At 55.1% G+C, this 86892-nt stretch carries 73 protein-coding genes, 4 tRNA genes and 2 pseudogenes (1 of these 79 running past the window's edge); 34 read left to right on the forward strand and 45 right to left on the reverse strand.

The features are described 5' to 3' along the window. From ACN0V1_RS11955 to ACN0V1_RS11965, 3 genes are all read right to left on the reverse strand, one after another. Nucleotides 1-1302: the 5' portion of a sigma-54 dependent transcriptional regulator gene (locus tag ACN0V1_RS11955; RefSeq protein WP_417545214.1), read on the reverse strand. It extends 150 nt beyond the left edge of the window; 1302 of the gene's 1452 nt are visible here — the first part of the coding sequence; its start codon is at nucleotides 1300-1302; its stop codon lies beyond the left edge, outside the window. Nucleotides 1303-1372: 70 nt separating this feature from the next. Further along, entirely contained in the window at nucleotides 1373-1660 is a 288-nt protein-coding gene (locus ACN0V1_RS11960) for an SOS cell division inhibitor (RefSeq protein ID WP_417545215.1), read from the reverse strand. Nucleotides 1661-1816: 156 nt separating this feature from the next. After that, nucleotides 1817-3070, reverse strand: a complete 1254-nt coding sequence (locus ACN0V1_RS11965; protein ID WP_417545216.1) for a DUF1329 domain-containing protein — start codon at nucleotides 3068-3070, stop codon at nucleotides 1817-1819. Nucleotides 3071-3394: 324 nt separating this feature from the next. Between ACN0V1_RS11965 and ACN0V1_RS11970 the strand changes: the two genes are divergently transcribed. Together ACN0V1_RS11970 and ACN0V1_RS11975 are read left to right on the forward strand one after the other, a co-directional pair. Continuing rightward, nucleotides 3395-3901 (forward strand): DUF6586 family protein, encoded by a 507-nt coding sequence (locus ACN0V1_RS11970; RefSeq protein WP_417545217.1) that lies wholly within the window; start codon nucleotides 3395-3397, stop codon nucleotides 3899-3901. A 48-nt stretch (nucleotides 3902-3949) separates the two neighbouring features. Then, nucleotides 3950-4210, forward strand: a complete 261-nt coding sequence (locus tag ACN0V1_RS11975; protein WP_417545218.1) for a hypothetical protein — start codon at nucleotides 3950-3952, stop codon at nucleotides 4208-4210. A 9-nt stretch (nucleotides 4211-4219) separates the two neighbouring features. Here the strand turns inward: ACN0V1_RS11975 and ACN0V1_RS11980 are convergent, their stop codons facing one another. After that, nucleotides 4220-4729, reverse strand: a complete 510-nt coding sequence (locus tag ACN0V1_RS11980; protein ID WP_417545219.1) for a cell division inhibitor SulA — start codon at nucleotides 4727-4729, stop codon at nucleotides 4220-4222. 43 nt (nucleotides 4730-4772) lie between these two features. Next, entirely contained in the window at nucleotides 4773-5384 is a 612-nt protein-coding gene (gene lexA / locus ACN0V1_RS11985; RefSeq protein ID WP_291948538.1) for a transcriptional repressor LexA, read from the reverse strand. Nucleotides 5385-5610: 226 nt separating this feature from the next. Here lexA and ACN0V1_RS11990 point away from each other — a divergent pair, with 226 nt between their 5' ends. From ACN0V1_RS11990 to ACN0V1_RS12000, 3 genes are read left to right on the forward strand one after another with little or no spacing between them, the layout of a single operon-like run. Then, nucleotides 5611-6612 (forward strand): amidoligase family protein, encoded by a 1002-nt coding sequence (locus ACN0V1_RS11990; RefSeq protein ID WP_417545220.1) that lies wholly within the window; start codon nucleotides 5611-5613, stop codon nucleotides 6610-6612. Further along, a complete protein-coding gene (locus ACN0V1_RS11995) occupies nucleotides 6605-7336 on the forward strand; it encodes a gamma-glutamyl-gamma-aminobutyrate hydrolase family protein (protein WP_417545221.1) in 732 nt (243 codons plus the stop codon). The genes ACN0V1_RS11990 and ACN0V1_RS11995 overlap by 8 nt, the downstream gene beginning before the upstream one ends. Before the next feature lie 31 nt (nucleotides 7337-7367). Continuing rightward, complete coding sequence (locus tag ACN0V1_RS12000) at nucleotides 7368-8054, forward strand: SIMPL domain-containing protein (protein ID WP_417545222.1); 687 nt, start codon at nucleotides 7368-7370, stop codon at nucleotides 8052-8054. A 2-nt stretch (nucleotides 8055-8056) separates the two neighbouring features. Here ACN0V1_RS12000 and ACN0V1_RS12005 read toward each other — a convergent pair whose 3' ends face one another. Both ACN0V1_RS12005 and ACN0V1_RS12010 read right to left on the reverse strand, forming a co-directional pair. Then, nucleotides 8057-11782 (reverse strand): translocation/assembly module TamB domain-containing protein, encoded by a 3726-nt coding sequence (locus tag ACN0V1_RS12005; protein ID WP_417545223.1) that lies wholly within the window; start codon nucleotides 11780-11782, stop codon nucleotides 8057-8059. Further along, nucleotides 11779-13533: an autotransporter assembly complex protein TamA gene (locus ACN0V1_RS12010; RefSeq protein ID WP_417545224.1), complete on the reverse strand. Its 1755-nt coding sequence runs from the start codon at nucleotides 13531-13533 to the stop codon at nucleotides 11779-11781. Before ACN0V1_RS12010 ends, ACN0V1_RS12005 begins: the two co-directional genes overlap by 4 nt. 175 nt (nucleotides 13534-13708) lie before the next feature. On the opposite strand from ACN0V1_RS12010, the gene ACN0V1_RS12015 reads away from it, so the two are divergent. From ACN0V1_RS12015 to ACN0V1_RS12025, 3 genes and pseudogenes are all read left to right on the forward strand, one after another. Then, entirely contained in the window at nucleotides 13709-14716 is a 1008-nt protein-coding gene (locus ACN0V1_RS12015) for a hypothetical protein (protein WP_417545225.1), read from the forward strand. A gap of 59 nt (nucleotides 14717-14775) precedes the next feature. Further along, nucleotides 14776-15953 (forward strand): annotated as a pseudogene (locus ACN0V1_RS12020) (amidase family protein). 88 nt (nucleotides 15954-16041) lie between these two features. Continuing rightward, a complete protein-coding gene (locus ACN0V1_RS12025; RefSeq protein ID WP_417545226.1) occupies nucleotides 16042-16713 on the forward strand; it encodes a hemerythrin domain-containing protein in 672 nt (223 codons plus the stop codon). Nucleotides 16714-16824: 111 nt separating this feature from the next. Here the strand turns inward: ACN0V1_RS12025 and ACN0V1_RS12030 are convergent, their stop codons facing one another. Then, on the reverse strand, nucleotides 16825-17043 hold the full coding sequence (locus ACN0V1_RS12030) for a hypothetical protein (RefSeq protein WP_291948507.1): 219 nt from the start codon (nucleotides 17041-17043) through the stop codon (nucleotides 16825-16827). Nucleotides 17044-17282: 239 nt separating this feature from the next. Here ACN0V1_RS12030 and ACN0V1_RS12035 point away from each other — a divergent pair, with 239 nt between their 5' ends. After that, nucleotides 17283-18485 (forward strand): M24 family metallopeptidase, encoded by a 1203-nt coding sequence (locus ACN0V1_RS12035; protein ID WP_417545227.1) that lies wholly within the window; start codon nucleotides 17283-17285, stop codon nucleotides 18483-18485. Between the two features lie 63 nt (nucleotides 18486-18548). Here the strand turns inward: ACN0V1_RS12035 and ACN0V1_RS12040 are convergent, their stop codons facing one another. From ACN0V1_RS12040 to ACN0V1_RS12055, 4 genes are all read right to left on the reverse strand, one after another. Continuing rightward, nucleotides 18549-21335 (reverse strand): aminotransferase class I/II-fold pyridoxal phosphate-dependent enzyme, encoded by a 2787-nt coding sequence (locus tag ACN0V1_RS12040; protein ID WP_417545228.1) that lies wholly within the window; start codon nucleotides 21333-21335, stop codon nucleotides 18549-18551. Between the two features lie 96 nt (nucleotides 21336-21431). Next, a complete protein-coding gene (locus tag ACN0V1_RS12045) occupies nucleotides 21432-22430 on the reverse strand; it encodes a C45 family autoproteolytic acyltransferase/hydolase (protein WP_417545229.1) in 999 nt (332 codons plus the stop codon). A gap of 65 nt (nucleotides 22431-22495) precedes the next feature. Then, a complete protein-coding gene (locus tag ACN0V1_RS12050; RefSeq protein ID WP_417545230.1) occupies nucleotides 22496-23959 on the reverse strand; it encodes a biotin carboxylase in 1464 nt (487 codons plus the stop codon). Nucleotides 23960-23996: 37 nt separating this feature from the next. After that, a complete protein-coding gene (locus ACN0V1_RS12055) occupies nucleotides 23997-24857 on the reverse strand; it encodes a carbon-nitrogen hydrolase family protein (protein WP_417545231.1) in 861 nt (286 codons plus the stop codon). Nucleotides 24858-25115: 258 nt separating this feature from the next. Here ACN0V1_RS12055 and ACN0V1_RS12060 point away from each other — a divergent pair, with 258 nt between their 5' ends. The 10 genes from ACN0V1_RS12060 to ACN0V1_RS12105 all read left to right on the forward strand — a co-directional run bounded on the left by ACN0V1_RS12060 (nucleotide 25116) and on the right by ACN0V1_RS12105 (nucleotide 36226). After that, a complete protein-coding gene (locus tag ACN0V1_RS12060) occupies nucleotides 25116-26876 on the forward strand; it encodes a sensor histidine kinase (RefSeq protein WP_417545232.1) in 1761 nt (586 codons plus the stop codon). Beyond that, on the forward strand, nucleotides 26851-28284 hold the full coding sequence (locus tag ACN0V1_RS12065) for a sigma-54-dependent transcriptional regulator (RefSeq protein WP_417545233.1): 1434 nt from the start codon (nucleotides 26851-26853) through the stop codon (nucleotides 28282-28284). The genes ACN0V1_RS12060 and ACN0V1_RS12065 overlap by 26 nt, the downstream gene beginning before the upstream one ends. Before the next feature lie 247 nt (nucleotides 28285-28531). Further along, a complete protein-coding gene (locus tag ACN0V1_RS12070; RefSeq protein ID WP_417545234.1) occupies nucleotides 28532-29899 on the forward strand; it encodes an ABC transporter substrate-binding protein in 1368 nt (455 codons plus the stop codon). A 44-nt stretch (nucleotides 29900-29943) separates the two neighbouring features. Then, nucleotides 29944-31269: an ABC transporter substrate-binding protein gene (locus ACN0V1_RS12075; protein ID WP_417545235.1), complete on the forward strand. Its 1326-nt coding sequence runs from the start codon at nucleotides 29944-29946 to the stop codon at nucleotides 31267-31269. Between the two features lie 67 nt (nucleotides 31270-31336). After that, entirely contained in the window at nucleotides 31337-32236 is a 900-nt protein-coding gene (locus ACN0V1_RS12080) for a branched-chain amino acid ABC transporter permease (protein ID WP_273255185.1), read from the forward strand. Then, complete coding sequence (locus tag ACN0V1_RS12085; protein ID WP_417545236.1) at nucleotides 32236-33177, forward strand: branched-chain amino acid ABC transporter permease; 942 nt, start codon at nucleotides 32236-32238, stop codon at nucleotides 33175-33177. Before ACN0V1_RS12080 ends, ACN0V1_RS12085 begins: the two co-directional genes overlap by 1 nt. Further along, a complete protein-coding gene (locus ACN0V1_RS12090) occupies nucleotides 33174-33950 on the forward strand; it encodes an ABC transporter ATP-binding protein (RefSeq protein WP_417545237.1) in 777 nt (258 codons plus the stop codon). The genes ACN0V1_RS12085 and ACN0V1_RS12090 overlap by 4 nt, the downstream gene beginning before the upstream one ends. Before the next feature lies 1 nt (nucleotide 33951). Further along, on the forward strand, nucleotides 33952-34626 hold the full coding sequence (locus ACN0V1_RS12095; protein ID WP_417545238.1) for an ATP-binding cassette domain-containing protein: 675 nt from the start codon (nucleotides 33952-33954) through the stop codon (nucleotides 34624-34626). Nucleotides 34627-34659: 33 nt separating this feature from the next. Further along, nucleotides 34660-35790, forward strand: coding sequence for a zinc-dependent alcohol dehydrogenase family protein (locus ACN0V1_RS12100; RefSeq protein ID WP_417545239.1), 1131 nt, complete (start codon nucleotides 34660-34662; stop codon nucleotides 35788-35790). Nucleotides 35791-35806: 16 nt separating this feature from the next. Then, a complete protein-coding gene (locus ACN0V1_RS12105) occupies nucleotides 35807-36226 on the forward strand; it encodes a thioesterase family protein (RefSeq protein WP_339781161.1) in 420 nt (139 codons plus the stop codon). Between the two features lie 60 nt (nucleotides 36227-36286). Here ACN0V1_RS12105 and ACN0V1_RS12110 read toward each other — a convergent pair. Together ACN0V1_RS12110 and ACN0V1_RS12115 are read right to left on the reverse strand one after the other, a co-directional pair. Further along, a tRNA-Met gene (locus ACN0V1_RS12110) sits at nucleotides 36287-36363 on the reverse strand. A gap of 91 nt (nucleotides 36364-36454) precedes the next feature. After that, nucleotides 36455-37792 carry an acetyl-CoA C-acetyltransferase gene (locus ACN0V1_RS12115; RefSeq protein ID WP_417545240.1) on the reverse strand — a complete coding sequence of 446 codons (1338 nt, stop codon included), beginning with the start codon at nucleotides 37790-37792 and terminating at the stop codon, nucleotides 36455-36457. 176 nt (nucleotides 37793-37968) lie between these two features. Between ACN0V1_RS12115 and ACN0V1_RS12120 the strand changes: the two genes are divergently transcribed. After that, the gene (locus ACN0V1_RS12120; protein WP_417545241.1) at nucleotides 37969-39375 is read left to right on the forward strand and encodes a 3-oxoacyl-ACP reductase; all 1407 of its coding nucleotides are present in this window, start codon (nucleotides 37969-37971) and stop codon (nucleotides 39373-39375) included. Between the two features lie 42 nt (nucleotides 39376-39417). On the opposite strand, the gene ACN0V1_RS12125 is transcribed toward ACN0V1_RS12120, so the two are convergent. The 4 genes from ACN0V1_RS12125 to ACN0V1_RS12140 form a co-directional block, all read right to left on the reverse strand. Further along, a tRNA-Val gene (locus tag ACN0V1_RS12125) sits at nucleotides 39418-39493 on the reverse strand. Between the two features lie 20 nt (nucleotides 39494-39513). Further along, nucleotides 39514-39590: transfer RNA gene (locus ACN0V1_RS12130), tRNA-Asp, on the reverse strand. A gap of 69 nt (nucleotides 39591-39659) precedes the next feature. After that, nucleotides 39660-39735: transfer RNA gene (locus ACN0V1_RS12135), tRNA-Val, on the reverse strand. Nucleotides 39736-39867: 132 nt separating this feature from the next. Next, complete coding sequence (locus ACN0V1_RS12140) at nucleotides 39868-40836, reverse strand: hypothetical protein (protein ID WP_417545242.1); 969 nt, start codon at nucleotides 40834-40836, stop codon at nucleotides 39868-39870. A gap of 173 nt (nucleotides 40837-41009) precedes the next feature. On the opposite strand from ACN0V1_RS12140, the gene purE reads away from it, so the two are divergent. The 6 genes from purE (at nucleotide 41010) to ACN0V1_RS12170 (ending at nucleotide 48411) form a co-directional block, all read left to right on the forward strand. Beyond that, the gene (purE, locus tag ACN0V1_RS12145; protein WP_417545243.1) at nucleotides 41010-41501 is read left to right on the forward strand and encodes a 5-(carboxyamino)imidazole ribonucleotide mutase; all 492 of its coding nucleotides are present in this window, start codon (nucleotides 41010-41012) and stop codon (nucleotides 41499-41501) included. A 174-nt stretch (nucleotides 41502-41675) separates the two neighbouring features. After that, a complete protein-coding gene (locus ACN0V1_RS12150; RefSeq protein WP_417545244.1) occupies nucleotides 41676-42794 on the forward strand; it encodes a 5-(carboxyamino)imidazole ribonucleotide synthase in 1119 nt (372 codons plus the stop codon). An 87-nt stretch (nucleotides 42795-42881) separates the two neighbouring features. Further along, a complete protein-coding gene (sodB, locus tag ACN0V1_RS12155) occupies nucleotides 42882-43460 on the forward strand; it encodes a superoxide dismutase [Fe] (protein WP_417545245.1) in 579 nt (192 codons plus the stop codon). A gap of 264 nt (nucleotides 43461-43724) precedes the next feature. Further along, nucleotides 43725-45785 carry a putative bifunctional diguanylate cyclase/phosphodiesterase gene (locus ACN0V1_RS12160; RefSeq protein WP_417545246.1) on the forward strand — a complete coding sequence of 687 codons (2061 nt, stop codon included), beginning with the start codon at nucleotides 43725-43727 and terminating at the stop codon, nucleotides 45783-45785. Between the two features lie 23 nt (nucleotides 45786-45808). Beyond that, nucleotides 45809-46396 carry a LemA family protein gene (locus ACN0V1_RS12165; protein WP_417545247.1) on the forward strand — a complete coding sequence of 196 codons (588 nt, stop codon included), beginning with the start codon at nucleotides 45809-45811 and terminating at the stop codon, nucleotides 46394-46396. A gap of 11 nt (nucleotides 46397-46407) precedes the next feature. After that, the gene (locus ACN0V1_RS12170; protein WP_417545248.1) at nucleotides 46408-48411 is read left to right on the forward strand and encodes a M48 family metallopeptidase; all 2004 of its coding nucleotides are present in this window, start codon (nucleotides 46408-46410) and stop codon (nucleotides 48409-48411) included. Between the two features lie 12 nt (nucleotides 48412-48423). Here ACN0V1_RS12170 and gspD read toward each other — a convergent pair whose 3' ends face one another. The 6 genes from gspD to ACN0V1_RS12200 form a co-directional block, all read right to left on the reverse strand. Continuing rightward, a complete protein-coding gene (gspD, locus tag ACN0V1_RS12175; RefSeq protein ID WP_417545249.1) occupies nucleotides 48424-50379 on the reverse strand; it encodes a type II secretion system secretin GspD in 1956 nt (651 codons plus the stop codon). Between the two features lie 32 nt (nucleotides 50380-50411). Then, a complete protein-coding gene (locus ACN0V1_RS12180) occupies nucleotides 50412-51272 on the reverse strand; it encodes a type II secretion system protein N (protein ID WP_417545250.1) in 861 nt (286 codons plus the stop codon). Beyond that, the gene (gene gspN, locus ACN0V1_RS12185; protein WP_417545251.1) at nucleotides 51269-52060 is read right to left on the reverse strand and encodes a type II secretion system protein N; all 792 of its coding nucleotides are present in this window, start codon (nucleotides 52058-52060) and stop codon (nucleotides 51269-51271) included. Before gspN ends, ACN0V1_RS12180 begins: the two co-directional genes overlap by 4 nt. 175 nt (nucleotides 52061-52235) lie before the next feature. Then, nucleotides 52236-53888, reverse strand: coding sequence for a chaperonin GroEL (groL, locus tag ACN0V1_RS12190; RefSeq protein ID WP_417545252.1), 1653 nt, complete (start codon nucleotides 53886-53888; stop codon nucleotides 52236-52238). A gap of 77 nt (nucleotides 53889-53965) precedes the next feature. Beyond that, a complete protein-coding gene (groES, locus tag ACN0V1_RS12195; RefSeq protein WP_072796755.1) occupies nucleotides 53966-54253 on the reverse strand; it encodes a co-chaperone GroES in 288 nt (95 codons plus the stop codon). 192 nt (nucleotides 54254-54445) lie between these two features. Further along, complete coding sequence (locus ACN0V1_RS12200; RefSeq protein ID WP_417545253.1) at nucleotides 54446-54934, reverse strand: FxsA family protein; 489 nt, start codon at nucleotides 54932-54934, stop codon at nucleotides 54446-54448. Between the two features lie 90 nt (nucleotides 54935-55024). On the opposite strand from ACN0V1_RS12200, the gene ACN0V1_RS12205 reads away from it, so the two are divergent. The 3 genes from ACN0V1_RS12205 (at nucleotide 55025) to ACN0V1_RS12215 (ending at nucleotide 57257) form a co-directional block, all read left to right on the forward strand. Further along, on the forward strand, nucleotides 55025-55786 hold the full coding sequence (locus tag ACN0V1_RS12205) for an SDR family oxidoreductase (protein ID WP_417545254.1): 762 nt from the start codon (nucleotides 55025-55027) through the stop codon (nucleotides 55784-55786). A gap of 72 nt (nucleotides 55787-55858) precedes the next feature. After that, nucleotides 55859-56101, forward strand: a complete 243-nt coding sequence (locus ACN0V1_RS12210; RefSeq protein WP_417545255.1) for a helix-turn-helix transcriptional regulator — start codon at nucleotides 55859-55861, stop codon at nucleotides 56099-56101. After that, entirely contained in the window at nucleotides 56091-57257 is a 1167-nt protein-coding gene (locus ACN0V1_RS12215; RefSeq protein ID WP_417545256.1) for a type II toxin-antitoxin system HipA family toxin, read from the forward strand. The genes ACN0V1_RS12210 and ACN0V1_RS12215 overlap by 11 nt, the downstream gene beginning before the upstream one ends. On the opposite strand, the gene ACN0V1_RS12220 is transcribed toward ACN0V1_RS12215, so the two are convergent. The 3 genes from ACN0V1_RS12220 to ACN0V1_RS12230 all read right to left on the reverse strand — a co-directional run bounded on the left by ACN0V1_RS12220 (nucleotide 57232) and on the right by ACN0V1_RS12230 (nucleotide 59449). After that, nucleotides 57232-57537: an MGMT family protein gene (locus tag ACN0V1_RS12220; RefSeq protein WP_291948545.1), complete on the reverse strand. Its 306-nt coding sequence runs from the start codon at nucleotides 57535-57537 to the stop codon at nucleotides 57232-57234. The two genes, ACN0V1_RS12215 and ACN0V1_RS12220, sit on opposite strands and share 26 nt — an antisense overlap. 5 nt (nucleotides 57538-57542) lie before the next feature. Beyond that, nucleotides 57543-58889, reverse strand: a complete 1347-nt coding sequence (locus tag ACN0V1_RS12225; RefSeq protein ID WP_417545257.1) for an AmpG family muropeptide MFS transporter — start codon at nucleotides 58887-58889, stop codon at nucleotides 57543-57545. A 77-nt stretch (nucleotides 58890-58966) separates the two neighbouring features. Next, complete coding sequence (locus ACN0V1_RS12230) at nucleotides 58967-59449, reverse strand: YajQ family cyclic di-GMP-binding protein (protein ID WP_417545258.1); 483 nt, start codon at nucleotides 59447-59449, stop codon at nucleotides 58967-58969. Nucleotides 59450-59565: 116 nt separating this feature from the next. On the opposite strand from ACN0V1_RS12230, the gene ACN0V1_RS12235 reads away from it, so the two are divergent. Next, nucleotides 59566-60537 carry a response regulator gene (locus tag ACN0V1_RS12235; RefSeq protein WP_417545259.1) on the forward strand — a complete coding sequence of 324 codons (972 nt, stop codon included), beginning with the start codon at nucleotides 59566-59568 and terminating at the stop codon, nucleotides 60535-60537. A 245-nt stretch (nucleotides 60538-60782) separates the two neighbouring features. Here the strand turns inward: ACN0V1_RS12235 and ACN0V1_RS12240 are convergent, their stop codons facing one another. The 5 genes from ACN0V1_RS12240 to ACN0V1_RS12260 form a co-directional block, all read right to left on the reverse strand. Further along, nucleotides 60783-61994 (reverse strand): argininosuccinate synthase, encoded by a 1212-nt coding sequence (locus ACN0V1_RS12240; protein ID WP_417545260.1) that lies wholly within the window; start codon nucleotides 61992-61994, stop codon nucleotides 60783-60785. Nucleotides 61995-62202: 208 nt separating this feature from the next. Beyond that, nucleotides 62203-62604, reverse strand: a complete 402-nt coding sequence (gene fliS, locus ACN0V1_RS12245; RefSeq protein ID WP_417545261.1) for a flagellar export chaperone FliS — start codon at nucleotides 62602-62604, stop codon at nucleotides 62203-62205. A 56-nt stretch (nucleotides 62605-62660) separates the two neighbouring features. Beyond that, nucleotides 62661-64649, reverse strand: a complete 1989-nt coding sequence (gene fliD, locus ACN0V1_RS12250; protein ID WP_417545262.1) for a flagellar filament capping protein FliD — start codon at nucleotides 64647-64649, stop codon at nucleotides 62661-62663. 299 nt (nucleotides 64650-64948) lie between these two features. Further along, nucleotides 64949-65389, reverse strand: coding sequence for a flagellar protein FlaG (locus tag ACN0V1_RS12255; RefSeq protein WP_417545263.1), 441 nt, complete (start codon nucleotides 65387-65389; stop codon nucleotides 64949-64951). Nucleotides 65390-65459: 70 nt separating this feature from the next. Next, nucleotides 65460-66914, reverse strand: a complete 1455-nt coding sequence (locus tag ACN0V1_RS12260) for a flagellin (protein ID WP_417545264.1) — start codon at nucleotides 66912-66914, stop codon at nucleotides 65460-65462. Between the two features lie 479 nt (nucleotides 66915-67393). Between ACN0V1_RS12260 and ACN0V1_RS12265 the strand changes: the two genes are divergently transcribed. Continuing rightward, nucleotides 67394-68860, forward strand: coding sequence for a flagellin (locus tag ACN0V1_RS12265; RefSeq protein WP_417545265.1), 1467 nt, complete (start codon nucleotides 67394-67396; stop codon nucleotides 68858-68860). Nucleotides 68861-68952: 92 nt separating this feature from the next. On the opposite strand, the gene ACN0V1_RS12270 is transcribed toward ACN0V1_RS12265, so the two are convergent. From ACN0V1_RS12270 to ACN0V1_RS12280, 3 genes are read right to left on the reverse strand one after another with little or no spacing between them, the layout of a single operon-like run. Beyond that, nucleotides 68953-70359 (reverse strand): plasmid pRiA4b ORF-3 family protein, encoded by a 1407-nt coding sequence (locus ACN0V1_RS12270; RefSeq protein WP_417545266.1) that lies wholly within the window; start codon nucleotides 70357-70359, stop codon nucleotides 68953-68955. 17 nt (nucleotides 70360-70376) lie between these two features. Further along, entirely contained in the window at nucleotides 70377-70718 is a 342-nt protein-coding gene (locus ACN0V1_RS12275; protein WP_417545267.1) for a DUF86 domain-containing protein, read from the reverse strand. After that, nucleotides 70708-71031 carry a nucleotidyltransferase family protein gene (locus tag ACN0V1_RS12280; protein WP_417545268.1) on the reverse strand — a complete coding sequence of 108 codons (324 nt, stop codon included), beginning with the start codon at nucleotides 71029-71031 and terminating at the stop codon, nucleotides 70708-70710. Before ACN0V1_RS12280 ends, ACN0V1_RS12275 begins: the two co-directional genes overlap by 11 nt. Before the next feature lie 190 nt (nucleotides 71032-71221). Here ACN0V1_RS12280 and ACN0V1_RS12285 point away from each other — a divergent pair, with 190 nt between their 5' ends. Beyond that, nucleotides 71222-73222 carry a hypothetical protein gene (locus ACN0V1_RS12285; protein ID WP_417545269.1) on the forward strand — a complete coding sequence of 667 codons (2001 nt, stop codon included), beginning with the start codon at nucleotides 71222-71224 and terminating at the stop codon, nucleotides 73220-73222. A 205-nt stretch (nucleotides 73223-73427) separates the two neighbouring features. Here the strand turns inward: ACN0V1_RS12285 and ACN0V1_RS12290 are convergent, their stop codons facing one another. The 3 genes from ACN0V1_RS12290 to ACN0V1_RS12300 form a co-directional block, all read right to left on the reverse strand. Further along, a complete protein-coding gene (locus ACN0V1_RS12290) occupies nucleotides 73428-73802 on the reverse strand; it encodes an endonuclease domain-containing protein (protein WP_417545270.1) in 375 nt (124 codons plus the stop codon). A gap of 194 nt (nucleotides 73803-73996) precedes the next feature. Then, on the reverse strand, nucleotides 73997-75439 hold the full coding sequence (gene sbcB, locus ACN0V1_RS12295; protein WP_417545271.1) for an exodeoxyribonuclease I: 1443 nt from the start codon (nucleotides 75437-75439) through the stop codon (nucleotides 73997-73999). A 48-nt stretch (nucleotides 75440-75487) separates the two neighbouring features. Beyond that, the gene (locus tag ACN0V1_RS12300) at nucleotides 75488-75685 is read right to left on the reverse strand and encodes a hypothetical protein (RefSeq protein ID WP_417545272.1); all 198 of its coding nucleotides are present in this window, start codon (nucleotides 75683-75685) and stop codon (nucleotides 75488-75490) included. A gap of 196 nt (nucleotides 75686-75881) precedes the next feature. Between ACN0V1_RS12300 and ACN0V1_RS12305 the strand changes: the two genes are divergently transcribed. Continuing rightward, nucleotides 75882-76913 (forward strand): response regulator, encoded by a 1032-nt coding sequence (locus ACN0V1_RS12305; protein ID WP_417545273.1) that lies wholly within the window; start codon nucleotides 75882-75884, stop codon nucleotides 76911-76913. Between the two features lie 3 nt (nucleotides 76914-76916). Further along, complete coding sequence (locus tag ACN0V1_RS12310) at nucleotides 76917-77879, forward strand: diguanylate cyclase (RefSeq protein WP_417545274.1); 963 nt, start codon at nucleotides 76917-76919, stop codon at nucleotides 77877-77879. 61 nt (nucleotides 77880-77940) lie between these two features. On the opposite strand, the gene ACN0V1_RS12315 is transcribed toward ACN0V1_RS12310, so the two are convergent. The 7 genes and pseudogenes from ACN0V1_RS12315 to tnpB all read right to left on the reverse strand — a co-directional run bounded on the left by ACN0V1_RS12315 (nucleotide 77941) and on the right by tnpB (nucleotide 86759). After that, nucleotides 77941-78312 (reverse strand): histone-like nucleoid-structuring protein, MvaT/MvaU family, encoded by a 372-nt coding sequence (locus ACN0V1_RS12315; RefSeq protein ID WP_417545275.1) that lies wholly within the window; start codon nucleotides 78310-78312, stop codon nucleotides 77941-77943. A 170-nt stretch (nucleotides 78313-78482) separates the two neighbouring features. Next, nucleotides 78483-79907 carry an MBL fold metallo-hydrolase RNA specificity domain-containing protein gene (locus tag ACN0V1_RS12320; RefSeq protein WP_417545276.1) on the reverse strand — a complete coding sequence of 475 codons (1425 nt, stop codon included), beginning with the start codon at nucleotides 79905-79907 and terminating at the stop codon, nucleotides 78483-78485. A gap of 28 nt (nucleotides 79908-79935) precedes the next feature. After that, on the reverse strand, nucleotides 79936-81876 hold the full coding sequence (locus tag ACN0V1_RS12325) for a polysaccharide biosynthesis protein (protein WP_417545277.1): 1941 nt from the start codon (nucleotides 81874-81876) through the stop codon (nucleotides 79936-79938). Further along, a complete protein-coding gene (locus tag ACN0V1_RS12330) occupies nucleotides 81869-83053 on the reverse strand; it encodes a DegT/DnrJ/EryC1/StrS family aminotransferase (RefSeq protein WP_417545278.1) in 1185 nt (394 codons plus the stop codon). The genes ACN0V1_RS12325 and ACN0V1_RS12330 overlap by 8 nt, the downstream gene beginning before the upstream one ends. Before the next feature lie 49 nt (nucleotides 83054-83102). Continuing rightward, nucleotides 83103-84870: pseudogene (locus ACN0V1_RS12335) on the reverse strand (SLC13 family permease). A 92-nt stretch (nucleotides 84871-84962) separates the two neighbouring features. Further along, nucleotides 84963-86441 (reverse strand): IS66 family transposase, encoded by a 1479-nt coding sequence (tnpC, locus tag ACN0V1_RS12340; RefSeq protein ID WP_417545279.1) that lies wholly within the window; start codon nucleotides 86439-86441, stop codon nucleotides 84963-84965. 42 nt (nucleotides 86442-86483) lie between these two features. Further along, entirely contained in the window at nucleotides 86484-86759 is a 276-nt protein-coding gene (gene tnpB / locus ACN0V1_RS12345) for an IS66 family insertion sequence element accessory protein TnpB (protein WP_417545281.1), read from the reverse strand. Between the last annotated feature and the right edge of the window lie 133 nt (nucleotides 86760-86892).

An 86892-nucleotide genomic window follows, 5' to 3' on the forward strand; every position in this document is an offset into this window, starting at 1 on the left:
CGACAAATAATCCTTCAGATCAATCCCGTTCACCGGCAACAAAGCCGGAGCATCCAGCCCCACCAAACCGGGAATACCAGACGGCATACCCGAATCCTCAACTGGCCGGTTCTCATCAAAATCATCCACATACCGAAACTTCTTCGGCAGCTCCTGCACCCCGATTACCGAGTAAGGATGCATAATCGCCAGCCGCTCCACCAGATTCGCCAGCTCGCGAACATTACCTGGCCAGTCGTGCCGGCACAGGCTCATGATCGCCGCCGAATTCATCCGTAAAGAACCGCGCTTCTCCTTCTCCATGCGAGAAATCAGCTCATTGATCAACAGCGGGATATCCTCAACCCTGTCCCGCAGAGACGGCACCTCAATAGGAAAAACATTCAGCCGGTAATAGAGATCTTCCCGGAAATCACCCGTCTCGATCATATCCTCGAGATGCTTATGGGTCGCTGCGATCACACGAACATCGGCAGACATCGTGCGGTTACTGCCAACCCGTTCAAACGTGCGCTCCTGTAAAACACGGAGTATTTTTACCTGCATGTTGAGCGGCATATCGCCGATTTCATCCAGGAACAGCGTACCGCCCTCTGCTAGCTCGAAACGCCCAACGCGAGCGGTAATCGCACCTGTGAAAGCGCCTTTTTCATGACCAAAAAGTTCACTCTCCAGCAGCTCTGCAGGTATGGCACCACAGTTGACGGGCACAAACGGCTTGTCGCGGCGTGAAGAATGGTAGTGCAGATTGCGCGCAACAACTTCTTTGCCAGTCCCGGACGGCCCTGTAATCAGAACGCTCACGTCCTTGTCTGCCACCTGCTCCATCAACTGACGAACTTGCTGAACTTTGCGACTTGTCCCCACCAGACTGCGGAACAGCTGCAAGCCTCGTTGCTGTCCACGCTCTGTTGAACGACGGAATTGGTCCACAAAAATCTGGGCGCGATAGAGCGAGTCCACAAACTTGGTGTAATTCATAGGCCATTCCATGCGCGCAATAATGCGAGCGGCATCCGGCTCCGCAAGGCCTTTGAGTTCTGGATTACCCACAATCAGGAAAGGAACACCCTGAACCGCCTTGCACACCGATTCGATCGTCCTTGCGACACCCGAATCCCCGCCATTTACCACTGCAACGGAAATATCCGCCAGGCTCTCTTCATCTCCGGATTCGAGGAGTGCCAGGGCATCATCACCTGCAACAACCTGCTCCTCGCCAATGAACTCCAGAATCGTCATCATGTCCCGGCGCTTCGATTCGTCCTCACTCAGCACCAGAACCTTGTTATTTTTCGACATTCACCAGAATCTCTTTGGGGATTTGTGCGGTATTTAAGACGGTAAAGCCGAAAGAGTCAATTTTATGACGCTATTTAGACCAAGGAGTTGAAATATTTTGATACGCCTTGGCAGCGCTACGGTTACGATTCACGCCTTTCAGCGCCTGCTCCGCTTGTGCCTTGGCTCGAGTGGCACCTTCGCCAGCTGCGTCCAAAAACTGACGCAATTCTTCAAGTCGGGTCCGGACCGGCTCCGGCGCAACTTGCCCAGCCTCCAGTGCGACTATCAGAGATTCTGTGCAAGGCTTTACCCGGACATTGAGGTTAACCAGACCGTCCCAGTCCTGATCGGCCAGAGCGCGACCGAGATCGGCCATTAGCTGATCGAAATTTGCCAGACCGGGCTGAAGTTGAGAACGGGAAGTATCTTGAGAGTCGGCTATGACGTTTTCTCCTTGCACAATAGGGATGAACAACGAACGACCAGGATCGAGGTGCCGACGATTGCCAGCACCTCACACCAATGCTTGCCATCAGCGGCGCGCAGCCCTTCTCGCAGAGGAAGCTGTAAACTCACTGCCGCGAAATCCGGGGTTAAAATCGTAGGCTGGAAAACCGTTGTCCAGGCCGTCAATATAGTAGCGCTTCGCCTTCAGGTCGTAAGTCATCTCCATGGTAGTCCAGAACACCGGCTCATTGTAATAGCTGATGTTATGGGCCTCGGAAACCCGCCATAAATTCCCGGCGTCGTCATACTCCTCGGACATCAGGATCTGCCAACTGTCTTCATCCACATAGAACACACGACGATCGTAGATGTGCCCGATGCCAGTGCGGCGCTTCGCCTCTACCACCCACACCCGATGCAACTCATAACGGGTGAGTTCCTGGTTGATGTGGCCTGCACGAATAACATCATCAGGCCGAACCGACCGGTCGTGTAACTTGTATGCGTTATAGGGAACAAAAACTTCACGCTTGCCTTGCAGAACCCAGTCATACTGATTCGGAGCGCCGTTATACATATCTTTCTGGTCAACCGAGCGCAAGGACGAAGAGTTTGGCAGATCCGTCTCGTAGGTCAGATTCGGAGAACGCCTCAGGCGCCGGGAGCCCGAATCATAACGCCAGGCCAGGCGGGGCGAGCGAACCTGATCAAGTGTTTCGTGAACAAGCGTGATGGTGCCCGCCAGCGCAGTGGGCGAAATCGTATCGGTCTTGAGGTAAAAAATCTTGTTATCAATATCAGCAAGCTCAGTGTCTCGCTTGCTGTAAGCAAAATAATAATCGTAATGATTGACTACCGGGTTGAAAGAGCCGTCCATTTGCGGCGTCGCGGACGCGCTGCGGAACGCCACCTCTTCACCGCGATAACGCAGAATGTGGTTCCAGATCACTTCAAGCCCGCTTTCCGGTATCGGGAACGGGCTCGTCATAATGGTGTCGCGCACACCATTTCCGTTGTCCAGCACTTCTGCACTCAGGGCATTCTCATAGTACCTGTCGTACACATGCTGGGGAAACGCGGCAGTGCGACGGGTCGGGTAAACCGGCATGAAAAAGTCCGGACCATACTGGGTCAGCATTTTAGTCGCGCCGTCCGAAAGACGGTCTTTGTAAAGATGCATATTGTCTGCAGTGATCACGAACAGCGCCTCATCCTGAGGAAAGGGATCGACCTCAATCTCGCCCTTGCGCCAGCTGACGGGCGGCTCGGTCAACCCACCAGTCCACTCGGGAATGCTGCCGGAAGCATTGCCTTTACGTTCAGCACCGACCGGAGTCAAATCCTGTTTCAGCCGTTCCGCTTGAACTATCGAGACTCCTGACAACGCATGCCACAATATGGCCCCGCATTTCCAACACCTCCAGACAATCCAGAAAACCCAAAATCAGGGGGTGCTTTTTCCCAAATTAAAACGCCCGTTTCAAGTGAATGTTTGTTTTTTATTGTCACTCAGGAGTTGGACGGAAGAGGTAAAGAAATCTTTGGGCTGAAATGCTATGATGGCAGATTAATTTAATTGGCTGGTTTCAGACTGGAATCCTCGGTTAAATCTCCGCAGCAGGGAGTTTTCAGAGGCTTCCCCAATGCACGACAGGCACTGTTAATGGCATCACAATGGTACTCGCTGGTCTCACAAAAGCTGTTTCTGGCAAAAACGCTTCTTGAAACACCGGAGCCGCCAGTTGATAGCAGCAATCCGGTTCATGCGCCTGTGCGGAAACTGCAGAAGGAAGCCGTTACCCAGGGCTCCATAGAGCTCCTGCTGAGAGCAAGGCGGCTCTTGCTGGTGATGATTGCCCGGTTTTACCAGAAGCGCTCAGAGGAGCCTTCGTCTGTGGCAGAACTTGCAAGCCTGATTGGTGAGCAAGCCCCTGAAACTGGCCAGCTAAGAGCTCTTGAGCAAGCAGCGGGAAGCTGGTGGAACTACCTCGACCAGCTCGAAAGCGCACAAAGCAGGCCACCGGCGGCACGGAAGACAGTTAATGCAGAGAACATCATTGCCGTATCTGCAGAGGCCGGGCCAGACCGCTCTGCCCAAGTGCTTGCGAAAACTTTGAACGCCATGAAAATGTTTGCCGACAACCTGGAAGAACAACACGGCGAGTGGTGATCACCCTGCGCCGTCACTTCCGGTTTTCAATACTAAAAGGTTAATGAAATGTCACCATCGTTTTTCGAGATTGTACAATTAAGCAACGGCGACTACGCCCTGCGGCGCATCGACGATGACAGTGAGCCACTGGTCAGAATTTCGTTTTCAACCGAAGCCCGTGAGATGATGGAAGATCGGGATATGTCTGTCGCCAAGGCGATGATTGCTGCAGGAATAGAAGTGGCTGGAAGCGTTACTCACGATATTGACTGGGACGATGACGAGCTGGACGTTTCAGACGCTCAGCCCGCTTACACTTTGCACTAAAAGCAATACTCAACGCTGCCTGAGCACGACGCCGTGGCTATTGCCTTCAGCCGCTGCCTTCTGCAGGGAATCAAAGGCTGCCTTACCCAGTTTACGTGTCCACATAACCACCGCATGACAGGTACCTGCGCTCAAAGCTCTTTCCGCGAGCTGACGAGCCGGGTATTCTGCGGTGGAGCGCAAAACCAGAAGCTCTCCCGCAACAATACCGTGCATTTTTTGCCATTTGCTCACCAGCGCCTGGGGAGGATCAATCCATGCCAGCCAGCGCTTTTCCTGATTCAGCTGCGTCAGCATCGGTAGCAATAACTGAAAGTTTTCCACCTGGCCTTCTGGCAGAATGATTTCCGTAACGTTGCCAGCCGGGGCGGTATCCGCAACATCCGGTTTCGGCCGGGCTCGAATGACGGTGCGCTGTTTCCGGGTGGTGTACTCCGGCGCCGGGTTAGGTAGAGAAGGTGAGCAAGGCAACATACCTTGCTGCCACGCCATGTTCTGATTGAAGCTAAGTTGTTCCATAATTCACCCGTTTTGCAATGCGTCTGTGGTTATACCAGCCTGATCAATGCAGATCAGAGCGCCGGATGACACCTACACCCAACCCTTCAATGAACAGTTCCTGCTCTTTGAGGTCGACTTCTATTGGCGCAAACTCTTCATTTTCGGCCATCAGGTAAACCTTCGAACCTTCTTTCCGGAAGCGCTTGACCGTCACTTCGTCGCCCACTCGGGCAACGACAACCTGACCGTTACGAACATCCTGGGTGCTGTGAACTGCCAGAAGGTCGCCATCAAGAATGCCGATATCCTTCATGCTCATTCCCCTGACCCGAAGCAGGTAATCAGCTGAAGGCGAAAAGAACTCAGGTTTCAGCGTGCAATGATCCTCAATATGCTCTTGAGCCAGGATCGGACTGCCCGCCGCTACCTGACCAATGACCGGTAGCCCCGGATCTTCAGCAACTTCCGGAAGACGAATACCTCGGCTGGCGCCCGGCACCATCTCGATAGCGCCCTTCCGCGCCAGCGCACGCAGGTGCTCTTCAGCAGCGTTCGCCGAGCGAAACCCCAGCTCCGCTGCGATCTCCGCACGCGTCGGTGGGTAGCCGGTTTCATCCACGGATCGACGAATAATCTCCAGTACCTGAGTCTGTCTTGCTGTCAGCTTCATTATTGCGCTGCTCCGCTTGCTGCATGCAGTGCTTATACATGCTGGGCCCGATATCTGCCGGCGTTTACAGTGTGCCAGCCAGCCTGTTTGTTTATACAGTGTTTTGACTATATACAGTGTTTTATCCAGTGTAAAGTCAGGTGACCCATTTTCTTGCAACCCCTTAACAAAGGCGGTCACGCTAGTGTGATAAAGTAGAAACATCTAACACTTATCACCAGTGAGCCTTATGAACCAAGCCACCTCCTGCAAGATGCCAGACATACTCAATACCACTGCCGGGAAAGAGCGCCGTGTGGGCGTGGAAATAGAATTGTCAGGGCTGGGCTACGAGCAGCTTGTAAATCTGGCGGCAGAACTGCTTGGCGGAAAGGCAGTACTCGAGTCCCGCTACGTGAGCAGGTTGGAAACGCCCCTGGGAAGCTTCGTTATCGAACTGGATTCAGACCCCGTCAAGGAACTCGCGCTTGAGGATGAACGGCTGCCTCAGTCCATCCGGGAGCTCGGCGGGCAAGCGATGGAAGTTATAGATGCGGCAGCTGAACGCATTGTGCCGCTGGAAATTATCAGCCCACCGATGCGCTTCTCGCAGCTGGAGCATATAGAGGTTCTGGTCGACAGCTTGCGCAAAGCTGGCGCACTGGGTAGCAGAGACGCTATCTATTTCGCATTCGGTTTGCAGTTGAATCCAGAGCTGCCCGACCTCGAAACAGCAACCCTCATTCGCTACTACCAAGCGTTTGCAGCACTTTATGACTGGCTTAAAGCCCGACACCAGCTGGATATCAGCAGAAAATTCACAACGTATATTGAGCCCTGGAGCAGCCGTTACACAGACTTGCTCATGGCCGACGACTACGCACCGGATCAGCACCAGATGATGGTGGATTACCTGGATACCAACCCGACCCGGAATCGCGCTCTCGATCTGTTGCCGCTGTTTGCGCACCTGGACAAGCCACTTCTCGACCAGTATGTGGAAGATCCGCGCATCAAAAGCCGGCCCACACTGCATTATCGGCTGCCGGACTGTGATATCGACAACCCGGAATGGCACTTTTCGAGTGTATGGAATGATTGGGTCGTGGTAGAGCAGCTCGCAAACCACGCGGGCGATCTGGCTGAGCTTCGCGCCTTGTTCCGTGAAAGCCGAAAAATCAGCTTGCGAAACCTGACACACAGCTGGCAGGCAACTTCAGAAAAATGGCTGCGCAGCAAAGGCTATGTCTGAACAGCACCCTACTGATGACAACCTGCCTGGCCTGACAATTGGCATCAGCGGCCCGGCCCGTAAGCGCGTTGCGCAGCAACTGATCAGCTTTGGGCTCAGGCTCCAGGGCGCACGGCCCTATTACATCCGGCCCGGCAGCCGAGTGGATGTTTCGCTGTTGGACGGGTTGGTACTTTCGGGGGGCACCCATGTCCATCCCGAACGTTATGGCCAGGAACCTCAGGTCAGTGCCCGTTATGATCGGGCACGTGATACGACAGATCAGCTACTGCTTGAACAGGCGGAGACTATCGGAATTCCCGTGCTGGGCATCTGCAGGGGCGCACAGTTCATCAATGTGTTTCACGGTGGGTCCCTGTGCCAAAACGTCACCCCGCTCAGGGTGAATACCCGACACCGACCACTGTTGTTGCCAATGCAAACCGTTCGCCTAGTGAACACCAGCCTGCTGGGACAGCTTATGCGGGCTCCAGTCATTGGCGCCAACCGTATACATAGCCAGACCATAAAGCGCCTAGGAAAAAACCTTCAGGTGACTGCGGTAGATAATGACCTGTTCGTCCAGGCCATCGAAAGCACCCGGGGCCAGTGGCTTATGGGCCTGCAATGGCATCCCGAATACTTGCTCTATCACAGTGGCCACCGGCGAATTTTCCGCGAATTCGTTCAGGCAGCCCTGTCATTCAAATTGGCCCGGCTGGAGCCTGCATCCCGTCAAACCTGATGTTGAACCCGACTTCCGGGAGGAGATTTGTATGGTCAGAAAGAGCCGAAAAACCCACGCCCTGTGGGCATTACCACTGCTGGTACCTGGTTTGGCCATGGCCGGCGAAGTCACTCTCACCGGCGAGGGCAGCGTTCACTATGAGCCGGACAGTGCACGCCTGACGTTCACCGCCAGCGCGGAGCACGAGTTGCCCAGCAAAGCCACCGAGCAGGTGGCATCAATGATGGCGCAATGGCGCGAGGGGATCAGCGAATACATATCACAACTTAAGGATTACGCAGATGCGTCTGTGAATCTGTACAAACGCGCACTGCCTATGAAAACCCGGGAGGATGAGCCGGAAAAACGGGCGATCGCCTCACAGACCGTCAGCTTTACCATCACGGATCTGGCTCTGTTGAACCCGATCCTGCAGCAGGCCCAGGCACTCGGGCTAAACTACAATCTCGGGCCACATCAGTTTTTCCATTCACAGGAAACCCGTATGGAACGGGAAGCGCTGGCTTTGGCGCTCGCCGATGCAAAATCCCGTTGCGAGTTTGTTGCGCAGCAGATGAACCAGAGCTGCGGCGATGTGGTCACGCTCAACGTCAACGGCGGCCACCGGCCCATGCCGATGATGATGTCCGCTGAAGCACGAGGCGCCGACACCGTCTCAAGCGTTGGTGAGCGGGAAATCAACGCATCCGTGAACGCAACCTTTGAGCTGGACTGAACTCAGAAATCCCGGGTGTAAAAGATATCCAGAGAAGCTGCCAGTCCGCTGGCAGCTTCAAGGTAAAAGTACTTACCCAGATCGTAACGCAGCGCCACGGTGCTGATCGGCTCGAAGATACCCACTCCGTAGCGGATACTGAGATCCTCGCTCAGGTAACCGCTGGCTACAACCGATGTCTGGTCTCCGCTACCTTCAGCCTCCAGCGTTAACTCGCGGATACCAAAATCCTCGCCAATTTGACCCGTCACCTTATTAACCTGGGTCAGCCCCAGCGAAATGGCCGCACGGCCCATCTGCCCGTCATCAGCCTGCCCTCCTGGAGCACGACCAAGAATCACATAAGACAAAGCATCTGCCTGTGGCATATCCGGGCTGGAGAACACCTCAGTGGTGGGAGACTGAACCGGACCACTCAGGCGAATACCGGCGACAACCGTGTCCACCTGCCGGACAGCCTCAATATCCAGGTATGGCTGTACCAGACTGCCAACGAATAGCAGCCGGGCACGGCGCAATTCAAGTTCCTGCCCATAAGCCTCGTATTGACCCTTCACCAGCTGCAGGGTGCCCCGGGTATCCATGTCGTTACCGATCCTTAGGGTACCCTCCAGATCGCCCGTCACGCCGAACGCAACAAAACTCACCCGGTCCTCGCCTACAACAACCGTGACATCCATATCCAGAGACCGGATCAGAGGCTCCTCCTGCTCTACCCCAACGATCACTTCGTCTTCGGACACGGAAACAGCCTGCGCCGGCAGCCCTTTTATTTTAATATCACCACGAGGCACTTCGATTCGCCCCCCTACACTCAACTCACCTTCACGGAATGCGATGGTCAGATCTGGCGCTACCTCCAGTTGGGCGTATGGCTCGATGCTGAATGGCAGCCTGTCACCGGTAATGCGAATTTCTCCGCCTGGCGCATTCTGCCAGTCCAAGCGGCCACGAATCAGAGCCTCGCTACGAGCGTTGCTGCTGATCCGGCCACGAATATCCGCGGAATACCCGTCAAGCTCAACGCTGACGACCACTTCCTCCAGAGGCAAAGGTAAGCGAGGGTCCACTACCCGACCGTTGGTTAACGCGATCTCCCCACTCAGTGCTGGCTTCATCAAGGGTCCGGATATGCTACCTTCGCCGTTAACTTCCCCAGCCACCTCTTCAAGCCCGGTGAACAGGCCTGCCAAGGCAATATCAAGACCTTCCAGCTTGAACTTTCCCTCAACCGGGCGGCCTTCGGCCATCGGATCGAGCGTCATATCTACCGAGAGCTTGCCAAGCTCGGGGCCAGACAGCCGCACCGCGAGATCCGCCTGCTCAGGCTTGAGCTCCAGCTCTGTCGTCAAGGTCTCGTAACTCAGGGGTTCCCACTCGCCATCCAACAGGAGCTCAAACCGGCCCTCGCCGGCATCAAGGGCTATCCGGCCATCGGAGCCTTTACCGGTGGAAGTGAAATCAATTTCGCCACTGATGCTTGAGTTCCACCGTAACGTCTCTGGCAGAATCGGCGCCAAAGCAGCGGCAGGAAAATTGTCGATACGGTAGGCAATATTCGGCTCGGGCAGAAGGGTCTGGTCGTCGGCACAAACAGAGCTTTGTCGCCAGCGCCAACAGTGGGCCGCAAAACTGAGTTCGCCATTCTCTCTAAACGTTAGCTCGGCGGGAGATTCCAGCACCCAGTTTTGCTGCTGTCCGGGCACATCAATAAGGCCGCGCGTAACTTCACCTTGCCAGCTTGCCCAGGCTTCACCCGCAGATCCCTGGAAAACCAGCTGCACCCCCGCCTCTTCGTGCTGCGCATCAATAGCAATTTCGTGGTCGCCCTGGGTGCCCTGAGCATTGACGTTGAGCGAATCGAAATTTTGCCCTGCAACAGTAATACCTTTGCTCTGTAGTTCGCTACCAAGTCGGAATCCCGAATCCAGCCGGGCATCGAGGCTCAGCGACTCCACGACCAGAAGGTCCTGCCAACGCAACCTATCGGCATTCGCCGTCAATTCACCAAGGGGGTCATCGGGTGTTCCTCTCAGCGTGAGCTGCAGGTCAGCCTGTCCGCCCAGTCCCGGCAGAATCTCTTCCGGGTCGGGCAACTTGAGATCCAGGGTGGCCTGTAACGCCTTGCCCCATTTACCGCTGCCTTCGAGACGATTGTCTCCGATAACCAACTTCAGTTCAGGGACAACCCAATCACCGGTCAACGTATCAATCCGGCCCGCAATCACCGTAGGACTGGACCGCCACTGGCCCTCCAGGTCCCAGCTGGCCTGCATTGCCGGAACCGGCCCGTCAGTAAGTTCACCCTCTGAAGTCACTTGGCCACTGAGCTTGGCCTCAAGCACCGGCACCCAGTACCCAGGGTTGAAATCTTCGAGCTCAAGAGCCGCCTGCCAGCTCAGCGGACCGGAGAACCTCACGGCACCCTCACCCGAGAGAGAACCTGCGCCCGTTACCGCTGAAAGCTCTGTCATCCTGGCCTCTCCGGTATCGCCATCAATCACCGTAGACAACTCTGCGCTACCTTGGGGTCCGTCCACTTCGGCAGTCAGGTTGGCTTGATAGCGCCCTTCACGCCAGGATACATCGCCGTCCAGCTTGCGAATCGCAACGGGCGGCGCTTCCATTCCGGGCACCAGCGAATGCCATGGGAACTGTCGCAACTGCAACTCCGCCTCCGCACTCAGGCCATCCTGCCACTGCGTATTGCCGGTGACGACCAAGGTTTTGGGTGACGCGCCTGCCTTGCCTTTCTCTGCCTGATCCCTGGCGGAGAGCTTCAGCCGGATATCCCGGGCGCCGGTGGTTGTAATCAAGCCCGCAAGTGTCAGCTCAACCGGCCCTTCAGTGCCCGGCAGTGTGGCCTGCCCTTCGGTCCTGAATCCGTCTTGCAGGCTGCCCTTGGCCTCCACAAACCAGTTTTTCAGCACCAGGGTTTCCGGCACCGCTTCTGCAGCTTTGAACGTTTTAGAGGTAACTCGCAAGCGTGCTGGCAGGTTCGACGCCAGCGGTTCCACTTTACCGTCCAGCTCGGCGTCAAGATAACCACGGCTCTGGCCCGCAAGCGCCAGATCCCGAACGCTGCCTGAAAGCGCCAGATCCATTGTCCAGCTATCGCCATAGGGTGGCGGCAAAACAGCACTCACCTCAAGATTAACCGGCCAGTCCCGTCGCGTCTCCACGCGGCCAGACGCCACTACGGTATAATCGTCGAGCTGATAGTAGACCCGGTCAAGTTCCCAGTCGGTCCCGGAACCGCTCGCATCAAGCTCAAACCTGTCCCATACCTTGCTGCCATTGAAGGTGAATGTGCCCAACCTTACATCGGTGACTCTCAGCCCCAGTGGTAACTCAACCCCGGGCAGTCTGATATCCGCGGCCGGGCCTTGTTCTTCTGCAGACGGTTGTACGTTAACGTCCAATTGCTCCAGGTGCAGGGTCTCAAGGCAGAGCTGCAGATCAAAAAGACAGGACGGCGACCAGTCTATAAGCGGAGACTCAACCAACACGTCAACACCGTAACCTCGCCACTGCAGACGATCCGCCTGCCAGGTTCCAAACAGCGAGCCTTGATCGTTGGTTACTTCCAGCCCGGGTACCTGATCAATCACCCAGGCGGTTCCTGTTTCGGATCGCAGCGCCAGCAAGATCGCTGAGACCAGAACAACAGGCAAAAGTACGAGCAGCCCGAGAAGCAGCAGCAACCAGAACCGGATACGCTCCGTCATAACTCCGGCCCCATTGAAAAGTGGATCCGCCACTCGCCGCCAAGCTCGGTGTCCAGGCCTTTGGCGATGTCCAGGCGCAAAGGCCCAAGCGGGCTTATCCAACGAATACCGACGCCCACACCGGTGGCCAAGGGATCGAACAGATCGTTAACGGCGTTGCCGTGGTCTATAAACATTGCGGAACGCCATCTGTCAGCAAACTGGTACTGGTATTCCGCACTGCCCACCAAGGTGTATCGTCCGCCGACCGGAACACCATTGTCATTCTCCGGCGATAAAGACTGGTAGGCATAACCACGCACACTCTGGTCACCACCGGCAAAGAAACGCAGGGATGGCGGTACGTCTTCAAACCGGTTTGTCCCCACGCCGCCAATCTGAACGCGGGACAGGAAGCGGTGCCTGCCGCCAAGTGTGAACAGCCCCCTGGCAATGGCGTTCACATGCAGAATATCCACACTCGACAAAGCCGCCCTGTGAGAACCGCTTACATCAATCTGTAAACGGTAACCCTTGGAGGGATCCAACGGCGAATCAGCGTGTAGTTTGGAATAACCCACACCTGGAAGCAGCAGTGAACTTGTCCCTTTTTCATCATCACCAATATTGTAGCGCTCGCCATCCCAGCGTATTGACAACACCTGCAGCCAGCCACTGTCCAGCTGGTGCTGCCACTGCTGCCCAAACGTCAACTGCTCGGATTCAACGTTCTCGATATCTTCGCGCTGATAACCTGCCGTTAACCGGATCGCGTCTGTCATGGGTGGATCCAGCGGCAGTTCATACCAGGTACTGATGTTCTGCCTGGGCCCCGAAAGCTCTGTTTCAGCCCCGCGTTTGTGCCCCATCGGGTTGATCCAGTGCTCCCGCCAAGTACCCCGAAAACGCGGCCCGACATCCGTTGAAAAGCCGAGACCGGCGGCTAAAGACCGGGGATCTCTTCGGGTCAGGCCTATTCGCACCGGAATCACACCCTTTTCAGCGTTCCCCGGCACGGCGTCTATGTCCACCCCCGAGAAATAACCGCTGCCCAAGAGATCGCTGTTCAGCTTTGCAATTTCGTCCGCATGGTAGGGAATGCCCGGCTCAAAGGTCACGAACTCCTGAAGAAGGCTGTTTTCAAACCAGTGCCCTTCTTCAAACGTGACCTCTCCCAGCCGATAGCGATCACCGCTTTCAAACACCAGAACAATATTAGCGCTCAGCGCTTCCGGATCCACTTCGAGGGTGCGGGTAACAAGGCGACCGTCAAAGTATCCGCGGCGCCGTGCCCGGGTCTGAAGTGTGTTCCGAAGGTTGGTGTAGTCGCCATGGTTCAGAATATCGCCTTCTGCGGGGTGAACCGGCAGGTTATCTCTGAAGCGCGAGTCAGAGGCAGCAGGGCCGCGGATATCAACGGTTCGGGACTTGACCCGCACCGGATCACCCGGCGTAATTTCAAGAATCAGCTTGGCCGTTTTTTCTGTGTCAGCTTCTTCAACCTTCCAGTCCACGACCGGGCTGTAATAGCCCAGCGCCCGTAGTGCTTTGCTGGCCTGGCTGACAGCCGTCGAGGCATAACGACGAAGATTGTCAGCACTTCGGCCCTCCACCTCGCCAATGAATGCCTCGGCATTTTTTTGAAGCTCCGGGAAATCACCTTTTACACGGACCTCTACTTGCTCGGCCACGCTAAAGGATGACCACAAGAAAAGCAGCAGGCCCAGAAGCCGGATTCGGCCCGATTTCAAAATGTGATCAAATGGTTGCATCCGGTGGTTTCAGTGTTGGTCGTAATTGGAGGTGGTTGTCGCTCAAGCGTGAGAGTTTAATACCAGCCGGTCAAGTTAATCTGCGCCCCTGACAAGTCGTCGGCCTGGCCCAAATACGCTAACCTGTCGAAACATCTGCGACCGTTATTACACCACAGAGGACGGATACCAGCGAATGCTGAAAATTAACCGCGAGAACCTGAAGTCCAGCCACCAGCTCACCTGGTTCATTATCGACTTCCTGATGCTGGGGCTGCTCATCATCAACCTCGCCCTCATTATCTGGGACTCCATCTATAACTTCGTCGCTATCCAGAACGTGCTGAAAGAGCATCTTCCTGCATTTCAGACTGCCTATAACCCCATTCATGAAAACTTCATTCTGTACGACGCGATGTTCGTGGCGGTCTTCCTGTCAGAGTTTTTCGTGCGCTGGGGCTATGCAATCAGGGCCAAAGTGTACGACCGCTGGTACTTCTATCCCTTTATCCACTGGTATGATGTGATCGGGTGTATACCCGTTGGCAGCCTGCGGTTCTTGCGAATCTTGCGGGTTATTTCCATTGTGTACCGCCTGCATCAATACAAGATAATCGATGTTACCGGCACCGGGCTCTATCGTTTCGTAAACTTCTACTACGAAGCCTTTATGGAAGAACTGTCCGACCGTATCGTGGCCAAGGTCCTGAGCGGCGTGCAGCACGAAATAAAGCTGGGATCTCCTCTTTTTGAGAAAATCCAGAACGATATTCTGTACCCGCGACGAGAGATGTTGTCTGGATGGATCTCCCAGCGAGTCGCCCAGGCAGCAAAGGAAGGCTATGTCCCCAACCGTGGTGCACTGAGAAGTTATCTGGAAGACAGGGTTAATCACGCGCTGAAACAGAACGTGGAATTGTCGCGGCTGAATTACCTGCCCGTTGTGGGCTCAACCATTCAGGAGACTCTTGAAGATGCGGTGGGTGATATTGTTGCCAACGTTATTCAACAGATTCTGGAAGACCTGGCCTCTTCTTCAAACCATGCGTTTATCGAGGACATAGTAAACGCGTTTATACGCGGGCCAGGTGAACCAGATACCGATGAAAGGCGAAACGAGGCACTGATTGCCCTGATCATCGAAGTTATTGATGCCATTAAAGGCCAGGTGAAGGTAAAGCGTTGGCGTGAGCAGCTTCCATAGGCCTGCGGCCCGAGAGCACCGCTGGCCCGGAACTAATAAAAAAATCACAGAGACATCAAATGGACGAACTGCACTACCAGCCAGCCCATGAACTGCTGAAACAACTTGAAGCCGGCACCCTGACCAGCGAGCAGCTTGTTATCGCCCTGCTCGCGCGAATCCGAGAGCACAACCCGGCAGTTAATGCGATCGTTACCCTCGATGAAACGCGCGTACTTGAAGAGGCACTGGAGGCTGACCGAAAGCGTTCGTCCGGAACTGAAACAGGCCCCTTGCACGGCCTGCCCCTCACACTGAAAGATACCTGGGAAGTTGCCGGAATGACGTGCACCGCTGGTGCCAGCGCGCTGCGAGATTATAAGCCTGAGCGCCATGCGGACGTGGTGCAGCGCCTGGAAGATGCCGGTGCCATTATTCTGGGCAAAACCAACGTTCCGGTTTACGCCACCGACCTGCAAAGTTATAACAAACTGTTTGGCGTAACCAACAACCCCGCAATCCCGATCACACTCCAGGCGGCTCGTCCGGGGGCGCAGCAGCGGCGCTCGCGGCAGGCATGACACCGCTGGAGGTGGGCAGTGACCTGGCAGGCTCAATTCGTATTCCCGCGCACTTTTGCGGAGTTTTCGGGCATAAACCCTCACGAACGCTGGTGTCTTTTCGCGGCCACATTCCCGGGCCGCCGGGCACCCAATCACAACCGGATCTTGCAGAAGGTGGCCCTCTGGCCCGGAACGCCCGAGACCTGGAGCTCCTGTTAAAGGTCATTGCCGGACCAAAACCGGTTGATAGCCGATGCTGGCAACTGGAAATGGCGCCCTCACGCCTGGAAACCCTGAAACAGGCACGAGTCGGGCTATGGCTGGAAGACCCGTTGTGCCCGGTAGAAAGCGAGCTGACAGACGGTTACCGGGAACTGGGCAAGCAACTTGCGGATCAGGGCGCTCTTGTATCCCAAGCCAAGCATCCCCTTTTGGGCCCTGAACACACATTGCCTGCCTACTTTAACTTGCTGGGCAGCCTGCTGAGCACATTTCTCAAGCCGGCCCAGCGTCGTCAGTTGAAATGGATTGTCCGGCTGGAAAAATGGCTTGCGTTCTTCGGCCCCATGACACCATTCATCGGCGAGTATGGCCGCGGCGCAAACCAGCCAGCTTATCAGTGGATGGCCATGAGCGAGGCGCGGGAGAAGATGCGGGTCTGGCAGGGTTCAGGTTCCGAACGGATTCTGAAGTAACAAAAAACCTCAGCAATAGCTCTCATTCTCATTGCAATCCTTAAACATTCATCTATTATACTATTTAACAGTAGATGGGAGGTGTGCCATGAGATACCAAAGCGTTCTTGGAAACTGCAACGAAACCACCATTGGCAGCATGATCAAACAGTGCCCTGAAACATACACAGTGTTTCAGAGCTACAGCCTCAATGTGAGCACTGATCGCGACAAAACCGTGCAGGAGGCTGCAGCGCAAGCGGGAGTACCAGGAAAAACTCTGTGCAGGCAGCTCTTCGATGTATGTCTGGAGCACAAACCGCTGGAGGATATGGAAACAGACACGTTACTGGAACTCCTGCAGACGGAGTATGACGCCGCTCACCTTGAACAACTGCCGGCATTGCATCGGCTGGCCAGGAAAATCGAGGCCGTGCACCGGGCCAGCCCGGACGTACCCCAGGGAATTACTCGCGCGGTAAAGCAACTCGAGCAAACTCTGACCGATCACATCAAACGGGAAGAAGCCCATGTACTCTCCCGCATGAAGCACGATAAGCCCCCAATGCCGGAAACACCCATTGGCCAGATGAATGAAGAGCACGATGCTATCAAATTGCAACTTCGGGGGCTGAGAGAATTAACCAATCACTACAAAGCCCCGGAAGCCGCCTGTCGTTCCTGGCGCAGGCTGTATGATGAACTGAAAAGCCTGGACTTCAGTATATCGGAACAGATCTATCTCGAGCGCGATATCCTGTTCCCACGGTTTCAGTTCTGAGGTTCGACTCGCACAAAAACATTTTGTATCAATCAGATAGAATCGCTCCCGAATAGCGCTACCAACCTTGGTCGCGTTATTCGGAAGTTTCCGATGTCACCGTTTAACGGCTTATTCATTTCTTGAAATGTAAGACTTATAAACAATAAGCGAAGCGTTCAGGCTGTCTGCGTAAGCTGCGCCATACTGATTACCGCCAGATTCCGCCTCACGAAGCGCGGCGGTATACTGCCGAAAACCTTGCTGTGCAAATGCCAAGGCAGCGGGTACACCATCTCTACCTGCTACAAAGGCAAGACGTTCGCACTCTCTGGTTTCTGCGTCACTCATAATGCCCCTTGCGCGCGATCCGGTTCATTTCGATGGTTGATGCAACATAGCCAGCGTGCGCTTTTGTTCCACAATACCAACTCTGACCAAAAAATCATCAAAAACACCGCGGGTCTCACTTGCAGTGGTTTCCCGTATCCGGGTCGGTGATTGCGGGGGCTTGAACCTTCATCCTTGCATACCGGGAATGTATAGGTGCTTAATGAAGACTGGTTCCCGGAACAGCGAGCAATTAACCAATGGATTACCGCACCTACCGCGAAAAACTGCAGAGCCAGTTCCCCGAGCCCGTACTGGCATTCGAGCCGAATGAATACGAGGCACGACTCGCCTCGATTCGCCGGGGAATGGCTAAAGCCGGGCTTGACCTGTTACTGCTGACCGAAGCTGGAGAGTTGTGCTATCTCACTGGGTACACCACCTTCGAGGTTTCGGTTCAGTGCGTACTTCTTGTGGCGGCCGATCGAACCGTACTGTTCGTGCCGGCCATAGAAATCGGTCCTGCCGTGTATCTAAGCCGCGTGGACGAGGTTATCGGCTACCCATGGCAGGCTCCCGAGGCGGTAGGTAGCGAGCTGGCCGCGCAGGTGCGCCGCACGGCAGGCACCCCGGCGCCAAAGATCGGCTTCAGCCCTTGGGCGGGATCCTTCCGACCGGGGTTGCTTATGGCTCTCAAGAACGAGCTGGACGCAGCCAGGTTTGTCGATTTCGGCACGCTGATCGATCGTGTTCGTCTGGTGAAGTCCCCCGCCGAAATGATCTATTTGGCCGAAAGCGCAGCTATCACCGGTGCCGGCCTGGACGCGGCAGCAACAGTGATACGAGAGGGCGTGGTCGACCATGAAATCGCCCGTGCCGGTGCCAGTTCCATGCTGGAGGCAGGCAGCGAATTCATGAGTATGCAGCCGATTGTGACGACCGGCGCGCGCAGCGGCATCATTCATACCAATCATTCGGGTTACAAGCTTGCTCGCGGTGATGTGGTGTTCACCGAATTCGGTGCAGTTCGCCGCCGCTATACCGCGCCGATGATGCGCACCGCCGTAGTCGGTGAAGCTTCGGCTGAGATTCGTGAATTCCATGGGGTGTGTCTTGACGTCCTCAGCGCAGTGATGTCGGCGGCGCGAGCGGGTTCAAGCTTCGCCTCGGCAGCCCGCGCTGGCGAAGCAGCGCTGGCGCCGATCGTCGATCGTGCCTTTTTCTCCGGCGTGTTTGGCTATCCGGTTGGCGCAGCATTTCCGCCATCCTGGGTCGCCGGTTCGATGTTCATAGCCACCGATAACGAAGCGATGCTGGAGGAAAACATGGTGTTTCATTTGCCGATCTGCCTGCGCAAGCCAGGCGAGTTTGGTGTCGGTTTCAGTGAAACGGTGCGTATCACAGCGACAGGGGCCGAACGGATTACCGCCAACACACTGTCTCTTGAAGAGATTTTTTTATAATCGGGGGCACATTCAGCCCGCCATGCAGCTGGCTGAATGTAACTGAGGAAGAAAAGCGGCTCGTCAGTCCGCACCGTCCTTCGTGCGACCCAAGGCGTCGGCTGTATAAACGATAAGCCCCAATTCCGGCCGATAACCATGAATTTCCGTCACGTCCAGCGCCTGCAGGAAATGCAGGATCTCTTCGCTGATAACCTGCCCCGGCACCAACACGGGGAAGCCCGGCGGATAGGGAATTACGAAGCTGGCTGAAACGACATCTCGCCCCTCGGCCATCTGTTTCTGCAGTTCGCCATTATCGAAGCGCAGATACTCGGTGTTTTCTTCTTCGTAACTGAGGAAGTAGGCCCGGCGAATATCGCCTTCGGGACTGCCCGGGGTGGGCCGGAAAGCGTCGTGAAAGCGACTGAAATCCGGCAACGGCGGTAAATCCTCAGTCAGGGATTTAACCTTGTGTTCAATGATCTTGCGTTCCGGCCGGCTGCTTTCTTCCCAACGCCGGTCAAAACTCTTGGCCAGCTTGATCAGTACATCCAGCAGGTAGGCGATAGAGCCACGGTTGGTTCCGATGTTGGTCATGAACAGCACGGTGTTGCGGGATGTCTTGTTGATCTGGATCCCGAACTGGTTCATCAGGTATTCGTTCTTGAAGGTGTCACCATCAATGCCTGTTTTCCCGATGGCCATGGTAATCCTGCTGGGATCAATCACAAACTCGTCATGGGCCCAGGCCTCCTCCATCTTGTTCCAGCCGCTGACGGGGTCGTAGAAGGTATCGACACCGGACTGGCGATACTCCAGCGGAATCATGTCCTTATTTACCAACACCTGGAAGTATTTTTTCAACAACGGGGTGGTGTAAAGCTGTTCGCGCAGAGTCAGTGCCGCCTCAATCTGGGCGTGGACCAGTTCGAAGCCTTCCATTTCCGCCTGCATTCGGCCCACATCCAGGGATGCGACAATCTGGTAATTGGGCGAAGTCGAGGTGTGAGTCATGTAGGCTTCGTGGAAAGAGGCCTCCACTTTCTGGCGGTAATCCTGGTCATAGACATGGATCATCGACCCTTGACGCAGTGATGTCAGGGTTTTGTGAGTCGAGTGTGTCGCATACGCCCGGACACGCACGGAGTCGGGGGCCGGCATCAGGCGATTGTCCAGCCAGGTAGCGTCATCATCCGGGTCCAGCTTGTCGAACTCAGCTTTCCAGGCATCGTACTCCGCCTGATAGTCTTCGCTGCGGTAACGGTCCCGCAACGTCCGAGCGGCATGCATGGCGGTACGTGGTCGGTAGGTCGGGTTGAAGGTCGCAAAGGCAAACCAGGCTTCATCCCAAAGGAACACCAGGTCGGGCTTGATGGCCAGGCACTCCTCCATCACCCGGCGCACGTTGTAGACCACACCATCGAAGGTGCAATTGGTCAACAGGAGCATTTTGACCTTGCTGAGCTGCCCGTTGTGCTTGAGATTGAGCAGTGTTTTCTTCATTTCCCGCAGTGGCACGGCGCCATACATGGAGTAGTCATTAAGCGGGTAGGAGTCCAGATACGCAACGTGTGCGCCCGCCAAAACCATGCCGTAGTGGTGGGATTTATGACAGTCACGATCAACCAGCACAATATCCCGGGGCTTTACCAGCGCCTGGACAACGATCTTGTTGGCGGTTGAAGTACCGTTGGTTACGAAGAAGCTCTGGCGAGAGCCGAAAGCCCGAGCGGCGTACTCCTGGGCTTTTTTGATGGGGCCATAGGGCTGTAGCAGTGAATCAAGCCCCCCGGACGTGGCCGACGTTTCGGCCAGAAAAATATTTATACCGTAGAAGTCGATCATCTGCCCCGCCCAATGGGATCGGGTCACTGACTTACCACGGGAGATCGGCATGGCATGAAATACGCCGGTAGGCTTGCGGCTGTATTCGCGCAAGGCATCGAAGAACGGCGTACGGTAGCGATCATCGATCGCTCGCAAGATCGTGTGGTGTTGCTCGATGTAATCCGTTTCGCGGTAGAAAATGCGCTTGAAATGCCGGATATCCGCACTCGCAGTTACTTCCACATCACCGCTGGTCACCAGAAACTGATCAATCTCCGGGCGGATTTCGCCAATCATTGAACCCAGCAGGAGGCTGCGCTCGGCCTCGGTCTTACACTCGAGCTCCTTTTCTGAAAGGCCTTCGAGGTAATTGCGGAGGGTGCTGAGGTTGTACTTCGACTTATAAGGGAATTCGTAGCGGATCATGCAGGCCTGGATATTGGGATTGACAAGGATCGCAATCAGCGCGTCTTCAAAGCTTCGAACGGTAACGGTGTCATAGATGAACTTGTCTTCCGGACGGCGCAAGCTGTGGAAGGCCTCACGAACCACATCCTCCTCCTGCAGCGACATCGCATCGACAATCAGAACCTCGAAATAAGGCTGAGCCGAGCTATTGGAAGCGGGGTGACCTCGGCGCAACTGTGCCAAGGCGTCGAGCGCCTCGAGATCTTCAGAGTCCGAATCGTTCTCACTGAGGTCGACGTGGCGGCGGCGGTAGGACTCACTGATCAGTGTCCGCACCAGGCGCTTGACCACTTTCTCCAATTGAACGAAATCACCCCGGCCCAAAAGAGCCCAAAGATGCACGAAGTCCTCCTTGGACGGGAATGCGTGGTAGTCCTCTATGATTTCCAGGCGGGTGAGCTTGATATCGATGGCCTTGGCCAATGACTTCACTTCCGCCGCATCGTCAATCCTGATAATGCGACCGAGATCTCGCTTCAACGCATTCCAGGTATCGGCTCGCAGCTGGCTGATCTTGTGATAAAAGCCCAAGGCCGTGTAAGCGGTTTCTGTCTCTCTTATTATTTCGCTCATGGTTTCACCTTCTGTCCCTGAGTTTTCAGACGAGATTTATGACCAACCGCCAATGCTTGGCGGCAAAGCGCAAAAGTGCTCGCACGTCCCGAAAGGCTATCCAGGGACGCTGGCACGAACGTTGTAACGGATGTCCACGAATGTCTCTTCAAAATGCTCGAAAGACAACTCAATTGACCTTTCCGGCCAATGGTACTGGGCGACCCCCTCGTTGGGGTGATATACCGCAGTGTAGATGGTTCCGAGGCCGCGCCGATAATCGGTTCGAAACAGGGGCGGCGCTGCAAATGCCGAAATCAGTCGCTCTTTGGTCGTTGCGGGATCGTCTACCAGAATCGACAGCTGTCGTTCGCGGATCAGCGTCTCCGAAGCCAAGGCATGGGCGTACCACTCGATCCGCTTCTGGTGGTTGGTCGCCACCGGAATCCGCTTGATTGATGCCGGACGGTCAGGGCCTATCATGGCGGTAATATAGCGCTTACGCGCGTCGGTCACCGTGATGTTGTAAGCCATGTGTGTGGGCACGCGAGCCAGAACGTCTGCCGCTTCCGGCGTCGTGTCACAGAACTCGAGAATGTAGCGCAGAATAATCGGCGCGCCAAACCCGTCACCCACCGCCGTGCGCCCACCGAAGGCCAACGAAACGGACAGCCCACTTTCGTTAATGCCATCGAGCACACCCACCAGGCAGTCCGACATGGCGATAACCCGGCGACCGTTCCAGCAGGTTGACAGGATCGTGCCTTCACAGAGTTCGGGCGGATAATCGTAGTTACGCACCAGCACGTTAGCGTCAGCGTCGGCAAACGCCGCCTGGGAGCACCCGGTTATGTAGGCCGGTGGCCGATAGAGGCTAAGCAGTCTCGAAGACAGATCACCACCGCCGGAAAGCTCGCACAGCCGCCGATACGTGGGGATCAGTTCTGGCATATGCCGGGTCAAAGCGTTGTAACAGGCAAGATAACTGGGCCGCTCGCGCTCCGTCTCCGACAAATACCAGCGTTCGTAAGCCGGCCAGTGGAGGTCAAAAAGGCGCCGCCATTTTGGCCCTGCTTCCAGCTCATGCACTGTCTCGAAAATCAGCTGTTTCTGCATGACATCGGGACCATCCGGCCCAAGGGGGCGGATGGGGGTTTTGCCACCCCTCATCGTGTCGATGTTCACAGTATTTTGAAGTTGCTGCCACCGATGGCATGATCGACCGCCGCTGCCTCAATAGCCGGGTCCTGCAGGGCCTGGCCGGCAAACTGGCCGCGGATACCGTCGATCCAGGCTTTCGCCCGGGGCGTCAGGTCGAAGTTGTCGTCCATCAGTCGTCCGCGGGTAATCAGTATCCCGAGGTCAGCACCTTCGTAGCGGAAATCACCCACCCCGCTTATACGCATGAAAAATGCTTCCTGCTCGCTCTCAGCGGCGTGCGGATGATAGTTGTAGTGATCGTAGCCAATGCTGCCGTCTTCCGACATACGCCAGACGCCTGACTCGGGTGCCTGCGTCAGCAGGTCCACCGACTCATCGGTATGCTTGATAACAAGCTGGCTCCAACTATCGATGCTGTCCGGGTTCGACCAGCGCTCGTTGATGTCCTCGATATTGATATCGAAGTCCTGGTCAGAGAACTCCAACAGGTGGAACAAAAACAATGGAACATCAGAATGGGCGAACGCCGCTACGTTGGTCAGCGAGCTGGCGCCGGTGACCCGTGGATTAAGCTCACCCAGGTATACTTCATCCGTATCCATGTCGATCAGGAAGTCGAGCTCGAAATACCCGCGATAACCCTCGTCCCGCAGGGCCTCGCCAAACTTGAAGGTATACTCGCGGGCTTTGTCTCTGACCTCCTGGGTGAAGGCGCCGGCAAACATCTCATTACCACACCAGCCACCCTTGTAGGGCGTCAGTGCCTTGAAGCCCACCAATTCCGTCATGAGCGGCCCAACTACAGTGCCGCAGCGGGTGCTGCAGGCCTCAATCGCCGAGCCCCTGCAATTGATCCGTTTCATGATCTTCACTTCGGGTTCGGCTTCGATTTCTTCGGCGTGCTTATAGTACTCATCTTCGTTGGAGACAAAGAACGTGGTGTGGCCCGAGTCACCGAAAGCCGACTGGATAACCAGATCGGTGCCGAGCGCCTCGCTTACTTCCTGCAAATGGGCGTAACTGTTCACCTTGGCCAGGACATTCGGCACGCTTGGCACGCCAACTTTGTTGCCGATCCGCACTGTCTCGATCTTGTTATCCATACGCGAGCGCAATTCCGCCGGCGGGAAGGCGATACGCAGACCAAGCTGCTCGCAGATTTCTTCGGTATGCTCGTTGAACATCAAGAAGGTGGCTGTGCCCTTGCCGCCTCGGGACTGCAGGTAATCAATAACTTCCTTATGCTCAAGAAGGTAGTTATTAATATCCTCGATGCTTTCGAAATCCCGGGGGAATTTCATTTTGGGCACGAAGATATTCTTCTGCCGGCCGTCAAAGCAGTCAATATAAGTAATGTGCCGGAAGTTGCCGACCCAGTCACCGATGCCCAACAGGTTGAAGTTCGTTGCGGAGATAAAATAAACCGGGTCTTTATTGTTGTGGAAATAACGACGGATATCAGAAATGTTTGTTATCTTGTTCATTTCTTTCTCTCCTGTTGAGGGGCGTTCCTGAGTATTTTCAGAACTCGTTACGAAGTGGCTTGGCCAATGGCCCCAATGCATCGAGGAACGGGCTGGATCCGTTTTCACTGCTGTAGAGGGAAAAGTTCACGCTGCGATCCCGGAAGCTTTTCAGCGGTTGGCCGAGGCCATGAAGGCCGCGCTCACGCTCGCGACGGACGCGATTGAAATCCACCTCGACCGGCACGATCTCCTCGCCGACACCGCACTGATGAAGCACATCGCCAGAAGGCCCCACTACGATCGACCGACCGTTACCCATAGCGCCAGTGCCATTAAAGTCAAAGAAATAGCATTGGTTGATGGCTGCGTTGGTGCGGGCAATGGATAGTTCAATATCGCGATCAACGGTATCGGTCATGGTCGGGTGCAGGATCACTTCTGCGCCCATCGATACAAGAGTTCTGGTTGTCTCGGGGAACCACATGTCGTAGCAGATCGAGACCCCGAACCGGCCAACTGCCGGTACGTCAAACACTCCAAACTCGCTGCCGCCTTCAACCCCTTGTTCGTAGGGCCTGAACGGGAACATCTTGCGATAACGACACACCACCTCGCCCTGAGGGTTTATAACCGACAATGTGTTGTAGATCCTGTCGCCGTCACGCTCGAACATGGATCCCGGTATCAGCCAGATGCGGTGCAACAATGCCAGTTCGCAAAACATGCTTTCCATCGGGCTGGGGAACGGTTGGGCGTGTTCGGTGGAGGCGCCGTTGGCTACCAATTCACTGAACATCACCATCTGAACCTGGGGAAAGCGCGTCATCAGAATATTGATGCGCTGGCGCATGGCTTCAGTATTGTCGCCATGATGCAGGGCGTGCATCTGCACCCCGGCTATTGTGAAATAAGACATCACATTCCTCTATTTAGTGATCCCACGACCCCAAGCTTCGGGCTTGGAGCCACATGCGGTTGGATTAATTCAATGGACTGGATGAATATTTCGTAACGGTTTAGTTATCGAATCTGTGACTATTGCAAGCTTATGTCAAATCCACGAGCCTGTCGAAAGTCAATTTGAGTCATTACAACAACACGTTTGCCAAGGATACGCCGTCAGATTGAGGCGGAGCCACAACTGATCGCTATCTGATGATAAATTGAGGTTGCCATGAAACCCAGATTCAGTCTGGTCGGCCGTTACACTTTTCTCTCCCTGACACTGATGGTTGGTTCGGTTGCAGTGCTCAGCGCGCTTTACGCCGCAGTCTCGGACTTGCTGACTGAACGTCTTGCCGGAGAGCGCCTTGAGGCCCAAGTCGCCGGCAACGTCAATCGTCTGACCAATTTTATCGAGAATCGGATCTACCAGCTTGAAACCTTGTCCACACACCCCTCTACTCCCCTATACCTTTCCTACACCGATGCGGTGCCCGAGGGTGTCAAAGAGCTGGTAAGGGTGGAGGCGGATTCACCGGATCTCTACGGCGTTCTGTTTTTCGACGGCAATGAGGAGTTGGCCAATGTCATTCCGGGTCAGGCCGCTTCCGGCAGCCCCTATTGGAACCGTGAGAGCTGGTCACTGAAGGGTCTGCCCACCGTCACTTTTGGCAGCAGTGAAATCATCGGCCCTCACCTGCCCGACGGTAATGGCCCCGCCTGGTTGTTAATCCGTCAACCGTTGCGAAACAGTGCGGATCTTGCCATTGAGGGCTCCATTGGCCTGCATGTGCGGTTAGCATCTCTCACCGAACTGATGCGCACAGAAAACCCGGCAGGCCTTCTGAAATCCTTTTTGCGCACCCCCTCAGGCGACCTGTTCAATGCCACAGGCAACTTGCAAACACCTGCACCGGAGGCCCTGCGTACCGGGCCCGAAGTGATGCCCGGCTGGCGTATTGATTACGTGGTGTCCACGAGTGACATCCTGAGTCCGTTGCGAGACGCCCAGCTCGGACTCTATGCTTTAGCCAGCGTAATGGCACTCGGCACGGTCGCCTTATTCTGGGCACTGGCGAGGAGTCTGCGCCGACGGGTTGCCCGGCTGACCCAAGGCGCAGAGGCCTTTGCCTCCGGTGATCTGAAATTTCGTCTGCAGGCACCCAAGAATGACAAGGATGAGATCGATGTGCTGGCGCACGCCTTCAACGCCATGGCAGACCGCCTGCAAGAGATGATCCAGCGTACGGTTCAGGCGGAAAAACTGGCAGTGCTGGGGGAGTTTGCCACTGGGGTCGCCCATGAAGTGCGCAACCCCCTGGCCACCATCAAGCTGACGGTTCAGGCACTGGAGAAAGGCGAAGCCGATGACCAGCGGCGGGATCTGCTGATCTCCATGGAGGATGAAATCGATCGGCTCAATCGCGTGGTCGGTAACTTGCTCGATTACGCCCGCCCGGTCGCCGGGGCACCTCAGCACGTCGATATCAGACGAATATTTCGCCATGCATCTATACTCACTTCCGGGCTGGCAGACACCCACCAAGTGACGGTAAGCACCAGCGGCGATCCACGACAGTCCGTTTACGCCAGCCCCGACCAGGTCATTCAGTGCCTGGTAAATCTGGTAGCCAATGCTATTCAGGCCTGCGAACCCGGGGGCGTCGTTCAACTACGGGCATTCCGCAACGGGAATCGGGTCACCGTAGATATCACTGACAATGGTTGCGGCATGCACGCAAGCGTCCTGCAACGGGTCACAGAACCCTTCTTCACCACCCGCCAGGAAGGCACCGGCCTCGGGCTGAGCATCACGCACCAGTTGATCGAACTAAATGAGGGTCACATACTCATCCAGAGCACCGAGGGAAAGGGCACCACGGTTTCAGTCACCCTGCCTGCGGCAAATAGTGATAACCTTTCAATCCAGAAGAAAACACAAAAACAACGACCTACTGACAACCAACATGTGCTCACAGATCCTGATCGTTGATGACGAAAAAAGCTTTGTCCGCTCACTCACCTTCGCCCTGAACCAGGCTGGGCTTCACAGCCAGTGCGCCTATACGGGTGAAGCTGGCCTGGCAGCTCTGGAAGACAATCTGCCAGACTTGATGCTGCTTGATTTGCGGCTGCCCAAAATGAGTGGCATGGATGTGCTGTTCGAAGCCGCCCGACGGTATCCCGAACTGCCGATCGTCATGATATCCGCCCATGGGGATACCCGAGCAGCAGTACAGGCGGTAAAGGCTGGCGCGACCGACTACCTCACCAAACCCTTTGCCCTTGATGAACTACTGCACCTGATCCACAACATCACCGAACGCACCCGCATGCAGGAAGAGCTCAGCTATCATAGCTCCCGGGGAGCCACCTCGTCCGGCCTGGTAGGCTCCAGCGAGACCATGGCGCATCTTTGGCAGACCGTCCAGCGCGTCGCTGGCAGCAGTGCAGGCAGAATTCTTTTGCTGGGCGAGTCAGGCACCGGCAAGGCCGTCGTGGCCCGAGCCATTCATGAGCAAAGCGCACGATCCTCCGAGGCTTTTGTCGAGATCAACTGCGCCGCCTTGCCGGAACAGCTCATCGAAGTGGAACTGTTTGGCGCCGAAAAAGGGGCCTACACCGGCGCTCACCAAAAACGCTCTGGTCTGGTGGCTATGGCCCACCGCGGCACCCTGTTTCTGGACGAAATCGGCGAACTGCCCCTCGCCCTACAGGCCAAGTTTCTGCATTTTCTGGAAAACGGTGACTACCGGCCAGTTGGCGGCAGCAGCAACCATACGGCAGATGTGCGGGTAATTGGAGCCACTAATCGCTCCCTGGAAGAGGAAGTTCGCCTGGGCCATTTCCGGGAGGATCTCTATTTCCGGCTCAATGTCATTGAAATGACGATTCCGCCCCTGCGCGAGCGAGGCGATGATCTTCGCGAGCTTTTGGGGGCATTTATTGATTCACAAGCCCGGGAAGAAAGTTGCCGTCCCATCACCATCCCACGGGAAACCCTGGAGTTACTGCTGGCCTACAGCTGGCCTGGCAATGTTCGAGAGTTACGCAACCTGATCGAACGCCTAACCATTCTTTATCCCGGCCAGTTGATCAGAAAGCAGCACCTACCCGCCGAATTCCACACCAACAGCATGCCTCAGGAGGATAGTGACCAGCCGACGGCATCCTCCCTTGACCAGCACCTACCCGCCGAATTCCACACCAACGGCATGCCTCAGGGGGATAATGACCAGCCGATGGTATCCTCCCTTGACCAGCACCTGCAGCGGGCTGAGCGTCAACTGGTGCTGGAAACACTGGAAAAAACCGGCGGCCGCAAGGGTAGAGCCGCCGAACAGCTAGGGCTTTCCCGGCACGCTTTCAAACGCCGCCGGCAACGTTTGGGTATCACCTGAGAAATTGAGCGCTATGCGCTCATCAATCACGCGCTGTGAGCGATATACGATCATCAACCGCGCTCCGTGAGCGCTGTGCGCTCACAATGCCGTCTGATGTAGAAACAGAAAAGCGCCACTTGACTTGCGTCCCGCCTAAAAGCGCCCTTCACGTACATTGGCACCGGTTTTGCCTTATGTTCTGCCAGTTGGTTCACAATAAAAATACATAACCACACGCCGGATACACCCGGCCGGGGAGGCTGCCGTGTCGGAACTGCTGGCCCGCATGCGCCAAGTGCTGATCATCCTTTGCACAATCACCTGCCTGGGCGGCCTACCGATGTATACCCGTGTCGCTACGGTTATGCTGCTCGGCATGAGTTCGAGTCACGCCAAGGTCCCAGTACAGGCCATACCACTGGTGGGACGGGTCGAACTCGGCGCGCCTGAAGAGACCGCCGACGCTACTGTTGCCTGCATGTACCCGATGACCGGTCGCTCCGCCAGTTATGGCAGGGACAGCATCGTCGGCATCAAACTCGCCCTTGACGAACTCGCCGCTGATCCTGCCTCGCCCAAATTACGGGTGATCGTAGACGATTCCCGATCCAAGTCCTCCTTTGCTGTTCGCATGGCGGAAGACTTTATCCGCCAGGATCACGCCAACATCCTTTGCGGCATGGTCAGCTCTGGCGTGGGTATGGCAGTCAGCCGTCTGGCAAAAGAGCGCAAAATCATTCTGATCGGCACCGATCACGCGTCCTCAAGGGCCACCCTTGAGGAGGGCCATAAATACTACTTCAGGGTCTCCAGCGATACCTGGTACTCCCATGCCGCTGGCGCCCGCTACCTGAGAGAACTGCAACAAAAAAACAACTGGAACAAGCTGGCCTTCCTCGGACCCGACTATGAGTATGGCCGGGTCGCCTGGCGCGACCTACAGCAAGCACTGGGGCTGCTCGAGGTGGACTATAAGGTGACGGGCACATACTGGCCCAAGCTCTACGAACCGGACTACTCACTTTACATCCAGGCGCTGCTTGAGTCGCCACCAGACGTACTGGTGGTGTCTCTGTGGGGCGGTGACTTTACGGCCTTCATCGACCAGGCCCGCACCACTCGGTTATTCCAGCGGATGCGCGTGGCTAACCTGGATGCCGGCGGTGACTACGAAACCCTGGTCAGTCTGGGTCCGAAGCCCCCGGAAGGGCTTATTCTGTCCGCCCGACACCATGTGAACTGGCCCGACACCAAACTCAACCGGCATTTCGTCAACCGGTTTCACGCCCTGTCAGGACGCTACCCCAGCTACTCCGCGCAAGGCGCCTACGCAGGCATGTTGACCATAGCTCTTGCGATTCGCCAGGCCGGCAAGGTCACCGACACTGAGTCCATGATTTCGGCACTTGAAGGGCTGCGCGTCCGCCTGCCTAAGGATCCCGAGGGTTATGTTTCTTATATTGACCCTGACACTCATCAGATCGTTCAGGCGCAGGCCGTCGGCACGCCGGTACCCAACACACTCTATCCGCCAGCTCAGGTCATGCTTGGTAACTGGCACGTTTACGATGCTGAATCCCTGAAACCGTCCCCCGCTCTCGTCAAGAAGCGACGCGGTGAATCCGGCAACTGACCTCTCGTCAGCTGTTTTTTAAAACAACAATGAAGGAGAAGACAATGGGACACTCCCTGCAACCCAAATCCTGGCAGCGGACGCTACTGGGCACCGCCACCTCTCTGGCCATAGCCTCCACTGGCATCGTTGGCTTCGCGGGCTCTGCCAGCGCCCAGGAAGCCACGTTCAAGGTCGGACTGGTGACCTTCCTGTCCGGCGGTGCATCCGGACCGTTCGGGGTTCCGGCGGCGCAGGCCGCCGAGACCGTGATCAAAGCCATCAACGAGGGCACCCTGCCGGCGCCATACAACACCAAGGGTATTAATGGCCTGCAACTGGAGTCGGTGGTCATCGACGAAGCCGGTGGCCCCACCAAACAGGTGGAGGAATACCGAAACCTGGTCCAGCGACAGAACGTCGATGCAGTGATCGGTTATATCTCAAGCGGTGATTGCCTGGCAGTCAGTCCGGTCGCCGAAGAGTTGAAGACGTTCACCATCGCCTTCGACTGCGGTACGCCGCGTCTTTTCCCGGAACTGGAAAGCCCGAAGTACTTTTTCCGGACCGGCCTCGATGCCACGGCTGATAACGTTGGTGCCGCCCACTATTTGAAAGAAACCCACCCGGACATCACACGGGTGGCTGGTATCCAGCAAAACTATGCCTGGGGTCAGGATTCCTGGAACGACTTCCGGCTCTCGATGGAGCAGTTGATGCCAGACGCTGAGTTTGTGGACAACCAGACGCCACAGATTTTCCAGGGCAGTTACGGCACCGAGATTTCAGCACTCCAGACCAGCCGTCCCCAAATCGTCCATTCCAGTATGTGGGGTGGTGATATGGAGGCGTTCGTGGCTCAGGCCAATGTTCGCGGACTTCTCGATCAGGCAACCGCAGTGCTGACCACCGGCGAATCCGGCTTTAACCGGTTTAAAGACCAGGCCCCTGACGGCACCATTATCGGTGGTCGCGGGCCCTTCGGTGCTTTCATGCCGGACAACGACCTGAGCGAATGGTTCTCGAAAGCCTATGAAGCGCAGCATGGCGTACCGCCCAGCTACCCCTCATCGAAGATGGCCCAGGCTCTGCTGGCACTGAAGTATGCGGCTGACAACTCCGGAGCCAAGGGTAAGCCGTCGAATGAGCAGTTGGCCTCTACGCTTAAAAGTGCAACTTTCGAATCCGTGAGTGGCACAGTTCGCATGGCCCTGGCCGGTGGTCATCAGGCTCTGCAACCGATGTTCTACGGCGAGTACCACTATTCACCGGAAACCGGCCCGGAGCTGCGCAACATTCGCTCCTACACCGGTGCCTGTGTGTCTCCACCCGATGGTCATGATGCCCAGGAGTGGATCAAGAATGGCTTCCCGGAAGCCGATTGCAACTGATCCATCACCCTGGTTCCGGTGTTCCTGAGAGGAGCACCGGAACTCTTCCCAACAGGAGTAGACACAGATGTTAACCATCTGGGCGATTCTTATAGACGGTCTTATCTACGCGTCCTGGCTGTTTCTTGTCGCAGCCGGTCTGACCGTCATTTATGGTGTCATGCGAATTCTCAACATGGCTCACGGCAGCCTTTACGCTCTCGGCGCTTACGCCTCAGCCTCATCCATCGGCTGGTATTACGCCAGTGGCGGGGACCAACTGTGGATTGCCTTCGCCCTGCTTGCCGGCTGCGCCATCGTTATCGGAGCCATTGCCGGCTTCATTATGGAGCGGGGAATCTTACGCCTGATGTATGGGCGTGACGAAGTGCTGATGCTGATTGTCACTTTTGCCCTGTTGTTAATCCTCGAAGACCTTATGAAGCTCGTCTGGGGAACCACCCCTTATTTTGCCTATCAGCCCTACGCCGCTCTGGGCCGCTTCAATTTCGGCGTGCTGAGCGTATCCGGCTATCAGATCATGGTGGTTGGAGTATCCGTGGTGGTGGGTGCCATCCTGTGGTTCTGGCTGGAGCGGACCCGCACCGGGAAGATACTGCGTTCCATTATCCACGACCGCGAAGTGTCCGAAGCCATGGGGGTGAATGTACGCCGCATGTTTACCATGACTTTCGTAATCGGAGCGGGTCTCGGTGCGATTGCCGGTGGCTTTACCGCACCCATTATTTCTGTCGTTCCCGGAATCGGAGTTGAGGTTATTGTGGTCGCCTTCGCGGTCGTCGTGACCGGTGGGCTGGGCAGCATTACCGGTGCCGCCATCGGCGCACTGATCGTCGGCCTTGCGCGAGCGGCCTCGATACACACCATGCCGCAATTGGAGCTGTTCATCATTTATGCCGTGATGGCCGCGGTCCTGATTTTCCGCCCCAACGGACTATTCGGTCAGGCCACTGCGAGGAAAATATGATGCGTCTGCAAAAAACAGAAATGTTGCTGGTTGTGACAGCCCTGGTGCTCGGGTTGTCATCGTTCATCAGTCCAGACTGGCTGGTCTTTACGTCAACACTGGCCATTGCTGCCGCCCTCGTGGTCATGGGTGTGGTCATGTTGATGCGCGCCGGCCTGGTTTCCTTCGGTCAGGGGCTGTTCTATTGTATCGGCGGGTATGCGGTCGGTCTCGGCGGGCGCTTCCTTGGCGTCACCGATGCACTGGCCCTCGTTGGCATGGGCATCGTAGCAACCGTTGCACTGGCCATGGTGCTTGGGCTTTTGTTGACGCGCTACCGGGAAATCTTTTTCGCGATGCTCACGCTGGCCTTTTCCATGATCCTCTACGGGGTCCTGGTGAAAAGTCACGGGCTGGGCAGTACCGATGGTTTTGGCGTGGTGAACTGGTCGATCCTGGGTTATCAGCCAGACCCGGGTCACGAGAGCGCCACCGGCCTCTGGTTGGCCATTGTTCTGGCCCTGGCCGCGGCACTGTTCCTGAACCGCTACTTCCAGTCCAGTATCGGGCTGGCTTGCGAGGCGATCCGCGAGAACGAGGTTCGCGTCGAATATATGGGTATCTCGCGGCGCCAGGTTCTGTATATCAATTACGTCATTGCTGCCGCCCTGGGATCCATTGGCGGGTCACTGACCGCCCTGACCGCCGGACATGTCGACCCCACCATGGCTTACTGGACGATTTCCGGTGAGTTTGTATTCATTGCACTGCTTGGTGGGACGGGCCACGTTGCAGCACCGTTTATTGCGGCGTTCATCTTTATTCTGGTGAGAACCTACGCAGTTGAGCTGTTCCCTAACTCCTGGCAGCTCATTCTGGGCATTGTTCTGCTGTTGATCATCCTGTTCCTGCCCAAAGGCATCTGGAGCCTGTTTACCCGTAAGCGGAGGGCTGAAGCATGACTGACATACTGAAAACGGAAGGCCTGTCACGCTATTTTGGCGCCGTGGTTGCCGCAGAGGACATCAACGTCACCATCACCGACGGGGAAATCGTCGGGGTCATCGGCTCGAATGGCGCCGGTAAGACTACGTTTATCAACATGGTCACCGGTTACTTGCCCCCCTCCTCGGGTGTCATCAACTTCGATGGCCAGCCCATCGGGAGTCTAGGCCCCCGGAAACTTATGCGTCGCGGCCTTGCTCGCTCGTTCCAGATTCCACAGTTGTTTCTGGAATTGTCCGTGGTGGACAATCTCGCAATTGCTCTGTCTGCCGCTGAAGGCAGGCAGCTCAACATGATCCGCGCGGTGCGGACGCCGGAACGTATTTCGGCGGCAGACGAGATTCTCGAACAGATGAACATCACCCAATACCGGGATGAAATGGTCACCGCCATGCCCCAGGGCGCCCGCAAACTGCTGGATATTGCCATTGCCATGCTGGGTGAGCCGAAGATGCTGCTGCTGGATGAGCCCACCAGCGGTGTCAGCACAGACGAGAAGTATAACTTGATGGATACCGTGATGGAGGTAGTTCGCCGCCGGGGCCTGACTGTGCTTTTCGTCGAGCACGACATGGAGATCGTCCGGCGCTATGTTACCCGGGTTTTGGCCTTCGCCAGCGGCGTTGTCATCAAGGATGGCGCTGTAGACGAGGTTCTGGCGGATGATCAGGTCCAGGAATTGGTAACCGGTAAACGTCACCAGCCACAAACCGAGCAGGGAGACGCCTGATATGAGCCTTAACATCACCCACCTTGACGTCTCGATCGAAAAAATCGGTATTCTGCGGGACATAAACCTGACCATTCCCGACGGGGAGATGGCCGGTCTGATCGGCCATAACGGGGCCGGCAAGACGACTCTGATCAAGGCCATCATGGGCCTGCTACCGGCGGTCGCTGGCAAAATCGAGTTCAAGGGAAAAGACCTCACCCGCTATGCGTCTTATAACCGCGCCAGCATGGGGATCAGCTATATGCCGGAGGACCGCCGTCTGATCCCGGAACTGACCGTCACCGAAAACATACTGATGCCGGCTTGGGCGAATAAAATCAAGGACGGTGAAGAACGACTGAAGTGGATTTACTCCCTGATGCCGGAGATCGCCGATTTCGGAGAGCGCAAAGCCCTGCAACTTTCCGGCGGTCAGCAAAAACTGGTCGCCCTGGGCCGCGCCCTGATACCGGGCCGGGAGCTGATCCTGCTGGACGAGCCGTTCGAAGGGGTCGCGCCCGTACTGGCCAAGCGGCTGTCTTCCGTCATTTCAGACCTGCGCGGGGAAGGCCTGACAGTATTGATCGCAGAGTCAGACGACATTCACTCTGCGGATCTGGTAGACACCACTTGGCGAATCGAACGCGGTTCCGTTTCGGTGGGTCGTGAACATACACCGGTGTCGGTGGACTAATAGCCAAACAACGATTGATCGAGGAGAAATTCAATGAAAATTCGTGCAGCTGTTCTACAGACCATTGGTGCGGAACGCCCTTATCAGGACACCAGACCGCTCATCATTGAGGAACTGGAACTGGACCCGCCCGGGGATAATGAAGTGTTGGTTCAGATCAAGGCCGCCGGCCTTTGCCACTCTGACCTGTCGGTGATCGACGGTAACCGTCCGCGCCCGGTGCCCATGGCCCTGGGCCACGAAGCGGCCGGTATTGTGAAATCGGTCGGCAACGGGGTTCGCGACCTGGAAGAAGGTGATCATGTCGTCGTCGTATTCGTACCCAGCTGTGGCCACTGCGCCCCCTGCGCGGAAGGCCGGCCCGCCCTGTGCGAGCCTGCAGCGCAAACCAATAACGCCGGCACCCTGGTCTGCGGCGAACATCGCCTGCACCGAGCAGATGGCACCACCGTCAATCATCATATGGGGGTTTCTGCCTTTGCCGATCATGCGGTGGTGTCGCGGAACTCCCTGGTCAAGGTCGATCCAGCACTGCCCCTGCATCACGCGGCCCTGTTCGGCTGTGCGGTACTGACCGGCGTCGGTGCCGCCATCAACTCCGCCAACATCAAAGCCGGTCAGACCGTGGCCGTCATTGGCCTTGGGGGTGTAGGCCTGAACAGCGTACTGGGTGCCCTGGTGGCCGGAGCTGGGGAGGTGATTGCGATCGACCTGGACGACAGCAAGCTCGCACTGGCGAAGGAGCTGGGCGCCACCCACATTTTCAACTCCGGCGAAGAAGGGTGCATGGACAAAATCAAAACCCTGACCAGTGGCGGCGTGGACTGCGCCATCGAAATGGCCGGCTCCGAAAAGGCCCTGGAGTTCGCATACCAGATCACCCGCCGTGGTGGCACCACCGTCACCGGCGGCCTGGCCCATCCGGAAAAGAAAGTCGCCATTCAGCAGGTCAGTCTGGTTGCCGAGGAACGGACCCTGAAAGGCAGCTACGTGGGCAGTTGTGTACCCGTGCGTGATGTTGCCCGCTATGTCACCCTGTTCCGTCAGGGTAAACTGCCGGTGGACAAACTGCTTAGTGGTACCCTGACGCTGGATCAGATTAACGAAGGATTTGATAACCTGGCCTCGGGCAAGGCCGTCCGCCAGGTTGTTCTGTTTGATTAAACGAAGGAGCCCGACATTGGAACGAGAAGACTTCACCGTTTTTTATCCCGTCACCACGCGATGGATGGACAACGATGTGTATGGACACATCAATAATGTCACCTACTATTCCTACTTCGACACCGCCATAAACCAGTATCTGATCGATGAGGGAGGCCTGGATATCCACAACGCCCCCGTCGTCGGATATATCGTCAGCTCAAACTGTCAGTTCCGAAAACCGGTAGCCTATCCTGAGGCTATCGAGTCAGGGCTCCGTGTGGTGAAAATCGGAGGAAGTTCGGTGACTTACGAGGTTGGCATTTTCAGAGAAGGCGATCCCGAAGCGGCGGCATTCGGGCAGGTTGTGCACGTATTTGTGGACCGCAAGAAAAATGCATCGACCCCCATACCCGGCGAAATCCGTGCGGCACTTGAGCGGATACTGGTGAACTGAATATCACGCTAAACACACAAAAGGCAGACCAGTAAGTTACTGATCTGCCTTTGTTTTATATGGTAGCGGGGGCAGGATTCGAACCTACGACCTTCGGGTTATGAGCCCGACGAGCTACCAGACTGCTCCACCCCGCATCAAACTGGTTGGCAACCTCTCGATCACCGAGGTGCGCATACTACGGAGCCCAAACCAATCTGTCAAAGACTATTCCGACTTTCCAGTAACTTATCGCTCCAGAATAGCCGTTACGCCCTGGCCACCGGCTGCGCAGATGGAAATCAGGCCGCGCCCGCTGCCCTTCTCTTCCAGCAGCTTGGCAAGCGTGGCCACAATACGCCCGCCGGTCGCAGCGAACGGGTGGCCGGTGGCAAGGCTGCTGCCTTTCACGTTCAGCTTGTTGCGATCGATGCTGCCTAGCGGCTTGTTCAAGCCCAACTTGTCTTTACAGAAAGCAGGATCTTCCCAGGCTTTGAGCGTTGAAAGAACCTGCGATGCAAATGCTTCGTGGATTTCATAAAAATCAAAATCCTGCAGCGTAAGGCCGGCTTTCTCCAGGAGACGCGGTACCGCATAAGCCGGAGCCATGAGCAGCCCTTCTTTTTTATCCACAAAATCAACTGCAGCCACTTCCGAGAAAGTCAGCCAGGCTTTTACCTCGAAGTTATTGGCCTTTGCCCATTCTTCACTGGCCAGCAGCACGCAAGCGGCACCATCGGTCAATGCGGTACTGTTAGCAGCCGTCATGGTGCCATTCTCGCGATCGAAAACCGGCTTCAGTGTTGCCAGCTTTTCCAGTGTGGTGTCCGGGCGCAGAATATTGTCTTTCTCAAGTCCTGCCAGCGATGTTATCAAGTCATCAAAGAAGCCTTCTTCATACGCTTTAGCCAACTTCTTGTGGCTTTCCCATGCCAGCAGATCCTGTTCATCTCGCGGGATAGACCATTCATGTGCAGTTACCTGCGCGTGCTCACCCATGGACATGCCAGTACGGGGTTCTCCGTTTTGCAGTACGTCTGGCTTAAGGTGGTTGGGGCGCAAACGGCTGAGAATCTTCAACCGGTCGCCGGTCGTCCTGGCCCGGTTCAGATCAAGCAGAATTTCCCGCAGGCCTTCGCTGACACCAATTGGCGCATCCGAGGTGCTATCTGTGCCACCCGCAATGCCACACTCAATCTGCCCAAGGGCGATCTTGTTGGCTACCAGAATCGCCGCCTCCAACCCGGTGCCGCACGCCTGTTGAATGTCGTATGCCGGTGTTTCTGGCGCCAGCCCGCAACTCATTGCAGCTTCCCGGGTGAGGTTAAAGTCTCTGGAGTGTTTGATTACGGCGCCGGCAACCACTTCACCAAGGCGCTGCCCCTGAAGGCCGAAACGATCCACAAGCCCGCGCAACGCGGAGGTCAGCAACTCCTGATTACTGATCTTGCTGTAGGCCGTATTAGAGCGGGCAAAAGGAACCCGGTTGCCGCCAATAACGGCAACGCGGCGAACGCCACTGGCGCCCTTCTCCGCCGCTTTCATAGTCGAGGGTTTCTTCTGGTTGGACTTTTGAGCCTGTGACATGATGATATCCTTTCTTCAAGTTTTCTGGAGTTGAGGGCAGTCTAGCGTCAACCACCAAGGTCTCATTGGCATGCCTGACAAAGCCTCATAGGCATTGAGTCAATCAAATAGCTGGCGGATTCTTTACTCTGTTAACCAACATGCTCCACACACCATAGCAACGCAAGGACGAAGCCATGTCTGACATCTACTTTAAACTTGTTAACACATCGGTTGGTAAAACCGCCGCGCAGTCCCTCGGCCTGCCCTCACCGGTGCCACTGAAACGACTCAAGCGCGCCGATCAGCCTTTTATTGAAGGCAACGTGCTGGTTGGCGCAGGCAATGGCGGCAAAGCTATTGCAACGATTGGTGGCGTTCTCAGCGCCAGTGCCGCGACTCTTTATCATGCCAGCGGCAAAGCAACTCTGGAAGACTCATCAAAAGCCGGTAATAAAGCGCAGGCGCTTGAGTTGGCTTCAGACACGGAAACAAAATATTCCGCTCTGGTTTTCGACGCCACCGGCCTGAAGAGCCCCGGAGACCTTCGCGCTCTGTACGACTTTTTCCACCCCACCATCAAAAAACTCGGTGCTAACGCCCGTGTTGTGATCGTAGGCCAGGATCCGGCCACTTGCCGCAAAGCGCCCCAGGCAGCAGCACAACAGGCTCTCGAAGGCTTTACTCGCAGTGTCGGCAAGGAAATTGGTAAAAAAGGCGCAATTGCGAATCTGCTCTGGATGGCGCCCAATGCCGAAAAACAGCTGGAGTCCAGCCTTCGCTTCTTCCTCTCTGCCCGGTCGGCTTACGTTTCTGGCCAGGTTGTGCGCATTGGCAAGACCACTAGCGCGCCAACAACCAACCCGGTTGCTCCGCTTTCGGGAAAAGTAGCGCTGGTCACAGGCGCATCGAGGGGAATCGGCGCTTCCATAGCAGAAATTCTGGCCCGGGATGGCGCCACGGTAGTCGGGCTGGACATTGAACCTGCCATGGCAGATCTGGAAAACGTGATGCGCGCCATCAAAGGCAAAGCCCTTTCCTGCGACATCACCGCCAACGACGCGCCGGCAAAAATCGCAGACTTTGTTGAAAAGCATTTTGGCGGAGTTGATCTGGTCATTCACAACGCCGGCATTACCCGCGACAAAACCCTGGGTAACATGCCCGAGCATTTCTGGGATATGACCATCGCAGTTAACCTGACCGCAGAAGAGCACATCAACGATGAACTCATGAATCGGGAGCTACTTCGCGAAGGTGGCCGCATTGTCTGCATCTCGTCCATCAGCGGCATCGCCGGCAACTTCGGACAGACCAACTATTCTGCGGCCAAATCCGGTGTCATCGGCTACGTGGAAGCCATGGCAAAACAGGTCAAGAACGGTATTACCATCAACGCCGTAGCCCCGGGCTTTATTGAAACCCAGATGACAGCGGCCATGCCTCTGACCTTGCGCGAAGCTGGAAGGCGAATGAACAGCCTGTCTCAAGGCGGACAGCCTGTGGATGTTGCAGAAACCATCGCCTGGTATTGCAGCCCTGCTTCTGGCGGCGTTAACGGGAACGTTGTGCGTGTGTGTGGTCAGTCACTGATCGGCAAGTAATAAAAAAGGGCAAGTCCAATGGACTTGCCCTTTTTCGGAATCTGGTGGGTGGTACTGGGATCGAACCAGTGACCCTCGCCTTGTAAGGGCGATGCTCTCCCAGCTGAGCTAACCACCCGGGAATAAATCAATAAATAGTGGCGGAGCGGACGGGACTCGAACCCGCGACCCCCGGCGTGACAGGCCGGTATTCTAACCAACTGAACTACCGCTCCACATCGATCCGGCATTAAGCCTGAATCGCGCATCGAACTCAAACGCCCGATGCCTGCCCTGAAAGAAAATGGTGGGTGGTACTGGGATCGAACCAGTGACCCTCGCCTTGTAAGGGCGATGCTCTCCCAGCTGAGCTAACCACCCACTCTGGCACCTTTCAAAGGCACTCACTTGATAGCGCTGGTGATGCCTGCTGACAGACGTCGTTGCTCGACCAAGTGAGAGGCGCATTTTAAGCATTTGCCCGGCGGTGTCAAATCTTTTTCCGGAAATCAGTTACCGGCTCGATAGCTGACTACGAAGCTGATTCACCTCCTCCGACAAGCGTACAAGGCGTGACGTAAGCTGGGCACGGGAAGAGTCAATCGCCTGAACGTTCTTCTTCACCGCTGCCAGCTCATTTTTGAGCGCCTGATCACCAGCATTGCCGGACAGGCCTGCCAGCTTCTTCTCCAGTACAGATAGCCGCCCTTCCATGCCACTGATCCCAAGCTTTTGCTCCTGTTCAAAACGGCGCACCCGCCGCTCAACAACCTGATCCACATCCGCCAACTGCTTGCTCAGAGCCGTCAACTGCTCCGTCGCCTGCCGGTTTGCGTCTTCCAAAGCCGCAACCGACGTCTCTGTCTGCTTCGTTAACGAGGCCAGATCCGCACCCAGGGACGTCCGGACTTTCTCAACCGCAGAGCCCACATCCGCCAATGCCTTTTTGCTTTCCGCGATCCCTGCCTCGGCAGCTGCAACCCGCTCCTGGTGATCATCCAGCCGCTTCTTGTTACGCTCGTTTGCAATGACCCACAGCTTGCGGATCTCACTGTTTGCCTCATTCAGCTGCTTCTTCTGGGATTCAATCTGATCCGTCAGGGACGCACCGCGCTCCTGCAGACTCTCCCCTGTTTCTGACAGATCACCTTCAAACCTCGCCAGCGCCAGCTTGCTCTGACGCGCCCAGTAATCCGCCTCCTCAAGCTGACTTTCCAGCACCTGAATCCGCTGATTCTGAGAATACCACCCCGCCACTGACGCAATAGCCACCGCAATAACCAGCAACCACAAAACCGCCAACCCCGACCGACCGCCTCCGTTACTGTTATCGCTGCCCTTTACCGGCTTCGGTGGCTTGGACTTCCCACCTACAGCCTCGGCTGACGATTTCGGTTTCTTCTGGGCTGGCGCCTTCTGCTCAGCGGCACCAAAAGGCCGTTCGGCTCTCAGTTCATCGTCATCTGGACGGATGGGTTCCATTACAGCTCCTGAATATGGACGGTTTAATTAATTGCCACCGATAATACATGCAGTTGTTGATAGGTTGAAATGACAAAGCCCCAACCGCGCCATGCACAGAAAGACCTTCCTTGCATGGTAGATAGCCAAAACATACAATGGCCGGCTTTCCAATTATCACAGGACAGTTGCGTATGCAGCCGCTTGTAGGACTTATCATGGGCTCCAAATCCGACTGGCCCACCATGGAACACGCCGCCAACATGCTCGAAAAACTCGGCGTCGCCTATGAAACCAAAGTCGTCTCGGCCCACCGCACCCCGGACCTGCTTTTCGACTACGCAAAAACAGCCTCCGGCCGCGGGCTGAAAGTCATCATCGCAGGTGCCGGCGGCGCAGCTCACCTGCCCGGCATGGTCGCATCACAGACATCCTTACCGGTACTGGGCGTACCCGTTCAATCCAAAGCGCTCAGCGGACTCGACTCACTGCTCTCTATCGTTCAAATGCCCGGTGGCATTGCCGTAGGCACCCTGGCTATCGGCAACGCCGGTGCCACCAACGCAGGCCTGTTGGCAGCGCAGATAATCGGAACCTCTGATACAGGCGTTCGTAAAGCCGTTGATGAGTTCCGTGCAACACAGACCCAAACGATTCTGGATAATCCCGATCCAAAAGAGCAGTGAATCCACTGACCAGTTCCGACCGCGCGGCTGGGGCGAGGCTTTCCAAAACTGTGCGGAGCCAGGGATGGCGGAGCCAAGCGTACACGGACGTATTCACAGCGTGTTTTGGAAAGCCTCGCCCCGGCCGTGCTGACCACCCAAAGTAAAATGCCCAACAGCGGCAGGAGAACACAAATGAGAATTGGTGTACTAGGCGCCGGTCAACTGGGAAGAATGCTTGCCCTCGCCGGATATCCGCTGGCCAAAACCTTTGTTTTCTATGACATGTCAGGCAGCCCCAGTGCCGGGTTGGGTGAAGTCATCATTGATCGCGAAGGCAAATACCTGGACGACTTCCTGTCGCGGGTCGATCGGGTCACCTACGAATTTGAACACCTGCCTGTCGAAGTTGCAGAAAAACTGGCGAAAGATAAGCCGGTTCACCCCTGCCCCCGCGCCCTGCAGGTGTGCCAGAACCGCGAAGCCGAGAAGACACTGTTCGGTGACCTTGGAATCCCCACACCCCAATGGAAGATTGCCGACAGCGCCGAATCCCTCAAAGCCGCTGCCGAAAGCCTGGGCTGCCCGGTCGTTGCCAAATCCAACACCGACGGCTACGACGGCAAAGGCCAAGCCGTCCTGAAAACCCCGGAAGACGCCGAAGCAGCCTGGGAGTCCATTGGTCACCCGCGACTGATGGTGGAGAAGTTTGTTGAGTTCAGCCGCGAAGTTTCCATCATTGCCGTGCGGGCAGAAGACGGCCAGTTGGCTTTCTACCCCATCGCCGAAAACGTTCATCACGACGGCATTTTGCGGTACTCGATTGCTCCTGCACCGAAACTGGAAAAACACGTTCAGGAAGATGCGGAGCGCTATATCAAAGCTCTGCTCAACGAACTCGGGTACGTAGGTGTACTTACGCTCGAGCTATTTGAAACTTCCGAAGGGCTGGTGGCAAACGAGATGGCGCCGCGGGTTCATAACTCGGGGCACTGGACCATCGAAGGCGCGATGACCAGCCAGTTCGAGAACCACATCCGAGCCGTGAGCGGGCACCCGCTGGGCAGCGTTGAACCCCGTGGCCTGAGCTGCATGATTAACATCATCGGTGAACATGGCGAAGTTGATCGCCTGCTGGAACTGCCTTACGCTCATGTTCATCTGTACAGCAAAGGTGAACGGCCGGGCCGAAAGCTTGGCCACGTTAACGTTTTGGCGGATAGCTACGCAGAACTGGTGTGGCGGGTAAGAAACTGCGTGCAGTTCCTGCCCGGCAGCCCGGAATTCACCAGTTCATTGAACCGGAAAGGCTGAATCAGCTTGTGGGGTTGATATCGCTCAAATCGCCCCTATATTAGAGCAGTAACACTCACCATAAGAGAGACCAGGGAGAACGATCTCATGGCATTTGAACTTCCAGCATTACCTTACGAAAAGAACGCACTGGAACCACACATCTCTGCTGAAACCCTCGAATACCATTATGGCAAGCACCACAACACCTATGTAACCAAGCTCAACGGCCTGTTTGAAGGTACTGACAACGCCAACAAGTCGCTTGAAGACATTATCAAAAGCGCCAGTGGCCCGCTGTTCAACAACGCAGCACAAGTATGGAACCACACCTTCTACTGGCACTGCCTGAGCCCGAACGGCGGCGGCGAACCTAAAGGTGCGGCTAAAGAAGCGATCGAAAAAGCCTTCGGTTCATTCGATAACTTCAAGAAAGAATTCAACGACAAGGCCGCCAACAACTTCGGTTCCGGCTGGACCTGGCTCGTCAAGAAAGCCGATGGCAGCGTTGCCATTGCCAACACAAGCAATGCCGAAACACCGCTGACCGGCGCTGACAAACCTGTGCTGACCGTGGATGTATGGGAGCATGCGTACTACATTGATTATCGCAACTCTCGCCCGAACTATCTGGAAGCATTCTGGAATCTGGTCAACTGGGATTTCGTAAACGAAAACCTGGCCTGATCATCCTGACTCGTTGCTCAGACGAAACCGGCAACGGCTGAATGCAAAACGCCCGCTTCAAGCGGGCGTTTTTTGTCTGACGGTTCTCTATATTTACAAATTGAAACGTCAGTATTCTCAAGTAATTGAAATAATCACTGATACAGTATGAAGTGCTGCTTAACCTGAATCCTAATCCGTACTGTCGGCAATGTGTTATGTTGAGCCGCCGGCACTTTTGGGCTACAAGAATACGGGCGCCTGGTAAACAGGCTACAGGTCTGAATGCAAACATCTTTTAAGGTCGAAAATCGCCTTGGCTACCGCATCCTTCGGTGGATACTCGCGGTTGCGCTGATCAGTGGCGTGGTCCTCAGTGCCATTCAGGTGGTGCTGGATGCCCATCGCGTATCAGAAGATCTGGACAGCCAGGCCAACCAGACCATTGCCATGGTTAAAGATGCGGCCACCCAAGCCGTGTTCAGCATAGACGCAGACCTGGCAAAACAGGTGGTCGACGGCCTGTTTGAGCGGGAAGCGGTGTACCTCGCTCAGATTCTTCACACCAATGACGAGCCCCTGAGCAGTCGTGCACGCCCCTTGACTGAAAGCGCTTTCCGACCGCTGATTAACTGGATTTTCGGTGCCGATCGCGAATTCCGTACAGAATTGGCACGCAAAGGCAATTCCGACACGGTATACGGTTATTTCGTCGTTCACTACGATACCTTACCGGCAGCGCATATGTGGCTGAGTCGGGCCATGGTCACCTTTACCTCGGTCATTGCCACGGCGGTGATTCTCGGCATGGTGCTGTTCTTCGTCTTTCACATGTTGCTGACCCGCCCGCTGTTGCGCATTGTGCATTCTGTAAAGCAGGTCGACCCGGCACGTCCGGATGACCGTCTGATCGACAAACCTGCAGGCCATGAGAAAGACGAACTCGGGCTTTGGGTGAGTGCGACCAACACCCTGCTTACTGCCATTGGTGACAGCCAGAAGCGCTATCGTGAAGCCGAAGACAAAGTAAACCGGCTTGCGCGCTACGACCAATTGACCGGACTGCTTAGCCGGGACAGCTTTATGGAGCTGTTAAAGACTGACCTCGAAGAATCGAAACGAAACCATACCCTGCTATCCGTGATCGTTTGCGGCATCGATGATTTCAAATCCATAAACGATCAATGCGGTTTTCGAACCGGAGATCAGACCCTGCAAACCGTTGCAGACCGGCTCACAAACAGCCTGAACGGCTCCCGCTTTGCAGTAGCCAGGCTTGGGGGTGATCAGTTTGTTATTGTCGAGAAAGGGCTCAAAGACGGTTTTCAGGCGGCTGACACTGCAGAAGCCATTCTGGCTGGAATCAGCGAGAGCATAGGGGTGGAAGGTCAGAACATTTCCATCACGGCTACTCTTGGCATCGCCCTTTACCCATCCGACGCCATCCAGCCAGACCGACTGTTACAAAGCGCCGAACAAACCATGATGCTGGCCAAGCAAAAGGGCCGCGACCACTTCCAGTTTTACGTGGCAAGCATCGATCAGGAAATCCGGGATCGCAAACAACTTGAGAAAGATCTTTCTCAGGCCTTGGCCCTTCACCAGTTCCATCTGGTTTACCAGCCACAGATAAACCTTTTAACGAAACGGGTCATTGGTGCAGAAGCACTGCTGCGTTGGGAGCACCCCGTGCGCGGCCTGGTTCCGCCGGACTACTTTATTCCCTTCGCGGAAAACAACGGCTCCATTGTAGAAATTGGCCAATGGGTGCTGGAACAGGCGTGCCTGCAGGCCAAGTTGTGGGCAGATAAGGGGCTGCCTCTGCGTATCGCCGTCAACCTTTCTGCGGTGCAATTACGCCAGGATCGGATTGTGGATGACATACTGGGTACGCTGAAACGCCACAACATTCCTGCAGGCCGGCTGGAGCTGGAAGTCACAGAGACCAGTTTCATGACCAACCTGGCGGACGCCGTCGCCAAGCTGTACGCCCTGAACCGGGCCGGCATCAGCATCGCCGTAGATGACTTCGGCACCGGCTACTCGTCCCTTACTTACCTGAAAAAAATGCCGGTTCAGCACCTGAAAATCGACAAACAGTTTATACGGGATCTGTTGGTTAACGAGGAAGACACTCAAATTGCCAACACCATTATCGACCTCGGCAAAAGTCTCAACATGACAGTGGTTGCGGAAGGCGTGGAAACCGCGGAACAGGAATATTATCTCAGCCAGCGTGGTTGCAAACTGGCACAAGGGTATTTCTTCAGCAAACCTCTGCGCCCTGCGGATTTTGAGACCTTTGTTCAGGGATTCCACCAGAAGATTCTGGAAAATAATACCTGAACCATTACCTGTGAGGAGTTGCCATGGGCACTACCGTTATCGGTCTGATCGTTATTGCCATCGCGGCAATCTATCTGGTTGTTATCTACAACCGCTTGGTGTCTCTGCGTAACCAGTTCAAAAATGGTTTTGCCCAGATTGACGTTCAGCTCCAACGCAGGCACGACCTGATTCCCAACCTGGTCGAAGCGGCCAAAGCCTACCTTACGCACGAGAAGTCAACGCTGACTCAGGTTACGGAAGCCAGAAACAGCGCCGTCAGCGCCCAGAAAGATGCCGCCAAAGATCCCGGAGACGGCACCAAAATCCAGCGCCTTGGTGGTGCCGAAAACCTGCTCACCAAAGCCCTCGCCAACTTTTATGCTGTGGCAGAGAATTATCCGGACCTGAAAGCCAATGAGACCATCCAGCAATTGATGGAAGAGCTTTCAAGCACCGAAAACCGGGTTTCCTTTGCCCGGCAGGCCTATAATGACGGCGTAATGAGCTACAACATTTTCCGCGAACAGTTTCCCAACAACCTTATTGCCGGCCTGTTTGCGTTCAAGGAAACCTCCCAACTGGAGCTTGAGTCTCCGGAGGCCCGCCAGGTGCCGAAAGTGGCCTTCTGAGGCTCTGAAACATGGCTCATCCCGGTTTTTTTCAACGCCAGGCCAGTGCCCGGCGCAACACCAGCCTGCTGGTATTTCTGTTTCTCACCGCGGTAGTGCTGATCACTCTCGCAGTGAGCCTGGTGGGTTATTTTGTCACCCGCAGTGAAACCACCGGACAACCCTTCCATTACTGGCTGCTCTCCAGCCACGGACTGATCACGGCCTCGGCTGTGATAACCCTCATATTTATAGGTTCGCTCATACGTTGGGTAGATCTTTCGGGAGGCGGGAGCCGCGTGGCAAAAATGGTCGGCGCACGGCCCATTGACCCCGACACCCGTGACGGCGATGAGCGCAAACTGCGCAATATTGTAGAGGAAATGGCCATTGCCAGCGGCGTAGCTGTACCCGAACTCTACATCATGGATAACGAAACCGGCATCAACGCCTTTGTAGCGGGGTACACGCCCGGTACTGCCGTTATGGTGGTTACTCACGGTTCCATCACGCAGTTAACCCGGGATGAACTTCAAGGCGTTGTGGGTCACGAATTCAGCCACATATTCAACGGTGACATGCGCCTGAACGTACGCCTCATCGCCCTGCTTTCGGGCATACTGATGATCGGCCAGATCGGCGGTTTCCTTCTCCGGGCGTCGTTTTACAGCGGCGGGCGATCATCTGCACGCAATCGTGATGGTCGCGCACAGGCGGTCATGGGGGTTCTTGGCGTGGCTCTGTTTGTAATCGGCTACGTGGGTGTGTTTTTCGGACGCCTGATTCAGGCTGCCGTCTCGCGCCAGCGAGAAACTCTCGCTGATGCCTCTTCGGTACAGTTTACCCGCAACCCCGATGGGATTGGCGGCGCCCTGTTCAAAATCGGGCTGCGAGGCAGCTATCTGGATACCACCGGCCACGCCAGTGACATGAACCACATGTGCTTCGGAGAAAGCGCACGCATGAAGTTCACATCGCTGCTTGCTTCCCACCCTCCGATTGAACAACGTATCAACGCGATCCAGCCGGGGCTGATGGCGCGCCTGAAAAGCCGCCTTCGGGATACAGAGCCTGGCGACGACCTGCGCGCGGCAACCTCCGGGCAAAGCTCCGCAGAGGCTTCCGGCTTCGCAGGTGCAGGCACAAACAGGCACGGTTCCGTCTCCGGCCGGCGCACATCACATTCAGGCTCGGCCATCGCAACGTCGGTGGCAGCCCCGGAGATTGCACAAAGGCTTTCAGAAAGAGTCGGCACAATCAGCCCGGAAGGCGAAGACTTTGCCGTTCATCTCCTGCAACGTTTGCCATCAACCTTCCGCGGCTTGCTGTATACCCGGGCCGGTGCCATCCAGCTCTGTTATGCCATGCTCATCAGCGATCTGAACGACCAACAACAAGCTGAACGCCTCAAATTGCTTCCCGACCATTCGTTGCTTGGAGCACAATCAGACCTGCTGGCAAAACTGATCCCGACACTTCAGAACCTTGGGGAGGCTGTGCGTTTCCCGGCTCTGGAACTCGCTATGCCAGCGCTACGTAAGCTGGATCCTCTCGAACGTGCCGAACTGATTGGAAACGTCAGAAAACTGGTGGATGCAGACAATCGGGTCACGCTCTTCGAGCTGTCGCTTACCAGCTTCCTCTCCCGCCATCTGGGCGCGGATGCAGAACGTGCAATACCTGTGCACCACCGTAGCTACAAAACGGTGATGCCGGCACTACAAAGGGTTCTGAGCTTGCTGGCAAGAGCAGGGGCAGGCGACGATCAGAAAACAGACATCTTGTACCACGAGGCCATCGCAGGCTTCGCCAGCAATGGCAAAAACGACTACCCGGTAATGGTTAAGGTTACGATGCGACAGTTACAGGAAGCACTGAAAGCGCTGAATGGTCTTTCACCCCTGCTCAAGCCCGCCGTTATCGATGCCTGCGGGCACTGCATCACTTACGATAGCGTTATTGATGTGCGGGAATACGAGCTGATGCGGTTAGTGGCGGACCAGATGGATTGTCCGATGCCGCCGATGACCATTTAAACAACGCCGGTATCATTCCAGCAGCTTATTCTCGCCGGTGTTAAACAGGATATCGATATCCGGATTGGCCCGCATCTCCGGCAAGCCCAACTTGTTGCGGATATCCAGATTCACCTCCCACAGTTTGTTGAACTTCTCGGAGGTAGCCGCAACGGCCTCAGTCTTCCCAAGCAGGATCTTCGGCCGCAGGAACACCAGCAGGTTGCGCTTTATCCGGCGTTCAGACTCCGATGAGAACAAACGGCCGATAAAAGGAATATCGCCCAGCAGGGGAACCTTGCTCTTGTTTACCTGGTAGTCTTCGCGGGTCAGGCCTCCAAGCACAATGGTTTCGCCATCATCCGCCAGTACGGTTGTTTTTATTTCACGCTTGTTGGTCACAATGTCCGACGCATCTTCAATACTGTCGGCAACACTCTCTGTGGTCTGCTCAACCACCAGCCTCACCAGGCCATCAGCGCTTATGGTCGGGGTCACTTTCAGGGTAAGGCCAATATCCCGACGCTCAATCGTGGTAAAAGGATTAGTCGTGCCATCCCCTGTGACTGTCGATTGCCCGGTACGGAAAGGTACGTTCTGACCCACGATAATTTCTGACTCCTGGTTATCCAGGGTGATGATGCTCGGTGTCGAAAGCAGGTTGGCCGCTGCAGAGGTTGAGAGCGCTTGTAAAAGGATGCCCCAGCTCACACCGCTTTCATTTCTCTGGCCGGCACCGACGGTAATACCCCCTACTGCCGGCGAAATAACGGATTCACTCAGTATTGCGCCCAGCACATCGCCCAGGCTGCGGCCAACGTTGCCAAAGTTTGTTCCCATAACCGGAGTCGAAGACCCAGACTCATCACCAACGGCCACCTGAACCCCAAGATCCTGGCCCAGCTCATCACTGATCTCAACAATCGCCGCCTCAATCATCACCTGAGCACGACGCACATCCAGGGCCGCCACAATCTCTTCGGCTTCCTGCATCAGCGAAGGCTCGCCGCGAACCACCAGAGCGTTCAGCCCTTCATCGGCAAACACTGCGAAATTGCCCTGAGGCCTGTTCATAGCGCCGCCACCGGCCGTACCTGTGGCACCTTCCTTGACGAGTTCACCCATGACGCCCTTGAGGATCTCAGTCAGATTCTTGGCATCGGCGTGTCTGAGACGGATAACCTTGGTTGCGCCGCCGCTGGCAGAGGGCTGGTCCAACTGAAAGATCAACCCACGCATCTTGTTTCTGAAAGATTCATCCCCACGGAGAATCAGGCGATTGCTGCGCTCATCTGCAGTGACACTGTACTTTCTTGAGGCGCTTTCGTTGCCGGCACGGCCTAGCTCATCCGGCGCAAGCTCCTGCAAAAGAACCACCATATCCCCTACCCAAGCTTCCTTGAGCTTGATCACTTCCACTTCGTATTTGGAGGGGCTGTCGAGCTCCCGGACAATCTGCTCAATCCGCTGAATATTGGATGAATGATCACTGATAATCAGCGCATTGGCGGCGGCCACTCCAGCCAGGTGGCCATACTTTGCCACCAGCGGCCGCAGGATGGGCACCAGCTCCAGCGCGTTCGCGTTATCGATCTGGATAACCCGGGTAATAAGCTGTTCGGAGGGTATACTCGGGAAACGGCCAAGGGCTTCGGCGGACTGTTTCGCATCCACCTGCTGCACCACCTTTATAACCTCTTCTCCGGGAATGGCAGTGAAACCGTGAACGTTCAGCACCGCGAGAAACAGATCATAAATCTCATTCTTGTTCATCGGCGCACTGGAAAGGACGGTAACCTTACCTTTCACTCTGGGATCCACTACAAAACTGTAACCGGTAATATCCGCCACCTGGGTAACAAAGGCGCGGATATCCGCATCTTTCAGGTTCAGCCTCCAGGTTTCCTCCTGGCCGTACGCCATCGACATCAAGGGAAGAAGAACTAGCAGAGCCAAGGCCCGCAGAAAGTTGGTCTTATAATTATACATCTGGCGATTTCGTCCTGTATCGATGAACCCGGTCAGCGCCACTGCTCAGGTATGGCATAACTTATCGTGAGGATGGACCCGTCACGTTCAATTTCTATATCCAGACTGGCCTGGCCGCGCCAGCTTTCCAGCAGCGACCGATCCTGTTGCACATCCCCCAGGCGCTGCCCGTTGATGGCGGTAATTACATCTCCGGGTTTCAGATTCACCGCGTTCAGCATGGCGTTGGAACCGTCATATACGTAGCCTGAACTCCCGCTGTCATCAGCGGGACTAAGACCATAAGGCATCAAGGCCTCAGCACCGGCGCTGTCCAATTGCTGCCTGGCGTTTTCAAGAAATGCTTCCGGTGAGGATTCTGCCGGCTCCGGGGCTGCCTCTGCAACCATGGTGGAGCTGTCGTCTTCTTCAAACGTCAGTGATTCGTAGCGACCGCCTCGGCGAATCAGTATGCGCCCAGGCTCCACCTCTGCCAACTCGGCATTGCCTGGCAGCAAATCGCCTACCCGATACCATGCAGTTTCACCGTTACTGCCGGCCACTATAGCACCTGAATCTTCCGGGCGCTGTCCTACCAGAACGCCTTGAAGCCTGAGCTTTAACCCGGTTTCTGGCGCCGAACGCTTGGCAGCCTCAGCCACCTCCCCCGATACTTCCGGTCGGCCAAATAATTCGTAGCTGGCCATCGGATAGCCGCCGGAGCTCCCCGAAAGCGAGGCTCGCGATGCGCTAACGGAAGGTGCGACTGCAACCGACTTGTCGCTCCAGGCAAAAAACCAGGTAGCCTTCGCCATAACCACACCCAGATAGATCACCAACCCCACTAGCAACAGGTTGGCGACCACTTTCGCAATCCGGTGCTGGGTGTCGGGGGTCAGCTTGGCAAACATCATTGCGCTCCCGGAAGCAATGGCTGCCTTACACGGAACACAACATCGTCCGGGCTGGCTGAATCCGGCCAGGGCTGACCGGCAAGGTCAATCATGCGCTTATAGACCCGCAACTCCATCATTCCGTTCCAGAGAATACTGGCGTCCGCTGCCGGGCCGCTGCCCGTCTGCTCCGCAATTACCAGAGCCACACCGCCATCGGTGGTGTCGATGCTCGCCCGCATGGGCGGAAACTGCGCCTGCCCTGTCTGGTTGCCCATAGGCCAGCTCACCCTGCCGCCAGCCCACCGACCAACGCCATCTGCAAGAACAATACGGTCGTCTGCCCATTCCAGTTGCAGGCGATCAATACTCACGTCGCCTTCAATCATGGCGCCACCGCTGCGCCGAATCAGTTCTTCAAACTCCGCCACAGCAATGTTGCCGCGTGCGTTCAGGCGCGCATTACCCGGCCACCCCACAGCAATATCACCAGAAATCGCAGATTGAAGAGTTTCCACCGAAATCCGGACGGGCTGCTCCAGAGCAGTCAAAGAAGGCCAGCCCAACTGCCACTTAACACGCATCGGAAAACCAGCAACAACAACGCCCGCCGCACCATCCCAGACCTTGCCCGCCACCTGTCGAACCTGAACCTGAGGGGGGAGAGAAATGTGCGGCGAAGCCTGGTGCCAAATCCAGCCAGCGGGAATAAAAACGATCAGTGCCCCGAGATAGACAAGCACCCCGAGCGACACAAGAAGCAATAACTTGCCGGGGCGTAGAAAAGGTTTGGGTTCAGCGTCACTCATTCAGTTACACACAGACAGTAGACCGGTAGCCGAGTCTAGCAAACGCCTTGGCCAAGTTCATGAGAAAAAAACAAAAACCCCGCGTCAGTGTGAACCAACGCGGGGTTTTTAAAGGCAGATCAAGCCACGACCCGGAATTTGAGACGTGGCCGGAATCAGCTCGGTATGAACGGCATCACATCATGCCGCCCATGCCTCCCATTCCGCCCATTCCACCCATATCTGGCATACCACCACCGGCTTTCTCGTCATCCGGCTCATCTGCAACCATCGCCTCAGTGGTGATGATCAACGAGGCTACAGATGCTGCAGCCTGCAGCGCAGAACGGGTAACCTTGGCTGGATCCAGAATACCCATCTCCAGCATGTCGCCGTACTCTTCAATCGCTGCGTTGTAGCCAAAAGAGCCTTCGCCTTCGCGAACCTTGGCAACAACAACAGAAGACTCACCGCCAGCGTTGGAAACGATCTGGCGCAGAGGAGCTTCCATGGCACGGCGCAGGATGTTTACACCGGCTTTCTGCTCTTCGTTGATGGCATCAACCTTGTCCAGCGCAGCGATAGCGCGGATCAGAGTTACACCACCACCCGGTACAATGCCTTCTTCAACGGCAGCACGGGTAGAGTGAAGGGCGTCTTCAACGCGGGCCTTCTTCTCTTTCATTTCCACTTCAGAACCCGCACCTACCTTGATGACGGCAACGCCGCCAGCCAGCTTGGCCACACGCTCCTGAAGCTTCTCTTTGTCGTAGTCTGAGGAGCTGTCTTCAATCTGCTTGCGCACCTGCTCAACACGGGCTTGGATATCAGCCTGCGCACCGGCACCGTCGATGATGGTGGTGTTTTCCTTGGTCAGGTTTACACGCTTGGCTGTGCCGAGATCATCCAGAGTGGTGTTCTCAAGGCTCAGACCAACTTCTTCGGAAATCACAGTACCGCCGGTCAGAATGGCGATATCCTGCAGCATTTCCTTGCGGCGATCGCCAAAGCCCGGCGCCTTGACAGCGGCGACTTTCACAATGCCACGCATGTTGTTCACAACCAGTGTCGCCAGAGCTTCGCCTTCAATGTCTTCGGCGATGATCATCAGCGGCTTGCCAGCTTTGGCAACAGCTTCCAGCACCGGGAGCAGTTCACGGATGTTGGAAATCTTCTTGTCGACCAGCAGCATGTACGGGTCATCAAGTTCAACAGACATGTTGTCCTGGTTGTTGATGAAGTACGGAGACAGGAAGCCGCGATCAAACTGCATACCTTCCACTACATCCAGCTCATCTTCCAGGCCACGGCCTTCTTCAACCGTTATAACACCTTCTTTGCCCACTTTTTCCATCGCATCGGCGATAAGCTGACCAATTGTCTCGTCGCCGTTGGCGGAGATGGTACCTACCTGAGCAATAGCGCGACTGTCGTCGCAAGGCTTGGCCATTTCACGAATGGCTTTTACGGCTTCTGCAGTGGCCTTGTCGATGCCACGCTTGAGATCCATCGGGTTCATGCCGGCAGTCACTGCCTTCACGCCCTCGTTAACAATGGACTGGGCCAGAACGGTCGCAGTGGTGGTGCCGTCACCGGCAGTTTCGTTGGCCTGGGAAGCAACTTCCTTCACCATTTGCGCGCCCATGTTCTCGAACTTGTCCTTCAGTTCGATTTCTTTGGCGACCGATACACCGTCTTTGGTGATGACCGGAGCACCGAAAGACTTTTCCAGAACCACGTTACGGCCTTTGGGACCGAGTGTTACCCTAACTGCGTCCGCTAGAATATTGACGCCTGCGACCATGCGCTTGCGGGCGCTATCACCGAATTTGACTTCTTTTGCTGACATGTTTCTATTCCTGTTCGTTAAACCGAATTCGTTCAATCAATCGGATAAATGACTGTTCGTGCGAATTGCTTCAGCGATCACTCAAGCACGCCGTAAATATCGCTCTCACTCATGATGAGCAGCTCTTCGCCGTCAATTTTCACGGTGTTGCCGGCGTACTGGCCAAATACCACGGTGTCACCCGCTTTGACTGCCAGCGCGCGAACGTCGCCATTTTCCAGAACGCGACCATTGCCAACGGCAACAACCTCACCCTGGGAGGGCTTCTCTTTGGCGTTACCCGGCAGCACGATGCCACCGGCAGTTTTCTCTTCTTCTTCCTTACGGCGTACAACGACACGATCGTGTAGCGGACGAATCTTCATTGCTCGGCTTCTCCAATAGTCAGATTAATGTGGCAATGACATTTGCTGTTGATGGCCGGATTGTTGTTTCAATCCGACAAAATTGCCCGGCTTCTAACCTGCTGTTCTCAGCTGGTATCAGCCTGCGGCGAACTTGTGGGATCTATGTGGGGCCCGCACCGGGGTTTTCAACACCCCGCCTCATAAATTTTTTCATTTTTTATCAAGGCGCTCGTGCCTGGTTTTGGTCTCATCCCGATACTCACCTTCAATGATGTCGCCGTTGCTATCCCGGTCAAACGGATTCTGGCCTCCACCGGCACGGAAATAGAACCCACCGCTCTTGCTTGACGTCACCATGCGCTTCAACGCCTGAGCAGCCAGCCAGTGACGGGTAAACGGAATAAGGCAGAGAAATCCAATCGTATCGGTGATAAATCCGGGCGTGAGCAGCAGCACACCACCAACAGCAAGAATCAGCCCTTCGGCAACTTCTTTCGCGGGCAACTCACCGCTGTTCAGGCGTTGGTTGGCTTTGAGCAGCGTTGCCAGGCCTTGCTGGCGCAGCAACCAGGCACCAACAACCGCCGTCAGCAGTACGAAGCCGATGGTATTGAACACACCAATCATGCCTCCTACCTGAATGAGCACCGCCATTTCGGCGATCGGCATAACAATGAAAACAAATAATAATATAGACATCAGGCTCTCGCGGTCTGGCTAAGGTCATTTCAAGGTCTGGTATACTCGCAGCCTTTCCAGTATCACCTTCTCTTTAATTTAGGGCAAAACATGAAACTTCAAGATTCCGTAATTGCAATCACCGGTGGTGGCCAGGGTCTGGGTCGCGCCATGGCAGAGTACCTGGCAGCGAAAGGCGTAAGGCTGGCCCTGATTGACCTGGTACCAGAGAAACTTGACGAAACTGCCGCAGCCTGCAAAGAAGCCGGCAGCGAAGCGAAAACCTACGTGTGCAACGTTACGAAGGAAGACGAAGTAGAGAAAGCCTTTGCAGCCATCGTAGAGGATTTCGGGCAGCTAAACGGTCTGGTTAACAACGCCGGGATACTGCGCGATGGCCTGCTGGTCAAGGTGAAAGACGGCCAGATTGTGAAGCGCATGGAGTTATCCCAGTGGCAAGCCGTTATCGACGTTAACCTTACCGGTGTTTTCCTGTGTGGCCGCGAAGCCGCCACCCAAATGATCAACTGCGACAGCAAAGGCGTCATCATCAACATTGCCTCCATTTCCCGTGCCGGCAACATGGGCCAGAGCAACTACTCCGCCGCCAAAGCCGGTATCTCTGCACTGGTGCCGGTGTGGGCAAAAGAGCTTGCGCGCTATGGCATCCGCTGCATGGGCATTGCACCGGGATTTGTAGGAACAGAAATGACCGAATCAATGAGGCCGGAAGTACTCGATAAATTGATTGCAGGTATCCCCCTCAAACGAATGGGTAAACCAGAAGAAATTGCGTCGGCTGTCGCCTTTATCCTGGAAAACGATTACTTATCCGGTCGGATGATCGAGGTAGACGGCGCGATGCGGATTTAACTGATTAAAATACTTTACAAAATCAGAACGATTACTATTATGTAAAGTAAATTAGCCAAAGCATCTGCCCAAATGGATTACCAAACGTTAGGCAAGACAATCTCAACCCTGCGCCAGCAGCATGGGGTGTCTCAACAAAAAATGGCTGAGCACCTTGGCATCTCCCGCGCCACGATCAATGCACTTGAAAACGGTCGATCGGGCGACATTGGCATACGCAAGGTTATGAAAATACTGGATTACTTAGGCAAGGAACTGGCCCTTCGGGATAAATCTCCCTTCCCTACTCTTGAGGAGCTAAGGGATGCGCAATGAATTGAACGTTTGCGTTGAAGGGCGTCCCACAGGGAATCTGTTCCAGGAAACAGACGAACTCATATTCCGATATAACGAGGCAGCTCTACCCGACCAGTTTGTTTCGCTCACCATGCCCGTGCGCCGGAAGGATTACAGCCATCCTCACTTGCACCCGGTATTCGAGATGCACCTGCCTGAGGGCTACCTGCTCTCAATCATCAAAAAACAATTCGCCAAAATTACAGAGACCGACGACTTCGGACTTCTCAGATTGCTTGCCCCCAATGTTCGGGGGCGCGTTGAGTACGCACGTAATGACCAATCTGAAAAGTCGCCCCTGCACCTGGATACCCTTCTGCATTCCGGTAATCCGGGATTATTTGAAGAACTGGTTTCGCGTTTTGCACTGCGCTCCGCACTGAGTGGCGTTCAACCCAAGGTGCTGGCGCAACTTGAGAACAAAGCCACTCTGCGCCTGGATGACTTCATTGTTAAAGCCTGGGGAGCAGACTACCCCGCCCTGGCCCTGAATGAATACTGTTGCATGCTTGCCTGCCAATACGCGGGAATTCCGGCACCGGAGTTCTATCTCTCCGACGACGAATCCCTGTTTATCATGAAGCGGTTCGATCTCAGAGACGACGGAAGCGCGCTGGGTTTTGAGGATATGTGTGTCCTTCAGGCAAAGCAGCGAGAAGACAAGTACACAGGTAGCTATGAACAAATCGCAAAAACAATAAAGACCTTTGTAAGCCCTGAAAACAAACGGGCTTCGCTGGAGCAGTTCTTCAAAATGCTTGTAATCAGCAACGCACTGCAAAACGGGGATGCACACCTGAAAAACTTTGGTCTGGTTTACGAGAGCATCTCTTCAGTAAGGCTTGCACCTGCTTACGACATCGTCTGCACCACAGCCTATATTAACCAGGATATTCCAGCACTAACGCTCGCGGGCAGCAAAAAATGGCACTCCCGCATGACACTTGAACGCTTCGGAATGCAGGCTTGCGATCTGACGGCATCGAGAGTCAGTGCAGTTTACGAAGAGTGCCGACAAGCCCTGAAAAAGCTATCGCCTTACATCGCAACCCGGCTTACTCAGAACCCGAACGGTGAGCAGTTAACGGTGCTTGAACACCTGCAGACTCTTATTGCCAACGAAACCGGCGCATAGCCACCCGGCCATTGACCACTTCCACGCCCTCGGCTTCCAGTAAGCCGACCTGCTTGCAGTATGTCTCGGAGCCTTCCGGGAAGGCTATCTGGCCATTGCTGCGAATAACCCGATACCAAGGCACTGAGTGGCCTTGCGGGAGCTTGCCGAGCGCCCTGCCGATGTAGCGTGCCTGGCGACCGAGACCAGCCATCTCGGCGACCTGGCCGTAGCTTGCGACCTTACCCGGTGGGATTGCGAGTACGACCTGCCAGATTTTCTGATCTTTGCCCGGTTCCATACACTTTACCCGCTTGCTGTCTGCCCAGCGTCTGCACTGTCGTTACCAGAATGGTCGGGCGCCAGCGCATCCAGCCTGTCGCCCTGGCGAATCAGGAACAGAGCCAGCAAAATCGCGGGGATGCCCATCAGACCCGCCACAAGAAAGAACTCCGCATAACCAAAACCCGCAACAACCATCCCCGAGAACCCGCCCAGAAACTTCCCGGGCAGCGTCATCAGAGAACTGAACAGCGCATACTGTGTAGCTGTAAAAGACGCGCTGGTCATGCTCGAAAGCCAGGCAATCAAGGCCACATTGGCGATGCCGCCGCTGAGGTTATCGGCACTCACCACCGCCGCCAGGGTGATCAGGTTGGGCGGATACTGAGCCAGAAATACAAACAGAAGATTCGTGGCCGCGGTCATGATCGCACCGACCAACAATATCTTCCTCGTGCCATAGCGCACAACCAGAACTCCGCCGGCCAAAGAACCGGCGATGGTCATGAAGAACCCGAAGATTTTGGTGACATCCGCAACCTCGGTTTTGCTGAAACCCATAAAATCGAGATAGAACGGATTGGCCATCACACCCATGGCAATATCAGAAATGCGGTAAACCGCCACCATCACCAGAATCGCAATGGAAAGCTCTTTATAGCGCCGGAAAAAATCCAGAAAAGGCCCGGCAATTGCGGCATAAAACCAACCTGCAAAGCGAGCCAACCCTGGGCTTAAATGGGTACGCTTTGCCGCTTCCATTTCGATTTTTTGAGCGATGTCCCGGGCGGCAGCAAAATGGTTCACCGTCGGCTCGCGCACAATCAGCACGGTCAAAACACCGACACCCACCAACGCGGCCATCACTTCATAAGACACCTGCCAGGACCAGAACTCTGCCAGATACAGCGCACCTGCACCGGCTACCAGCAAGGCCAGCCGATAGCCAAAGATATACGTTGCTGCCAGAGCGGCCTGAAGCCGCTCTTCGGCAATTTCAATGCGGTAGGCATCAATAGCCACATCCTGAGTGGCGGATGAAAACGCCACCAGCAAACCGCAAAGCGCCATCATTTCGGGTGCTGCAGTAGCGTCGACCTGAGCCATCAAATACAGGCCGGTCGCAATCCCCGTCTGTGCCAGCAGTATCCAGCTTCTGCGCTTCCCCAGCAGCCTGTCCAATATCGGCAGCTTCAAACGGTCGACCACTGGAGCCCAGAACACCTTGATGGAATAGGTTATCCCCAGCCAGCTGAAGAATCCGATGGTCGCGGTTTCCACACCAACGTCCGCAAGGCGAGCGTTTAGCGTGGAGAACACCAGCAAAAACGGCAACCCGGCAGAAAAACCGAGAAACAATAACGCAATCACCTGCCAGCGAGTGTAGGTGTGGAATGTATCCCGGGTCAGTGCCAGGCGATTGCCGGTTGAAATGGTGAGCCTCCGGATCAGTCTCGGAAATTATTGAACTGCAGTGGTACATCGAGCTCGGTCTCACGCAGCAGGGCAATCGCCGTTTGCAGATCATCCCGCTTTTTGCCGGTTACACGAACTTTGTCACCCTGGATGCTGGACTGCACTTTCAGCTTGGCGTCCTTGATCAGCTTCACGATCTTTTTCGCCATGTCGGTTTCAAGGCCCTGCTTCAGCACGAAATGCTGCTTCACCAGCTTGCCGGATTTGCTTTCTCCGCTTTCAGAAAGCGCGCGGCCATCAATATCGCGGCTGGCAAACGCCATGCGCAATATGTCAATCAACTGCTCCAGCTGAAACTCCTGCTCGGCACTGACCGTCACGCCCTTATCATCCTGCTCAATGTCTGCATCTACGTTTTTGAAATCCCAGCGGTTGCCAAGATCTTTCCTGGCTTTATCCACCGCGTTGGTGACTTCGTGCATGTCAATTTCGGAAACAATATCAAAAGAAGGCATGGTCGTTATTCTCCTGTCGTTGTAGCGAGTATACTGTCGACGTTATAAGTAGAGGCAAGCATACCAAGCCCCGCTAACCGCCGCATCTGACAACGGACTGTAAAAAGTAGACAATCATGCCAAATCTGGACCTTCCAATACTTGTAGTAGACGACGCGAAATTCAGCAGTATGGTGGTTGGCCGCACCCTGCGAAATGCCGGTTATCGCGACGTACGTATCGCCAATGACGCACTGGCCGCTCTCGCACTGATGAAACAGCGCCCGGTAAGTGTACTGATCGCAGACTGGCTGATGCCGGAAATGGACGGGCTGGCGTTAACCGATCAGGTCCGCCAACAGGATGAGCGGAACAACCACTACACCTACGTGATGCTGCTGACCGCCCGGGAAAGTGTCGCCGCTTTAGCGGAAGCGTTTGACCGGGGCGTGGATGATTTCATCTACAAATCTGACATGACCAAGCAACTGATCCCCAGGATTTTCGCCGCTGACCGCATGGCAGAGCGCCAGAACACGCTACTGCGCGCCAATGCCCTGCTGATCGAGAATAACCGGGAGCTGGAATCCAGCAACATCATCGACCTTGAAACCGGGCTTTGCAACAACCGATATGGTCGGGACCGGCTAACCAAGATACTGCGCCATGCTGAATCCCGGGGCGGCGCGTCGGCATACCTGCTCTGCGGCATTCGCAACTGGCAAGAACTCAAACGCAAGCACCCACACACCGTCATGAATGAATTGTCGGTGGGCATTGCGCGCAGGCTCAGCACCTTGATTCGCCCCATCGATGTTCTGTGCCGGGTCGGTGATAATCAATTTGCGATCATTGCCTACTTCCCGAACAGCGATCACTGCACAACAACCGCCTTTCGCCGGGTGTTTGATGGCATTAACCACAAGGCGCTGAAAACCACAGCCGGGTATATTTCTATAGAAGCAGGCATGGTGCTTTGCAAAGCCGACGCCCAGAACGGAACGCCATCCGTTCAGGATATGGAACGGGCCTCGGTGCATGGCCTGGTTGATGCCTATGAGACTCGCCGGTTTACCGAGACCGCACCAAAGATCGGCGTAAGCGCCTGAGCGAGCAAACAGTCCGTAACACTGAGACACACATCTCGCACAGACACAGCACAGCGAACGGCCTACTCTGGCATTGTGGATTTAAGCAGTATCCCCCATGGCGGAGGAGCCGTGTTGTACCTCCGCCACCAAATGGGAAATCCATCGAACTAACGAACTTTCAGGCACTTTCGTTGTTCTTTTTCAGGCCAGCTCTTTCGCTGGCCTTTTTGTTTTTTGTGCCCACGCAAAACCTAAACCTGACCTTAAAGCTTGCGACCTTTGCCAGCGGCAATCCGCAGACGCAGAGCGTTCAGCTTGATAAAGCCTTCCGCATCTTTCTGGTCATAAGCACCGTGATCTTCTTCAAAGGTCGCGATGGTCTCATCGAACAGTGAGTCGTCAGACTTACGGCCAACCACATCCACGTTGCCCCTGTAGAGCTTCAGGCGAACCGTACCGTTCACGTATTCCTGGGTCTGATCGATCAGTGCCTGCAAAGCTTCACGCTCCGGCGACCACCAGTAGCCGTTATAAATAACCTCGGCATAACGCGGCATCAGGCTGTCTTTCAGGTGCGCCACCTCGCGATCCAGGGTGATGGATTCGATGGCACGGTGGGCACGCAGCATAATGGTGCCACCCGGGGTTTCGTAACAGCCACGGGACTTCATGCCCACATAACGGTTCTCAACGATATCCAGACGGCCAATACCGTTGGCGCCGGCAACCTTGTTCAGGTGCTCCAGAACTTCGTGCGCCTTCATTTCCAAGCCGTCAACGGCAACAATGTCACCCTTACGGTAGGTAAGCTCAATGTATGTTGGCTTGTCTGGCGCCGCTTCAGGAGACACACTCCAACGCCACATTTCTTCCTCGGCTTCCGCCCAAGGGTCTTCCAGATTCATGCCTTCGTAGGAAATATGCAGCAGGTTGGCATCCATGGAGTAAGGCGACTTGCCCTTCTTCATCTCAACCGGAATATCGCGTTCTGCACAGTAAGCCAGCAGCTTCTCACGGGAATTCAAATCCCACTCACGCCAAGGCGCAATAACCTTAACACCCGGCTTCAGTGCATAAGCACCCAGCTCAAAACGAACCTGATCGTTACCCTTGCCGGTCGCACCGTGGGAAATGGCGTCTGCGCCAGTCTGGTTGGCAATATCGATCAAACGCTTGGCAATCAGAGGACGAGCAATCGACGTACCCAGAAGGTACTCGCCTTCGTAGACGGTGTTCGCGCGGAACATCGGGAACACGTAATCGCGCACAAACTCCTCGCGCAGATCCTCGATGTAAATTTCCTTAACCCCCAACGCCTCGGCCTTCGCCCGTGCCGGCTCAACTTCCTCGCCCTGACCGATGTCGGCGGTAAAAGTGACCACCTCACAGTTATAGGTATCCTGCAACCACCGAACAATAACGGAAGTATCCAGGCCACCAGAGTAGGCCAGCACCACCTTTTTAATATCAGACATGCTTTTTGCTCCAGACTGAACAGAATGGATGTATCGAAAAGAAGGGGCATATTGTACGGGATGGTGGGTGAGTTGGCTATTGCCCCCTCTCCCCAACCCCTCTCCCGCAGGGGGCGAGGGGCTTTAACAGCACTGCTCTCAGGCTTTGGGGGCTTGCTCCCCTCTCCCCTTGCGGGAGAGGGGCTGGGGGAGAGGGGGAAGGCTCAAATCAACCAACCTGAGCCGATTGCGCTACTGCCTCTTCGCGAATCCCATCCCAGCCGCCTTTGATAGAGCGCAGCAGGTCAGCTACCTCATCCAGCTTGGCTATATCGTTCCTGGCACTGGCTTCCAGAAGCGTACGTTCCATGTAGTCATAGAGGCCTTCAAGCCGTGCAGCCAACTCACCACCTTTTTCAAAATCCAGAAAGCTTTTCAGCCCACCGATAATTTCAATCGCCTTACCAATCAGCTTGCCTTTACCGGCATAGTCCTTGGCCTGCATCCGGGCCTTGGCCATATTGATCCGCTCCAGAGCGCCGTTATAAAGCAACTGAATCAGCTTGTGGGGATCGGCATCGGTGATACTGGTCTGGGTATTTACCTGTTGGTACGCCTTTAAACCTTTCATCGTAAACCTCGTTTCTCACCGGCCACGCCGGATTATCAAAGCGTTAGCCGGAATTACTACTTGTTGAAGTTCTGAGGAGACAGCGCTTCAAGCTGCTGGGTTACATAATCCCGGGTGTTATTAAGCTGGGAAATCAGCGAATCGGCGGCACTGAACTGCTTAACCAATCGCTCGCGATAGGACTCAATACGTATATCCAGCTTAACCTGGCTTTCCTGAATCTTTTCCAGTTCGCGGTTAAGGCTACTGGTGCGGGATTCAAGCTTGCCTTCAGCACCCACAAAGCTGTTGACGAGGTCAACCGTACTTTTGCCAATACCCTGCACAAAATTGAGGGAGCCACGGTCGCCGATCTGGTCCCCCAAAACACGCACCTGCAAACCAGAAGCCGGGCCGTTATCGCTACCCAGATACAAAACTTGGCCATCGCCCTTGGCTACTTGGCCACCAATGGTGCCAGCAATATCTTGCCCATCAGTACCACCCGCTACAAAAAGGCCAAGTGCAGTACCGTTCTCCACAGACGTAACGCTAACGCTGGACTCCGCACCGTATTTACCAGAGGTAAACGTAAGCTTGTTATCGCTATCCAGCCCCACCCGCACTGCTTCACCAGAATCATTCAGGCCTGCGTTAATGCCACTATCCAGTTGCGCCTGAATATCGGCCACCAATGCCTCTCTAGAAACGCTGGCCCCTTGGGCAAGTTTCAGATTCACCGAAATGTTGCGATTAATCTCCAGTGTAAATTCGTCATTACTGTCATCTATCGTGACTGTTCCCGCTACTCCAGAATCGCCAACCAGCTTGCCCTGTGTGGCCGCTTGAGTAACGTTGATATCGTATTTACCGGCTTGGGTGTTCGTGCCACTGCGCACAAACTCCACCTGGCTGTCAGTCGCCCTTCCCTGCTCAGCAAACAACGCCGTGACATCATCCGGGTTGTTCTTTAACTGAGTTTCAAATTCTTCGCGGTCAAATTCCAAAGCACCCGTGTTGGGATCGGTGGAAATGCCCACATCGGCCAAGCTACGCACCTTGGCATTCTCCAAGCCTGGCACTACGCCGGTAAGCACTTGGCGCAACTGACCTTGAAGTGCGCGCACAGTACTATCACCAGTAAGCAAGCTGCCTACACCGGCTTCGCTGTTGAACCCTGCCAAGCTATCAATAGTAGATTGCAGCGCGTTGAACTTATCAACAAAGCCCTGAACCCGATCCGTTACGGCACCCACGTCTTGGCTGACTTTTACTGTAGAAGCACCTATGTCCTTGATGCTGAACGAAAGGCCATCAATCACATTTTCAAAACTGTTGGAGGAGCGGGTAACTTCAATGCCGTTGATTTCCATCACTGCATTGGTAGCAGCAATGGTCTCACTGAACCCTGCGCCTGTTTCCATATCGGCATTAAAAGCAAAACGAGACAGGCCAACGCCATCAAGGTTGTTGCCGTCACTATCGTTCGCCGTGATGCTCACCGCATTGGCGGTACCGGTTTCATCAGCAGAGAGAACCAACTGAAACCCACTACCCGTATCTATGACCCCCGCAGACACACCCACGCCGGCATCGTTAATAGCGTTTGCCAAGCCCTGCAGTGAATTATTACTGCTATCGATGGTGATTTCTTTGGTTCTATCCCCCACCGACAGCGTGAGTGTACCCTCGCCAACGGGAGCCGTATCGCGATCTGCAAACACATCCTTCGACGCCAGTGCCTGGGCAGTGGCCAAACTGGTTACCTCCAGACTGTAGCTGCCGCGATTGGCTTTTGTACTGTCTACGGAAACACCGATATCTTCATTAGATGAAGTGGCCGAGAACGCCTTCAAGTTGTCGGCAGAACTCAACTGGCGCATGGGCAGCCGCAGCTCAGTAATGGCACTACGCAGCTTGCCATAGGCAGACAACATAGCCTCTGACTGCTGGGTTTTCTGAGCCAGCCGGTTGTCAGTCGGTGCGCGCTCTGACGCGACCAACTGATCCACCAGATCAGACGTCAACACGCCCGACCCAATCCCCAATGATGAAATAGCTGCCATACCGATGCCTCCTTGAAGGGGCTGATCACTTTATAGTCTGTTTTAACGTATAACCCGTTTAACGGCCGCAAGCGGCAAACCTTTGCCTCATTCTATCGCCAATTTGTAACACCACGTAACAAGGCGACCCAGCTCTCGTGCTGTTTCCTCTCTCCCCTCGCGGGAGAGGGGCCAAGGGAGAGGGGGAACCCCAATTCCCAAAGCCCAAAGCCCAAAACACCGCCAGCCCCCTCACGGGAACAGCGGTGCTGAACAACCATTGCCAACATCAAACTAAAAGCGGCAATTATTTACATTTTCTAAACCTTGATGTTGAACAACGTCAGCGGTTCATCCTGCTGCAATTTCTCTGCCAACCTTAACGCCACTTCATCAGGCATCTGCCGGACAACCTCTTGGGTTTGCTGATCAACCACCCTCACGATGGTTTGCCCCGAATCGTTATCCACTTCAAATTGCAAATCCCTCTGGACATTCTGAACATAGTCGTTCAGCTGCGACACCGCTTCATTCAGCTCCTCTCGCTGCGCCTCATTTCGCTTCTGAAGCTGCTCAGCTTTCGAAACGCCCTGAGTTTGAGAAGCGGGCTGATGCGATAAAGCACGCCCAATTGATGAAGCCGCAAGCTCGGAAGCATTTCTGCCTTCGGCCTGAGATGACGACATTGCCTTGGCCGGAGCCTGAGGAGCGCCAGAGCGCACAAGCTTTAATTCCGGGTTATTCAGGTTAACGTCATTCATAGCTCACCTCACTATCCTGAGACGGCGTAAAACCGGAACCCGAAGGTTCCGGCTGATACCGCCAGGCCTATTACTGCAGGAGAGACAGAACCTGCTGCGGACGGGCGTTAGCCTGTGCGAGTACCGAGATACCGGCTTGCTGCAGTACCTGGGACTTGGCAAGTGCTGCAGTTTCCGAGGCGAAGTCAGCATCCAGAATCCGGCTGTTGGCCGCACTCAGGTTCTCAACAGAGGTGCCAAGGTTCGCAATCGTGGACTCGAAGCGGTTTTGGATGGCACCGAGTTCGCCTCGCAGGCTGTTCACAGAGTTAAGTGCCGAATCAACCGCCTTAATGGCAGAGTTTGCGTTTTCTACAGTATCGACTTTTACATCTGAAATGGTCTTATTAAGATCCAGTGCGATAACTCCTGGAGCACCAAGTTGAGCCGCATCTGTTGTACCCCCGACTTCGATAGACTCTTGAGCCTCGAGCGATATCTGACCATATGCAGTTACTGCAACGCCACCAGCTGCGACTGCGGTAGAGGTAGCGCCATTCACCATCGCAGTAATACCACCTGCAGCCGCCGCTGGCGTTGTACCAGCGTTATCAGTAAGCGTTTGCGTTACCTCTATATCCCTACCATCTGCAGCGGTGAAAACGACATCGCCATCTTTGTTTTTGCTAGCCACAACACCAGTAGCGCCTGATTCCTGGTTAACATCTGCAATCAGAGCGTCAGCGTCGATGCCTGATGTCAGGTCAGTAACGGAAACAACCGTTTCTCCATTTATTTCAAGCACAAAGGAGTCGGCGTCATCACCTGAAACAGCACCAAACGTCAAAGTCTGTTCATTTGTGGCAGTTGCGGTCAGTCCTGACACGTTAGCTTTGTTTATTGCCTCAACAACTGACTTGGCAGAACCATCCGTCGAAGCACCAACTGTAACTGTCTCACCCTGACCTACTGTAAGTTCCAAGTCACCGGTGAGGGCAGTACCAGTCACCTGCAGTTCACGAGAGGCAATAGAACCAATTTGATCGGACTTTGTTCCCTGAGTTAAATTAATGCCAATAGTCTCTCCCGCATTGGCACCTACCTGGAAAGCTTGCTGTCCAAATGTGCCATCCAAGACTTTAAGGCCGTTAAAAGCGGTTTGGGAAGAGATTCGATCGATCTCAGCAATACGCTGCTGAACTTCATCGTTCAGGGCTTGACGATCTGAGTCGCTGTTAGTCGCGTTGGCCGACTGAACCGAGAGCTCACGAATGCGCTGCAAGTTATTGGTAATCTCATCAAGGGCACCCTCAGCGGTTTGCGCCAAAGAGATGCCATCGTTGGCATTACGTTGCGCTACGTTCAGGCCAGAAATCTGGGACTGGAAGCGAGTAGAAATCGCCATGCCCGCGGCATCGTCTTTGGCCGAGTTAATGCGCAGACCAGATGACAGGCGCTGAAGAGCCTGGTCATTCATGCTCTGAGATTTGCCAAGCTGATTTTGGGCGTTCAATGAAGCGACGTTAGTGTTAATTCCAAGAGCCATAATACTTCCCCTTCGACAGAAGTCGTTCTTTCATGGATAAGGTCTGGCGTTCTCTTTTTTGGTTTGGAGCGCCGCCCTGTTACTTCACTTAACGGCATCTGATCTGGTTGCTTTAGGAAAAAAGCCAGGGATTTTGTAAAGGAATGTAAAACCACGGGAAAAGAATTTATCCAGCTGTCTTAAAACGCCTTTTACCCTTCTTCCATTAGTGAAAACAATACTTGGAGCCAACCACTCTCCTGAAAAAGCGGCAATTCGATTCCCGCCCTACCCGCCGGGAATCTGGCACCTCATGTCAAACCCCACTAAAAATCACAAAGTATTTCTTTATTTATTAGATGGTTAAGACTTAATCAGAAGAACTGGCACACACTTCGCTTAGTCTCCCTACAAACGGCCATTTAACGAATTTTTGCCGGTATGCTGCCTCAATCACCATGAGCAGCGTGACCCGGCACCTCTGAGTAGGGAGATTAGATATGCCTCAGGTCATTAATACCAACATCGCCTCGCTGAATGCCCAGCGTAACTTGAACGCCTCACAGACTCAGGCCAACACGGCACTGGAACGCCTGTCGTCTGGCCTGCGCATCAACTCGGCCAAAGACGATGCTGCTGGCCTCGCCATTTCAGAGCGGTTCCAATCCCAGATTTCCGGCCTGAACCAGGCACAGCGGAATGCCAACGATGGCATCTCGTTGGCACAAACTGCCGAAGGGGCCATGGATGAGATCACCAACAACTTGCAGCGCATTCGTGAACTGGCCGTCCAGTCGGCCAACGCCACCAACAGCATTTCTGATCGCCAGGCACTGAACCAGGAAGTTCAGCAACGCGTTGAAGAAATCAACCGTATCGCAAGCCAAACCTCGTTTAACGGGCTCAAGGTGCTGGATGGAACGTTCGGAACGCAAACTTTCCAAGTGGGAGCCAACGCTGGTGAAACAATAGGCATCAGCGGGCTCGATTCAAGAGGCAGCCAACTTGGTGCAACAATAGAAGCCACTACTGGCTTTGCATCGAAAATAATGCCTTTCCAGAATGAAACCACCGCAACGGGTCTTGATTATTCGACCGCCATTTCAGGATCGTTGAACATTAACGGCACCGATTACAGCGTTAGCACCACTGCAGGAGATGATATTACAGTCCTCGCAGGTAATATAGTGACCGCTATCGCCGGGGACTTCCCGGACATCACTGTTTCAGGGGATACTGGCACCGACACTCTGACATTCACCAACAGCTCCGGCGAAACCGTACCTGTGTCCTTTGATTTGACAGATGGCGCGGGGCCTCCAGCAGCCACGTTTACTCAAACGCTCAAATCAGAGGGCGGCTCCCTTGCTGACTATTTCAAGTCGAACCAAGAAGCTGCTGTTGATTTCACGATAAACGGAGTCTCCTTTTCTTCTGCAGACGTCAGCTCACTCAACGACCTGGTTGGTGCGATCAACGCACAAACAAACGAAACAGGCGTAAAGGCGAACCTCAATAGAACCAATAGCGAAATTGTCTTTTCATCACAGTTTGGAGGCGACATTGCTGTTCAGATCACGTCCGATCTGGACGGAGATACCAACAACGACATAGATTTCACCGGAACGTATACGGCTGCGAACAACACCGTCTCGCTCAATAGCACGGATATATCGACGCCAGACGGGGCCGACCGCGCAATGGTCACACTTGACTACGCCATCGACAAAATCAACGGCTTCCGAGCAGAACTCGGCGCCGTCCAGAACCGCTTCGAGTCCACCATCGCGAACCTGGCAACCACTGCAGAAAACCTCTCAGCCTCCAACAGCCGAATCCGCGACGCCGACTTCGCCGCCGAATCCGCCGAACTGGCCCGCACTCAGGTGCTTCAACAGGCTGGCCTCTCGGTACTGGCCCAGGCCAATGCTCGACCGCAGCAGGTCTTGCAGTTGCTACAGGGCTAAAACCAAGCATCAAAACCAAAACGGCCGGGCAATCGAACCCGGCCGTATTTATTTGTACTCCCTTGCAGCGTCATCGTCAGACCTCTCCGATATCAACTCCTAACAAACATCCCCTCAAACAACGCCGTCCGTTGCATCATTTGCAGATCATCCTCCTGAAATCCAGCATATTCCGGGCTCAGCTCTATCAGACCAAGCAGCCGGCAAAGCCGTATCATTCGGGATTCCAGCGCCCACCTCGCCTGCTGCTCCTCGCTTGCAAAGCTAACCGGGTATGCTGCGAGGGGCAACCGTGGGAAGGCTTTTAACATATCACTGAGGTAATCCTGCACGGGCAGCCACTGGCCGCCTTTTTCCGAGAGCAGCCAGAAGATAAACGGGCCTATGTATTGCACATCGTCCATGCCTTCACGGTGATCCATCCAGGCCCAATTGAATTGTGAAAGAGCCGCAGAAAGGATATCCATGTAAAAGGTCAGCCAGCCTTTTTTCTCAATGCGCTTGGCGGCGGATTTCTTGAGCAGCAGGCGGCCCTTTTCCTTTTTTGTGAAACCGGCAACTTCCATTAGCACGCGGGTGAGGTTTACGCCCAAAACATGCTCTTCCGAACGCGCTGCGCTGAAGGCCGCCATGGGGAACACAATGTCTTCTCCCCCGGCTTCTATCATTGCCTTTACATGCTTGAGTGGGAGGTTGCCTTTACCCGTCAGGCGAATGCCCTTATCGCCTATTTCCCCAATCAGCACTTTGGCCATGCGCATCACCGGGGCGGAATCCAGTTCGCGGCTTACGGCTTCGGCATCCAGCAGGGGTTTGAAGACTGAGGGGCAATTCAGTGGGCTATGCAGTAACTCATGCACCTGGTTAGGGCTAAGGCCCAGAAAGTCGCTGGCTTGCGGAGCGAAATCCGGCTCGGCTTCACTGAACAAGGCATCCCGTTCCAGAAGGTCTTCGTTGATCTGGCCCAGATCCACATACTCGGGCTCAAACCATTCGCCACCCATCCAGTCTCGCACCGCAACATGTTCCGGGTGGGCAGCATCGTCCATGGCCTCGAGAAAATCATAGAACCCCGGCAAGCCCCCGACATCTTCCGGTGGGCACTGACGTACCGCTTTTATGCACTTGGGCAGCGGGCCCGCCTGATCACCGGGCAGGATCTTTTCAAGTTTTACCTCATGCTCCCAGCTATCCCCGAAATCGTATTCATACTTCAGTTGCTGCCCTTCTTTATGCAGCACGCCGGACACAGGCACGGTGGTTTCGTCCAGAAAGTCCAGCATGCCATCAAAGTCCTCGGCCGGGTCCCCAATCAAACGGCCGTCGCCTGCCTGGAACAAATGCAGGTGCGAAGCCCGCCAGCCTATCGCCACCTGAATAATCCGGTGCAGGTCGTGAAAGGTGGTGTCTGGCTTAATCAGTAATCGCCGCCAGATAGGTGGTTGCGCTCCGGTGAGTGTCACTTTGATTTGGTATACGCTGTTGTTTGGTTTGGTCATTCAGGCTCCAAAGCAATTCAAGCACCCTCAAGAATAGCAGTAACCTGCTCAATCAGGTTTTCAAGGCTGCTCTCGATCACGCCCCATACGATCAGTGGTTCAATGGTCGCATAGCCGTGAATCAAAACATTTCGAAAGGCGATCATCTTCCGATAATCAGCAATACTCTCCGCCATATCAGAATCAGTCTTGTGCAACTTGCTCATTGCTTCGCCGATTATTTCAAACTGTCGCTCTACTGCCGACTGCAACAGCTCATCAGCCATATAGTCAGCTTCTGTTTTGGCTGCAACAAACCGTTGAACCTTTTCTGCAGCAGATTTTATATCAAACACATATTTCAAAGCCTTACGCGGCATACAAAGGCTGCCTCTCTTCCATCACAGCGCTGCGAAAATACGGGTTGGTCAGGGAGGACGCAGTAATCAAATCAACTGATCGAGAGAACATGGTCTCCAGATCCTCTTTAAGCCCAAAAAATGCCGTGGCCATGTCCTTCGCTGACAGCGTTTCGTCAAAATCCACAAGAAAGTCCAAATCGCTGGATGCATGGAATTTTCCTGTGGCAGCTGAACCAAACACAGCCAGCTGAGTTACTTTGTGTTTTTCACACAGCAGGCGGATCTCATCGTGTCGATTCCGCAACGACTGAAGCATGTCCAGATTAGGCATGTCATCCTCCCTCTTCGGGTCAAGTGATTTTGAGTCTACCCCAAGCTATTGGCAATGGAAATTGAGTCCCACCCTCCCATGAAACTGGCACACCTTTCGCAACGTTCCATGTAAAGCACAGCAAACCACCAAAAAACTGCAGGCCTTTGCCGCAACTCGCTACGTCAGCGGCAGGTAAACGAGGTATCCCATGCAAGCCAAACATCACATCCAGGAATCCCGTTCCCAACAGGCCCAGGCTGCTCGTCTGCTTCTGCAGGCCAACCTTGCCTATGGCGAGTCCAATAGCAACGGCTATAGTCACATCCAGCGCCTGAAGGCCCGACAGGAATGCCGTGGATACCTGGATCAGGTGATTGCACTTGAGCCTGGCAATGCGGTTGCCTTAGGGTTGCTCGGGCGTGTTGAGATGGACGACGGGCAACTTGAGAAAGCTCATACCCTCTTCACTGCCAGTCTCGATGCGCAACCGGGCCAGCCACAGCAATATGCGAACCTGGGATACTGGGCTCTGAAAACCGAGCGGCCCGCCTTGGCAGAGCAGCATTTCCTGCAAGCTCTGAACTGCGACCGGCAATCCGCCGCCGCTTTTTGCGGTGTCGCCCACGCCAAGCGGTTGCAGGGGCAGTTTGATGTGGCTTATCTGCATTATCGCAAGCTGCTGGAAGCCGGCGCTGAATGGGATTCTGTTTACAGCGGCATGCTCACTTGCGCTCAGCATCTGGCAATTAATAAGGTGGATAGCGACCTCGCACTGGATGCGATTGCGCTTCTGAAACATGAAGGCTTGCCTCACCAGGAAATCGGTCGTTTCCTGGGCTCTATCATCCGCCAGCAATACGATCTGGATAATCCGCAGGCGGAGATTCTTCTGGAGGCTGCCAGCGAAGATGAGCTGCTGATTTTGGCACTGCAAAAAACCCTGATGCCGGATCCAGCCGTGGAAGAGCTCGTTGTGATGCTGCGCCGCGCCATTCTGGCGGAAGTCGCCCAAACCGTTGATCTGCGCGACGAACTTCAACAACTCGCACTCGCTATCGCGCAATATACCGATCGCACGGGCTATGCGTTTGCAGCGGAGGACGATGAAGAACGGCTCGTAGCGGCCGTCAACGACAGCCTTAAAGCACAGTTTGTGATGGGTGAGGCTCAGGAAGCCTTGATCGGCTCACTGATGATCAGCGCCATGTACGGTGCCTTGTTTCATCAGGATTTTGCGGTACAGCTCGGACAATGGAACCTGGTGGACTGGCCATTGGCACTTCAGCCGGTTTTTGCCGCCAGCTATTATCACCGCGCCGAAGAAGAAGGCATCAAACAGTGCTTTGATGAGAAAGCGGAAGAGCTGTGTTTGGATAAGACGGATGTGCCGCAAGCCTGGCCTGCCTGGTCGAAGCTGGCTTATCGCGCTGAAAGCAGCCTGAAAATCCTGATGGCAACAGAGCTTGGGCTGACCACAGACAAGCTGCCAGACACCTTGCGCATCATGGTGTGTGGTGCCCAGTCCGGTCAGCGCGCCATGGAACTGGCGAGCTACCTGGCGGACGTGGAAGTTATTGCGGTGGATGAGTCCCTGGCCAACATCGCCAAAGCCACTCGAATGGCAGCCGAATCTGAAACCAGCAATATTGTGTTCTGGCCCTGGTCCATCGCCCAGCAATTTGTGGCGGATGGCCATCAAGTACATTGGGTAGAAGTCGGTCGCCTGCCCTCCCCGGCCATGACCGAACTCTCGCTGGCAGCCCTGGTGAACAGCGCTTCCGGTTCTGGTGCCATCGTGCATCTGCATACAGCCATTGCCGAGCAAACTGCCGGCGACCAGCAGATGCGCAAACTGGTTGCGGAGCATAGCCTGCAACCAACCCGCTCTACCTTGCGTCAACTTCGCCAAATGGTGTTAACAAATCGGCAGGATGCAACTTGGCAGGAACTTGCCCATGAGGATGACTTCTACAGCTTGGGCGGCTGCCGGGATCGCTGGTTCAGGCCACAGGATGAGACACAGCTGAAAGACCTGATGGCAATGGTGAGTAATGAAGTGGAATGGAAGCTGATAAAGGCCCGTGATGAGGATGGCCACAGCCTGGCTACCCGGCCCGTGCAAACGCAAATCCAGGCCGAGGCGCTCGGTAGTGAAGTGCAGAGTTTGATGGGGCAGAATTTGAGTGTCTATTTTCAAAGGCGGCGGTGATTGTGGTTTTAGCGGTGGCGCGCCCCCTCTCCCCCAGCCCTTCTCCCGCAAGGGGTGAGGGGAGCTAAACTCCAGGGCGTAAAAGCAGTGCCGTTAGCCCCTCGCCCCCGGCGGGAGAGGGGAGCTAAACTCCCCGGCGTAAAAGCAGTGCCGTTAGCCCCTCGCCCCCGGCGGGAGAGGGGTTGGGGAGAGGGGGGGGGGCAATTTAACTCCCAACACCCCGTTCCACGCCCATCCCTGCAATATCTTCCGGCACCTCCAAAGCGTCATAAATCACCGAAAGCACAACATCCGTCTGCCGCAAAATCTCATGATTCCAAAACCTGAGCACCCGGAACCCCTGCGATCTAAGCCAGGCATCTCGTTCCTTGTCACTCAGTGAATCATTATGCTGACCGCCGTCGGCTTCTACGACCACTCTTGAGCCGAAGTGCACAAAATCGACAATGTAAGGCCCAAGTGGCTGCTGACGGCGGAAACGCTTGCCGTTCAGACGGTAGGCTCGCAGGTGATACCAGAGTAACTTTTCCGCATCGGTCATATTTTGGCGGAGGTGTTTGGCGAACTGGGTTTGGTTCATTGGGCCATCCTTGGCTAGTTTTGGGCTTGATGCCTTGCGGCATGCCCCCTCTCCCCAACCCCTCTCCCGCCAGGGGAGAGGGGCCAAAACGACCCTCGAGCCTTGAGCGGTGTAGCTCCCCTCTCCCTTTACGGGAGAGGGGCCGGGGGAGAGGGTGCAGTAAAGCGGCGGCCCCGCAGAGGCCAACATCCTTATTACATATAAGGAATCAAAGATTCCCCATACAAATGCAAATCCTCCAAAATCTGCTGCTTCTGCGGCGACAACTCCGGATCACTGGCCAGCCTTTGTAACTCAAGCCCAAACGCCTCCAGAGAGAGCCAGCCTTTTTTCGGGGCCATCAGGCGCTGGCTGCGGAACTCTTCCCAGCGTTCGGCTTCCTCACTGGTCAGCGAATCCGGGTAGTTGCGGGCGCGATATCGGAACAGCAACTCCTGCAAACGTTCGTCTTTAAAATTGAACGTTTCCTCCACCAACGCTTCCGGCGGTGTCTGCAGCACGCGGTTTAGCTCACTGCGGTCCGCAGGCGAAATAAAGCCGCCGGCGTAGAGTTGTTCGTCAGGATCCGTCAGGTTGCCTTCGTGGGGTTGGTTGAACGCTTCGGCGATTCTCTCCGGCAAACCCGGGGCTTTTCTCAACAACGCGAGATTGGCGCGGAGCGTTTCGCCATTCAGTTCCAGTTCTGCCAATCGCTCAGCAGAGAGCGTGGTCAGCATATTCGCGGGGGCCAGCACTGGGCATTTGTTTAACTGCACACTTTTTAGCGGGAATCGTTTCGTATCTCCCAACTGCGCCTGAGAAGTAAATACCCGCTCACGAATCTGTTCAGGTGTGGCGTTGATCAGCTCACTCGGGTCTTCCCGCAGGTCGTAAACAATCACCAGGTTCTTGTTCGTAGGGTGGTCAGCGAGCGGTGCGACCATAGCGCAGCAGCCACGAGTGGCCGGGTATTTGGCGGAGATGTGGAATACCGGCTTCATGGCTGCCGTATCCAGCATGCTGCGGGCGGAGTGCTTGTCTTTGTTGTTCAGAACAAAATCAAACAACTTCGGCTGTTTTTCCTTGATCAGCTTCGCAACGGCAAGGGTGGCTTCCACATCCGACATGGCATCGTGGGCGGCTTCGTGGGCAATGCCATTGGCGGCGGTCAGTGCTTCCAGCTTGAAGCTGGGGCTACCATCTTCCTTGCGCGGCCAGTTGATGCCCTCGGGCCGAAGAGCGTAGGTCAGCCGCACCATATCGATAATATCCCAGCGGGAGTTACCGTTCTGCCATTCCCGGGCATAAGGGTCGCGCAGGTTGCGGTAGAGAGTGTGGCGAGTTACTTCATCATCAAAACGCAGGCTGTTGTAGCCCACCACGCAGGTGCCCGGCTGGCTGAACGCCTCGTTAATCTGAGCGATAAACTCCGTTTCCGCGAAGCCCTCTTCCATGGCTTTCTGAGGTGTGATTCCAGTAATCAGGCAAGCTTCCGGTGATGGCAGGTAGTCATCCGTGGGTTTGCAGTAAATAACCAGCGGCTCTTCAATAATATTCAGATCCGCATCGGTTCGCACACCGGCAAACTGAGAGGGGCGGTCGTGAACAGGGTCTACGCCAAAGGTTTCGTAATCGTGCCAGTAAAACGAGCGAATCAAGGGAAGACTCCTGCCTTGTGAATCATTAGATTCAGGAGTCTAACAAAATCAAAACAGCTTGGTACCCATATCCGTCCGGTGAGTCTGCAAGCGTGGTACCCCCTGGTTAACCAGCGTATTCATATCGACCGTCATGTTGGTGGGTAAATTAATGAATACGCCCTTACCGGCATTAATCACATTTGCGCCATTCGGGCTGTTCCATTCAACGCCTTCGCGCAGGCAGCCTATGCTTGTAATCCTCATTGTTTTTAGTTTGCAACGTACTCACTATAGCGGAGACAACACAAACTATAGAGTGAGCCCAGTCACAAACGCGGATAACAAACCGTTACAATCCACCAACATTGATGCAGCTCAACTAACGTGTCGTTTTCGTATACATATTTGAGCACGCTGTTATACTCAACGAAACGCCACTCAATCCTTCCTGGCCACAGTCATGACCACCCGCATACTCATCTGCGACGATTCCGCGCTTGCCAGAAAACAGATGGCCAGAGCCCTGCCCGCAGGTCTTGCAGACACCATTCTGTTTGCCAATAACGGCGTGGAAGCTCTCGAAGAACTGCGCGCGCGCGAAGCAGATCTGATGTTCCTCGACCTCAACATGCCAGAGATGGACGGCTACGAGGTTCTGGAGCATGTACTGGCCGAAGATCTACCCATAATGACCATCGTGGTGTCCGGCGACATACAGCCAGAAGCCCGGGAACGGGTGCGTAAACTCGGCGCAATCGATTTTATAAAAAAGCCCACAGACCTGGCCGTAGTGCTCAGCCTGCTTGCCGAATACGGCTTTTACCGCCCCGGCGATCTTGAAAGCGCAGCTCTGAGCGATAATGAACTCAACCCTGGCAACGAATCCCAGGTACAGGAAATCTCGGTTTCACTGAACGATTACCTGCAGGAAATCTCCAACATCGCCATGGGGCGTTCATCCGATCTGCTTGCCCGGTTGTTGCGGGTATTTGTGAAACAGCCCATCCCGAAAGTCGCCTTTATTGCCAATTCCGAACTCCATATGGCCATCTCGGCCGCGCACGACAGTGATACCTACTCTGCCGTGTGCCAGGGATTCACCGGTGCGGGTATTGCCGGCGAGGCCTTGTTGCTGTTTGCGGACGCCAGCTTCCGGGAGATGGCCGAGCTTCTCCACTACGAGACGCTCGAGGGTGAATCCGTAAACGTGGAAGTGCTGATGGATATGTCCAGCATACTATTCGGAGCCTTCCTTAAAGGCATTGGCGATCAGCTAGACCTGAAGCTCGGCCTTGGCCATCCCAGCGTATTGGGCCAGCATCGGCAGATCACAGAGCTTCTCGAGCATCACAATTCCCGCGAAGAACAACTTCTGTGCATTGAAATCAGCTACACGCTGGAGGATAGGAATATACAGTGCGACATGCTGGTGCTGCTCACTGAAGATTCGGTGCCCTTTCTTGAACAACGTCTTCAATACCTGGCGGACTGAATCATGGTCATAAACGAACTTGAAGTTCAATCCTTCCACTGGCTGGTGGATATGCTGGAATCCGTAGAGGTTGGCCTGGTGGTGCTGGATCTGGAGTTCCGGGTACAGGCGTGGAATGGGTTCATGGAGAACCACAGTGGTATCACTGCCAGCAAAATCCGCAACCGCGTACTGTTCGAGTTATTCCCTGATATTCCCGAAGCCTGGCTTACCCGCAAAGTGGATGCCGTAGCATTACTGAACACCCGGGCTTTCACCTCCTGGGAGCAACGGCCCTACCTGTTCCGATTCCGTAACACCCGTCCCATTACCGGAACAGAAAACCATATGTTCCAGAATCTCACCATCAGCCCGCTGTCGGGTAGTACCGGGCAGGTGGAGAAGGTGTGTCTCATGGTGTATGACGTCACCGATGTCGCCACTGGCAAACGCGCACTGGAGCGAGCCAACCAGCAACTCGCAGAACTCAGCATGACCGATCAGCTAACGGGCCTGTTGAACAGAGGCACCTGGGAGAATCTGGTGGACGCGGAGTTCGAACGGTATCGCCGTTATAGCCAGGCCACCAGCCTGGTAATGCTTGACATCGACTTCTTCAAAAAAGTGAACGATAGCTACGGCCATCTGGCGGGTGATGAAGTAATCAAACATACCGCTACAACAGCTAAAAGCATTTTACGGCAGTCAGACAGCATTGGCCGTTATGGCGGCGAAGAATTCGGGGTAGTATTACCGGAAACCGATGCCGAAGGAGCTCGCGTAATATGTGAGCGCATACGGGAAAGCATAGAGCATAGCATGGTCCCGACTAGCGTTGCGCCCATTCGTTATACGGTGAGTCTGGGCATTGCACAACTAAGTGACACCGGTAAAAGTTATATGAAATGGATGCAACAGGCAGACGAAGCTTTGTATGCCGCAAAGAAAGGCGGGAGGAATCGCGTCATCATTTTTGAACAGCCTTGATTCAAACAAAAAAGAGGCCGAATGATGTATTCATCCGGCCTCTTTTTAAATATTCAGCTGATCAGTCTTGCTGCCAGCTCTGTACCGCTTCCTTGCCGTGCTTTTCACGCCACTCGTTCAGAACCTTATGGTTACCGCCGCGGGTTTTAACCACTTCACCGGTATTCGGGTTCTTATAGGTTTTCATCGGGCGCTTGGCGCGGGTGCCAGCGGTGCTGCCTTCCGCTTTGGCTCCGGCAATGGAGGGGTCAATAGCGGCCAGAATCTGAAGTACATGCTTCGGAGACTTGTCGTACTCCTTCATCAGCTCGCGAATGCTGTTCTCAAACGCCAGTTCGCGCTTCAGAGACTGATCCTGTTCCAGTTGATTAATCTCGTCTGCAAGCTTTTCCATAAGCTGCTTCTTCTGGTAATAATCATTAATCTTTGCCATCGAATTAAAACCTTATCTTTTCTGTGGGTTCTAAAACCTAAACCGCGCTTATGAACTCATCGGCTCAAGGACTTTCTTAAATCCTTGAAGATAATAAGCCATCAGATTATATATGGCAAAGATTATTAATTTAACAGTCTTTAACTAAGCGAAAGAACGGATTAAATACCTTATTGATTGGGTATGAGCACACTCGGATAATGCATCTCAACAAGTCGCTGTTTAAACGCCAGCTTTGCAGATTCATCCCCATGCACAATACGAATCTCAGAGGGCTTTTTTGGAATACCTTCGATAAAACGGAGCAAGTCTGACTGCCCTGCATGGGCAGAGTAACCACCCGCCTGATGCACTTTGGCACGTATATCAAACCGTTCACCATCCAGCTCTACCCAGCCTCCCCGCGGACCATACGTGAGAATATCCCGCCCCGGTGTACCAGCCGCCTGATAGCCTACAAACAAAACATCGTTTCTGGCTTCACCAAGCATCGCTTTAAGGTAATTAACCACCCTGCCCCCGGCACACATACCAGACCCTGCCAGCACCACACAGGGCCGGTGAGAGTGGGCCAGATACTCCACCGCGTTCAGGTGATCCGCATGAGCATCAATTACTGTTAACTGCTCAAACGAGAGCGGGTGGCGACCCTGCCGAACCAGCTCGGTCGCCTCTGCATTCCAGAACGGCTTCAGCTTGCGGTAGATGCCTGTGAACTCCGCCGCCAGGGGCGAATCCACCACAATCTCCAGATCATCCCAAACCAGGCCCTCCGCGACAGAATCGTTTCGGAACTCGTATATCAAGCCTTCAATCTCGTACAACAGCTCCTGAGTGCGCCCGATACTGAACGCCGGAATCAACAACGTGCCGCCATCCGCCAAGGCCCGCTCCAGAATGGCTTTCAAGCGATAGCGCCGCGTTTCCCGGCTTTCATGGTCCTTGTCGCCATAGGTGCTTTCAATAACCAGGCGATCCGCCCGTTCCGGAGACGACGGCTCCTGCAACAAAGGCGCATGAGGCGCACCCAGATCACCACTGAACACAACGCGCTCGCGCTCATCTCCGGAAACTGCATCACACTCCACGTAAGCCGAGCCCAGAATATGCCCCGCGCGCTGAAAGCGAACGGAGAGAGAGGCGCCCGGCTCCGCAAACACCTCATGCCACTGCCCGTAAGGCACAGGTACAAGCCGGGAACGGATCAGCCCGAGCACCCGCTCAATTAACGCCCGGTCCCGGGTAAAACCGATCTTCAGGACATCTTCCAGAATTTCGGGCAACATAATGGCGGAGGGTTCCGAGCAGATAATCGGCCCCTCAAACCCCGCCGCCAACAAATAGGGAATACGGCCAACGTGATCAATGTGCACGTGAGTGACGACCAGGGCACGGATATGCTCAATAGGAAAATCAACGGAGAGATCGGAAGCGCTGGCGCCATCGCCTTTTTCCTGCCCCTGGAACAGGCCGCAGTCAATAAGGATGCCGGCTGAGGAAGATTCGAAGGTGGGAGCCGACCCAAGATCAAGAGTCAGCTCGTGGCAGGAGCCAGTGACACCGGAAGTGGCGCCGTGGTGGGATAGTTTTATCATGCTCAACAGTCCTTGTTGTCAGCTTAAATCAAACAGGAAGGCGGTGTATTTTCCCCGTGCTCTCGTTCGCGACCGTCAGATCATGGCCGCCATTGCACCACACAAGATCGGCCACACTGCCATTCGGCGTGAAGCCTGTGGGCGCGCTTTTCAGGGTTTCAACAATCTGGCTACAATCGAATTCCTGGCTAGCCCGCAAAAGCTTGCTTAACACCAACTCCAGATCATCCCAAGCCATAGACACTTCCCGCGCCATCATAATACGAGGATGAGACGTGCCCTGAGGGTCATCACCAATCAACAACTCCTCAAACAGCTTTTCACCTGGTCGCAACCCCGTGAAGACCACCTCAATGTCACCTTCCGGTTGATCCGGTGTTTTTTCCACAAGCCCCATCAGATGAATCATCTTGCGAGCCAGGTCGGCAATCTTCACCGGCTCACCCATATCCAACACAAATACCTCGCCACCGCAGCCCATACTCCCGGCCTGCAGCACCAACTGACTGGCTTCCGGAATGGTCATGAAATACCGAATGATATCCTGATGGGTAACGGTAATCGGCCCACCATCGCGAATCTGATCACGAAACAGAGGCACTACCGAGCCGGAGGAGCCCAGTACGTTGCCAAACCGGACCATCGAGAAAATCGTTTTGCTCTGCCGCTGTGCCAAACCCTGCAGAACCAGCTCCGCCATTCGCTTGCTGGCACCCATAACGTTGGTGGGGCGAACGGCTTTATCGGTAGAAATCAGAACAAACCGCTCAACCCCGGCTGTAATAGCCGCCTCTGCCGCGTGCAGCGTGCCAAACACGTTGTTCTGAACGCCTTCAATCACATTGTGCTCAACCAGCGGTACATGTTTGTAAGCAGCGGCATGGTAAACGGTTTCAATACCAAAACTGCGCATCACCATCTCACACCGGCGACGATGAACCACGCTCCCAAGAAGGGGATGGATTTCCACACCCAGCCCGTCAACCCGATTAATGGCCTGCAGCTCCCGTTCAATGGCGTACAGGGAATACTCGGATTGCTCAAACAGCACCAGAACCCGGGGGCGGTGATGAATGATCTGCCGGCAAAGCTCCGAACCAATGGACCCACCGGCACCCGTTACCATCACCACCTTGTTATACAGGCTGGTCGCAACCTGAGCGTTATCCGGCCGCACCGGGTCCCGGCCTAACAGGTCTTCGATTTCCAGATCACGGATATCGTTAATCCGCGCCTGCCCGGCTACCAGTTCCGACATGGAAGGAACCGTCTGAACCGGCAAAGTCAAAGCCTCCAGGCGGTTCAGCAGCTGCCGACGATCAATCTGGTTCTCGGCATCCAACGCCAACAGCAAGCGCTTTACCCCATGATTGCGGACGGCCTCCTCAAGATTGCTCAGAGCAACCACGGGCACTCCGGCAATAAGGGCTTTGTGGTTGGCGTCCAGCAAACCAATGAACACCACAGGGTGGTATTCCGTACCCTGCTGCAACGCCTTGGCCAACTGGGCGCCGGTCTCACCCGCACCCACAATTGCTACCCACTCTTTGCCGCGGTTAGAGGTGTGATGCACCAGCATGCGCACGCTCATTCGGCTGCCGCCGACGAAAATGAACGCAAGGGCCGCGTAGATGACTGGGACAGAGCGAGGGACCTGAACCTGGAGGCTGTAGCCAAGAACGATCAGTAACAGAGCGGAAGCGCCGACGCCCATGATGATGGTCAGGAAGGCTCGGTCGCTCATGTAGCGAACCACTGCACGGTAGAGGCCGAGGCGAACAAAAACGCCGAGAGTAAAAACAACGGTAAGCGCTGTAACTAAAAGCTGGCCCTGATTGGGCAACCAAAGGCTCTGCTCCAGACGCAACGCAAACGAAGCCCAAAGGGCAAAAGAAAGGGCTATCGTGTCTACCAGAACAGAAACGAGACGTTTATGAAAACGCGATAGCTTCAAAAAGGATTTAAACATCCACAGGCACCGCTTGTTTCATAATGCTCGCCAATACATCACAAGTTTTATCAATTTCTTTTTCTGTCAACGTCGGGTGAACTAAAAACATCAAACTGGTCTCTCCCAGTTCGTGAGCAACAGGCAACGGTGTTTCCGGTCGCCAATCTGTCCCATCAAATGCTTTCTCAAGATACACTTCTGAGCAGGAACCCGAGAAGCAGGGAACACCTGCCTCTACAACTGCATTTTGAATGCGATCACGGCTCCAACCCTCTGCCAATCTATTCGGCTCAACAAATACATAGCACTTGTAGGCGGCATGTTCGATATCTGCAGGCATCTCCGGTACTCGCAAGCCCGGCAAGTTACGGGCACAATCCCAGATGGCAGTGGCGTTTCTTTGTCGCGCTTTCCTCCACTCAGGCATGCGGGCAAGCTGAATACGCCCTATGACACCCTGCATTTCAGTCATGCGCCAGTTGGTTCCAAAGCTTTCGTGCAACCAGCGGAACCCTGGTGGGTGTTGGCGCTCATAAACAGCGCTCCAGCTCTTACCATGATCTTTATACGACCACATACGTGACCACAAGTTACGATCCTTACAGGTAACGGCACCACCCTCGCCTCCGGTGGTCATAATCTTGTCCTGGCAGAACGACCAACATCCCACATGGCCGATAGAGCCCACAGCGCGCCCCTTGTACGTGGCACCGTGGGCCTGGGCACAGTCTTCAATCACAAAAAGGTCATGCTCCTTGGCCAAATCCATGATCGGATCCATGTCACAGGGCCAGCCGGCCAGGTGCACACAAATCACTGCGCGGGTGCGTTCAGTGAGCACCGCAGCAACGGTTTCCGCCGTAATGTTCTGTGAATCCGCATCCACCTCCGCAAATACCGGCACTGCACCCGCCGTTACAATGCTGGAGACAGAGGCCAGGAAGGTGCGGGGCGTAACCACCACCTCATCACCGGGGCCAAGGTTCAGTCCTTTCAGGGCCAGGTCCAGCGCCAGAGTGCCGTTTGCCAGAGCGATGGCGTATTCAGAGTCCGCAAACTCAGCAAATTCACGTTCAAACTCACGGCACTCCTGCCCAGTCCAGTAATTGACCTTGTTGGAAAGCAGAACATCGGAAACAGCGCGAGCCTCTTCTTCGGTGAAGGAAGGCCAGGGGGAGAAAGGTCCGTTTAGCATGGTTACTCTGTTTTGTTTAGGTTTTGGAAAGGGTGCTCGACTCAAAAGCTTAAAACTTCCACACCTGAGGTATCAAACTAATGGCTACGCACCCCACGAGCAGCGACAGCGGCGCGCCTATACTCACGTAGTCCGTAAACCGGTACCGGCCGGGGCCATAGACCATAAGGTTCGTTTGATACCCTATCGGCGTGATAAAAGAGGCAGAGGCGGAGAACATTACAGTTACGGCCGAAAGGCAAAAAGCTCACACCCAGTTGCTCGGAAACGGCCAAGGCTATCGGAAACATCAACACAGCCGCGGCATTGTTGGTGATGACCTCGGTAAACATGGCGGTCAGCACATACACCATCGCCAGGGCAACCCAGGGGGTTAGCGGGCCAAAGCCGAGCAAGCCACCCGCCACCCACTGAGCGGCGCCGGTCTCAATCATAACGTTGCCTAGCGCAAAGGAAGATGCGATCACCACCAGCACCGGCAAGTCCACGCTCCGTCGAGCGCGACTGGCGGTGAGGCAACCAGATACAATCATAGCACCAGCCGCCAAAAATGCGGCTTCAAGAATCGAAAGCAGCCCGGATGCACTCAGCAGCACCATCACTGCCAGAATACCCAGCGCCCTCGGCCCCTTGCGAAAATCCGGTGGGGTAGAATCGTTCAAGGCACTGACCAGTAGAAAGTCCCGGCGAAAGCGGTATTGCTCTGCGAACTGGTGACTGCCTTCCAACAACAGGGTATCGCCCATGCGGAAGGTGATATCCCCCAGCTTCCCCGGCGCCCGCTTGCCCTCTCGCGATACAGAAAAAATTACCGCATTAAAACGAGTACGAAAGCGGCTGTCACGAATGGTTTTATTCAATGCGGGGAATTCCGGCCCCAGCACCACCTCCACCAAGCAGCGCTGGTGATTTTGAATTTCCAGCTTGTACACACTGCCATTGGCCGATTTCAGGCCCTGAATACGGCGTAGCTCGCTGGCACATTCCGGTGCACCCACAAAATACAGCTTGTCTCCGGCCTGCAGGGTTCGGTCCGGTTCTACGGCTGTAATCAGCTGGCCATCACGGTCAATTTCGGTCAGGTAACCGTAGGTCAATGCCCGCAAGCCGGCTTCGGCAATAGTCTTGCCCACCAACGGGCCGGGGCTCATTACCTCCACCTCGACCCCGTATTCCCGAACCTGGTTCAATTCTTCGGTTAAACTTCCCCGGTCGGGCAACAACCGGTGGCCGACCAGCACCAGGAAGGCACCGCCAATCACCAGCAGTGGAATACCCACCCAGGCGAGCTCAAACAACCCCAGATGAATCCCCAAACGACTCTGCAGCATGCCGTCCACCACCAGGTTGGTGGAGGTTCCAATCAAAGTGCAGGTGCCTCCCAAAATGGCGGCATAACTCAGCGGTAGCAGCAGTTTGGATGCGGGAATGCCGAGTCGCTGGGCCCAGTCCTGAATGGCAGGAATGAACATAGCCACCACCGCCGTGTTGTTCATAAACCCGCTCAGCACACCGGTAGGCACAATCATCCGCAACTGGGCCCCGCGCTGGGTTTTCGGATGGCCCAGCAGAAACCGCGCAATCCACTGCACAGCGCCCGTTTCCTTCAAGCCGGCAGCCACCACGTACAAAGTAGCAATGGTGATCACTCCCGGATTAGCAAAACCCGAAAGCGCATCGGTCGGCCCCAGCACCCCGCTCACCAACAACAACGCCAACGCAGCCATCAGCAACAAATCCGCCGAAACCCGCGTAAGCGCCAGCGTTGCCAGCACTCCGACCAATGTGGTCAGCGTTAAAACAGCCTGCCATTCCATGCAATCAAGCCCAGATTGGGGGCAGACCCCATTATTTGATCAAGTCGTTGTTAACCAGAAAATCTATGAGGGCGCTGTACGCGCTCCACGAACTACACCGGGATAGTGTCGCCCTGATTCCAGGGCAGCAATCGGTCGAGTTCATCGTCGGTCTTCGACGATGGCAGTTTGGTGAGCACTTCCACCAGATAACTGTAGGGTTCAATGCCATTGGCTCGGGCGGTTTCGATCAGGCTGTAGAGTTTGGCACTGGCGTGGGCCCCTTTCGGCGTCTGGCTAAAGAGCCAGTTTTTGCGACCAATGACGAACGGACGTATGGCATTTTCCGCCGGGTTGTTATCCAACGGGATCCGGCCATCCGTCAGGAAGACGGTCAACTTGGGCCACTGCCGATTCAGATAGATCAGCGCTTTGCCAATGGCCGTTTTCGGCGGCACCTGATTCAGGGATTTCGTTAACCAGGCTTCCAGTTTCTTGATGATTGGACGGCTTTGAGTTTCCCGCAAGGTCAGCCTTTCCTCAGCCGTCACCTGCTTGGCCTTTTTCTCAACGGCATACAGGTTGCGGATCAGACTCAAGGCCTGGTCGGCACGGCCGACCTTGCCTTTGGGCTGCACTTTCTGGGCTTCCACGAATTTGCGGCGGGCGTGCGCCCAGCAACCTACATGGGTTAGCTGATTGGTGCGAACCACTTGCTGCTCTGGTGGCCCACCTCGTTGTACCCACATGTAAGAAGGACTGCCGGCCTTGCGATTCGGCTCCGTATTCACTTGCAGTGTGGTTCCATCCATGTGGAGGACGGCACTGGATTGCAGGTGGTGTCGGCATCGCTCAATGAGTGGCTCGATCAATTCACTGGTCTGGATCATCCAGAGGGCCAGAGTGTTTCTGGGTAGATCGATGCCCAGCCGCTTGAACGCTCGTTCTTGTCGGTAAAGCGGCAGTGCGTCCACGTATTTGGCAATGACAGAGTAAGCCAAGAGATTGGGGCTTGCGTTGCTCTTGGGCAAGGGTTGCGGCGGCATGAGTGCGGTGACGACACCGTCTTCGCAGGTCTTGCAGGCATACTTGCGCCGGATGTAACGGATCACTTGGATCTTGGCTGGGATGATGTCCAGCTGTTCGCTGACCTCTTCACCGATACAGACCAATTCGGTACCGTCGTTATGGCAGTGCTTTTGATCGTCAGCTACGTCGTGGATGATATCCACTCGTGGTAGCTCTGCCGGCAACGCCAGACGGCCACCGCGGGTGCGAGGCTTGGCCGATGCTGGCTTGGCTGGTGTTTCCGTTTTGTCTTCCGGAGCGTCGTCACTATCTGACGCCGGCTCGCTCTCTACCAGTGCTTCGGCCTCGTCGAAGAACAGGTCTTCCTGGGGTATTTTGTACTTCTCCGTGGAAGGCCCAAAACGATTTTCGATCAGCAGGCGAAGTTGTTCGAACAGTTCCCGCTTGGCCGCTTCCAGAGAGTTGTTCTTCCGCTCCAAGCGAGCGATGTCCGTTGCCTGGGCGCGTAGCTTTTGCTCCTGTTCGGCAATGATTTTTTGTGGGTCAGAAACGGCGTTTTGCATGGAGGCATTATACCAAAAGGTCTACAAATCAACACTTTAAAATCACCCAGCGGAATCAAAAAACAAGGATTTATGAGGTTGCATTCGGGCAATGTCGTAGCCGTCCAGCAGCCAATTCAACTGCTGGCCCGACAGGATCATAACCTCCTCACCCACCATGTCTGGCCACTTGAATCGCTCCCGCTCCAGGCGCTTGTACCAGAGTACAAAGCCGTTCCGTTCCCAGGCCAGGATCTTGACCTTGTCGCGCTGACGATTGCAGAACACGAAGACCGCTTCGTCGAACGGGTTCAGTTCCATCGCTTCCTGAACCAGCAGTGTAAGCGTTCATTCCACGACGTAGTGGACTTACTTCACATCACGAAGTGGGCGTAGTAGTCCCGGCGAGATCTTGTACTGTTTCTTGCCATCGTCACCCAGCACGATCACACTTTTGCGGTTGATCTTGGTA

The sequence above is a fragment of the Marinobacter sp. genome, from assembly GCF_048266785.1.
GTDB lineage: Bacteria > Pseudomonadota > Gammaproteobacteria > Pseudomonadales > Oleiphilaceae > Marinobacter.

Excerpts from the sequence above, each read along its gene's own strand:
- ACN0V1_RS12275 (WP_417545267.1), bottom strand. The coding sequence starts at position 70,718 with ATGCCGCGTAAGGCTTTGAAATATGTGTTTGATATAAAATCTGCTGCA.
- ACN0V1_RS11975 (WP_417545218.1), top strand. The coding sequence starts at position 3,950 with ATGTCACCATCGTTTTTCGAGATTGTACAATTAAGCAACGGCGACTAC.
- ACN0V1_RS12270 (WP_417545266.1), bottom strand. The coding sequence starts at position 70,359 with ATGACCAAACCAAACAACAGCGTATACCAAATCAAAGTGACACTCACC.
- ACN0V1_RS12030 (WP_291948507.1), bottom strand. The coding sequence starts at position 17,043 with ATGAGTGACGCAGAAACCAGAGAGTGCGAACGTCTTGCCTTTGTAGCA.
- ACN0V1_RS12315 (WP_417545275.1), bottom strand. The coding sequence starts at position 78,312 with ATGGCAAAGATTAATGATTATTACCAGAAGAAGCAGCTTATGGAAAAG.
- ACN0V1_RS12300 (WP_417545272.1), bottom strand. The coding sequence starts at position 75,685 with ATGAGGATTACAAGCATAGGCTGCCTGCGCGAAGGCGTTGAATGGAAC.
- ACN0V1_RS12080 (WP_273255185.1), top strand. The coding sequence starts at position 31,337 with ATGTTAACCATCTGGGCGATTCTTATAGACGGTCTTATCTACGCGTCC.
- ACN0V1_RS12075 (WP_417545235.1), top strand. The coding sequence starts at position 29,944 with ATGGGACACTCCCTGCAACCCAAATCCTGGCAGCGGACGCTACTGGGC.
- fliS (WP_417545261.1), bottom strand. The coding sequence starts at position 62,604 with ATGAAAGGTTTAAAGGCGTACCAACAGGTAAATACCCAGACCAGTATC.
- ACN0V1_RS12170 (WP_417545248.1), top strand. The coding sequence starts at position 46,408 with ATGGCTCATCCCGGTTTTTTTCAACGCCAGGCCAGTGCCCGGCGCAAC.
- ACN0V1_RS12310 (WP_417545274.1), top strand. The coding sequence starts at position 76,917 with ATGGTCATAAACGAACTTGAAGTTCAATCCTTCCACTGGCTGGTGGAT.
- ACN0V1_RS12220 (WP_291948545.1), bottom strand. The coding sequence starts at position 57,537 with ATGGAACCGGGCAAAGATCAGAAAATCTGGCAGGTCGTACTCGCAATC.
- ACN0V1_RS12240 (WP_417545260.1), bottom strand. The coding sequence starts at position 61,994 with ATGTCTGATATTAAAAAGGTGGTGCTGGCCTACTCTGGTGGCCTGGAT.
- ACN0V1_RS12215 (WP_417545256.1), top strand. The coding sequence starts at position 56,091 with ATGCGCAATGAATTGAACGTTTGCGTTGAAGGGCGTCCCACAGGGAAT.
- fliD (WP_417545262.1), bottom strand. The coding sequence starts at position 64,649 with ATGGCAGCTATTTCATCATTGGGGATTGGGTCGGGCGTGTTGACGTCT.
- ACN0V1_RS12085 (WP_417545236.1), top strand. The coding sequence starts at position 32,236 with ATGCGTCTGCAAAAAACAGAAATGTTGCTGGTTGTGACAGCCCTGGTG.
- ACN0V1_RS11970 (WP_417545217.1), top strand. The coding sequence starts at position 3,395 with ATGGCATCACAATGGTACTCGCTGGTCTCACAAAAGCTGTTTCTGGCA.
- ACN0V1_RS12055 (WP_417545231.1), bottom strand. The coding sequence starts at position 24,857 with ATGTCTTATTTCACAATAGCCGGGGTGCAGATGCACGCCCTGCATCAT.
- ACN0V1_RS12005 (WP_417545223.1), bottom strand. The coding sequence starts at position 11,782 with ATGACGGAGCGTATCCGGTTCTGGTTGCTGCTGCTTCTCGGGCTGCTC.
- ACN0V1_RS12120 (WP_417545241.1), top strand. The coding sequence starts at position 37,969 with ATGTCTGACATCTACTTTAAACTTGTTAACACATCGGTTGGTAAAACC.
- gspN (WP_417545251.1), bottom strand. The coding sequence starts at position 52,060 with ATGAGTGACGCTGAACCCAAACCTTTTCTACGCCCCGGCAAGTTATTG.
- ACN0V1_RS12150 (WP_417545244.1), top strand. The coding sequence starts at position 41,676 with ATGAGAATTGGTGTACTAGGCGCCGGTCAACTGGGAAGAATGCTTGCC.
- ACN0V1_RS12115 (WP_417545240.1), bottom strand. The coding sequence starts at position 37,792 with ATGTCACAGGCTCAAAAGTCCAACCAGAAGAAACCCTCGACTATGAAA.
- ACN0V1_RS12290 (WP_417545270.1), bottom strand. The coding sequence starts at position 73,802 with ATGAACCAAACCCAGTTCGCCAAACACCTCCGCCAAAATATGACCGAT.
- ACN0V1_RS12260 (WP_417545264.1), bottom strand. The coding sequence starts at position 66,914 with ATGGCTCTTGGAATTAACACTAACGTCGCTTCATTGAACGCCCAAAAT.
- ACN0V1_RS12045 (WP_417545229.1), bottom strand. The coding sequence starts at position 22,430 with ATGCAGAAACAGCTGATTTTCGAGACAGTGCATGAGCTGGAAGCAGGG.
- ACN0V1_RS12265 (WP_417545265.1), top strand. The coding sequence starts at position 67,394 with ATGCCTCAGGTCATTAATACCAACATCGCCTCGCTGAATGCCCAGCGT.
- ACN0V1_RS12000 (WP_417545222.1), top strand. The coding sequence starts at position 7,368 with ATGGTCAGAAAGAGCCGAAAAACCCACGCCCTGTGGGCATTACCACTG.
- gspD (WP_417545249.1), bottom strand. The coding sequence starts at position 50,379 with ATGTATAATTATAAGACCAACTTTCTGCGGGCCTTGGCTCTGCTAGTT.
- ACN0V1_RS12230 (WP_417545258.1), bottom strand. The coding sequence starts at position 59,449 with ATGCCTTCTTTTGATATTGTTTCCGAAATTGACATGCACGAAGTCACC.
- groL (WP_417545252.1), bottom strand. The coding sequence starts at position 53,888 with ATGTCAGCAAAAGAAGTCAAATTCGGTGATAGCGCCCGCAAGCGCATG.
- tnpC (WP_417545279.1), bottom strand. The coding sequence starts at position 86,441 with ATGCAAAACGCCGTTTCTGACCCACAAAAAATCATTGCCGAACAGGAG.
- ACN0V1_RS12320 (WP_417545276.1), bottom strand. The coding sequence starts at position 79,907 with ATGATAAAACTATCCCACCACGGCGCCACTTCCGGTGTCACTGGCTCC.
- ACN0V1_RS12100 (WP_417545239.1), top strand. The coding sequence starts at position 34,660 with ATGAAAATTCGTGCAGCTGTTCTACAGACCATTGGTGCGGAACGCCCT.
- ACN0V1_RS12040 (WP_417545228.1), bottom strand. The coding sequence starts at position 21,335 with ATGAGCGAAATAATAAGAGAGACAGAAACCGCTTACACGGCCTTGGGC.
- ACN0V1_RS12235 (WP_417545259.1), top strand. The coding sequence starts at position 59,566 with ATGCCAAATCTGGACCTTCCAATACTTGTAGTAGACGACGCGAAATTC.
- ACN0V1_RS12280 (WP_417545268.1), bottom strand. The coding sequence starts at position 71,031 with ATGCCTAATCTGGACATGCTTCAGTCGTTGCGGAATCGACACGATGAG.
- ACN0V1_RS12200 (WP_417545253.1), bottom strand. The coding sequence starts at position 54,934 with ATGTCTATATTATTATTTGTTTTCATTGTTATGCCGATCGCCGAAATG.
- ACN0V1_RS11995 (WP_417545221.1), top strand. The coding sequence starts at position 6,605 with ATGTCTGAACAGCACCCTACTGATGACAACCTGCCTGGCCTGACAATT.
- ACN0V1_RS12090 (WP_417545237.1), top strand. The coding sequence starts at position 33,174 with ATGACTGACATACTGAAAACGGAAGGCCTGTCACGCTATTTTGGCGCC.
- ACN0V1_RS12205 (WP_417545254.1), top strand. The coding sequence starts at position 55,025 with ATGAAACTTCAAGATTCCGTAATTGCAATCACCGGTGGTGGCCAGGGT.
- ACN0V1_RS12015 (WP_417545225.1), top strand. The coding sequence starts at position 13,709 with ATGCTGAAAATTAACCGCGAGAACCTGAAGTCCAGCCACCAGCTCACC.
- ACN0V1_RS12330 (WP_417545278.1), bottom strand. The coding sequence starts at position 83,053 with ATGCTAAACGGACCTTTCTCCCCCTGGCCTTCCTTCACCGAAGAAGAG.
- ACN0V1_RS12065 (WP_417545233.1), top strand. The coding sequence starts at position 26,851 with ATGTGCTCACAGATCCTGATCGTTGATGACGAAAAAAGCTTTGTCCGC.
- ACN0V1_RS12285 (WP_417545269.1), top strand. The coding sequence starts at position 71,222 with ATGCAAGCCAAACATCACATCCAGGAATCCCGTTCCCAACAGGCCCAG.
- ACN0V1_RS12035 (WP_417545227.1), top strand. The coding sequence starts at position 17,283 with ATGGATTACCGCACCTACCGCGAAAAACTGCAGAGCCAGTTCCCCGAG.
- ACN0V1_RS11960 (WP_417545215.1), bottom strand. The coding sequence starts at position 1,660 with ATGGCCGATCTCGGTCGCGCTCTGGCCGATCAGGACTGGGACGGTCTG.
- purE (WP_417545243.1), top strand. The coding sequence starts at position 41,010 with ATGCAGCCGCTTGTAGGACTTATCATGGGCTCCAAATCCGACTGGCCC.
- ACN0V1_RS11980 (WP_417545219.1), bottom strand. The coding sequence starts at position 4,729 with ATGGAACAACTTAGCTTCAATCAGAACATGGCGTGGCAGCAAGGTATG.
- ACN0V1_RS12255 (WP_417545263.1), bottom strand. The coding sequence starts at position 65,389 with ATGAATGACGTTAACCTGAATAACCCGGAATTAAAGCTTGTGCGCTCT.
- ACN0V1_RS12140 (WP_417545242.1), bottom strand. The coding sequence starts at position 40,836 with ATGGAACCCATCCGTCCAGATGACGATGAACTGAGAGCCGAACGGCCT.
- groES (WP_072796755.1), bottom strand. The coding sequence starts at position 54,253 with ATGAAGATTCGTCCGCTACACGATCGTGTCGTTGTACGCCGTAAGGAA.
- ACN0V1_RS12095 (WP_417545238.1), top strand. The coding sequence starts at position 33,952 with ATGAGCCTTAACATCACCCACCTTGACGTCTCGATCGAAAAAATCGGT.
- ACN0V1_RS12025 (WP_417545226.1), top strand. The coding sequence starts at position 16,042 with ATGAGATACCAAAGCGTTCTTGGAAACTGCAACGAAACCACCATTGGC.
- ACN0V1_RS12305 (WP_417545273.1), top strand. The coding sequence starts at position 75,882 with ATGACCACCCGCATACTCATCTGCGACGATTCCGCGCTTGCCAGAAAA.
- ACN0V1_RS12010 (WP_417545224.1), bottom strand. The coding sequence starts at position 13,533 with ATGCAACCATTTGATCACATTTTGAAATCGGGCCGAATCCGGCTTCTG.
- sodB (WP_417545245.1), top strand. The coding sequence starts at position 42,882 with ATGGCATTTGAACTTCCAGCATTACCTTACGAAAAGAACGCACTGGAA.
- ACN0V1_RS12325 (WP_417545277.1), bottom strand. The coding sequence starts at position 81,876 with ATGTTTAAATCCTTTTTGAAGCTATCGCGTTTTCATAAACGTCTCGTT.
- ACN0V1_RS12165 (WP_417545247.1), top strand. The coding sequence starts at position 45,809 with ATGGGCACTACCGTTATCGGTCTGATCGTTATTGCCATCGCGGCAATC.
- ACN0V1_RS12180 (WP_417545250.1), bottom strand. The coding sequence starts at position 51,272 with ATGATGTTTGCCAAGCTGACCCCCGACACCCAGCACCGGATTGCGAAA.
- ACN0V1_RS12210 (WP_417545255.1), top strand. The coding sequence starts at position 55,859 with ATGGATTACCAAACGTTAGGCAAGACAATCTCAACCCTGCGCCAGCAG.
- ACN0V1_RS11990 (WP_417545220.1), top strand. The coding sequence starts at position 5,611 with ATGAACCAAGCCACCTCCTGCAAGATGCCAGACATACTCAATACCACT.
- ACN0V1_RS12160 (WP_417545246.1), top strand. The coding sequence starts at position 43,725 with ATGCAAACATCTTTTAAGGTCGAAAATCGCCTTGGCTACCGCATCCTT.
- ACN0V1_RS12050 (WP_417545230.1), bottom strand. The coding sequence starts at position 23,959 with ATGAACAAGATAACAAACATTTCTGATATCCGTCGTTATTTCCACAAC.
- ACN0V1_RS12060 (WP_417545232.1), top strand. The coding sequence starts at position 25,116 with ATGAAACCCAGATTCAGTCTGGTCGGCCGTTACACTTTTCTCTCCCTG.